The following is a 112,320-nucleotide window of genomic DNA, read 5'->3' on the forward strand; positions in this document are numbered from 1 at the left end:
TGGTGCCGCAGGTCCAGATAGGTCGTGGGCTCGTCCAGGAGCAGCACCCGGGTGTCCTGCGCCAGGGCCATCGCCAGCCGTACGCGCTGCCGTTCACCGCCCGACAGGTCGTCCACCGGCCTGTCCGCCCAGGCCTCCACCCCCACGTCCGCCATGGCCCGCGCGCAGACCTCGTCGTCGCCCTCGCGGAGCATGCCGAGCGGCCCCCGGGCCGCGTACCGGCCCTGCCGAACCAGCCGACGTACCGTCATTCCAGGCACAGAAGGCGCCGATTGGTGGAGGATCGCCACCCGGCGGGCCGCCGCGCGGCGTGACATCCGCGCCAGGTCGTCGCCGTCGAGCAGCACCCGACCGGCGCCCGGCTTCAGGAGCCCCGCGCAGAGCCGGAGCAGTGTGGACTTGCCGCATCCGTTCAGCCCGACGAGGGCGACCAACTCCCCCGCCTGTACGTCCAGTTCGACACCCGCGAGCACCTCGCGACCCGGATAGCCGAACCGCAGCCCTTCCGTACGGATCGAGCCGACGGCCGCCGCCACCTCCGCCGCATCGACCTCCTCCGCCGCCTCCGCCGCCGCCACTGGCGGCGTCCCTAGGGACCCCGTGATCCTTCTCATCTCTCCTCCGTTCCTCGACGGGCCACGATCAGCAGCAGCGCCGCGCCCACACCGGTGGTCAGCGCACCCGTCGGAATGCTCAGCCGGTCCATCCCCAGGGCGTCCGCGAGGACGGGCGACAGCCACTGGGCGGTGGCGTCCGCCCCGCCCACGACCACCGCACCCAGCAGTGCCGCGCCCGGCAACGCCCTGCGCAGATCGGCCCCGAAGAGCGCGAGGGCCAGGTGCGGCACCAGCAGGCCGACGAATCCGAGGGCGCCGACCACGGCGACCGCGCCCGCCGTCAGGGCCACGGCGCAGACGAGCGCGGCGAGCCGGGCCCGGCCGGTGCGCAGGCCGGCCGCCGCGGCCTGTTCGTCGCCGCAGCGCAGCAGGGTCAGCGGCGCGGCAAGCAGACAGGCGGCCAGGGCCCAGACCAGCGCCCACGGCCAGAGCAGCCGCCAGTGCTCCATGACCCGGCCCTCGGTGGAGCCGACGAGCCACTGCACGACGCTGCCGAGTTCGCCGGGCGCCACGAGCAGGACCATGGCGGTGAGCCCGGACAGGACCGCCGAGACCAGGACTCCGTGGACGGCGGTACGGTCCGGGTCGCCCCGGTCCCGGCCCGCGAGCAGCCAGAGCAGTCCGGCCCCGGCGAACCCGCCCGCGCACGCGGCCACGACCACCGCGAGCGGGGACTCCCAGCCCGCGAGACCGAGCCCGGTCGCGGCCACCGCGCCGAGGACGGCGCCGGGGGTGACCCCGGTGACCTCGGGCCCTGCCAAGGGGTTGCGCAGCGCCGACTGCAGGACGAGCCCGGCGAGCGCCAGGCAGGCTCCGGCGGTGACGGCCACCAGGGTTCTGGGGAGCCGGAGTTGGAGCACGACGTGGCGCGCGAGGGGCTCTCCGCCGCCCCGCAGGACCTCGGCCACGCCCTGCGCCCCGACGGCCCGCCCGGCCACGAGCCCGCCCGCGACGACGAGCCCGAGGGCAACGCCGAGGGCGCCGAACACCACCCACCCGGGCACCTGCCGAACCCGTACCGACGCGGTCACGGTCATCGCTTCTCCCCCGTCCGCAGCAGAGCGACCCCCGCGGGGACGCCGAGAAGGGCCGTCCAGGCGCCGACCGGGGTCTCGATCGGGGCCAGGGCGAGGCGGGCGGGCTGGTCGGCGCAGATCACGACGAGGGCGCCGAGCGCCGCCGACCAGGGCAGCCAGGTCACCGCTCCCGCGTCCGGCCGAAGCCGGCGGGCAAGGTGCGGGGCGAGGAAGCCGACCCAGGCGATCGGGCCGCAGACCGCGACGACGGGGGCGATCAGGAGCACGGCGAGCCCGAGCGCGGCGAGACGGGCGCGCCGCACCCGTACACCCAGCGCGCGGGCGTCGTCGTCGCCGAGCCGGAGCACCCCGAGGACCGGCGCGCAGAACACGAGCGCGGGGACGGCCACCGCGAGCCAGGGCCACAGGCCGGTGACGTCGTCCCAGGTCCGGGCGGAGAGGCTGCCGAGCAGATAGCGGTAGACGATCTGCAGGTCGAGCTGGTCGGCGAGGACCATCAGGACGAGCAGCGCGGCCTGGAGCGCGGCCGCGACGGCGGCCCCGGTGAGCAGGACCGCGCTGGGGCTGCGCCCGAACCCGGCGGCGAGCAGGGTGAGCAGCCCGCCGAAGGCCGCGCCGCCGAGGGCGAGCAGCGGCTGTGCGAGGAGCGGCACGGGCAGGGCCAGGACGAGCGGCGCGGCGACACCGAGCGCCGCGCCGCCGGAGACGCCGAGCATCTCCGGTACGGCGAGGGGGTTGCGGAGCGCCTCCTGGAGGACGAGCCCGGCGGCCCCCAGGCAGGCCCCGGCCACGAGGGCCAGGACCAGCCGGGGAAGGCGCAGTTCGGTGAGGATCACCCGGGCGGTCGCGCCGTCGGCGTCGACGTCCGGGAGGAACAGCGCGCAGGCGACGGCCCCGGCCAGAACCACCGCACCCGCCAAGACCGGTATTCCGTCTTCTGACTGACGGAGCGACAGCATGCTCACCGCAGCGCGGCCGTCGCCTCGTCGAGGACGAGGCCGAGCGACCGGGTGCCGCGCCCCTTGGCCCAGACCTCGGCGTCGACCTCGTGGACGCGGCCGTTCTTGACGGCCGGGATCTTCGACCAGAGCGGGTTCTTGGCGAGCTTGTCGGAGAGCCGCTGCCCGGGGGCCGCGGGGCCGCCGAAGGAGAGGGTCTCGACGAAGAGGACGTCGACGTCGCGGGCGAGGATCTCCTCCATGCTGTACGTGCCCTCGACGCCGCGGCTCTTCCACGGGTAGTCGGCGATCGACGGGAACAGCCCGGCGGCGACGTCGTTGCCGGGGGTGGCGACGCCGAAGTTCTCGTCGCTGCCGAAGATGATCAGCGCCGTCCTGTCGCTGCGCTTCTTCTCCGCCGCGGCGAGCTTGGCGCGGAAGGTCTTCTCGGCGGCCTCGCCCTGTTCCGTACGGCCGGTGAGGGCGGCGAGGTCACGCAGATAGCCCACGCTTTCCTGCCAGTTGCCGGGCTGCACGGGCCAGAAGACGGTGGCCCCCTTGAGCGCGGGGGCGAGCTTGCCGTGGGTGTCGGCCAGGCCGATCACGAGGTCGGGCTCGTACGAGAGGATCGCCTCGGTCTCGGGGCTGAGGAAGCCGCCGGGGACGACGGGGATCTTCGCCGCCTTCTCCTTGCCGAGGAACTTCTCGTGCGCGAGGAGGGCGGAGTTGGTGGCGGCGGGCTCCATGCCGAGCTCGGTCAGCATGTCGTCGCAGAGGGCGACGAGGCAGACGATCTTCTTCGGCGGGGCGGGGGTCGTGACGGTGACGCCCTCGGCGTCGGTGATGGTACGGGCGGCGGCGATCGGGCGGACGGTCGTATCGGTCACGGACCCGCCGCCGGACCCGTTCCCGGACCCCTTGCCGGAGCCGTCGCCCGCGCCCTTGCCGTCGCCCGCGGTGGCACCGCAGCCGACGAGCAGGGTTCCCAGGACGGCGGCGGCCGTCCACCGGCGCGCCTTTCGCAGCATGAGCATCCTGCGCGACATGTGTTCCTCGGTTCTGTGGTCGTCCCGGGGTGAGGGCAGGCGTGTGCGGCGGGCGCCCCGGGCCTGCTGGCACCGCACAGAGTGCCACATGATAATCATTATCAATAACATCGCAGCCCCGCACCCCACCCCCGGAGCCCCCATGCCACTGCCGCCCCGCCTCCTCGTCGCCGACCAAGTCGCCGGAGGCATACGCGTGTTGGACCTGCCCAGCGGTACGACCGTGGGCGTCGTCGAGGGCCGGCACCTCGCCGAGCACGCCGGCTTCCTCGCCCTGCCCGGCGGCCGGAGCGCCTTCGTCGACGACCTGGCGGGCGAACTCGTCGTCCTCGACCCGTACGGCCCCGACGCAGGCCGCCCCCTGGTCGAGACGACGGCCCCCGTGGCGACCCCGGCGGAACATTTGGCGACGGACGCCTCCGGCCGCCTCGTGGCGGTGACGACGGGCCTCGGACGCAACGAGGAGCCGTGGAGCGACCTCCTGACCCTGATCGACCTCCGCCCGGACCTGACCACCCTCACCACCCGGACCCAGTCAGGCACGGTCAACGCCCGGGACCACGTCGTACGAGCCCGCTCCGTGCGCGTACGGACCCGGATCGGCGAGCCCGGTGTCGCGCTGCTCGGGGACGAGGACCCGCTCGTCGTCCTGCGGCACCGCGAACCCGGCACCCTCTCCGCGTACGCCGCCGAGAGGCTCCTCGCCGCCGCGCCCGCCTGCCCCCCGGTCTCCCCCGACCACGAACTCCCCCTCCCGGACCACGACGGGCACGGTGACGCCCTCGACCCGTACAGCGGGCGGCTGTTCGCCGCGGCCGGCTCCGGCGTCCACCGCGCCCGCCGCGAGGACGGCCGCCTCGTCGCCGAGGAACCGCTCGACTGGGCGGGCCCCGGGCGCGGCTACTACCTCCGGCTCGACCCGGTCCGGCGCACCCTCTGGTCCTGCGTACGCGGCGGTCCCGCCGACCCGGGACGGTGGCCGGAGTGGACCAACGACGCCTGGTTCCACGACCTCGCGACCGGCCGTACGGGACGCGTGCCGCTCGGCCCCGGTCTGGTGTTCCGGCTCGCGGTCGCCGCCGCGCACATCGCGTACGCGCGGGTGCACCCCGACGGCGACGAACTGGTCCTGCTGGACCCCTCCACCACCCCCCTCCCCCGCATCACCGCCCGCCTGCCGCTCCCGCCCATGGACGGCGCTCCGCGTCCGGGCGGCACGCCCTGGGACGGCGTGCAGCGGCGGGCGATCGCGGCCTCGCCGGGCGCCGCGTACACCGCCGTCACCCGAGGCGGTCATGGCGAGGTTCATCTCTTCGAGGGAATACGGCCCCTGACGACGTTGAAGGTGCCGACACCCCTGGACGACGGCGGCCACATCGCCCTCGTGGCGCCGGGGGACGGGGCACAGGCCGATCGGATCGGGCGCTGAGGGTGTCGTTCCGGGGCTCGGACGCACGCGTCCGCATACCGGTCAAGGTTCTGCCTTTGTGAAATCTTTCACCTGACCCCTTGGCCAGCGCCTCGCGTTCGTGCTGAGATGCGGGCTGACCCAACAGCTCAATGGCGCGCTCGGGGAGGGCAATGTGGCGGACACCGCCATGTCTGGTTCCGGAACAACGGGTGGCGAAGATCCGGCCCTTGGCTACGGCGGGGCGACCCCGGTGGAGACGGCCATATGGCGTCTGCGCTCGCGAGGTTGCTGGACGGACGCGGCAGCCCTGCTCGCACCTCGCGCGGCAGAACCTGCTGCCGCGCTGGAGCGGGCGGCCCTCCTGATCGAGCGGTGTCTGTACACCGAACAGGGGTGGGCGGACGCGGAGGAGGCGCTGCGCGCGGCCGAGGCCGTGGCCCAGACGGACGAGGAGCGGGGGGCGGCCGCGTGCGAACGCGGCTATCTCGCCTACGCGTCGACGCTGCTCGGGGTACGCGACCGGGCGGACGAGGCGACCGCGGCGCTCGGCAGGGCGGCGGCGCTGATCGGTCCGGCGGCGGAGGGACGGCCGCTGCTCGACTACCGGCGGGGCCTTGTCGCGCAGAACATCGGCGACTCCCCGCAGGCGGCCCGCGCCGCCTACCGTCGCGCCCACGCGGGCGCGACGGCCCAGGGCGACGAACTGCTGCTCTCCTCCACCTGGCGTCACCTCGCCGGACTCGCCCTACGGGAGGGCGAGTTGGCGGAGGCACGGCACGGCTTCGCCGAGTCCCTCCGCATTCGCGAGGAACTCGGCTACCTGGTCGGCACGGCCCCCGCGCTCACGGCCCTCGCGGACACCGAGACGGAACCGGAGGCCGGTCGCCTCCGCGCGGAGGCGGCCCGCCTCTTCCGCCTCCTGGGCGGCGTCCCGACCTGGCTCGCGGCCCAACTGACGCCTCGGCCCGCGATCTGACGGACAGTCGGGCGATTCTCGCGCCCCTCCGCTCGCCTCGCTCGGAGGGCGCGACCACCATCGCCCCTAGGACCTGCCCGACCGCTCGCCCGAACGGCCCGACCGCGCCCCGCGCGGCGGGCCGTTCGGCTGCCGCCGACTCCCTCGGTGACCGGGGGCCGGTGACCGGGCATCGCCTCAGCCGGGCGTCACCTCAGCCGGACATCGCTCAGCCTGACGTCGGCCCTCGACGCCGTGGCCGTACCCACCCGGGCACCCGTTCCAGGCACAGCAGCGCCTCGTCCATGCCCACCGCCACCGCCCCGTCAGGCATCACCGCGACCGCGCGGACCGGAGGGCCGGGGCGGAAGGGGAGGCGGGAGCGGGTTTCGAGGTCGTGGAGTTCGACGAGGCCGTCGGCCCAGGCGATCGCGAGCAGCGGGCCCTCGGTGGTCTCCGTGGCGTGCAACGAGACGACCGGGACGCGGCGTTCGGCGATCGGGGTGGGGTCCGGGTCCTGGCCAGGGATCCAGCGGCGCACCGTACCGTCGTGGCCGCCGCTGCAGAGGAACGGCCCCGTCTCCGTCTCGACCGCCGTCACGGCCGTGACGCGGCCGCTGTGCAGCGCGGCCTGGTGAATGCCCCTCAGACCGAAGGCGTGGACCGAGCCGAGCCGGTCGCCCACCACCACCGAGCCGCTGATGGCCGCGAGCGCCGTGCCCGGGTGCCGGGTGAGGGTCGCCGCCACGGCCGACGTGAGCCGATCCAGGTACGGCGGCCGGGGTTCGGGCCCGGGGACGGGCAGCAGACGGCCCCGTTCGTCCAGGAGCAGGAGCGCGCCGTCGGGTGCCGGGGCCAGCGTCTTGATCCGGCCGCCCGAGGGGCTCCGCAGCGGCTCGCCCTCGGTCGTCGCGTCGTCGGCGCAGAGAAGCTGCACGGCATCCGTCGTACCCGCGACCAACAGGCGGTCGCCGGAGGCGCCCAGGGCCGTGACCGGTCCCGGCCACGGTGGGGTCAGGTCGCCCCGTACACGGGTCCATCGCACCCGCCAGGGCGCGTCCGCCGCGAGCGCGTGCAGCGCCGGACGGAGCCGGGGGTCCGCCATGTCCCCGAGGGCGCCGAGCAGGACGACGGCCCGGTCGGCCGGGTCCTGGTCACGGCAGAGGGACTGCCCGGTCCGCAGCCACGCCGACCGCAGGCCGCCACGGTCGTCGCCGGGACCGGTCACGTACGCGGTGGTGACGCGCAGCGGGTCCGCCGTGCAGACCGCGACCGGATCGGCCAGGTCGACCGCGTGCCGCGCCTCGTACGGCTCCGACCCCGCCTCCGGGCCCAAGCCCCAACCCCGGCCCCAGTCCCCGCCCGAGCCCCCGACCGAGTCCCCACTCGGCTCCGAGCCGGAGCCCGAGCCCGAGCCGGTGCTGGTGCCGGAATCCGAGCCCGCGCTCGAACCCACCCCCGTACGCGAGCTCTTGCCCTCACCCGCACCCGACCCCGACCCCGGCCCCGATCCGGCGCCCTTGCCCGAACCCGAACCCGGCCCCCGTCTCTGACCCGCACCCGCACCCGGTCCTGCGCCCGACTCCCCCCGCCCCGCGGCGCCTTCGAACTCGCCGTCCAGGTCCACCACCGTGACGCGGCCCCCGTCCGTCAGGAGGTCGTACGCGGGCGTGCCCTTGCAGGTCTCCACGACGAGGCGGACCCGGCCCGAAGCGGCGAGTTCGGCGATCAGGTCGGCGATGGCCTCCGGCTCCGCGGCGGCGTGCAGGTCCGGCAGGACCAGGGCCGCGCGCCGGGCCTCCGTCGTGGCGACGGCCTGGACGAGCTCGCCGGGTGTCCGGGCCACGACGCCGAGCCGGTTCGCGACCGTCCAGGCCGCGCCGAGCGCGCACTGGCCGGCGAGCGGGATCAGCTCGCGCGCGGCACGCCTGCGGCGGGCGCCGGCGCGCGTACCGTGCGCGGCGAGCCAGGCGAGCAGAGCGGACTTGCCCCGGCGAGGGCCGCCGACGACCAGGCAGAGGCGGGGCGCCTCCGGGTCGGTGAGCCAGCCGAGCAGGGCCGCCGCCTCCGCCTCCGTACCGGCGGCCGGGCGGTCTCCGCGGACGGATCCGGTCACGGGCACCTTCCCCACGCCGGGGAGGGAGTCGCGGACGGCATGGGACACCTCACGGACGGCGCTGTGCGGACGGGACGACGGCGACAGCCGACGCGAGGGGTTCGGCCGACGGCGACAGCGGTCACGGGCAACGGCCGGCGACCGACGGCCGACGCCTGACCCTCTGCCGACTGACGGCAACGACCTTAGTCGTCAGTCCGCCGATCCGGTGAAATGCTCCCTGACAAGTGACTGCACGACGGTGACATCCTGGGCGATCAGCGCGTCGAGGAGGGCGGTGTGTTCCGCCGCGTCCGCCACGAGGTCGCCGTGCCGGGTCACCGGGCCGCTCACCAGAGGCCATTGGGACCTGCGGTGCAGGTCGTCGGCGACGGCGAGGAGCTGTTCGTTGCCCGCGAGGGAGAGGACTGCGCGGTGGAAGGCGCGGTCGGCCTCGGCGTAGTGGGCGCGGTCGCCGCGGGCGGCGGCGGTGGCCGTGGCTTCGGCGAGCGGCTTGAGCTCGGTCCAGCGGGCGGCCGGGATCGTCCGGGCGAGCCGGAGCATGACCGGGACCTCGATGAGCGCGCGGACCTCGGCCAGCTCGGCGAGCTCGCGCGGGGTGCGCTCGGTGACCCGGAACCCCCGGTTCGGTACGACCTCCACGGCGCCCTCGACGGCCAGTTGCTGCATCGCCTCGCGCACGGGGGTCGCGGAGACGCCGAAGCGCTCGGCGAGGACGGGGGCGGAGTACACCTCGCCGGGGACCAGTTCGCCGCCGACGAGCGCGGTGCGCAGGGCCTGGAGGATCTGGCCGCGCACGGAGTGACGTCGGACGGTACGGGGGGCGCCCGGCTGCGCGGGCGTGAGCGTGGGGTCGGTGGGGTCCAGGGCAGGTGCGGGTGCAGGTGCGGGTGCGGGTGCGGGGACCAGCCGGGGCGCGGGCGGCTCGCTGTGGGTGTGCTCGCCCCGCACGGCCGTCGACCCGCCCCGTAGGGGCTCCGCACCGTCCCGTACGGCCGCGGACCCGTCCCGTACCGTCGCGGACCCGTCCCGTACGGCCGTCGCACCGTCCCGTACGGGCGCCGCTCCGCCCCGTGCCTGTTCCGGGACCCGTACCGCGCCGCCGTACGTCGAATCCGCCGAGTCCGCCGGGTGCGGCTGCTCGGTCGCCCGCTCGCGCGCTCTGCCCTGCTCCACCCGGGTCCTCCTGCGGGGTCGTGCCGGGCCTGGCTCGCGATACCGAGGCCCCCTGTGCACCATAGGCGGACGGGGCCGCAGTTCAAACCTCGGACGCATCGGGTAAGGTAAGGCTAACCTGCTAACGATCGCGATTCGGTGGTCTCGTATGGCCCTCCCCGCTCTGCTCCCCACCCCCCTCACCTCGCCCGTCGCGGCCTCGTACGCCCGCCTCGGCGAGGTGTTCCCCAGCCTGCGGATAGAGGAACTGGGCAGCCACGAGCAGCCGCCTCGCGGGGCGGGCTGGGTCGGTGCGGACGAGCTCGCGGCCGGCGGCGCCGCCCTCGACGCCTTCCTGGCCTGGGACAACGCACAGGTGCTGCGGGACTACGGACAGCAGGCCCGCCCGGACGTGATCGCCAGCTTCGGACTGCACCGGTACGCCTGGCCCGCCTGCCTCCTGGTCACGGTCCCCTGGTTCCTGCACCGCAGGGTCCCCCGTCTGCCCGCCCGTAACGTCTCCTTCCAGCGGGCCGTGGGCCGGATGGCCGTTCGGATCGAGGGGTTCGCCTGTCTGCCGGGCGACCCCGCCGCCGAGCTGCCCGGCGCCCGGGTGGTCCCGGACGAGGACGCGTTGCGGGCCGAGGCCAGGGACGCGCTCGCCGAGCACTTCAAGGACATCCTGGCCGGCTTCGGGCCCCGGATGCGGCGCGGGAACCGGGCGTTGTGGGGCATGGCGACGGACGAGATCGTCGAGGGACTCTGGTACATCGCCGCACTGCTCGGCCAGGAGGAGCGGGGGATGGCCGAGCTGGAGCTGCTGATGCCCGGTACGGCCAAGCCGTACGCCGGGGCGGCGGGCTTCCGCGAGCTGCCGGGCGCCGAGGAGCCGGACGGGACGCCCCGTGCCACCCGGGACCGGGCGACGTGCTGCTTCTTCTACACGCTGCGTCCCGAGGACTCCTGCCTGACGTGCCCGCGGACCTGTGACGCCGAGCGGGTCCGCCGGCTCACCGCGACCGCCTGACGATCCGGCCCGCCACCTCCACCGACGGGCCGTCGGATTACGCCACTCGTACGAGTGGCAAGAATCGAACGCAACTCCCTTACACCGCCCGGCCGTTCGACCGGATCGCACCTATTCGTATGCCGTCCGACCCCAATGGCGTGCTCTTGCCGCGAAACCACATGTGGGGCGTCCGGGGTCGGCCAGTATGGGCGCCCGAAACGCCCTACTGCGATGCAAGGGACACCGCATGAGACTGACCGACATATCGCTTGACTGGCTGCTTCCGGGCGGCGTCATGGTGGCCGGAGTCCTGACGGCGGTGGCGGTGCTCGCGCGCGGCAAGCGCGCCGGTGACCAGGCCGCGGCCGAAGACTCCTGGGAACGCAGTGAGGAACGCCGCCGACGCAAGGAAGCGATCTACGGAACCGCCTCCTACGTCCTGCTCTTCTGCTGCGCGGCCGTCGCCGCCGCGCTCTCCTTCCACGGCCTCGTCGGCTTCGGCCGGCAGAATCTGAATCTCACCGGGGGCTGGGAGTACCTCGTCCCCTTCGGCCTCGACGGCGCGGCGATGTTCTGCTCCGTCCTCGCCGTCCGCGAGGCGAGCCACGGTGACGCGGCCCTCGGCTCGCGACTGCTCGTCTGGCTGTTCGCGGGCGCGGCGGCCTGGTTCAACTGGGTGCACGCGCCCCGGGGCCTGGGGCACGACGGCGCCCCGCAGTTCTTCGCGGGCATGTCCCTCTCGGCCGCGGTCCTCTTCGACCGGGCGCTCAAGCAGACCCGCCGGGCGGCCCTGCGCGAACAGGGCCTGGTGCCACGGCCGTTGCCGCAGATCCGGATCGTACGGTGGCTGCGGGCGCCCAGGGAGACCTTCGCCGCGTGGTCGCTGATGCTCCTGGAAGGCGTACGGACGCTGGACGAGGCCGTCGACGAGGTGCGTGAGGACCGGCGCGAGAAGGAGCAGCACCGGCACCGCAGGCGCGAGCAGGAGAAGCTCGACCGGGCGAGGATCAAAGCGATCAACCGCCAGCACCGGGCCTTCGGCCTGGGGCGCGGGGGCGGGGGCGGCCGTCAGGTCGACGTACCGTCCCTGAACCCCGGCGGGGGCACGGCGACACCGTCCCTGAACTCCGGCGCGGGCTCCGCGACGTCCGTGGGGACGGCCGTCGCGGAGCCCGCCATATCCGATCCCGGACAGCTGCCGCTTCGACACCGGCCATCCCTCCAGGCCGTCAAGGGTTCTGAGCCCCGGACGGTGGACCTCACCGCCGAGGACGACACCCAGACGCTGCCCCGGCTCGACTCGCTGGAGCGCAAACTGAAGGATCTGGAACAGCAGTTCGGCTGAGCCCGGCTTCTCGGCCGGGCGGTCGGAACGATCGGCGGGGCCGCGTGGGAGCCCGACGGGTGCTCACGCGGCCCCGCCGTTCAGTTCGAACCACACCACCTTGCCCACGCCGTGGTCCTCGACTCCCCAGGAGTCGGCCAGTTCCTGGACCAGGACGAGGCCCCTGCCGTGCGTACCGTCGTCGGCGGGCGGTACGTGCGGCTCGGGGGGACCGGCGAGACCGGAGACGAAGTCACGCACTTCGACCCGGAGGTTTTCGGGGACCACGGTCGCGGTGACCACCGCGCCGTGGTCGGTATGGATCAGCGCGTTGGTGACGAGTTCACTGGTGAGCAGCTCCGCGACGTCGGACGCGCCCGGTCCGCCCCAGGTCCGCAGCATCCTGCGCAACGCGTGCCGCACTTCCGGCACCGCGGTGAGATCCGCGCACCCCACCTTTCTGAGCAGTTGAGTCGGCTGTCGTGCCTCCCCGGCCATAACCCCCACCCACATGTCGGTACACATCTCCTCGAACAGGCTCACGGGGATGCATGCCCCACCGAACGTCGTGCATTCATACCGGAGTGGCGCCGAACGGACGGGGTGTCCTACGGGCAGCTGTTGCGGAAGTCCCCCGCGTCGGTCGAGCAGGTGTCGAAGCCGATGCCGCCGTACGCCGCGTCGTTGCCGCCGACGCCGTCCCGCGTGTCGAGGTTGTCGTTGCCCGCGTCGCCGTTGAGGCGGTCGTCGCCGGTCTGGCCGATCAGCCGGTCGGTGCCCGCACCGCCGCTGACCCAGTCGTTGCCGGGGCCGGCGTGGACCGTGTCGTTGCCGTTCGCTCCGTAGATCACGTCGTTGCCGCTGAGGGCACAGATCACGTCGTTGCCGAAGGTGCCGTTGAGCGTCTCGGTGTTGCTGGTGCCGACGATCGTGCAGCCGCGGGCGTTGTTCACGGTGGTGGCGGCATTGGCGTTGTTGTTGCCGGGGACGGGGTCCTCCTCCACGGCCGCCGTCGCCACCCAGTCCGTGAGGGTCCCGGTGGCGCGCGGTTCGGCGACGACGGTGACCGTGGCGGAGGCGCCCGGGGCGATCGTGCCGAAGCGGCAGGTCATCGTGGTCGGATTCACGGTGCAGGGGCCGCCCTGGCTGGGCGTGGCCGACAGGAGGGTGCCGGAGCCGCCGGTGAGGGTGTCGGAGATGGAGACCGCGGTGGCGTCCGTCGTGGTGCTCCGGTTGGTCACCCGGATCGTGTACGTGGCCTGGTCACCGATGCTGACGGTGGCGGGGCCGGTCTTGGTGACCGACACGTCCACGGTGGGCGGCGGGGGCGTGCCGCTGATCGAGTAGCGGGCCACCCCGTGGTTGTCGCTGGCGTTGCCGGAGACGACGATCCTGCCGTCGGACTGCAGGGCCACCGCGCGGCCCTCGTCCCAGTTGCCCTCGAAGTCGGTGGTCACCCGGCCGTCGCCGCCGAAGTCGGTGTCCAGGGAGCCGTCCGTGGTGAAGCGGGCGAGCGCGAAGTCGCCGGTGGCGTCGCCCGCGACGACGATCTTTTCGTCGTCCTGCAGCGCCATGTCGTTGCCCGCCGCACCGTTCGTGCCGAAGCCGGTGGTCACCGTGCCGTCCCCGCCGAAGGTCGGGTCCAGGTCGCCGTTCCCGTCGTAGCGGGCCACCGCGAACTCGGAGTTGACGCCGGTCCCGTGGGACCCGGCGGCGACGATCTTGCCTCCGGACACGAGCTCCACGCCCCGGACCGAGACGCCGAACGGGGTGGCCACCTGGCCGTTGTCGCCGAAGGTCGCGTCCCGCCCGCCGAACTCCATGCCGAGGCGTACCAGGCCGAAGCCGACGGGGCTGGAGCCGGCCGCGATGATCGTTCCTCCGCCGTACACGCTCAGGGCGTGGATCGCCGAGTCGCCGCCCTCGAAGGGGAAGACGGCCTTGCCCGAGTTGTCCTCGCCGAAGATGTCCAGGCTGCCGGCGGGGGTGAGGCGGGTCACCATGGCGTCGCCGCCGTAGGAACCGCCGATGAGGATGTTGTCGTCCAGGCCCATCATCACCGCGTGGCCGACGGTGGGGACGGTCCCGCCGAAACCGGTGAGGACCTTGCCGTCGCCGTCGAAGGTGGTGTCCAGGGAGCCGTCCGCGGTGTAGCGGGCCACCGCGAGCTGGGACGGGCTGCCGTCGGCGGTGTCGCTACTGCCCACCACGACGATGCCGGGGCCCTCCAGGGTCAGGGCGTGGGCCTCGTCGTTGGTGAAGTCGCCGAAGTCGGTGACGACGATGCCGTCGCCGCCGCCGAAGGTGGTGTCCAGGCTGCCGTCGGCGTTGTAGCGCACCAGGACGAAGTCGTTCGGCCCGTCGAAGTTGAATCCGCTGCCGAGCGTGACGATCTTGCCGTCCGCCTGGACCGCCACGTCCCGGTTGTCCTCGACGGCGGACGTGTCGGTGATGACCTTGCCGTCGCCGCTGAAGGTGGGGTCGAGATCGCCGGGGGCGGCGGTCGCCGCTCCGGGCAGGGTGATGACGAGCGCGAGGGCGGCGGCGCCGGCTGCGGCGGCGATGCGCCCGGCCCGGCGCGAGGGGGGATACAGAGGCATGGGCGAGTACTCCGTGGGTCGGTACCTGAGGCCCACAGCCTTCTGCGGCGCCGGCCTCCCGCGGCCCCGGCATGGCCGTGCTGGGCCCACTTGACCTGCGGGTTCCACCCCCAGGAGTGAGCCCTCAGGGCCGAGGCACGTTCCGGAGGTTGGAGCGGGCCATCTGGAGCATGCGGCCGACCCCGCCGTCCAGGACGATCTTGCTGGCGGAGAGCGCGAAGCCGGAGACCATCTCGCGGCTGATCTTCGGGGGGATCGACAGGGCGTTGGGGTCGGTGACGATGTCGACGAGGGCCGGGCCCTTGTGCTTGAAGGCGTCCTTGAGCGCGCCCGCGAGTTGCTTGGGCTTCTCCACGCGGACGCCGTAGGCGCCTGCCGCGCGGGCGACGGCGGCGAAGTCGGGGTTGTGGTTGGTCGTGCCGTACGAGGGGAGGCCGGACACCAGCATCTCCAACTCGACCATCCCGAGGGAGGAGTTGTTGAACAGGACGATCTTCACCGGGAGGTCGTACTGGACCAGGGTGAGGAAGTCGCCCATCAGCATGGAGAATCCGCCGTCGCCCGACATCGAGATCACCTGGCGGCGGCGGTCCGTGAACTGCGCTCCGATCGCCTGCGGCAGGGCGTTCGCCATCGAGCCGTGCGAGAAGGAACCGATGATGCGGCGGCGCCCGTTGGGGGTGATGTAGCGCGCCGCCCAGACGTTGCACATGCCGGTGTCCACGGTGAACACCGCGTCGTCGTCGGCGAGTTCGTCCAGGACCGAGGCGACGTACTCCGGATGGATCGGTACGTGCTTCTCGACCTTGCGGGTGTACGCCTTGACGACCCCTTCGAGGGCGTCGGCATGCTTCTTCAGCATCTTGTCGAGGAAGCGGCGGTCCGTCTTCGCGCGCACGCGCGGCGTGAGGCAGCGCAGTGTCTCCCGTACGTCTCCCCAGACCGCCAGGTCGAGCTTGGAGCGCCGTCCAAGGCGCTCCGGCCTGACGTCCACCTGGACGATCTTGACGTCGTCCGGCAGGAAGGCGTTGTACGGGAAGTCCGTGCCGAGCAGGATCAGCAGATCGCACTCGTGGGTGGCCTCGTAGGCCGCTCCGTAGCCGAGCAGGCCGCTCATCCCGACGTCGAACGGGTTGTCGTACTGGATCCACTCCTTGCCGCGCAGCGCGTGGCCGACCGGGGCCTTCACCCGCTCGGCGAACTGCATGACCTCCGGGTGCGCGCCGGCCGTGCCGCTGCCGCAGAACAGCGTCACCCGATCGGCCTCGTCGACCATCCGGACCAACGCGTCGATCTCGGTGTCACCCGGACGGACGGTGGGCCGGGACGTCACGAGGGCGGTCTGCAAGGCGGTGTCGGGCGCGGGCTCCGACGCGATGTCGCCGGGGAGCGAGACGACGCTGACGCCGCTCTGCCCGACGGCGTGCTGAATGGCCGTCTGGAGGAGCCTCGGCATCTGCCGCGGGTTGGAGATCAGCTCGCTGTAGTGGCTGCACTCGGAGAAGAGCCGGTCCGGGTGCGTCTCCTGGAAGTAGCCGAGGCCGATCTCGCTGGAGGGGATGTGCGAGGCCAGCGCGAGGACCGGGGCCATCGAGCGGTGCGCGTCGTACAGGCCGTTGATCAGGTGCAGATTGCCCGGGCCGCAGGAGCCGGCGCACGCCGTGAGACGGCCGGTGATCTGCGCCTCCGCCCCGGCGGCGAAGGCGGCGACCTCCTCGTGCCTGACCTGGATCCAGTCGATGTCGGGCGTACGGCGGATGGCGTCGACGACGGGGTTCAGGCTGTCGCCCACCACGCCGTACAGGCGCCGGACGCCCGCCCGGACGAGGATGTCGACGAACTGCTCCGCAACGTTCTGTTTGGCCATGGATCCATCAACACATGGGGCGGACCGTTACGCCTCCCAGACGGCCACCCCCGTACGGTCGTCGGCGTACCCCTTCACCCGGAGCTGTGTGTCGGCGAGGTAGGCCGCGAGCCCGGGCGGCTCGGCGGAGGCCCAGCGCTCCGCGAGTTCCTTGGCGAGGGCCGGTTCGCTCCGGATCGGCTCGGCGAGACCGTTCGAGGCGAGGAGGAGGGTGTCGCCGGGGCGGGCGACGGAGGCACGGAAGCGGAACGGTTCGGCGGGCGGTGGGAGGGGGTCCTCGACGAAGGGGGCGCCAGGGGGACCGGTGACGCCGAGCCGCATGGTCTGTCGGTCGCCCTCGGCCGTCTCCGACGGCGGGGAGCCGAAGCCGACGACCGGGGCGCCGCTCAGCGAGGCGGGCTCCGGGAGCAGCGGCTCGATGTCCTGCCAGGCGCCGTCGCGGAGCCGGAAGAGGCCGCCGGGGCCGATGCCGAAGAAGACCCGGGTGCGGCAGTCGGGGTCGGCGGAGAGCAGCAGGCAGCGCAGGCTCGCGGTGTACTCCTCGGGCTCCACGCCCTGTTCGGCGGCGCGTGCGCGCAGCTTGCCGTACGTACGGTCCGTGAGCCGGTGGAGCCCCGACTTCAGGTCGCCCCTGCGGCCGGAGCGGATGTCCTCGGAGAGCCGGGCGTGGCTGCGGCCTACGGCCTCGGCGATCCAGCGGCAGGCGTCGGCGGCGGCGAGGTGCGCGCCCTCGGCGGCGCGGGCGCCGCTCGCCACGGCGACGAGGACGAGCGCGGCCTCCTCGTGGCCGAACCGGGCGGTGAGCAGGGCGTCCCTGCGGGGTTCGCCGCGGTAGCGGGCGGAGTCGCCGCGTTGTGAGGCGGCGCGCAGGGTGTACGAGCCGTAGCGCGCGCCGTCGAGGACGGTGTCGGCGACCAGTTCGCCGAGTTCGCCCGGCCGGGCCATGGGGAGCGCGGTCGGCTCGGCCTCGTAGGTGGGCGGCCTGTTCCCGATGTGCGCGGTACGGGGGCGGGGCAGGGGTGGGGGCGCGGTGGGCTCGTCCGGCGCGGGCAGGTCGACGACGAGCGTGGGGTCCGCGTCGGCGGTCGTGTCCGCGTTCGTATCCGTGTCCGCGTGCGCGTGCGCGTCGGGGCCCGGTGGGGGCGCCGCCGGGAAGGAGCGCGGTCCGTCAAGGTCGAGGTCGGCCTCGGAGCCGGGGCCGGGGCCGGGCCCGGGGCCGTCGAGGGGCTCCCACGGAGCCCGCGGCGGCCGGGGAGGCTGAGGAGGCCTGGGCGGCTGAGGCGGCCGTGCCTTCGCCGGGGGCGCCGTCCCGGCGGCCGGCGTGGTGCCCGTCGTCGCCCGGGACGCGGAGTCGAAACGGTCGTCGAGCGTGTCGCCCGTGGTCGTCGGGGCCGTGTCCGGCGCCGACTCGTCGTAGAGCTTGTCCCACCAGTTGTCCCCCTGCTGAGTCATGCCCTTATTGTCCACCGCACAGGGCGTCAGAAAACGGGACATGCCGAAAAAGAGGCCCGCCGGGCGACCCCACCCCCCACGGGAAGGACGCCCGGCGGACCGGCGTGATCAGCGCACGTCGTAAGCGCGGACCACGGTCTGGGTGACGGAGTTGCCCTTGGCGTCCGTCAGTTCGGTCTTCAGGGTGACCGGCTTGCCGGACGCGCCCGCGTGATTCACGGTCGCCGTCCAGGTGCCGCCCCGCTGCGAGACCTGCGCCTCCGCCCAGGTCGTGCCTCCGTCGTAGGAGTACGAGAGCTTGGCCGAGGTGAGCGCGGCGGGCGTGTAGCCCGCGTGACCCGTCGCGGTGAGGCCGATCTGCTGGCCGTCGGTCGCGGCGAGGGTCTTCAGTCCGTCCTCCGGCAGGTTGTACCGGGGGAAGATAATCGGGATGCCTTGAGAGTAGACGCTCTCGTCGAGCTCGGAGGTGAATTCCCATACCGAGTTGACAGATGTGGAGCGGTTCCACACCTTGCTGCCGATCTTCATGGTGTTCTGTTCGAGCGTGTACGTACCGCGCTCGGACGGGACTTCGAAGGCCCCGAACGGCCATCCGGTCTCTCCGAGTACCTCACCGTCCTTGCTGAGCCGGAGGTTGCCGATGTCCCCGAAGGACCCGGGCTGGGAGTAGTGGGTGTTGTCGGCCCACATGGAGTCGGCGAAACCGATGAGGTCGCCCTGGCGTTCGGCGACGAGGACCGGCTTACCCGTGGCGTCCCGCGGGGCCGTCGGGGCGATGACTCCGTCGTACCAGCGCTCGGTGCGCTTCTCCCCCGCCTTGTACGCGTGCCTGGCGCCCATCATGAACTCCCCGAAGGGGAAGCTGGAGGAGAGGACCGTCTCCCACTGGGTGTCCCCGGCCGTGTAGTACTCCGTCCGGGTGCCGGGCGCCGGGGCCGTCTCGATCGCGCCGAAGTAGACCGCGGTGCCGTTCGGCCGGTAGGCCGCCGGGCTGTCGACGAAGTCGGTGGCGACGCCCATGGAGCCGTAGGTGGACTCGGTGCGGCCCAGCTGTCCGTCGCGGACCCGGTAGGTCCTGTCGTCCCGGATCTGGCCCGACTCGGGGAACGCGAGGTTGTAGAGGTACGGGCTCTTCGCGGTGGCCTTCCAGGAGAGGGTGACCTCGCCGGCGGAGAGCTTGCCGAGGAGCGCCGCGCCCTCGGCCGCGTCGACGGCGAGGACCGGGAGCCCGGCTCCCGTGAAGCCGGCCGTCGGGTACCAGCGCGCGGTGGACGTGCGGTGGGCGAGGACGGCGACGGCTCCGGCGGCCTTGGCGTTCCGGGCGACGGCGGCCACGTTGGTGGAGGTGTCCGGGAGGCGGACCAGGGCGACGCGGCCCTTGACGTCGGCGGCCGTCAGTTCCTCGGGCGTTCCGGTGCCCGCGTCGACGAGCCGGGCGGAGCCGGTGCCGTCGAGGTTGTCGGAGCCGAGGGAGCCGGTGACCGGGTGCAGGACGGTGCCGTCGGCCGTCTTCAGCGAGGTGACCTGCGGGGCGGCGGTGCGCCAGTAGCTGCCGAACTCGAAGTCGCCGTCGTCGGCGCGGCCTTCGACGGAGGCGTAGTAGCCGCGGATCGAGCGGGTGCCGGCGGCCGTGCCGGCGTGCAGCCAGGTGTCGTCCCAGGAGCGGGCGAAGGCCAGGGTGGTGCCGCGCCGCTCACCGGCCTTGTCGGTCTGCACCGACAGCTTGTGGGCCCTGCGGGCGTCGAGGACGACGGTGGTGTCCTTCTTGACCTCGATCTGCGGGCGGGCCAGGTAGCTGAGCGAGTCGTTCAGCGTGGCGCCCTCGCCCGCGTCGGGGGTGGCGACGAAGGAGCTGAGGAAGTAGCTGCCGGGCCGCAGCTGGAAGACCTGGTCGGTGGCGCCCTCGTTGAAGCGGCGCTCGCCGGTCGCCGTGTCGGTGCCGATGAGGTCCAGCGACGACGGGCCGTCGGCGGGCTTGCCCTGACGGTCGATCAACTTGACGCGCAGGGTGACCGTTTCGGGCTGGACGTAGAGCGAGAACGGCGTCGAGACGTGGATGCCGTCGCGGCCGGTGGCCACGACCCGTCCGGTGACGTCGCCGTACTGGGCGCGCTCCAGGTGGGCGGCAGGGGCCAGGTGGAGCGGGACCTCGACGGTCGCGCGGGCCGGGACGGTGACCGTGCGCCCGGCGAGCCGGGCGACGGAGGACGTGACGCGGGAGCCGTCGTTGCCGGTGACCTTCTCGACGGCGAGCGTCAGCGTGACGGCCTTGTCGGAGGTGTTGGTGTACGGGACGGCCACCGAGGTGCGGTCGCCGGTGTCCTGGGGCCAGTTGAAGGTGCCGCCCTGGACGGCGTCGGCGCCGAGGACCGTCTGGTCGATCGCGGCCTTGACGTCGAGCCGGCCGCCGCCGACCTGGCGTACGTCGCCGGGGACGGCGCTCTCGGCGGAGGAGACGAGCGCGGCCTTGATCTGCTGGGCCGGCCAGTCGGGGTGGCGCTGCTTGACGATGGCGGCGGCGCCCGCGACGTGCGGGGTGGCCATCGACGTACCGGACATGGACCGGTAGGCGTAGACGCCCCGGCCGCCGACGGCGGCGGCGGAGATGTCGACGCCGGGGGCCGCGATCTCCGGCTTGAGGGTGTGGTGGACGATCGTCGGACCGCTGCTGGAGAAGTACGCGGTGGAGTCGTCGCGGTCGGTGGCGCCGACGGTCAGGACGTCGGGGGCGCAGCCGGGCGAGGAGACGGTGTTGAGCGTCGGGCCGGAGTTGCCGGCGGCGATGACGAACAACGTGCCCTTGTTCTGGGCGAGTTCCTGCGCGGCGACGCTCATCGGGTCGGTGCAGTCGGTGGGTACGGAGCTGCCGAGGCTCATGGAGACGACGTCGGCGCCCTGGCCGACGGCCCACTCCATGCCGGCGATGATCCAGGAGGCGGCGCCGGAACCGGAGTCGTTGAGGACCTTGCCGTTGAGGAGTTCGGCGCCGGGCGCGACGCCCTTCTTCTGTCCGCCGCTCGCCGCGCCGGAGCCGCCGACGGTGGAGATGGTGTGGGTGCCGTGGCCGCCGCGGTCCTCGGCGGTGTCGGAGTCGGTGAAGTTCTCGGAGGCGACGATCCGGCCCTTGAGGTCGGGGTGCTGGGTGTCGGCGCCGGTGTCGAGGACGGCGACCTTGGTGCCGGTGCCGTCGAAGCCGGCGGCCCAGGCATCGGGGGCGTGGACCTGCTTGGTCGAACGCTCCAGGGTGGCCTCGACCTTGCGGTCCAGCCAGAGCTTCTTCAGGCCGGAGGCGGAGCGGGCGGCGGGGGCGTTCACATCGGCCCAGAAGGTGGCGGCCTGCTTCTTGTCGGCCTTGAGGGCGACGCCGTCGACGGCCTTGAGGACCTGGCCGCGCTGCGCTCCGCGCGGGGCTGCCGGGACGGAGCGGGCGAGGTCGGAGCCGTAGACCGCGATGAGGGGGAGCGTCTTGGTGCCGGCGTCGTCGTATCCCTGCCGGATCAGGCCGGTGACGTTGAAGAGCTCCTCGTCGACACGGCCGGCGGCGAGGGCGGAGGTGGCGTCCTCGGGGTAGACGTACAGGTCCTTGCCCGAACGGCGGGTCTGGACGAAGGGGACGGTCCCGTCCTCGCGCGGCAGTGCGGCGGCGGCCGGGTTCCCGGCGGCGTCGTGGGTGACCAGGACACGGTCACCGGTGACCAGCGTGACGGTGGCGGCCCGCTCCGCGGCGCGGGCCGCGTGGGCCTCGCTGCCGACCAGCGGTCGATTGCCGGTCGAGTCGTCCTGCGGCACGGCGGCCGTGGACGGCGCGACCGCGGTGACGGCCAGGACGGCGGCGGTCGCCGCCCCCAGGGCCGTACGCGAAATCGGGCGCATCGCTCTCCCCATCTGATTCCGGGCAAGGGCGGGCAAAGGGCCCGTGACCGGAGGCTGTTGGTGCTGCGGTGGCGCCACATTGGCAGAGGTGAGGGTGGTGCAGGGATGATGTGCGCGGCGGGAATGCGCCGTGGCCGATTCCCGCCAGGGCACCAACGGAACGAATGCGTCCGGTGAACGTCCGGGGAATGTCCGGGACGCACCAGGACGTCCGGTGAGGGGTGGGGCAGCGATGCTGGGAGCGATAGGTCTCGACGAACGGCAGGAGTCCGCGTATCGGGCGCTGGTCGCGCTGGGCGCGGCCGAGGTGACGGATCTGGCGCACCGGCTCGCCCTGCCGGAGTCGGACACCGAGCGGGCGTTGCGCCGCCTCGAGTCGCAGGGGCTCGCCGCGCAGTCCTCCGCGCGGACCGGGCGGTGGGTGGCTGCGCCGCCGGGGGTGGCGCTCGGCGCACTGCTGACCCAGCAGCGGCACGAGCTGGAGCAGGCGGAGCTGGCGGCGGCGCTGCTCGCGGAGGAGTACCGCGCGGAGGCGGCGGAGCCCGCCGTGCACGACCTGGTGGAGGTGGTGACGGGCGCGAGCGCGGTCACGCACCGCTTCCTCCAGCTCCAGCTGGGCGCGACGGAGGAGGTCTGCGCGCTGGTCACGGGGAAGCCCATCGCGGTGACCGGCATGGAGAACGACGCGGAGGAGCTGGCCGCCGGGCGGGGCGTGCGCTACCGCGTGGTGGTCGAGCGGGAGGTCCTGACGCTGCCGTCGGGGATCGTCGAGCTGTCGGCGGCGCTCGGCCGGGACGAGGAGATCCGGGTGGTGGACCGGGTGCCCACCAAGCTGGTGGTCGCGGACCGGGCCCTGGCGATGGTCCCGCTGACGGGCCGGGGAGCGGAGCCCGCGGCCCTCGTGGTGCACGCGAGCGGGCTCCTGGAGTCCCTGATGGGCCTCTTCGAGGCGGTCTGGCGCGAGGCGCTGCCGCTACGTCTCGGCGCGGGCGCGCAGGTCACGGAGACGGATGCGCCGGGCCCCGACGCGACGGACCTGGAAGTCCTCTCGCTGCTTCTGGCCGGCATGACGGACGCGAGCGTGGCGAAGCAGCTGGACCTGGGCCTGCGCACGGTCCAGCGCCGGGTGAAGGGCCTGATGGAACTCTCGGGCGTCACGACCCGCCTCCAGCTGGGCTGGCACGCGTACGAGAAGGGGTGGGTGGCCCGCGGGTAGGGGGCCGGCGGCCGGGCGGTCGCGGCGGAGGGGAGGCCGGGCGGCGCCCCCCGTCCGTACGCTGCGACCTGCGAGGAGATCATGGGTCCTGCACGCTGGGCAGATGGGTGTGTGGCAGCTGTTGCTCGTCGCGATGGTGATGCTGCTCGGCCTGTTCGGGGTACTGGCTCCCGGCGTGCCGGGGCCGTGGCTGGTGTGGGCGGCCATGCTCTGGTGGGCGTTGCACGAGCAGAGCGGGCTCGCCTGGATCCTGCTCGTCGCCTCGACCGCGCTGCTCCTGCTCACCCAGGTGGTCGTATGGCTGCTGCCGCAGCGCCGGATCCGGGGGGTCGGCATCACCCGGCGGATGGTGACGTACGCGGGAGTGGGGGCCTTCCTCGGCTTCTTCCTGGTCCCCGTGCTCGGCGCGATCCCCGGATTCATCGGCGGGATCTACCTCTCCGAGCGGCTCCGCCTGGGCGGTCACGGCCAGGCCATGGCCTCCACGCGCACGGTGATGCGGGCGGCGGGCACGAGCATCCTGGTCGAGCTCTTCGCCTGCCTCCTGATCGTCGGCGCGTGGGTGGGCGCGCTGATCTGGGGCTGAGGGCCTGAGCGGGGGCTTCTACCTGAGCGGGGGCTGAGGTCCTAGGACCCCCGGCCGCCCGGATCTCCGTCGGAGCGCCGATGCGCTCGCCACGGGCGGCGCGCGATGCTGGCCGTATGAGGGACTTCGAGGGCTTCAGCGAGGCCGAGCTCGCCTATCTCCGGACGCAGCGGCTCGCCCGGATGGCCACGGTCGACCCGACGGGCCAGCCGCAGGCCAACCCGGTCGGCTTCTTCCCGCAGCCGGACGGCACGGTCCTGGTCGGCGGGTTGGCCATGGGCCGCTCGAAGAAGTGGCGCAACCTGGGGGCCAACCCCAAGGTTGCCCTGGTCGTCGACGATCTGGCGAGCGTGCGGCCCTGGCGGGTGCGCGGGGTGGAGATCCGGGGCGTGGCCGAGCTCCTGGTGGGGCCGCACGAGCTCGGCCCGCACTTCAGCGAGGAGGTCATCCGGATCCACCCCCGCCGGATCCACAGCTGGGGCCTTCCGGAGACCTCCGCGGCTACTTCGGAAGATCGATCTGGTACTTGATGAAGCCGGTGTCGCGGGCGACCTTGTCGTACAGGTGGCGTGCGGTGGTGTTGGACGCCTGGGTGTTCCAGTAGACGCGGTCGCAGCCCTGCTCCCGCGCCCACTCCGTGACGGCGGCGATCAGGGCGCGCGCCACGCCCTGACCGCGTGCCTCGGGGTCGGTGAAGAGGTCCTGGAGGTAGCAGACGTCCGGCCCCGAGGTGCTGGGGTGGACGAAGAAGTGGGTGAAGCCGACGACACGGCCGTCGAGCCGGGCCACGCGCGCGTGGAGCCGCGTGCCCTCCTGGAAGGCGTTCCAGGCCCGGTCGTAGAGGGCGTCGGCCTCGCTGCGGCCGTAGAAGTCGATGTACGCGCGGAAGAGACGCTCCCAGGCGTCGCGGTCGCCGGGGCCGAGCAGGTCAGTGTTGATCATGGAGTCATTGTGCCGGTACGGGCGGTACGGGCCGGCCGGCCCCCAGGGCCTGTCCGCCGGCCCCTAGGGGGACGAGCTCCAGATACCGGTGTGCGTACGAGCGCCAAGGCCGCCATCTCTCGGAGCGGGCGGCGCCCTCGGGATCCACGTCTGGGTCGCCGAGGGCCCGCATGCGGATGAGGGCGGCCTGGGCGGCGGTGACGCCGGGAACGGCGCGCAGGGCGCGCTCCGCCTCGTCGCGGTCGGCGCCCGGGTCGAGGCATACGGCCCCGCTGGTGAGCGCGGCGGCGAGCGGGCCTGCCTCGGGGTGGGCGGTGAGCGCGGCGGGCTCGGGGAAGATGTGGGTGAGCGTGCCGCAGGCGGTGTCCAGGCGTGTGCCGTGCGCCAGGACGAGGCGCGCCGCCTCGTCGGGGCCTGTCACGGTCCGGACCGCGAACTCCTCGGGATCCGCGGCGCCCGGCGACCGTACGCCTGGGCGGGCGGCGACCAGCTCGGCGAGGACGGGCGCGGTGCCGGGGTCGGCGCCGAGGTGTTCGGCGACGGCGTACGGGTCGGCGTCCAGGTCGAGGAGCCGGCGCAGCCGCTGGACGGCGGTGGTCAGGTCGCGCAGGTCGGTGAGGTGGATCCGGGCCTCCAGCCAGGGCCCGGCGGAGCGCTCGTCGACGGAGACGAGGCCGGTGCCGTACGGGAGGCGGAGCGTACGACGGTAGGTGCGGGCGCCGGGGTCGCCGAGCACCTCCTCGACACCGGGCAGGGCCTCGGCCGCGAGCAGGTCGAAGACCTCGCGGGCGGCGTAGGGCCCCCGGTGGGCGAGCCGCAGCGGCACCCCTGCGGCGAGCGCGGTGCGGGGCCCCGCGCCGGTGCCGGACTCGGTGCGCAGCTCGGTGGGGGTACGGGCGTAGATGCGGCGGATCGTGTCGTTGAACTGGCGCACGCTGGCGCAGCCGCACGCGAAGGCGATCTCGGTGACCGGCAACCCGGTGGTCTGCAGGAGCAGCCGGGCGGTGTGGGCCCGCTGGGCGCGGGCGAGAGCGACGGGTCCGGCGCCCAGCTCGGCGGTGAGCAGGCGCTGCACCTGGCGGGCGCTGTAGCCGAGCCGCCCGGCGAGGCCGGGGACGCCCTCGCGGTCGACGACGCCGTCCCCGATCATCCGCATGGCGCGGCCGACGACGTCGGCGCGGACGTTCCACTCGGCGGAGCCGGGCACGGCGTCGGGGCGGCAGCGCCGGCAGGCGCGGAAGCCGTGGCCCTGGGCGGCGGCGGCCGTCGGGAAGAACGTGACGTTCTTGCGCTTGGGCGTGACGGCGGGGCAGCTGGGCCGGCAGTAGATCCCGGTCGTCTCGACGGCGAAGAAGAACGCGCCGTCGAAGCGTGCGTCCCGGCTGCTGACGGCCTCGTACCGGCGGTCCTCACCGACGTCCTGGCCGGTGTCGTGACTGGTGCCGTGGCCGGTGACCTGACTGGTGTCCTGGCCGGTCTCCTGGCTGGTGTCCTGTTCCCTCACGCTGTCCAGTGTGCGGGAGCCCCGGGGGCGCGGCTGGCGGTTTTCGGACACCGCGCTGCCCCGGGGCTTCCCGTACCGGACCGGGTCTCGTACGAGACCGGCGGGACCGCTACCGGCCCGAGTGCCGCACGCGGCCGCCGGCGCCGCCGCGCTTGGCCTCCATCGCCGCGCGGCCCTCCGCGCCCTTGCGCTTCCAGTCCTTGAGGATCTCGGAGCGCACGCGGGCGTCGGTCTTGGCGACGATCCGCTGGTTCTCGCGGAGGAGCTTGCGGTAGCTCTCCAGTCGGCGCACCGAGAGGGAGCCGTCGTCGACCGCCGCCGTCACGGCGCAGCCGGGCTCCGCCTCGTGGGCGCAGTCGTGGAAGCGGCACTCCTCCGCCAGGCTCTCGATCTCCGAGAAGACCTGGCCGACGCCGGTCTCGGCGTCCCAGAGCCCGACGCCGCGCAGACCGGGCGTGTCGATGAGGACACCGCCCCCGGGCAGCAGGAGCAGGTTGCGCGTGGTCGTGGTGTGGCGGCCCTTGCCGTCCACGTCACGGGCCGCCTGGACGCCCATGACGTCCTCGCCGAGGAGCGTGTTGGCGAGCGTGGACTTCCCCGCGCCGGAGACGCCGAGCAGCACGCTCGTCCCGCCGGCGACGAGCGCGCCGAGCACGTCGAGCCCTTCGCCGGTCGTGGAGCTGACGGGCAGCACCTGGACGCCCGGCGCCACGGTCTCCACGTCCTCGACGAGGTAGGAGAGTCCGACCGGGTCGGGCACCAGGTCGGCCTTGCTGAGCACGACGAGCGGCTGGGCGCCGGACTCCCAGGCCAGGGCCAGGAAGCGCTCGATGCGGCCGAGGTCGAGCTCGACGGCGAGCGAGACCGTGATGATCGCGTGGTCGACGTTGGCGGCGAGGATCTGCCCCTCGGACCGCTTGGAGGACGTGGACCGCGCGAACGCCGTGCGGCGCGGGAGGAGGTTCCGTACGTAACGGGGATCGCCGTCCGGGTCGACGGCGGCCCAGTCGCCCGTGCAGACGACCTTCAGCGGGTCGCGGGGCACGACGAACTCGGTGTCGGCCCGGAGGGTGCCGATCGGGGTGACCAGGTCGCACTGACCCCGGTCGACCCGCAGGACGCGACCCGGCAGGAGCCCCTGCTCGGCGTAGGGAGCGAAGGCGGCCTCCCAGCCCTCGTCCCAGCCGTACGGGATGAGGGCGTGCGAGGTCGAAGCCTGAAGAGAAGAAGCCTCAAGAGAGGAGAAAGACAAGGGGTGACCCTTCACAAGGGTGGCCCCGGCACGCGCCGCGTGGACGCGCAGAGAAGAAGGAAGGTCAGCCGGAGACCACAGGGGTGGAGTTGATGAGCTTCTGGATGAGGGCAGCGCCCGTCGTCATGACAGCCATCGGTCACACCTCCTGGATCACACACACGGCGACACCCGCGGAGGGCAGAACTCGGACGATTCGGCCGTCCGACCCGCAGGAACGACCACACCCTAGCTCCACCCCGGCCGACCGCGCGATCGATTTTCACGCGCCGAAAAATCCGAACGGCCGCCGGACGGCCGGCGGGCGGCCACCGGCCGGTCAGACGACGACCACCTCGACCGTGGCGACCGTGTTGCAGCCGTAGCCCTGGGCGTTCCACGGTGCCCGCTCCGGCTGTGTGGCGCCGTGGGAGTCGGTCGCGCGGGCCAACAGCCGGTACCGCCCGGGGCGGCGCGGTGTCCACGGGTACGACCAGCCCGTCCAGGCGTACGGGCCGGTGGGCGGCTCCAGTTCGGCGTCGTGCCATCCCGCGTCCGGGGCGCTCTCCCCCGGTCCTGTGCCGTCCTCGTCCTCGGCCCGTACCTCGACGCGGCCGACGGTCCGGCCGCCGCCGGACCAGGCCCTGCCCCGTACGACGGTCTCGGTCCCGCGCCGCAGGTCCTCGTCCGCTTCGGGGGCGGTGATGAGCGACTTGACGCGGATCGCGCCGACGGGCCCGTCGGGGGTGCCGTCCGAGGCGATGTAGACGTACTCCTCGGTCTGGAAGACGCCGGTGAAGGGTGCGGTGACGGCCCGCGCCCCGACCAGCCACTTCACGTCCGCGACCGCGTACCGGCCGGGCACCACGAGCCGCACCGGGGCGCCGTGCCGGGGCGGGAGCGGTTCGCCGTTGAGGTGGGTGGCGAGCAGGGTGTCGGGGTGCAGGGCCTCGGCGAGCGGCAGGGCGCGCTCGAAGGCGGTCCTGCGCCCGTGGAAGGGTCCCTCGTCCGCTCCGGCGAAGACGAACTCGACGGCATCCGGGTCGACCCCGGCCCGTTCGGCGACCAGGCGGAAGGGCACGCCCGCGAACCGGGCGCAGCCGACCGCCCCGCGCTCCCAGGGCAGGCCCGGCGGCCGGGGGTTCATCAGGGCGCGTCCGTTCCCGGCGCACTCCAGGACGACGTCGAACTCGCGGCGACCGGAGGGGTCGGCGCGGCCTAGGGCGATGAGCTGCTCGTAGTCGACGGTGAGCGGTGTGGTGACGGCGCCGTCGACGCGCAGCCGCCACCGGCCGATCTCCGTGCGCGGGACGCCGAAGTGGTCGCGTACGAAGAGGGCGTCGGCGGGCGTCACCGGGTCGCCGAGCGCGGCCATGGGGGTCTGCGCGTTGTACGGCTCCGTGGTCACCGTCTCGGGTGCCCAGACGGTGGCCCCGGGCCCCTGGGGAATGGCCGATGCGGTCATGCCGGCACCTCCGTCGGGCGCGGTCCCGCTCTCAGCGTACGTCGGGCCCCTGGCCCCCACTTCCCGGTGCGTCCGCGTCCGATTCGTGCAAGACCCGGCGGCCGCGCCGTGCCTACCGTTCCCCCATGAACACACCACGACTCGACGTCATCGGCCTCGTCGTCTCCGACATGGCCGCCTCGCTCGCCTTCTACCGGCGGCTCGGTCTCGACGTTCCCGCCGAGGCCGACGGCCAGCCGCACGTGGAGGCCGCTCTGCCCGGGGGGATGCGGATCGCGTGGGACACCGAGGAGGTCGTCCGCTCCTTCGATCCCGGCTGGTCCCGGCCCGAGGGCGGTGACCGGATCGGGCTCGCGTTCCTCTGCGACTCGCCCCGGGAGGTGGACGCGACGTACGAGGCGCTCGTCGCGGCCGGGTACCAGGGGCATCTGAAGCCCTGGGACGCCGTGTGGGGCCAGCGCTACGCCGTCGTGCTCGACCCGGACGGCTGCGGGGTCTCCCTCTTCGCCCAGGCAGAGGCGTAGGCGGACAGCGTCGTACCGGCCAGCGCGCGGGTCTCGCGGGCCAGGTGGGCCTGGTCGGCGCAGCCCGCGCGCAGGGCCGCCTCGGCGTACGGGACGCCCGCCCTGACCAGGGCCAGGGCGCGCTGGAGCCGCAGGATCCTGGCCAGCGTCTTGGGCCCGTAGCCGAACGCGTCCAGGGACCGCCGGTGCAGCTGACGGGCGCCCAGGCCGACGGCGTCGGCGGTCTCGGCCACGGGCCGTCCGGCGGCCAGGCGCCGCGCGACGGCGCGGATCACCGGGTCGGGGTCCGGGGCGTCCGCCGCCCGGTGGACGGCGAGGTTCTCCAGTGCGGCGGCGGGGTCGGGCGCGGCGGACACCCGCTCGGCGAGCCGCCGGGCCCGCGCCTCGCCCCAGAGCGCGCCGAGCCCGACCCGCCGGTCCCGCAGGGCGCTCGCCGGGACGCCGATCAGGGCGGGCGCGTCTCCGGGTGCGAAGCGGATCCCGGCGTAGCGGCCGGGATCGCCGTCGGGGACGTACACGCCGGTGTCAGGTCCGGCGACGAACAGCCGGCCCTCGTGCCAGATCAGGTCCATGCAGCCGTCGGGCAGCACGGGCACCGGCTCCTCGCCCACGGGCGGTGGCGTGAGGGTCCAGACGACCGCGCCGTCGAGGCGCGCGGGGCGTTCCTCGTACACCCTTCTGAGCCTAGGCCCCGCGCCAGGGCCTGTCCGGCGGATCGGGGTAGGACAGCCCCTAGTCCTTCTCCCAGCCGGAGTGCAGTCGCGACTTGACGTCGTCCGGGGGCAGGAAGCGCGACCAGCGTTCGGGGAACTCCGAGGGCATGTCGGGGTCGTCGTCGTCCACCTCCTCCGCCTCCGCGCGCAGCCGGGCGACGAGGTCGGCGGCCTGGGCGGCGCGGGCCCGGTCGCTGGCCTCGCGGGCGGCGGCGGTGGCGACCGAGGGCCAGACCCGGTCGATGGCCGCGTTCACGGCCGCGCCGACGAGCACGGCGAAGGCGGAGATGCCGATCCAGAGGAGGACGGCGATGGGCGCGGCGAGGGAGCCGTAGATGGTCGGGCCCTCGACCTGGCTGGTGAGGTAGATCCGCAGCAGGAAGCTGCCGAGCACCCACATCCCGAGGGCCACGAGCGCGCCCGGGATGTCCTCGATCCACGGCGATCTGACGGGCACGGACACGTGGTACAGCGTGGTGAGGAAGGCGATGGAGAGGAGGATGACGACCGGCCAGTAGAGGACGGAGACGACCTCCGTGCCCCAGGGGATCAGCTCCACCACCCGGTCGGGACCGACCACGGCGAGCGGCAGCACGACCGCGCCGATGAGCAGCGCCACGATGTAGAGCAGGAAGGCGAGGAGCCGGGTCTTGACGATGCCCCTGTGGCCGTCGAGTCCGTACATCACGGTGATGGTGTCGATGAAGACGTTCACGGCGCGCGAGCCGGACCACAGGGCGATGGCGAAGCCGAGCGAGACCAGTTCGGGGCGGGTGCCCTGGGTGACGTCGTCCAGGAGCGGTTTGGCGATGTCGCGTACGCCCCGGTCGGAGAGGACCGTTCCGGCGGCGCGGAGGATGTTCTCCCGCATGCTCGCGACGGTGTCGGTGTTGGTCCAGTCGTCGGCGTAGCCGAGGAGGGCGATGAGTCCGAGGAGCAGCGGGGGCAGGGACAGCAGGGTGAAGAACGCGGCTTCGGCGGCGAGGCCGAGGATGCGGTACTCGATGCACGAGTTGACGGTGTCCTTCAGGAGCAGCCAGACCATCTTCCGCTTCGAGACGTTGCGGTAGAGGACTCGCGCCCGGTGGAGTCGTGTCCCGGGCCGCCGCTCGGGTGTTTCGTTTGCTGCCTGCACCTCCTTACCGTATCGGCATGGCAGCCAGCACCCACACCGTGACCAACCAGCCTCCGCCCCTGGTGGGATACGACGTCTTCACCGCGGACCGGGCCCTCAGCGAGGCCGTGGAACGCCATCTCGACCCGGAGGTCTTCGCGGAGGCGGACGGGGAGCTGGCGGACTTCGGCCGGGCCGCCGGTTCGGAACAGGCGCGGGAGTGGGGGGTGCTGGCGAACGAGTGTCCGCCCCGGCTGCGGACCCACGACCGGTACGGGAACCGGATCGACGAGGTCGAGTTCCACCCCGCCTGGCACCGGCTCCTGGGGAGGGCGGTGGGCGCCGGGCTCACGGACGCGTGGGGCCGTCCGGGTGGTCATGTGCGGCGGGCGGCGGGCTTCATGCTGACGACGCAGATCGAGGCGGGGCACGGCTGCCCGCTGTCGATGACGCACGCGGCCGTGCCCGCGCTGCGGACCGACCCGGAGCTGGCCGCCGTGTGGGAGCCGCTGCTGACCTCGTGGGTGTACGAGGAGGGGCTGCGGCCGCCGGCGGAGAAGGCCGGGGTGCTCTTCGGGATGGGGATGACGGAGAAGCAGGGCGGCAGCGACGTACGGGCGAACACGACGGAGGCGCGGCCGCTGGCGGAGGACGGCACGTACGTTCTCACCGGGCACAAGTGGTTCTGCTCGGCGCCGATGTCGGACGGCTTCCTGGTCCTCGCGCAGGCATCCCCCGCTGGGGGACAGGGGGGCCTGACCTGTTTCCTGGTGCCCCGGGTCCTGCCGGACGGGACGCGGAACGCGTTCGCGATCCAGCGGCTCAAGGACAAGCTCGGCAACCGGTCGAACGCCTCCGCCGAGGTCGAGTTCGACGGGACGACCTGGGCGCGCCGGGTCGGGGACGAGGGGCGCGGGGTCCGCACGATCATCGGGATGGTGGCGGCGACACGGCTCGACTGTGTGCTGGGCTCGGCGGCGCTGATGCGGCAGGCGGTGGCGCAGGCCGTGCACCACGCCGCGTACCGCCGGGCGTTCGGCGGGGTGCTGATCGAGAAGCCTCTGATGCGCAATGTCCTGGCGGATCTGGCGCTGGAGTCGGAGGCGGCGACGGTCCTCGGGATGCGTCTCGCGGCGGCGTACGACACGGATTCCGAGGCCGAGCGGGCGTTCGCCCGGATCGCGGTGCCGGTGGCGAAGTACTGGGTGACGAAGCGGTGTACGCCGACGGTGGCGGAGGCCTCGGAGTGTCTGGGCGGCAACGGTTACGTCGAGGAGTCGGGGATGCCCCGGCTGCTGCGCGAGTCGTCGCTCAACTCGATCTGGGAGGGCTCCGGGAACGTCCAGGCGCTGGACGTGCTGCGGGCCTTGCAGAGGGAGCCGATGGCGCTGAACGCGTTCCTGACGGAGGTCGGGAAGGCGCGGGGCGCGGATCACCGGCTCGACCGGGCGATCCGGGGGATGCTGACCGAACTGGCCGATCTGGACGGGATCGAGGGGCGCGCGCGGCGCCTGGTGGAGCGGATGGCCCTGGTGCTGCAGGGGTCGCTGCTGGTGCGGTGGGCGCCGGCGGAGGTGGCGGACGCGTTCTGCGCCTCGCGTCTCGGCGGCGACTGGGGCACGGCGTTCGGGACGCTGCCGTCGACGCTGGACCTGGCGACGGTGGTGGAACGGGCGCGGGCGGAGGTCTGAGCCTGGTCGGACGTCTGCGCTCGGTCGGACGTCTGCGCGAGGGCGGAGGTCTGAGCGCGGTCGGACGTCTGCGCGCGATGGGACGTCTGCGCGAGGGCGGAGGTCTGAGCGCGGTCGGACGCTTGCGCGAGGGTGGAGGTCTGAGCGCGGTCGGACGCTTGCGCGAGGGTGGAGGTCTGAGCGCGGGGCCGCCGCGGGGTCGTTCTTGCGTGGGCCGCGGGGAGAAGCGGTGGGTGGTGCTGCGCCGACACGGCACCACCCTCCGCTCGCACCACCCTCACGCACGAGAGCGGTTGCTACCAGAGTTGCAAAGGGTTGCAGGATTACCCGAACCCGCCCTCATCGGAGACCACAGGACGGCACGATGGGCACCACACTCCGGAATCCCGCAGAACCGATACAGCACCGAGGCAGCAGCAAGGGTGGCTGGGAGAGACCGATGAAGAACACGCAGCTGAACAACACTCGGCTCGACATGAACCGGCTCGCCACCATGGACGCCGCCCAGGCGACCCGACTGCTGCACCAGGTACGGGAGGAGACGCTCGCGGGCCGCACGCCGCCGATCGCCCCCCGGCCGGTCATCGACGCCTCCTGGCAGCGGATGTTCCGGCTCGGTCTTGACCCGGACCAGGGCACCAGCAGCGTGCTGCTCCAGCGCGACGAGCTGGAGCAGCGCCGCCGCACGACCGTCCTCGGCGAAGTGATGCGGACGCTGAGCACGATGCTCGCCGGGATCGCGGACGCCTCGATGCAGATCATGGTGGTGACCGACGAGCAGGGCCGGGTGCTGTGGCGCGAGGGCAACCTCTCGGTGCTGCGGCAGGCCAACGGCATCTGTCTGGAGGAGGGCGCGGCCTGGACCGAGCACACCACCGGGACGAACGCGGTGGGGACGGCGCTCGCGATGCGGCGGGCCGTCCAGGTCCACTCGGCCGAGCACTACGTCCAGACTCTGCACAGCTGGACGTGTGCGGCGGCCCCGGTCCACGATCCGCGCGACCAGCGGCTCTTGGGGATCGTGGACGTGAGCGGACCCGCGTCCAGTTTCCATCCGGCGACGCTCGCGCTCGTCGGCTCGGTGGCGCAGCTCGCCGAGGCGGAGATGCGCGACCGCCATCTGCGGTCGATCGAGCGCCTGCGCTCGGTGGCCGCGCCGATCCTCTGCCGGGTGGGCGGTCGCGCGGTCGCGGTGGACGCGCACGGCTGGACGGCGGCGGTCACCGGTCTCGCCCCGGTGGACCGGATCGCGTTGCCGAAGTCCTTCCGGGCGGGGCGGGTGTGGCTGCCGTCGCTCGGGATGTGCGCGGTGGAGCCGCTGCCCGGCGGCTGGCTGCTCCGGGTCGAGGACGAGAACCGGTCGGGGGTCTCCTCCCTGCCGGGCGCAGAGGCGGTCAGCCGGGTGGTGCTCGACCTGAGCCGGCCGCGCCGCTGGTCGGTGGCGGTGTCGGGGGCGGCGGGCAGCTGGTCCCAGGAGCTGAGCCCGCGCCACGCGGAGCTGCTGTACGTCCTGGCCCTGCACCGGGACGGGCGGACGGCGGCGGAGCTGGCGGAGGACGTGTTCGGCGACCGGACGAGGACGGTGACGGTCCGGGCGGAGATGTCGCGGATCCGCCGGAACCTGGCGAGCGTGCTCGCCCACCGCCCGTACCGGTTCAGCGAGGAGGTCGGGGTCGAGATCGTGGGTCCGGAGGACCCCGCCGACCTGCTGCCCCACTCGACGGCCCCGGCGGTACGGTCCGCCCGACTCGGCCGCGCGTAGGCGGCCACCCGGGTCGAGGGGGCCGAGCGGAACCCTGTCCACCATGCGGACAGCGGTCCACGGAGCCGTCGGCCCACCGACCGCAGTCCGCCGACCGCCGACCGCCTCACACAGGACCGGCCTGGGAATCCGCTGCTCCGCATGATGCGATGAGGCCATGCGCATCACTCTCACCACCTGGTCCCTCGAACAGACCTCGCCGTCCGATCTCCGCGCCGCGCCCCCGCCGGAGGGCGACGACGTCACGGTCCGGCGCGCCGAGGTGCCCTCACCCGAGTACAGCCGCTTCCTCTATACGGCGGTCGGTGGCGACATCCGCTGGAACGACCGGCTGTCGCTCACGTACAAGCAGTGGCAGGAGATCGTCGAGAAGCCCGGGGCCGAGATCTGGGTGGCGTACGACAAGGGGACGCCGGCGGGGTACGTGGAGCTGGACCCGCAGGACGACGGTGTCGTCGAGATCGTCTACTTCGGGCTCATCCCCGCCTTCCGGGGCCGCCGCATCGGCGGGCACCTGCTCTCGTACGGTGTCCAGCGCGCCTGGGACCTGGCCGAGCGGTGGCCGGAGCGGGAGGCGACGCGTCGGGTCTGGCTGCACACGTGCTCGCTCGACGGGCCGCACGCGATGGACAACTACCTGCGCCGGGGCTTCACGCTGTTCGACACCAAGGTGGAGGAGGTCGAGGAGTCCGAGACCCCCGGCCCCTGGCCCGGCGCGCACGCCTGAGCCCTGCCCCCGTCGCACGTCCCGGGCCCGCGGGAGGACCCGGGACGTGACCCACGACACATCATCTCGCACAGCGAGACACTCTTGTCCACATAGCGGACGAAGCTGGACTGGGTCCAAAGTCCCGTGACACGCTTCCGTCATGTCTGGAACTGGAATTGCCTTGGTGAGTCGGCGGCACGTCGACCTCGGCCGCATGTCCAGCGCCATGTGTTCGGCGCGCTGAGAGAACCAGCACCGCCGCGAGCACCTTTCAGACCGACCCTGCTGCGCACCGTCGCGCCATCCCCTGACCCACGTACGAGTGTGCAGGTCAGAGCCGCCCTCCCGCAGTCCCGAAGGACAAAACGCCATGGCCGCCACCCCGGAAAACCCCGCACCCGCCACGCCCCGCCGCAAGGTGAGCCGTCACCGTGGCGAGGGCCAGTGGGCCGTGGGGCACTTCACGCCGCTGAACGGCAATGAGCAGTTCAAGAAGGACGACGACGGTCTCAATGTGCGGACACGCATTGAGACGATCTACTCCAAGCGTGGATTCGACTCGATCGACCCCAACGACCTTCGGGGCCGGATGCGCTGGTGGGGTCTGTACACCCAGCGCAAGGAGGGCCTCGACGGCACCAAGACCGGTGTCCTGGAGCCGGAGGAGCTGGACGCGGAGTACTTCATGCTCCGGGTCCGCATCGACGGCGGGCGGCTGACGACCGAGCAGCTGCGGGTCATCGGCGAGATCTCGCAGGAGTTCGCGCGCGGCACCGCCGACATCACGGACCGGCAGAACGTCCAGTACCACTGGATCCGGATCGAGGACGTCCCGGAGATCTGGAACCGCCTGGAGGCGGTCGGCCTGTCGACGACCGAGGCGTGCGGTGACACCCCGCGTGTCATCCTCGGCTCGCCCGTCGCCGGGATCGCCGAGAACGAGATCATCGACGGCACCCCCGCGATCGACGAGATCTACCGCCGGATCGTGGGCAACAAGGACTTCTCCAACCTGCCCCGCAAGTTCAAGTCGGCCGTCTCCGGTTCGCCGCTGCTCGACGTGGCGCACGAGATCAACGACATCGCCTTCGTCGGCGTGAACCACCCTGAGCACGGCCCCGGCTTCGACGTCTGGGTCGGCGGCGGCCTCTCCACCAACCCCAAGCTGGGCGTCCGCCTGGGCACCTGGGTCTCCCTGGAGGAGGTCCCGGACATCTACGAGGGCGTCATCTCGATCTTCCGCGACTACGGCTACCGCCGGCTGCGCACCCGCGCCCGGCTGAAGTTCCTCGTCGCCGACTGGGGCCCGGAGAAGTTCCGGCAGGTCCTGGAGGACGAGTACCTGAAGCGCAAGCTGACCGACGGCCCCGCCCCCGAGCAGCCGGCCGGACAGTGGCGCGACCACGTGGGTGTCCACAGGCAGAAGGACGGCCGCTTCTACGTGGGCTTCGCCCCGCGCGTCGGCCGCGTCGACGGCACCACCCTCACCAAGATCGCGGAGATCGCCGAGGCGCACGGTTCGGGCCGGGTCCGTACCACCGCCGAGCAGAAGATGATCGTCCTGGACGTCGAGGAGGCGCAGGTCGAGTCGATCGTCTCCGCCCTGGAGTCCCTGGACCTGCGCGTCAACCCCTCGCCGTTCCGGCGCGGCACGATGGCCTGCACGGGCATCGAGTTCTGCAAGCTGGCGATCGTCGAGACCAAGGCGCGCGGCGCCTCCCTCATCGACGAACTCGAGCGCCGCATCCCCGAGTTCGACGAGCCGATCACCATCAACATCAACGGCTGCCCGAACGCCTGCGCTCGTATCCAGGTCGCGGACATCGGTCTCAAGGGCCAGCTGGTCCTGGACGACGAGGGCAACCGCGTCGAGGGCTACCAGGTCCACCTGGGCGGCGCCCTCGGCCTTGAGGCCGGCTTCGGCCGCAAGGTCCGTGGCCTGAAGGTCACGTCGACCGAGCTGCCGGACTACGTCGAGCGGGTCCTCACGCGCTTCCAGGAGCAGCGCGAGGACGGCGAGCGCTTCGCCACCTGGGCGGCGCGCGCCTCCGAGGAGGCACTGTCGTGAGCGAGCGAGCCGCACCGTTCTACTGCCCGTACTGCGGCGACGAGGACCTGTTCCCGCACGAGCAGGGTCACGGCGCGTGGGAATGCCGGGCATGCAGTCGAGCCTTCCAGCTGAAGTTCCTGGGGCTCCTCGCCCCGGGCACTTCGAGCAATCCAGCTGGAGGGGAAGAGATATGACGACGACTCAGGCCATCACCGAGGACACCACGGACACCGACCTGAAGGCGCTCGCCGAGCAGGCCGGACGCGAGCTCGAGGACGCCTCCGCGCTGGAGATCCTCCAGTGGGCGGCCGAGACCTTCGGCAAGCAGTTCTGCGTCACCTCCTCCATGGAGGACGCGGTGGTGGCCCACCTCGCCTCCCGGGCCATGCCCGGGGTCGACGTGGTATTCCTCGACACCGGCTACCACTTCCCCGAGACCATCGGCACCCGCGACGCGGTCGACGCCGTGATGGACGTCAACGTCATCACCCTGACCCCGCGTCGGTCGGTGGCCGAGCAGGACGCCGAGTACGGCCCGAAGCTGCACGACCGCGACCCCGACCTCTGCTGCGCGCTGCGCAAGGTCAAGCCGCTCGAAGAGGGCCTGACCGCGTACCGCGCGTGGGCGACAGGACTGCGCCGCGACGAGTCCCCGACCAGGGCGAACACCCCGGTCGTCGGCTGGGACGAGAAGCGGCGGAAGGTCAAGATCTCCCCCATCGCCCGCTGGACCCAGGACGACGTCGACGCCTACGTCGCCCAGCACGGCGTCCTCACCAACCCGCTCCTCATGGACGGTTACGCCTCCGTCGGCTGTGCACCCTGCACGCGCCGCGTCGAGGAGGGCGAGGACGCCCGGGCCGGCCGCTGGGCCGGGCGGGGCAAGACCGAATGCGGGCTGCACGGATGACGGCCCCTCAGGACACTCGGGCCCCTCGCGCCACTCAGAACTTTTCGGAACCCCAGGAGACTCACGTGACCGGTGCCACCATCTGGCTCACGGGCCTGCCCAGCGCCGGCAAGACCACCATCGCGTACGAGCTCGCCGGCACCCTGCGCGGCGAGGGCCACCAGGTCGAGGTGCTCGACGGCGACGAGATCCGCGAGTTCCTCTCCGCGGGCCTCGGCTTCAGCCGCGAGGACCGGCACACCAATGTGCAGCGGATCGGCTTCGTCGCCGAACTGCTCGCCTCGAACGGCGTGAAGGTGCTGGTCCCGGTCATCGCCCCGTACGAGGACAGCCGCGAGGCCGTCCGCAAGCGCCACCAGTCCGAGGGCACCGCGTACGTCGAGGTGCACGTCGCGACTCCGGTGGACGTGTGCTCCGTGCGTGATGTGAAGGGGCTCTACGCCAAGCAGGCCGCGGGCGAGCTCAGCGGCCTGACCGGGGTCGACGACCCGTACGACGAGCCGCGCAACCCCGATCTGCGGATCGAGTCCCAGAACCAGACCGTGCAGGAGTCCGCGGCGCAGCTCCACGCGCTGCTCACCGAGAGGGGCCTGGCGTGACCACCACCGTTGCCCATGTTCATGAGGAGACCGACAGCCCGTTCGCGCTGTCGCACCTGGACTCGCTCGAGTCCGAGGCCGTCCACATCTTCCGTGAGGTGGCGGGCGAGTTCGAGCGGCCGGTGATCCTCTTCTCCGGCGGCAAGGACTCCATCGTCATGCTGCACCTGGCGCTGAAGGCGTTCGCGCCGGCGCCGGTGCCGTTCACGCTGCTGCACGTCGACACCGGGCACAACTTCCCCGAGGTCATCGAGTACCGCGACCGCGTCGTCGCCCAGCACGGGCTGCGGCTGCACGTCGCCTCCGTGCAGGAGTACATCGACGCCGGGAAGCTGCGCGAGCGCCCCGACGGAACGCGCAACCCGCTGCAGACCGTGCCGCTGACCGAGGCGATCCAGCAGCTCCGCTTCGACGCCGTCTTCGGCGGCGGGCGGCGCGACGAGGAGAAGGCCCGCGCGAAGGAGCGGGTGTTCTCGCTGCGCGACGAGTTCTCGCAGTGGGACCCGCGCCGCCAGCGCCCGGAGCTGTGGCAGCTCTACAACGGCCGCCACGCGCCCGGCGAGCACGTCCGCGTCTTCCCGCTCTCCAACTGGACCGAGCTGGACGTCTGGCAGTACATCGCCCGTGAGGGCATCGAGCTGCCGGAGATCTACTTCGCCCACGAGCGCGAGGTCTTCGCCCGCAGCGGCATGTGGCTGACGGCCGGCGAGTGGGGCGGCCCCAAGGACACCGAGACGGTGGAGAAGCGGCTCATCCGCTACCGCACCGTCGGCGACATGTCCTGCACGGGCGCCGTCGACTCCGACGCCACCACGTTGGACGCCGTCATCGCCGAGATCGCCGCCTCCCGTCTCACCGAGCGGGGTGCGACCCGCGCCGACGACAAGATGTCCGAGGCCGCGATGGAAGACCGCAAGCGCGAAGGGTACTTCTAGCCATGACGAGCACCACCGAGCAGTTCGCCGACGTCTCGGCGACGACCCTGCTGCGTTTCGCGACCGCCGGATCCGTCGACGACGGCAAGTCCACGCTGGTGGGCCGGCTCCTGCACGACTCCAAGTCGGTCCTCACCGACCAGCTGGAGGCCGTGGAGGCCGCGTCCATCAAGCGCGGCCAGGAGGCGCCCGACCTGGCGCTGCTCACCGACGGCCTGCGGGCCGAGCGGGAGCAGGGCATCACGATCGACGTGGCGTACCGCTACTTCGCGACCGCGCGCCGCCGGTTCATCCTGGCCGACACCCCCGGGCACGTGCAGTACACCCGGAACATGGTCACCGGCGCCTCGACCGCCGAGCTGGCCGTGGTCCTGGTCGACGCCCGCAACGGCGTGGTCGAGCAGACCCGGCGCCACGCGGCCGTCGCGGCGCTCCTGCGGGTGCCGCACGTGGTCCTGGCGGTCAACAAGATGGACCTCGTCGACTACGCGGAGCCCGTCTTCGCCGCGATCGCCGAGGAGTTCACGACGTACGCCTCCGAGCTCGGCGTCCCGGAGATCACCGCGATCCCGATCTCGGCGCTGGCCGGCGACAACGTGGTGGAGCCCTCCGCCAACATGGACTGGTACGGCGGCCCGACCGTTCTCGAGCACCTGGAGACGGTCCCGGTCAGCCACGACCTCACGGCCTGCCACGCACGTTTCCCGGTGCAGTACGTGATCCGTCCGCAGACCGCCGAGCACCCGGACTACCGGGGTTACGCGGGCCAGATCGCGGCCGGTGCCTTCCGGGTCGGCGAGGAGATCACCGTCCTCCCCTCGGGGAAGACGTCCACGATCACCGCGATCGACGCGCTGGGCGAGTCGGTGGACATCGCCTGGGCGCCGCAGTCGGTGACGATCCGCCTTGCGGACGACATCGACATCTCGCGCGGCGACCTCCTCGCCCCGAGCGGCGACTCCCCGGCCACCAGCCAGGACGTCGAGGCGACGGTCTGCCATGTGGCGGACCAGCCGCTGACGGTGGGTCAGCGGGTGCTGCTCAAGCACACGACCCGCACGGTCAAGGCGATCGTCAAGGAGATCCCGTCCCGGCTGACCCTGGACGACCTCTCCCAGCACCCCGAGCCGGGGCAGCTGGTCGCCAACGACATCGGCCGGGTGAAGGTCCGTACCGCCGAGCCGCTCGCGCTCGACGCGTACGCCGACTCGCGCCGTACCGGATCGTTCCTGCTGATCGACCCGGCGGACGGCACCACGCTCGCGGCCGGCATGGCGGGCGAGGCCTTCGCCGACTCCAAGGCCGTGGCGGCCGGTGCGGACGCGGCGGACGACGAGGGCTGGGACTTCTGACATGGCCTACGACGACGTCTACGGCACCTTCGCCAAGGAGGGCGGCCGCGTGGGTTCCGGCGCCCTCGGCGCGGGCAGCGGGGGTGTCGCGCGATGTGCCTGTTGATTCCGACGCGCCGCGTACGCGGCGCGATGCCGCTCGACCCGTACCACGAACGACATAGCCGAAGAAGCCTTCGAAGACCCTGAGGGGACCACCTCCGTGCCTGCCTTCCGTACCATCCCGCGCCGCTCGATCGCCGCTCTCGCGGCCCTGCCGCTGCTGATCGGCGCGCTCGCCTCGTGCGGGTACGGATCCCAGGCGAAGAGTGACGAGAAGAAGGTGGCCGCGGAGGGCGCGAAGCTCTCGGCGGAGTCGGTGCGGGTCGGCTACTTCCCGAACCTGACGCACGCCACCGCCCTGGTGGGCGACCAGGAAGGCATCCTGCAGAAGGAGCTGGGCGGCACGCAGTTGAAGGTCTCCACCTTCAACGCCGGCCCTTCGGAGATCGAAGCCCTGAACGCCGACTCGATCGACATCGGGTTCATCGGCCCCTCGCCCTCGATCAACGGCTACACCAAGTCCATGGGCAAGAACCTCCGCATCATCGCCGGATCCGCCTCCGGCGGCGTGAAGCTCGTCGTCAACCCCGCCAAGATCAAGACCCTCGACGACATCAAGGGCAAGCGGATCGCCACCCCCCAGCTCGGCAACACCCAGGACGTCGCCTTCCTCAACTGGATCTCCGAAAAGGGCTGGAAGGTCGACGCCCAGAGCGGCAAGGGCGACGTCTCCGTCCTGCGCACGGACAACAAGGTCACCCCCGACGCCTACAAGTCCGGCTCCATCGACGGCGCCTGGGTCCCCGAACCCACCGCCTCCAAGCTCGTCAGCGAAGGCGCGAAGGTCCTCCTCGACGAGTCCACGCTGTGGCCCGACAAGAAGTTCGTCATCACGAACATCATCGTGTCCCAGAAGTTCCTCACCGAGCACCCCGACGTCGTCGAAGCCGTCCTGCGCGGCTCGTCGAAGACGAACGAGTGGATCAACACCAACCCCGACAAGGCCACGGCGTCCGCCAACACCAAGCTCAAGGAACTCACCGGCAAGCCGCTGAGCGCCGGGGTGATCGACGCCGCGTGGCCCTCCATCCAGTTCACCGACGACCCGCTGGCCGCGACGCTCCGCGCCCAGGCGGACCACGCGGTGGAGGCCGGTCTCCTCAAGCAGCCCGACCTGAACGGCATCTACGACCTGGGACCCCTCAACAAGGTCCTGAAGGCAGCGGGCCGGTCCGCCGCCTCCGACGCCGGTCTCGGCGCCAAGTAACCGCACATCAGCCCGAGTTCAGGATTCCCAGGAGGTGACGACCATGGCCACGACCGCGACGCTCGCCAAGGCCGAGGACCGTACGGCGGTGACGCACGCCGCCCGGCTCGACCACGTCTCGAAGTCCTTCGCAGGACCCGGCGGGGGGCAGCTCGTCCTCGACGACATCTCGCTCGATGTCGCCCCGGGTGAGTTCGTCACCCTGCTCGGCGCCTCGGGCTGCGGCAAGTCCACCCTGCTCAACCTGGTCGCGGGCCTCGACCGGCCCTCCGCCGGGTCCATCGAGACCCCCGGCGGCCGGCCGGCCCTGATGTTCCAGGAGCACGCCCTCTTCCCGTGGCTGACCGCGGGCAAGAACATCGAACTCGCCCTGCGGCTGCGCGGGGTGCCGAAGGCCGAGCGGCGCCCGGAGGCGGAGCGCCTGCTCGAACTGGTGCGGCTGAGCGGCTCGTACCGCAAGCGGGTGCACGAGCTGTCCGGCGGTATGCGCCAGCGCGTGGCCCTGGCCCGGGCGCTCGCCCAGGACAGCGACCTGCTGCTGATGGACGAGCCGTTCGCGGCGCTCGACGCCATCACCCGGGACGTGCTGCACGACGAGCTGACCCGGATCTGGCGCGAGACGAACCTCTCGGTGCTGTTCGTGACCCACAACGTGCGCGAGGCCGTGCGGCTCGCCGAGCGCGTGGTGCTGCTGTCGTCCCGGCCCGGGCGGATCGCCCGGGAGTGGACCATCGACATCCCGCAGCCGCGCCGTATCGAGGACGCCGACGTGGCGGAACTGTCCATCGAGATCACCGAAGAACTGCGTGGGGAGATCCGCCGTCATGGCCAGCACTGAGACGACCACCAAGGCCACCAAGGCCACCAAGGCCGCCAAGGCCGACGACCTGGCCGGTCTGGAAGCGGGCCTCGACGCCCTCGACGCGGTGCAGGTGCGCCGTACGCCGGTGGGCGAGGTCCTGGTCAAGAAGGTCCTGCCGCCGGTCCTGGCCGTGCTCCTCGTCCTCGTGGTCTGGCAGCTGCTCGTCATGGCCGAGGTCACGGACGAGTCCAAGCTGCCCGCGCCGAAGGCGGTCTGGGACAGCCTGACCACCATGTGGCTGGAGGGCACGCTCCTCGAAGTCCTCTGGACGAGCGTGTCGCGCGCCCTGCTCGGCTTCCTGATGGCGCTCGCGATCGGTACGCCGCTGGGCCTGCTCGTCGCCCGGGTGCGGTTCGTGCGCGCGGCGATCGGGCCTGTGCTCGCGGGTCTGCAGTCGCTGCCGTCGGTGGCCTGGGTCGCCCCGGCCGTGCTGTGGATCGGCCTCAACGACTCGATGATGTACGCGGTGATCCTGCTGGGCGCCGTGCCGTCGATCGCCAACGGCCTTGTGGCCGGCGTCGACCAGGTCCCGCCGCTCTTTCTGCGGGCCGGGCGCACGCTCGGCGCGACCGGCCTGAAGGGCGCCTGGCACATCGTGATGCCGGCCGCGCTGCCGGGCTACCTCGCGGGCCTGAAGCAGGGCTGGGCGTTCTCGTGGCGGTCCCTGATGGCGGCGGAGATCATCGCGTCCTCGCCCGACCTGGGACTCGGCCTCGGCCAGTTGCTGGAGAACGGCCGGAACAACTTCGACATGCCGGGGATCTTCCTGGCCATCATCCTGATCCTGCTCGTCGGTGTCGCCATCGACCTGCTGATCTTCAGTCCGCTGGAGCGCGCGGTGCTGCGCGGGCGCGGTCTGCTGGTGAAGGGCTGAGCAGCGCCATGTCCGAGGTCCTTCTCGTCGTCGCCCACGGCAGCCGCGATCCGCGGCACGCCGCGACCGTGCACGCCCTGGTGCGGCGGGTCAGGTCGCTGCGGCCGGGGCTGCGGGTGGAGACGGCGTTCCTGGACTTCAACCTGCCGTCCGTGCCGGGGACCCTCGACCGCCTCGCGGCCGAGGGCGTACGGGACGTGGTGGCCCTGCCGCTGCTCCTGACCCGCGCCTTCCACGCGAAGGCCGACATCCCGGCCGTCCTCCGCCAGGCCCCGCCGTCCCTGCGGATCCGCCAGGCGGAGGTACTCGGCTCCTCTCCGCTGCTGGTCGCGGCGGTGGAGCGACGGCTGTACGAGGCCGGGCTCGCGCCCGGCGACAAGAGCACGACCGGGGTCATCCTCGCCTCGGCGGGCTCCACAGACCCGGAGGCGATCGCAGCGATCGCAGAAACGGCGCGGGAGCTGCGGCGCACCGGTTGGTGCTCCGTGCGGCCTGCGTTCGCCTCCGCATCTCTCCCGAGGACCGAGGACGCGGTCCGGGCGATGCGCGCCGACGGCGTGCGCCGGGTGGCGGTGGCCCCCTACGTCATCGCCCCCGGCCGCCTCCCGGACCGCATCGCGGCGGGCTCGGCCGAGGCCGACGTCCTGGCGGACGTCCTGGGTCCGTCGGAGGAGCTGGCCCGCCTCCTGATCCAGCGCCACGACGAGTGCCGCACGGCGGAACGCGTCGCCGTCGCCTAGGCGGTCGCGGGCGTTCCCTGGCTGTCCGGGGCAGGGCTCTCCGCATGGCCGCGCAACGTCAGCCGTAGCGTGATCGTGGCCACGGTGCCCGCCACCAAGCCGCAGGTCAGGGCCGCCGGGACGCCGTTGCCGAGGGAGGCCGCGAGTTGGATCAGGCCCCAGCGCAGGCCCGTCGGGTTCGTCGCCATCCCAAGCAGCTGGCTCGCGAGCAGGCCGATGACGGTCGCGCAGACGGCGCCGACGGCCATGGCCGGGAGCGTGACGCGGGTGAGCAGTCCGGGCAGGACGCGCAGCGCCCACCACACCACGGCGAGCAGCAGCACGTCGCCGACCCGGTACAGGAGCCAGCCGCCGATGGAGCCGCCGGCCGGGGCCGTCCAACCGCCGAGCAGCAGCCACTGCCGCAGGAGGTCCCCCGGTGTGACGAACAGTCCACCGTCCGGGGACACCGCCTGGATGGCCGCGGCGACCCGCTCGTACGAGAGGACCACCAGGGACAGGGCGATCACGGCAGTCCCCGCGGTGGCCGCCAGGCGGACCGGGCCGGCCGGGACCGTGCGCCTCGGGAGCGGACCGGCGCCCTTGGCGGTGATCCGCGCGACGACCACCGTCACGGCCGCCGCCACCAGCGCGGTCAGCACGAGGACCTGCCGCCCCGAGGCGATCACGCTCGCCAGGTTCGGCAGGAAGCGGTAACTGCCGCGCCCGTTCGCCGCGATGAGCCACGGCGCGGAGACCGCCACCGCCAGGGTTCCGGCCACCACGCCCCAGGCCCACACCCCGAGCAGCGTGGCCGGTATCCGGCCCCGTACCGGCGGCAGCCTGCGGATCAGCAGCAGCGCCCCGGGGACGAAGAAGGCGAAGACCGCCCCGAACCGGATCTGCATCGCGGTGGTGTGGAGCGAGAGATAGCGGCTGTTGTCGACCGACGCGGTGTCGCCGATCCCGCCGGACACCTCGGCGCCGAGCCGGTACGAGTCCGGCGGGTCGTACGCCCAGGGGACGAGCCAGTGTTCCAACTCGGCGGCGGCCCGGCCGCCGAGCACGCTCGTGGAGCCCTGCAGCTGCAGCGCCTGCACGCTCGCCCCCGCCCACCACAGCAGGGCGGTGAGCAGAAGAGCTCCCGCCAGTGCCGGTATCGCCGCTCGCCGGTATGTCATGTCCCCGCCCCCGCCGTGGTTTCCGTACCCGGTGAATCCTTGATCACAAGGAGGCTACGGCGTGCCGATCACGTACATGTCACGCCCGCCGCCCGCCTAGGCTGCAGAAACATGGACATGACGGAGCATCGGGAAGAAGAAGCGGGCCCGGCGGATGCCCGGCCTCGGCGCCGGCCGGTGCGTCTGGGGATCCTCGCGCTCGTGATCGCGGTGCCCGTCGGCGGCCTCGTCTGGCTGTTCCAGGACGAGCTGTTCGAGCCGTTCGGCGACGTCCGGGCCTGCGAGGGGAGCGAGACGCCCCTGCCCGCGGTGATCGCCCCCGGGGGCGCGGCCCTCCCCGACGACGCCTCCGACGTCCACTACGTCACCCGGAAGGGCCGCGCCCAGGTCTCCTTCCTGAGCAGCCGGATTCCGGACTATCTCCATCGCGCGGGCCTCCTCGCAGACGACGGGCCCCTCGTCGGCGGCCGGAACGGGACCAAGTACGGGCTCGGTGACGGCGAACCCGAACTCCCCCAGGGGCTGTGCGGCTCCCCCTTGCGCGGACCCGTCTGGTCCTACGCCAACGACTCCGTCGACGTCCTCGTCGAACGCTCGACGGTCGCCCCCGACCGCTTCCCGAGCCCGGCACGCGCCCTCGTCACGTACACCCTCCCCCTCCCCTGACGCTCAGGCGCGCGGGTCGCGGCCGCTGACGGCGAGGGCACGCTCGAAGTCGGAGGCGTTCTCGGCTACCTCGACGGGGGCGGCGTAGCCCTCGTACCGGCGGTAGAGCTCGGCGTGCTCCTCGACGACCGCGCGGAGGAACGTCGCCGTCCCGTCGGGGAGGGTGAGATGCCCGCCGGTGGAACGGGCCAGGTCCCAGCCGTGCAGGGCGAGTTCCATGACGATCAGCGAGGCGATCTCCCGCGCGGGCATGACCGAGTGGCCGGTGTCCACGTCGCCCTCCCAGACGTCCGGCCTCGTCCAGGCGGCCAGCGCCCGTTCCAACTGGGCCGCGTACCGCTCCGCCCAGTCGGCGTCGGTGGTGAAGTCCCGCTCGACCGTGGCCTCGGGGAGCTGCTCGCGCAGCGCGCGGCGCTCCAGGCCGTGGGAGGAGTAGAGGACGAGGTGGTTGACGAGTTCGCGTACGGTCCAGTCCGCGCAGACGGACGGCTGGGCGAGCCGGTCGGCGCTGACGCCACGAGCGACGCGGGCGGCCTCGGCGGCGCAGACGGTGAGGTGGGTGTGGATGGCGTTCATACGGCCGACGCTACGGAGCGCCCGGCCGCCCGGTCTTGAAGAATCGCGACAGAGCGGCTCAGGTGGCGTCCGTCCATGATCCCGGGCACGTACGACGGCTCGGCTGCGGCCTCCCCGTACGACGGCTCGGCTGCGGCTCCGCCCAGCTGACGGGTTCCGGCAGGTGGGGGGCGCCTCCGCACCCCCCGCTGCCGCCCGTCCCTAGCTCGTGAGCACCACGAGCCGCTGGGTCGCCCGGGTCATCGCGACATAGCGGTCGACCGCGCCCTCGACGCCGTCGCCGAAGGTCTCCGGGTCGACGACCACGACCAGGTCGAACTCGAGCCCCTTCGAGAGGCTGGGCGTCAGCGACCGCACGCGTGCGGACTCCTCGAAGGTGGGGTCGCCGATGACGCAGGCGACTCCGTCGGCGTGGGTGGCGAGCCAGTCGTCGAGGATCGTGTCCCGGTCCGCGACCGAGCCGTGGACGACGGGGATGCCGTTGCTGCGGATGGAGGTCGGCACGTTGGCGTCCGGGATCGCGGCCAGGATGGCCGGCGCGGCCTCCGCCATGACCTCTTCCGGCGTGCGGTAGTTGATGGAGAGCGAGGCCACCTCGATCCGGTCGAGCCCGATCCGCTTGAGCCGGTCCTCCCAGGACTCGGTGAACCCGTCCCGGGCCTGGGCGCGGTCGCCGACGATGGTGAAGCTCCGGGACGGGCAGCGGACCAGCAGCATCTGCCACTCGGCGTCGGTCAGCTCCTGCGCCTCGTCGACGACGACGTGCGCGAACGGCCCGTCGAGCAGCTCGCGCTCCGTGCCGGGCAGCGCGTCCTCGTCGATCAGGCTGTCCTGGAGGTCCCGTCCGCGCAGCATCGTCACGGCGCCCTCGCCGTCGGCGTCGGCCGCGATGACGTTCTCGATGACACCGGCCATGCGCTCGCGTTCGGCGGCCACGGAGGCCTCGTGCCGGCGCTTGCGCCGGGACGCCTTCGGATCGCCGAGCCGCTGCCGGGCCGCGTCCAGGAGGGGCAGGTCGGAGACCGTCCAGGCCTGGGGGGCGTGCTTGCGCTGCAGCGCGCGCACGTCGTCCGGGCCTAGCCAGGGCGCACACATCCGCAGGTATGCGGGGACCGACCAGAGGTCGCCGACGAGGTCGGCGGCGTCGATCATCGGCCACGCGCCGTCGAGGGTCTCGACCAGCTCCTCGTCGTGGAGCAGCGACTGGCGGAACTGCTGCTCGGACGGGACGTCGCCGCTGTGCTTGTCCAGGAGGATCGTGACGAGCTCCTCCCAGATCTCTTCGCGGGCCTCGTTGTGCGGCGTGCTCGGCCCGGGGGCACGGAACGCCTCGGCCCAGTCGTCGGCGGTCAGCCGGACCTCGGACCACGGGGTCGTGACGGTCATGCCCCGGGTGGGCGGCTCCTCGTAGAAGCGGACGGCCTTCTCGATCGCCCGCACCATGTCGGCGGACGACTTCAGGCCGGCCACGGCCGGGTCGGTCTCGGCCGGCGCGTCGGCCCCCTCCGGGAGCAGGTCGCGCAAGGTGCAGGTCCGTACGCCCTCCTCGCCGAGGCTCGGCAGGACGTCCTCGACGTAGTTCAGGTAGGGCTGGTGCGGGCCGACGAACAGCACGCCGCCCCTCCGGTGGCCGAGGCGCGGGTCGGAGTAGAGGAGGTACGCGGAGCGGTGCAGGGCCACGACGGTCTTGCCGGTGCCGGGGCCGCCGTCGACGACGAGGGCGCCCTTGGAGCCGGCCCGGATGATGGCGTCCTGGTCGGACTGGATGGTGGCGAGCACGTCACGCATCCGGGACGACCGCTCACCGCCCAGGCTGGCGACGAAGGCGGAGTGGTCGTCGAGCGCCGCGTGCCCCTCGCGGCCGTCGGCGGTGAACACCTCGTCCCAGTAGTCGCTGATCCGGCCACGGGTCCAGCGGTAGCGGCGGCGGCTCGCCAGGCCCATCGGCTGGGCGTGGGTCGCCGCGAAGAACGGTTCGGCGGCGGGGGAACGCCAGTCGATCAGAAGTCGGTTGCCCGTGCTGTCCGTGAGGCCGAGGCGGCCGATGTAGACGGGCTCGGGGCTGTCCGCGAGGACGACGTGCCCGAGGCACAGGTCCAGGCCGAACCGGCGCAGGGTGCGCAGGCGGGCGGTCAGCCGGTGGATCTCCGCGTCCCGGTCCATCGCTTCCCGGCCGACGCCACCGGGCGCCTTGCGCGCGGCGGCGAGTTGGTCGGACAGCTCGGCGATCGTCCGGTCGAGGCAGTCCGCGATGGCCGCGAAGTGCTGCTCGTCGCCGGCGATCAAGGCCGGGTCGGCCTTGGAGGACAGTCGGTCGGAAAGGTCGAACGCGCTGGTGGTCAGGGGGTTCATCTCCTCGGTACTTCCACAGATTCGGGCCAAGGCCTGAGATTCTGCGCCACCACCGGGGCCTTGCCGCAAGCCCCCCCATGCGCTATAAGTTAAGAGTGGAAAGGAGTGGGAACACCTCCTTCCCTTGATCAACTCCCTCTTCCGCCTCTCGCGGACCGACCTGAAGCGGCTCAGCCCCAGGTCATCTCCACCAAGGCTCAGCCCCGGGTCATCTCCACCAGCTTGACGACGGTGTTCCAGTTGCGTGTCGTCCCCACGATGCCCTTGGTGAGCGCGGGTCGGCCGAGCGCCTCCGCCAGTTTCGACCGGCCGAGGCCGTCGGGCGCGTAGAGGTAGAGCACGCGGTCGCCCAGCCGGAACTCCTCCGGCAGGAAGGCGTCCTGGTCGATCGAGGCGAACCTCTCGGGGCCGACCGGCTCGGAGAAGTACGTGACGTGGAGCTGCTTGCCCTCCAGCTCGGCGGCCGGGAACGGGCAGGCGTCGGCGACAGCCGCGAGGTACGCGGCGTCCCGGACGAGGCAGTCGACGCGGAAGCCGAAGCGCTTCTCGATGGCGTCCTGGAGCCCGGTGGTCAGTTCATCGGCGCTCGGCCCGCCGGCCGTCGGCCCGTCGGCATCGGTGGTGAAGACGGCGTTGCCGCTCTGCAGATACGTACGGACATCACGGTGCCCCAGCTCCTCCAGGACCGAACGGAGTTCCGCCATCGGGACTTTGCGGTGGCCGCCCACGTTGATCCCGCGCAGCAGCGCGGCGTACGTCGTCGTCATGGGCACACCATAAGGCGGCCGCCGTGCCCCGTGGGGGAGGGCACGGCGGCCGCCGGTTCAACGGGCCTCGGCTACTCGACGATCTTGAGCAGCTTGTTGGCGGTGCCACCGGTCGGGTTGCTGATCTTGTCCGGGGTGGCGCCCGAGACCAGGGCCTCGGCGACCTGGTCCGGCGTGGCGTCCTGGTGCGCCGCGAGGTAGACGGCGGCGGCGCCGACCACGTGCGGGGTGGCCATGGACGTACCGGAGATGGTCTTGGTGCCCTCGTCGCTGTCGTTCCACGTCGAGGTGATCTCCGAGCCCGGGGCGTAGAGGTCCACCACGGAGCCGAAGTTGGAGAAGCTGGACTGCTGGTCGTCCTCGGTCGAGGAGGCGACGGTGATCGCCTCCTGGACGCGGGAGGGGGAGCCCTCGCCGGCGTCGGAGGACTCGTTGCCGGCGGCGACACCGAAGGTGACACCGGAGGCGATGGCCTTCTTGACGGCCTCGTCGAGGGCCGGGTCGGCACCCCCGCCGAGGCTCATGTTGGCGACGGACGGGCCCTTGTGGTTCGTGGTGACCCAGTCGATGCCCGCGACGACCTGCTCGGTGGTGCCGGAGCCGTTGTCGTCGAGCACGCGGACGGCGACGATCTTCGCCTTCTTCGCGACACCGTGCGAGGCGCCGGCGATGGTGCCCGCGACGTGGGTGCCGTGGCCGTTGCCGTCCGAGGCGTCGTCGTCGTTGTCGACGGCGTCGAAGCCGGAGGTGGCCCGGCCCTCGAAGTCCTTGTGCGTGGTGCGGACTCCGGTGTCGATGACGTAGGCCGTGACGCCCTCGCCGCCGCCGTCCGGGTAGGTGTACTTCTTGTCGCCGGCGGTCTCGGCCTGGTCGACCCGGTCCAGACCCCAGGACGGCGGGTTCTCCTGGGTCGCGTTGATGGTGAACTTCTTGTTCTGGACGACCTTGGCCACGGCCGGGTCGGCGGCGAGGCGCTTGGCCTCGGTCTCCGTAAGGCCGTTGACCGAGAAGCCGTTGACCGCGGAGTCGTAGCTGCGGCGCATGGTGCCGCCGTACTCCTTCGCCAGCTCGCCCTTGTCGGCCTTCTCGTCCAGCAGAACGATGTAGCTTCCCGCGACAGCGCCTTCGACGCCGAGTCCGTGGACCGTTCCGAGGGCGGGCGTGGGGGCCGCGCCGGCGAACGGGCTCGTGAGGACGGTGACTCCGGCCGCGGCCGCGATCGCAGTCGAGACGGCGACGATGAGCTTCGTCTTGCGGGCACGCTTGTGTATTGCCATGAAGAGGGGTCTCCTCGCCAGGATTTGTGGGGGGTTGAGCCTCCGAAAGGAAACCCTCCGGCGGCTGCCTCGAAACCCTTGCTCATTGACGAGTGCAAATCAAGACCTTCATGCAGCTGTGACTTAAGCAACAAGCCTTCGTAATAATAAAGCCACGCATCCCACCCAACTCCGGCACAGAACAAGGCCCCCGGGTTCATCCGGGGGCCATCTGCACACGGGATCAAGGCAGTTCGGATTCGCTCTGTTCGCTGTGTTCGCTGTGTTCGCCGCCGGCGAGTTCGGCTTCGGCGAGTTCGGCTTCGATGAGATCGGCCGCCCGGCGCGTGCCGCCCTCGCGCGCCATCCGCTCCTGGACCTCCTTGGCGCGGATCGCCACCTCGGGGTCGTCGACGAGGGCGAGCACGGCCTCGCGCAGGCGCTCGGCGGTGACCTCCTCCATGTCCGTCCGGCGGGCCACCCCGAGGGACTGGAGCATGTCCGCGTTGCCGAACTGGTCGGTCGCCAGCGGGACCGCGACCATCGGGGTGGCGGTGGCGAGCCCTTCCTGACTGCCGCCGGCTCCGGCGTGGGTGACGAAGGCGTCGGCCTGCTTCAGGATGGCCAACTGGGGTACCCAGGACCGCACTTCGATATTGGCCGGAATCTCACCCAGCTCCGAGGGGTCGACGAAGGCGCCGATCTGGAGCACCACGTGCCAGCCGGGCAGGTCACCGAAGGCCGCCACACACGTCCGGTAGAAGTCCGGCAGCTTGGTGAAGGCCGAGCCCATGGAGACGAGCAGCACCTTCTCGGCGTCCGCGGGACGGTGCCACTCCCCCTGGTCCGCGCGCTCGCCCTGACATGCGCCGACGAAGGTGAAGACGGAGGTGTCGACCCGGTCGGCGTGCGGCTGGAGGGCGCTCGGGATGAGCACGAGGGCGCGGCGGGGGCGGGCGACGAGGCGGTCGGGATGGGTGTCCACGCCATGCTCGGCGAGCCAGTTCTCGAAGCGGGCGTAGTACGCCTTGCCCCGCTCGGAGGCCTTCAGCTCCGCGAACATCGGCTCGGCGACCTCTTCCTCGTACCCCTCCCAGGGGACGAGATTCGGCCAGAGTCCCACGGCGGGGACGCCCCATCGCCGGGCGAGGACAGGTGCCGGGTAGGAGGTGATGTCGTGCAGGACGAGGTCCGGCCGGTCGCCTTCGAAGGCCTCGGCCAGCTGGGGCAGGGCCTGGATCGCGTCGGCGAGGAACGGTTCGACGTGGTCGATCAGTTCGGTCCCCCAGGCGTCCGGGTCGTCGTCGGTGGGGAGCGTGGAGGTGTAGACGACGGGGGTGGCGCCGGTCGCGGCGACCTTCTCCGCGAAGGCGGCGGGGATGGCGTAACTGACGCGGTGACCCCGGTCGACGAGCTCGCGGATCACTTCGAGACTCGGGTTCACGTGGCCGTGGGCGGCGATGGAGAACATGGCGATATGGGCGGGGCGCGGCGTGGTGGTCATGCGCCCACAGTAAGCGAGACGAGACGTCTCGTCCAGTCAATTGAAGACGAGGGGTCTGCTCAGGGGGCGGGTACGGGTCAGCCTCGCTGGTAGCGGGCGAGGACGAGGTTGCCGTCCTCTTCCAGGCGTTTGCGCAGCTCCGCCGCGTCGATCGCCCCGCTGTAGTACTCCTGGTAGGCCGGGGTGGCCACCTTGTCCTTCCACTCCGGATAGCCCCGGACGGACTGCGCGGGCGCGGAGCGCAGATGCTCGGCGACGGCGGCGCCGGTCGCCCAGCCGTCCTTCGCCGTGTGCAGGGACGGGTCCGCGAGCGCCGCCGTCCCGGTGGGCAGCATCCAGTCGCCGCGCGCGAGGCGGACCATGTTGGCGGGCTGGAGGAAGAAGTCCAGGAACTGCGCCGCTTCCTTCTTGTGCCGGCTGTCCTCGGCGATGGAGAGCGTCTGCGGGCTGACGCCCTGCGCGAGCCCGTCCTTCCCGGCGGGCGCGGGCAGAACGATCCACTCGAAGCCCTTCGGCGCCTGCTGGGTGATCTGCTGGCGGTACGAGAAGCCGAGCGGGACCATCGCGTACTTGCCGCCGAAGAAGCCGGGCAGGGCGTCCGAGCCGCCGCTGCCGAGCGTGGAACGCGAGGCGCTGCGGTCGGCGTTGACCTGGTCGTGGACGGTGCCGGGCACGACGCCGTCCTCCTCGGTGAAGCGGATCGTCACCTTCCCGTCGGCTTCCCGGTGGAAGAGCTGTCCGCCGGCCGAGAGTCCCAGGTTGAGGCTGACCGAGACCGGTTCCTTGAGCGGCCAGGCGATCGCGTACTTCCCCTCGCCCATCTTCCCCGTCAGCTCCTTGGTGATCCGACGGAACTCCGGCCAGCTCCAGGGCTTCTCGGGGGTCGGGAGGCGGACGCCCGAGGACTCCAGGATCTGCTTGTTGGCCATGATCACGCGCGGTTCCTGGAGGAACGGCACACCGTAGATCCCGCCGCCGAAGGTCGTGGTCTCCCAGCTGCGCGCCGGGATGTCGGCCTTGAGCCGCTCGGGCAGGAGGCCGGTCAGATCGGCGAGGTAGCCGCCGTAGGCGAAGTCGGCCAGGTCGTCGGAGGCGTCGTGGATGATGTCGGGCGCCTCGCCGCCCTCGAAGGAGGTGAGGAGCTGGTCGTGGACCGAGTCCCAGCTGCCCTGGACGTAGTCGACCTGGATGTCGGGGTGGGTGGCGTTCCACTCCGCGACCAGTTCCTCGTTGGCGTCGACGGACTCCTTCTGCCAGGCCAGGGACTGGAAGCGGAGCCGTACCGGGCCGCCGTCGGGTTCGTCCCCCGCCGAGCAGCCGGTGAGGAGCAGCGCGAGCGTGGCGGCCGCCGCCGCGAACGTCCGTACCCGCATCAGGACTTCACCGCCCCGGCCAGCATCCCGCCCGTGATGCGCTTCTGGATGATCGCGAAGAGGACGAGCGAGGGGATCGTGGCCAGGAACGCGGCCGCGGCCAGCGGTCCGAGGTCGGCGACGCCCTCCGCGCCGAGGAAGTGGGTGAGGACGACCGGCAAGGTCTGCTTCTCCGGGGTCTTGAGCAGGACGAGCGCGAAGAAGAACTCGTTCCATGCGGTGATGAAGGCGAAGAGCGCCGTGGCGACGATGCCGGGGGCGAGCAGCGGGGCGGTGACCGAGACGAGCGTACGGAGCTTCCCCGCGCCGTCGACGGCCGCCGCCTCCTCCAACTCGGCCGGGACGGCCCGTACGTACCCGACCAGCATCCAGAGCGCGAACGGCAGCGACCAGACGACGTACACCAGGACCAGGCCGAAGAGGCTGTTGATCAGGTGCAGGTTCTTGAGGACGAGGAAGAGCGGGATGATCACGAGCACGAAGGGGAACGCCTGGCTGATCACGACCCAGCCGGTGGCGGCGGTGGAGAGCCGGCTGCGGTGGCGGGCCATCACATAGGCCATGGGCGTGGCGATGACGACGGCGATCAGGGCCGCCGAGAGGGCGGCGATCAGGCTGTTCCCGGCGGCCTGGAGCAGCGGCTGCTCGTCGAACGCCTGCCGGAAGTTGTCGAAGGTCGGGTCCTTCGGGATCCAGGTCGGGTGGAGCGAGCCGAGTTCGGTCGCCGGCTTGAAGGCGGTGGAGATCAGCCAGAGGAACGGGAAGGCGAGGAAGACCAGATAGGCGAGGAGTGCGAGGTACTGGCCGATTCGCGCGGGTCTGCTGGTGCGGAGCGTGCTCACCGGTCCTGGTCCCCCTTCAGCCGTCCGACGAGATAGAGGGCGAGGAGTACGGAGATGACGGCGACCATGACACAGCCCATGGCGGCGGCGTAGCCGAACTGCCCGTAGCGGAAGGCTTCTTCGTAGGCGAAGAGCATGGGCAGCCGGGTGCGACCGCCGGGTCCGCCGTTGGTCAGGACGTAGACCAGGGCGAAGGAGTTGAAGTTCCAGATGAAGTTGAGGGCGGTGATGGCGAGGGCCACCGGTCTGAGGGCGGGCCAGGTGACGGTACGGAAGCGGCGCCAGGCGCCCGCGCCGTCGAGGGCGGCGGCCTCGTGGAGTTCGTGCGGGGTGTTCTGGAGGCCTGCGAGCAGGGCGACCGTGGTCTGGGGCATGCCCGCCCAGATGCCGACGAGGATCACGGCGGGCAGGGCGGTGGCGAGCCCGGTGAGCCAGTCGCGTCCTTCGCCGAGGCCCAGGTCGCGGATGGTCTCGTTGAGGATGCCCGCGTCCGGGTTGTAGACGAGCCGCCACATGATGCCGACGACGACCTCGGGCATGGCCCACGGGATGATCGCGAGCGCCCGGGCCAGCCAGCGGAAGCGGAGCTTCTCGTTGAGCAGCAGCGCGAGGCCAAGGGCGAGGAGGAACTGCGGCACGGTGACGCCGACGGCCCAGAGCAGGCCGATCCGGAAGGAGTCCCAGAAGAGGGTGTCGTGCAGCAGGTCCTGGAAGTTGAGGGTGCCGACCCACTGGGTGGGCTGGGTGCGGCCGGACTGGGAGTCGGTGAAGGCGAGCGCGATGCCGTAGAGGAGGGGGCCGACGCTCAGGACCAGGATGGGGATGAGCGCGGGCAGCACCAGAAACCAGGCTCCGTGGTCCCGCGGGGGACCGGGTCTCCTGCCGGCGGCCGTCGTACCGCCGGACCGCTTCGTTGCGGTCGCCACTCCCACAGATCGACCCCTTATGCGCCTTTTGCGAATTCGCCTCGGCCTCCGTCATGGTCCTGACGGGCCGTCGGTTCGTCAAGGCAACCTGCATGGATGCGAGACTTTGGCTGATTCGCACATGCATCGGGGCAGCTGGGAGAGACGGATGGACGAGGCGCGGGCACGGGAGATCCTGGCCGCCGCGGGGCTGTCGGCGCGGGGGCCGGAGGCTCGGAACCCGGAGGCTCGGAATCCGGAAGCCGCCGCCCCGGGAGCCCTCGCGCCGGCAGCTCTCGCGCCGGGAGCCCGCGAGCCGGAGGCTCGGCTGCTCGCGCTCGGCGAGAACGCGGTCTTCGCCGTGGACGGGCTCGTGGTGAAGATCGGCCGGGACGCGGAGCTGCTCCCCCGCGCCGAGCGAGAGCTCGCGCTCGCCGCCTGGCTGGCGGAGACCGGCATCCCGGCGGTGCGGGCGGCGGAGTCCGAGCCCCGTCTGGTGGACGGCCACCCGGTCACCCTCTGGCACAAGCTGCCCGAGGCCGTACGGCCCGCCGAGCCCCGCGATCTGGCGCCCCTGCTGCGGCGGATCCACGCCCTGCCGGAGCCGGAGGGCTTCACGCTGCCGCGCCGCGAGCTCCTCGGCGGGGTCGAGCGGTGGCTGCGGCTCGCGGGCGACGCCATCGACCCGGCGGACGCGGCCTTCCTGCGCGAGCGGCGCGACGCCTTCGCCCCGGCCGCGGCCGCGCTCACTCCGCGTCTCGCCCCCGGCCCCATCCACGGCGACGCCCTCCCCCGCAACGTCCATGTCGGCCCCGAGGGGCCGGTTCTGGTCGACCTGGAGACCTTCTCCTCCGATCTGCGCGAGCACGATCTGGTGGTTCTCGCCCTCTCCCGCGACCGGTACGGCCTCGATCCGGCCGCCTACGACGCCTTCACCGAGGCGTACGGCTGGGACGTCCGGGAGTGGGAGGGCTGCGCCGTGCTGCGCGGGGCGCGGGAGACCGCGAGCTGTGCCTGGGTGGCCCAGCACGCGCCGACGAACCCCCAGGCACTGGCCGAATTCGAGCGCCGGGTGGCCTCGCTGCGGGAGGGTGATGCCACGGTGCGGTGGTACCCCTTCTGACATCATGTCGGGGTCGGTCCGTGCGAATTCCCAGTCACGAACGGGGTGTTGTGATGCGTGTGGAACTGTCCGAGGTGACCCTCGACGTCGAGGTGAGCGGCGAAGGACCGGCCGTCCTGCTGGTGCACGGCTTCCCCGACAGCCACCACCTCTGGCGCCACCAGGTACCGGCCCTGACCGCGGCCGGGTACCGTACTGTCGCTCCGACCCTGCGGGGCTTCGGCGCCTCCGGCCGGCCGGAGGGCGTCGAGGGGTACCACCCGGCCAAGCACGTCGGCGACCTGATCGAGCTGCTGGCCCGGCTCGAGATCGACCGCGTCCATCTCGTGGGGCACGACTGGGGCTCCGGCATCGTCCAGGGCCTGGCGCAGGTCGCACCTGAGCGCGTGGCGTCCCTGAGCATCCTGTCGGTGGGTCATCTGGCGGCGATCCGTGACGCGGGCTTCGAGCAGAAGCAGCGGTCCTGGTACATGATCCTGTTCCAGTTCCCGGGGCTCGCCGAGGACTGGCTCGCGCGGGACGACTTCGCCAACCTCCGGGAGATGCTGGGCGAGCACCCCGACGCGGAGGCGATCATCGAGCACGTGCGGACGCCGGGCGCGCTGACGGCGGCGCTGAACATCTACCGGGCGGGCCTCCCCGCCGAGGTGCAGTTCGGTCCCGCCCTGCCCCTTCCGCCGCTGCCGGGTCCCGTCCTGGGTATCTGGTCGGCCGGCGACCGCTTCATGACCGAGCAGTCCATGACCGGCACCGGCAAGCACGTGGACGGCACCTGGCGCTACGAGCGCGTGGAGGAAGCGGGCCACTGGCTCCAGCTGGACCAGCCGGAGCGGATCAACAGGCTGATCCTGGACTTCCTGGCGGAGAACCCGATCGGCTGACACGGCTTCGGGGGGCGTTCCTTCCCGGGTCCGGCGCGGGTCCCCGCAAGGGGCCCGCGCGGGGGCCGCACGGGGGCCGCACGGGGGCCGCACGGGGGCCGATGTGCCGGAACCTTTCGCTGACTCAGCGTGAAATCGGGCGCTGTTTTCGTCCGCTCGACACGCGGAAGTGTGGGGGAGGAATCCGTCCGCACCTCAGGAAGAGAACCGTCGTGAAGCTCATCAACCGGAAGGCGGGCGTCGCTCTGCGCGCCGGCCTCACCGCCTCCGCCGCCCTCGCCCTCGCACTGCCCTTCAGCATGTCCACGGCCAGCGCCGCTCCGTCCGCCGCCCCGCCGGGGTTCGCGTGCGAGACCGGGAAGCACAACATCGACGACTACACCGGCTGGGCGTTGTGCACCAACAACGGCACCGAGACCCGGACCTTCTGGGTCCACCTGATCTGTGGCTGGTCCCCGGACGCGGACGGTGAGCACGTGACCCTCGCCCCGGGTGACTCCGGACAGTCGACCGCGCACTGCTCGAGCCTCGGCTCGGGTATCGGCGAGATCCAGGTCCACCCCCAGTAGAGGTCGGACGGACGTCCCCGTCGTGGCGTCAGCGCGCCACGCCGGCGAGCTCCCGCAGGGGCCACGACGGGTCGACGACCGCCTCCGGGCTGCCCTTGCGGCGCAGGAAGTCCTGGAAGTCCTCGGCCCACGTGCGGTACCAGTCGATCTGACGCCCGTGCAGCTCGGCCGGGGTCAGCTCGGCGACCGTCGCGTGGCGCTCGGCTATCGCCACGGCGACCCGCACGGCGGCCACCGCGTCGGCGGCCGCCTGATGGGCCGCTTCGAGGACGACGCCGTACTCGGCGCAGACGGCCTCCAAGGTCCGCTTCCCCCTGCGGTACCGGTCGACGGCCCTGTCGATGGTGTACGGGTCGACGACCGGGCCTATCGGGGCGCCGCCGAGCCGCTCGCTCAACGAGGGCAGTCCGTGGCGGCGCAGCTCGGCGGAGAGGAGCGTGAGGTCGAACGAGGCGTTGTACGCCACGACCGGGACGCCCTGCTTCCAGTACCCCGTCAGGGTCTCGGCGATCTCGTCGGCCACCTCGACGACCGGCCTGCCCTCGGCGGCCGCCCGTTCGCTGCTGATGCCGTGGATCGCGGACGCCTGCGCCGGAATGCGGATGCCGGGGTCGGCGAGCCAGTCCCGCTGCCGCACCACCTCTCCGCGGTGGACGCCGACGACCGAGGCGGTGACGATCCGCGCCTCCAGCGGTTCCGTACCGGTCGTCTCCAGGTCGAATCCGACCAGCGGTTCCCCGTGCCAAGCCATCGGGCCTCCTTACGTGATCTCCCCCGTGGTGCTGAACACCCTCGCACGAGCCACTGACAACCGGTCCCGGCGGGCGGTCCCGGCCTCAGGAGACCGGGCGCGAGTCGAGCCAGACCGACTCGAACTCCTCGCGATACGTAGAGAAAAGTCCGTATTCTCCGTCACGTCCCTGTTGTCCGGAACGCACCAGGTTCCGGCCGCCCCCGCGCAGCACCAGGACCGGCGCCTCCATCCCCCGCGCCTTCCGCAGGTACGACTGGATCACGGCGACCCCGTCCGGACCGTCCCCGTCCACCAGGTACGCCGTGAAGCGCGGGGTCTCGTCGAAGACATGGATCTGGAAGGCGCCCGGGTCGCGCAGCCGGGACCGCACCCGCCGCATGTGGAGGATGTTCATCTCCACCGAGCGGCTCAGCTCGCCCTTCTTCAGCCCCAGTTCACGCTCGCGCCGCTTCACCGCGCTGCTCGCCGGGTTCAGGAACAGCAGGCGTATCCGGCAGCCGGACTCGGCGAGCCGCACGAGCCGCCGCCCGGAGAAGTTCTGCACGAGCAGGTTCAGGCCTATGCCCGTGGCGTCGAGGCGGCGCGCGCCCCCGAAGAGGTCCTCGGCCGGCAGCTGGCGCTGCAGCCGCACCCGGTCGGGGTGGACGGAGACCACGTCCGCGTACCGGTCGCCGACCAGGTCCTCGACCGCGTCGACCGGCAGCCGGTCCGCGGACGGCACGCCCGCCCCGCTGCCGAGGATCTCCAGGAGCCGGGCGGACGCCCGTTCGGACTGGGCGAGGACGGTGAGGGAGAGGGCGCGGTTGCGGGAGACGACGTTCCGCGTCACCTCCAGCTCGTCCAGGGCGAGTTCGACCTCACGCCGGTCGTCGAAGTACGGCTCGAAGCAGGGCCAGTGCTGCACCATCAGCTCCCGCAGCTGCGGGAGCGTGAGGAAGCTGAGGACGTTGTCGTCCGCCGGGTCCAGGAGGTAGCCCTTGCGCCGCGAGACCTCGCGGACGGCGACGGCCCGCTGCACCCACTCCTGACCCGCGGGCCCCGCGGCGGCCACCACCCACTCCTCGCCGTGCACCGGCTCGTACACCGGGCGCAGCACGGCGGCGACCACGGCGCGCAGCCGCTGTTCGACGAGATTCAGCCAGATGTAGGCCCGACCGGCCCGCTGGGCGCGGGTCCGCACCTCGCTCCAGGCCTCGGCGCCCCAGTCGAGCTCCGCTCCGATCTCCATCGGCCTGGCGACGGAGACCGCTCCGGGCGGTACCTCCACGGGGTCGGGCGAGCCCCCCTCGTGACCCGCGTCACCTGGCGGCAGCTCCAGACCTCCCGAGCTCACCCGCGCACCGCCTTCTGCTCCTGGACGCCCGATCCGACCGTCTGTCAACGATCAAGGAAGGGTACTCCGCGAGCGGGAGGCGGTGCAGCCGGATCGACAGGCTGCTTGCTCAACTCCCCTGATTGGGAGCGCCGTTCCGTCCGGCGAGATCGGGCGGAGTGAGCGGATTCATAGCGGAAACGTCCCTGGGTGCGTGCGGGAAGCCCCGCCGGTCGACGACCGGTGGCCGCCGGCCCGACTCCCGGAGGGAAGGGAACAGGATGTCGACCGGTACGACAGGGTCGGCGGGCGTCCCGCCGTTGACGCGGCGGCGGGAGGGCCGCCGCCGTGGCCGATCCTCGCCGCGCCCGGCGTGTCGGGTCGCCCGCCCCCGGCTCTCTTTCGGGCAATCTGGCCGGAGTGCACCCCAACACCCGGATCAGAATGGAAGAGTCGTATCTATGCAGGTCTGGCCGGGACAGGCGTATCCCCTTGGCGCCACGTACGACGGCGCCGGAACCAATTTCGCGGTCTTCTCGGAGGCCGCCCACAGGATCGAGCTGTGTCTGCTCCATGACGACGGCTCGGAGACGGCGGTGGAGCTGCGCGAGACGGACGCCTTCGTCCGGCACGCCTATCTGCCAGGAGTGATGCCGGGTCAGCGGTACGGATTCCGGGTCCACGGTCCGTACGCACCGGAGCGCGGGCAGCGCTGCAACGCGGCGAAGCTGCTCCTCGACCCCTACGCCCGGGCCGTCTCCGGCTCGATCGACTGGGGCGAGGCGGTGTACGGCTACCACTTCGGGCGGCCGGACTCGCGCAACGACCTCGACTCGGCGCCGCACACGATGACCTCGGTCGTGGTCAACCCGTACTTCGACTGGGGCGACGACCGGCGGCCGCGCACCGACTACCACCGGACGGTGATCTACGAGGCCCATGTGAAGGGCCTGACGATGCTCCACCCGGAGCTGCCGGAGGAGCTGCGCGGGACGTACGCGGGGCTCGCGCACCCCGCGGTGATCGGGCACCTGAAGGAACTGGGCGTCACGGCGCTCGAATTGATGCCGGTGCACCAGTTCGTCAACGACCACCGTCTGGTCGACGCCGGTCTCTCCAACTACTGGGGCTACAACACGATCGGCTTCTTCGCCCCGCACAACGCCTACGCCTCCTGGGGCGACCGGGGCCAGCAGGTCCTGGAGTTCAAGTCGGCGGTACGGGCCCTGCACCAGGCGGGGATCGAGGTCATCCTCGACGTGGTCTACAACCACACGGCGGAGGGCAACCACCTGGGCCCCACGCTCTCCTTCCGAGGCCTGGACAACCCCTCGTACTACCGTCTCTCGAACGACCGCCGGTACTACACGGACACCACCGGCACCGGGAACTCCCTGCTCATGCGGTCGCCGCACGTGCTGCAGCTGATCATGGACAGTCTGCGGTACTGGGTGACGGAGATGCACGTCGACGGATTCCGCTTCGATCTCGCGGCGACGCTGGCGCGGCAGTTCCACGAGGTGGACCGGCTGTCGTCCTTCTTCGACCTGGTGCAGCAGGACCCGGTGGTCAGCCAGGTGAAGCTGATCGCCGAGCCGTGGGACGTCGGCGAGGGCGGCTACCAGGTGGGGAACTTCCCGCCGCTGTGGACCGAGTGGAACGGCAAGTACCGGGACTGCGTACGGGACTTGTGGCGCGGCGAGCCGCGCACCCTGGCCGAGTTCGCGTCCCGGCTCACCGGCTCCTCCGATCTGTACCAGGACGACGGCCGCCGACCGCTGGCCTCGGTCAACTTCGTGACCTGCCACGACGGTTTCACGCTGCGCGATCTCGTGTCGTACGACGGCAAGCACAACGAGGCCAACGGGGAGGGCAACCGGGACGGCGAGAGCTACAACCGGTCGTGGAACTGCGGGGTCGAGGGCGACACGGACGACATCGGGATCCGGGAGCTGCGGGCCCGTCAGATGCGGAACTTCCTCGCGACGCTGATGCTGTCGCAGGGCGTGCCGATGCTCAGCCACGGCGACGAGTTCGGCCGGACGCAGGGCGGCAACAACAACGCGTACTGCCAGGACAACGAGGTGTCATGGGTGCGCTGGCCGGAGCCCGGCGCGTCGGAGGAGGGCACGCTCCTGGAGTTCACCCGGGCGATGGTGCGACTGCGCCGGGACCATCCGGTCTTCCGGCGCCGCCGCTTCTTCCACGGGCGTCCGGTGGAGGGGACGCACGACGAGCTGACGGACATCGCCTGGTTCACGCCGGAGGGCGAGGAGATGACGGCGCGGGACTGGCAGGCGGCGCACGCGCAGGCGCTGTCGGTCTTCCTGAACGGCAACGCGATCTCGGAGCCGGGGACGCAGGGCGAGCGGATCGGTGACGACTCGTTCCTGCTGATGTTCAACGCGTCGTCGCAGGAGCTGGAGTTCGAGGTCCCGATCAACCACGGGGAGAGCTGGCGGGTGGTCGTGGACACGTCCCACCCGGAGGGCATCCCGCCGCAGGAGGGCCCGAAGGTGGCGGCGGGTGAACGGGTGTCACTCGCTCCGCTGAGCCTGACGGTGCTGAAGCGCCCCGCGTAGCGGGCGGGGGTCGTGGGTGCGGACCCAGAAGGAGAGGAGGGCGCAGAGGGCCGCCGCCACGACCGCCACCGCGAAGGCCGCCGGCGCGCCGTGCGTGTCCGCGAGCCGGCCCGAGAGGGCCAGGGCGAGGGCCTGGCCACCGACGATCCCGCTCGTGAGGAAGGCCATGGACTCGGCGAGCCGGGACGCCGGGACGGTCCTTTCCGTCAGGCCGAAGACGGTGATCAGGTGCGGAGCGTAGGCCGCGCCGAGGACCGTCACGACCGCGTAGAGCCCCACCAGCGAGTCCACGAACAGCAGCGGGACCGACAGGACGACCAGCGCGGCCGTGGCCGCCCGCCAACGCGTCGGCAGCCCGATCCGCGCGGGCACGGCGGCCATCGAGAGCCCGACGGCGGCGCTCATCACGCCCATCGCCGCGTAGACGAGCCCCGCCTGCGCGGGCGCCCCGAGCTTCTCGGTGAGCGCGGTGATCCCGGCCTGCGAGGCCCCGAACATGGCGCCCTGGAGCACCATCGCGACCCGAAGGGCGTACGCGGATCCCGGCAGCCGACCTCGTTCGGCGGCGCCCGTACGGGTGGTGGCATCGCCCTCGCCGCCCTCGGCCACTGCGGCCGAGGGGTGCAGCGCGAACGCCGTGCCGCAGATCGCGAGGAGGGCCGCCGCCGTCAGGAGGGCCGCCGCCGGATGGGCGAGGGCGGCGGCGAGGCCCACGAGGGCGGGACCCAGGACGAAGGAGACCTCGTCGAGGGTGCCCTCGAACGAGAGCACCGTGCCCACCAGCCGGTCGTCCGCGCCCGAGCGCCGGGCCAGGGCGACGGAGCGGGTCCGGGCGAGCGGCCCGACCTGCGGGACGGTCGCGCCGGCGAGCACGCCGAGGACGACAAGCCAACCGGTCGCCATGTGCGCCAGCGCGGCCAGGACGAGCGCGGCGACGGCGACCGCGTTGGCGAGGGACGCGGCCAGGACCACCCCGCGCTGGCCGCGCCGGTCCGCGAGCCGGCCGATGACGGGCCCCGCGACCGTCTGCCCCGCCGCGAGCGCCCCGCCCGCGAGGCCCGCCGTCGTGAGCGACCCGCTCGTCTCGGCGACCAGGAGCAGGCTGCCGAGCTGGCACATGGCGGTGGGGAGCCGTCCCAGGAAGGAGAGGACCGGGAGGACCGGTCCGAGCAGGGACAACGTGTCGCGATACATGCGGAGCATCGCCAGAACGTAACGCGATACCCCCGAACGGGCGCATGAGGCGATGACACAGAAGCCGTCTCGCCGGGTACGTACGTTCGCATGACGTCCTCGCTCCCGTCCTCGCCGACCGTCCGGACCACGCCGACCGCCACCTACCGGCTCCAACTCCAGCCGGATTTCGCCTTCTCGGACGCCGAGCGGGCCGTCCCGTACCTCGCCGGGCTCGGGGTGTCCCATCTCCACCTCTCCCCCGTCCTGGAGGCCGTGCCCGGCTCGACGCACGGCTACGACGTGACCGACCACCGCGCGATCCGGGCCGAGCTGGGCGGCGAGGAGGGGCTGCGGGCGCTCGCGGCGACGGCCCGGGCGCACGGTCTGGGCCTGGTCGTGGACCTGGTGCCCAACCACATGGCGGCCTCGCCCACGCACAACCACGCGCTGCGCGCGGTGCTCCGGGACGGCCCGGACTCGCCGTACGCCCGCTGGTTCGACGTCGACTGGGCGGCGGGGGACGGGAAGATCCTGCTGCCGGTGCTTCCTGCCCGGCTGCCGGAGGTACGGGAGCGGATGCGGGTCGCCGACGGCCAGTTGCACGTGGACGGCCTGTCGTTCCCGCTCCGCGCGGGCACGGAGGGGCTGCCGCTGCCCGAGCTGCTCGACGCCCAGTGGTACCGGCTCGGCTGGTGGCGGCTTGCCCGGACGGAGCTCAACTACCGGCGGTTCTTCACCATTTCGGAGCTGATCGGGGTCCGCGTCGAGGACCCCGAGGTCTTCGACGCGACCCACGGCACGATCGTGCGGCTGGTACGGGACGGGGTGATCCAGGGGCTTCGGATCGACCACCCGGACGGACTCGCCGACCCCGAGGGGTACTTGGAGCGGCTGCGGGAGGCGACCGGCGGCCGGTGCTGGACGGTCGTGGAGAAGATCCTCACCGGCTCGGAGCCCCTGCCCCCATCCTGGCCGGTCGCGGGGACCACCGGCTACGACGCCCTGCGGTATGTGGACGGAGTCTTCGTGGACGGGATCGGTGCCGATGAACTGGCCGATCTGTACCGGGAGTTCGTCGGGCGGGCCGGTGACAGGGGCGGCTCCTGGGAGGCGACCGCCCGCCGCGCCGCGTACGAGGTCGTGACGCACGACCTCGACGCCGAGACGGCCGCGCTGACCCGACTCGCGGACCGGATCTGCGCCGCAGAGCCTGGACTGCGCGACCACGCCCCCTGGGCGTTGCGGACGGCGATCCGCGAACTCCTCGTCCGCGTACCGGTCTACCGCTTCTACCGCACCGACGCGGCTTCGGTCCTGACCCCCGAGGCGGCACGCGGCGCGAAGGCGGCCTTCGCGGTGCCGGAGGAGGCCGCGGCGGTCGACACCGTACGGGAGTTGGCGCTCGGGACGCTCGGCGACGGCGCGCTGCTCCCGCACGAACACCGGGCGTTCCGTGCACGGTTCGCGCAGACCTCTTCGGCGTTGCGCGCCAAGTCCGTGGAGGACACCGCCTTCTACCGCTACACCCCGCTCCTCTCGGCGAACGAGGTGGGCGGCGACCCCGGGCGTCCGGCCGTCGGCCCCGAGGAGTTCCACGCGTACTGCCTGCGGCTTTCCCGGGACTGGCCCGCGACCGGGACGGTGCTGTCCACGCACGACACCAAGCGCAGCGCGGACGTCCGCGCGGGGATCGCCGTCCTCTCGCAATGCCCGTCCGTGTGGCGGGAGTTGCTGGACGAGGTGGCGGGGGTTCCGGCGCCGGATCCGCACCTCGCGTGGACGGCGTGGCAGACGGCGTTCGGCTTCGGCACCCCGGATCCGGAGCGGATCGGCCCCGCGGTGCTGAAGTCCGTACGGGAGGCGGGACTGCACACGAGCTGGACCGAGCCCGACCCCGCGTACGAGCGGGCGGTGACCGACTTCGTGGCCGCCGGTCCCGGCCGGATCCCGCTGCGGGCGGCCTCGGAGGCGGCGTTCGCCCTGGAGCCGCACATCCGGGCGCACATGCTGGGCGCGACGCTGGTCCAGCTGACGATGCCGGGGGTGCCGGAGCTGTACCAGGGGACGGAGCGGGAGTACCGGGCGCTGGTCGACCCGGACAACCGGCGGCCGTTCACGGTCGGCGAGGACGACGACCTGACGGCGCTGGTGCGGGCCGCGCTCGCCCTGCGGGGGCTGCGGCCCGAGGTCTTCGCCGCCCGGGACTCGTACGTCCCGCTGACGGTGACCGGGGCCGCCGCGCCGCACTGTCTGGCCTTCGCGCGCGGGTACGCGGGCTCCGCGCCCGAGGTCGTCACGGCGGTCACGCGGCTGCCGCTGCGGCTTGCGGAGGCGGGCGGCTGGCAGGACACGGAGCTGGTGCTTCCGCCGGGCCGCTGGGCCGATGTCCTCGACGGGGAAAGGGAGTTCGCGGGGGGTGCGGTGAAGCCGGTCGACCTGTTCGACGCGCGTCCGGTGGCGCTGCTCAGCCGCCGGGCCTGACGAGGAGGCTCCGTGGGGCGCGGGTGATCAGGCCGGTCCGCTCGGGCCGGAAGCCCTCGGCGAGCCGGAGGCGGGGCATGGCGTCGAGGAGCGCCCGCAGGGCGTACTCGGCTTCGAGTCCGGCGAGGAGGACGGCCGGGCAGGCGCCGCTGCCGTAGGTGAGCTGGCCGGGGTCGTCGCGGAGCGGGTCGTAGCGGTCGGGTGCGCGGAAGCGTTCCGGGTCCCGGCAGGCGGCGCCGATCAGCAGGGCTACGGGCTCCCCAGCCGGGATCGTGCCGCCGCTGACCCGGACCTCGGCGGCGGTGCGGCGGACGGCGATCTGGACGGGCGGATCGCGGCGCAGCGACTCGGTCCAGGCGCGGGCGAGCTCTCCGGAGGGCGCGTCGTGGAGCTCCCGCGCGTGGTCCGGGTCGGCGAGCACGTTGGCGAGGAAGGAGGCGAGGGCCTTCTCCCGTACGGCGATCTGGCCGGTGCACTGGCCGGCGAGCGCGGAGGCGGCGCGGCCCCTGACCAGGCGCATCATGTCCCGGTAGGGCACGCCGATGGCGGCGGCGACGGTGCCTGCGGGCAGCCAGTGGCAGAAGTCGGCGACCAGGTCGGCCTGGGTCCTGTCGGCGATCCGACGGGCGAGGACGTGGGCGGTGCGCGCGGCGACGCTGCGGAGCTCGGCCTCGTCGACGTCGACGTGGGTGCGGGAGCAGGGCGGGTCGCCGGGGCGGTGGCCGTGGGTGAACCGGGCGTCGGTGAGGGCGGGGGCGACGTCGGCGAACCGGCTGAGGACCCAGGCGCGCAGCAGGGGGTCGTAGGTGAGGGGGAACTCCTCGCGCAGGACACGGTGGACGCGGTGCGGGTCCCGCGTGACGCCTGGGTCGAGGGGGCTGGGGGCGACGGTCCGGCTGGACGACCGCTCGGCGGGGGCCGACCGCTCGGCGGCGGGAGGCTTGTCGGCGCGGACCCGGCCGTCGGCCCGATCGCGTCCGTCAGCCCTGACGCGTCCGGCGGCCGCCGGCGCTGCCGGGGCGGCGAGGGTGGCGCGGGCAGGGGTGCCCGGCGGGGGCGGCCCGGGCTCCATGGGCGGCAGGTCCGCCCAGCGGTCGGGCCCTATCCCAGGCTGGGACTCGTCGCTCATCGCGCCCCCTGTCGGTCCGGCGTGGGTACGTCTCCCCACCTGACCACCGGCAGGGGCGGGGCGCAGCCCGCATACCGCCGAACGGGTGAATGGGCGAGTGAGTGGGTCGTGATCCGAGGACGCTTGACCTCAACCAAACTTCAGCTTCTACGGTACGGAGACCGAACGAACCTTCACAGGGGGCCTCCGATGACCACGACCGAGCACCTCTCCGACGCCGAACTCGCCGCCCAGCCGGCCGCGTACTGGACGGGGATCGCCCACAAGGCCCTCCTCGCCTTCACCAGGGCCCGGCAGGGGGAACACGGCTTCACCCAGCCCCAGCTCTGGCTGCTGCGCCATCTGTCGAAGCACGACATCTCGCCCGACGGCGAGGGCATGACCGTCCCGGAGCTCGAACGGGCGATGAGCTCCTACCTCCAGCCCGAGGACGACCTGACGGCGGAGTCCGAGGTCCTCCTCGCCCGCGGCTGGCTCACCCGCGACGCCGAGGACCGCCTGTGGATCACGGGCGAGGGGGACGAGGCCCGCGTGACCATGAGGGGCCACGCCCCGGCGATCCTCGCCCGCATCCACGAGGGCATCGACGAGGCCGACTACGTCACCACCCTGAAGGTGCTCCGCCGGATGATCCGGAACACGGGCGGCACGCTGGGTTAGTCGGATGGTCCGGCGAGCGCGAAGGCGGGGCGGCTCGCGCCGTCCCGCCTTCGCGAGGGAGCTCGTACGTGGGCCTCAGGCGAGGACCTTCTCCCCGGCCACCGCGCCGGACCGCGTCACCGCCGGCGCCTCGGACGGGCGGCGCGGCCACCACGCGCGGTCGCCGAGGAGGGCCATCGCCGAGGGGAGGATCACGGCGCGCAGGACGATCGCGTCGAAGAGGACCGCGACCGTCAGACCCACGGCGATCTGCTTCATCTCGATGCGGTCGATGAAGAGGAAGCTCACGAAGACCGACACCATGATCACCGCCGCGCTCGTCACCACGCTCGCCGAGCCCGCGATCCCGTCGACCACCGCCTCCCGCGTCGGCACCCCACGCCGCACCGCCTCGCGGATCCGGCTGACCACGAAGATCTGGTAGTCCGTGGAGAGCCCCACCAGGATCGCGAACACCATCAGCGGCGTACGGGAGCCGACGAAGCCCAGGGACTCGAAGCCCAACAGGCCCTCCGCCCACGTCCCCTGGAAGACCAGGGTGAGCACGCCCCACGCCACAAGGACCGCCGCCAGGTTGAGGGCCGTGCCGAGCGCCGCCATCACCACCGAGCGGAACGCCGCGTACATGACCGCCAGCGTGGCCAGCGAGACGAAGAGGATCACCCAGGGCAGCCGCTGCTCCTGGTGCGCCGCGTAGTCGGCGCCCGCCGCGATCTCGCCCGACACCGCCCGTTCGAGACCCGGCGCGCCCTCGACGGCGGCGGGCAGCAGCACCTCGCGGACCCGCTCCAAGGAGCGCTCGGCCTCGGGCGAGTTCGCCGCGTACGGGACGGGCAGCGCGAGCAGCGCCGTACGCCCGTCCTCGGCCGTCCGTACCACCGGCGCCGCGTTCTGCGCGAAGAGCGCGTCGCCACGCGTCGCCGCCGCCAGCTTCCGCAGCGGCCCGGCCGGGTCATCGCCCCGTACGAGGACGAGATGCGCGGGCCCCTCGGACGGGAAGGCCGCCACCAGCCGGTCGTACGCCGCCACGGCAGGAATGCTGTCGGGGAACGTCTCCTTGCCCTCGGTACCGAGCCGCATCCCGAGCGCGGGAGCGGCGAGCGCGACGGTCGCGGCGACGCCGGCGAGCAGCGCGACCAGTGGGCGGCGCACGACCGGTCGCAGCAGCGCGGCCCATACGCGCCCCTCGCCGCCGCCCTCGCCGATGCCTGACGTGCGGCGCGCGCGGCGTCGGCGGGCGCGCCGGCCGCCGTCCGTCCGGTGGCCCAACTTCGCGAGCAGGGCGGGCAGGACGGTCAGGGAGCCGCCGACCGCCACCAGCGTGACGAGGATCGCCCCTGTGGCGATCGACGAGAAGATCACGTCCCCGACGAGGTAGAGACCGGCGAGGGAGAGGGCGACGGCGAGGCCCGAGTCGACGACCGCCCGGCCCGAGGTCGCGGCGGCCAGTTCGACGGCGCGGGCGTGCGAGATCGTGCCGCCGGAGCGCTCCCGTTCCTCACGGGCCCGCTTGAGGTAGAAGAGCGAGTAGTCGACGCCGACCGCCATGCCCATCATGAAGATGACGCTGAGCGCCGCGCCGCCCGCGTCCGGGAAGACCCAGGAGGCGAGCCCGTACAGGCCGACCGCCCCGACGAAGGCGAAGAGGGCGAGGACGACGGGGATCCCGGCGGCGAGGACCGCGCCGAAGACGACCAGGAGGATGAGGAAGGTGACCGGGAGGCTGATCATCTCGGTCCGCTGGAGATCCTGGCCCTGCTTGTCGTTGACCGCGACGGAGATGGAGGCGCTGCCGGTCTGCTCGATCGTCAGGTCGGGGTGGGCCCGCTGGACGGCGGCCGTCTGCGCGAGGAGCGTCTCGACGTCCTTCTTCGCCGTCTCCCGGTCCCCTCGCAGCGTGACCGCGACCCGTACCGCGTCCCCGCCTCGGCCTCCGGCCGCGGCCTCGACCCCAGCCCCAGCTCCGGCTCCGGCTCCGGCTCCGGCTCCGGACGAGACGACGGGTGCGCCGACCGACTCCACCGCCGGCAGCGCCGCCATCCGCCGGCTGATCTCGCGCGCGGCGGCAGCGGGTTCGTCCCCGCCCGCCTTCGCCTTCCGCTCGATCAGCACCTGCTCCACCGGCGGCGGCGTCAGTCCGCTGCCCGAGGCCATGGCCTCCGCCCGCCCCGCCTCGCCGATCCAGAAGTCGGCGAACGTGCCCTTGTTCGTCCCGGCGGCCGCCCCCGCGCCGACGCAGAGCGCGAGGAGGAGCACCCAGCCCGCGATCGCCTTCCAGGGATGGGTCGCGCACCACTGCGCCGTACGGACCGTGACCGGAGCACCTGTTCTTCTCATGGTGCCCAGCCTCCCGTCGGAGGCGGTACGCGGTCACTGGTGGACTCCCGTGTACCGAAGGGGGGTTACCCCTACCCGTAGGGGAAGTCCCCGGGGCGGAAAAGGGATGCCGGGGAATGGGATGCCGGGGAAAGGAAGGTTCAGCGCACGGAGAGCCGGAAGGACATCTGTCCGAAGCCGACCGCGTCCCCTGCCCTGACCGCCACCGCACCCGTGACCCGGCGTCCGTTGACGGTCGTGCCGTTGGTCGAGCCGAGGTCGCGGAGGACCCAGAGGCCGCCCTGGAGGGAGAGTTCGGCGTGCATGCGGGAGACGGTCTCGTGGCTGAGCCGCAGCCCGTTCACCGGGTCGCGGCCGATCCGCAGCGGGTACGGCCCCGGTTCGGGAAGCAGCAGCTTCGGCAGGCGCTCGGTGTGCCAGGCACGGCCGAGCTTCGCCGTGAACGCGGACATCTTCTCCACCGCCCCGACCACGCGCCGGGTCCAGCCGGACTCGGTCCGCAGATCGGCGGTGAGGAGGGCGAGTTCGTCGGGCGCACGCGCGGCGAGCGCCCGCTCCATCCGGAAGAGGAAGGTGTCGTGCGAGAGCCTGCCCTGCGCGGCACCCTCACGGAGCAGCTCCAGCGCGCGGTCCCGCTCGGCGTCGGAGAGCCGAGCGGGGTGCGTGGAGAACTCGAAAGGGGTCGTCACATCGTGATTGTCGGTCCGAGAGGCCCGAGGTGTCCAGAACGGGGCCTGGGGCACCGTCCCGCCCCACGGCGCAAGGGTCGTCGGGAAATCCCGTACCCGCCCGATCAAGATCGTTGGTACCTTCTCCGCACTCGACTCCCAGGGGGATATGACGTGACCACGTCCTCGACCGACGCGCCCGACGGCGTGATACTCCGCCCGCTCTCCGGACCGGAGGAGCTGGAGCTGTTCTGCCGGCTCAACTACGTCCTCGACCACGAACTCGAGGACGACCTCGCCACCGGCCGCCGCGTGCCCGCGTGGATGTGGGTCGCCCTGCGCGGCGACCGAGTCCTGGCCAGGCTCTCCTGGTGGACCAAGAAGGAGGGCGGCGAGCCGCTCTTCCTCGACTTCTTCGACCTCGACCCCGAACTGCCCGAGCAGGAGCGCGCCGCGATCGGGCTGCGTCTGCTGGAGACGGCGACCGCCGCCGTCGTACCGGAGGGCGCGACCCGCCCCGAGTACAACCGGTTCATGCCGCCGGACTGGCGCGAGGTGCCCGAGACCCGGGCCCACCTGGAGACGCTCTTCGGCGTCCTGAAGGCCTCCGGGGCCCGCCCGCTGGTCGAGCGGCTGCGCCTGGAGTGGCTCCCCGGCACCCCGCTGCCGGAGCCCAAGGGCCGTCTGGAGTTCCGTCCGGTACGCGACCGCGAGGACCTCGTGGACCTGATGACCCCGGTCATGGAGGGCACGCTCGACGCGCACGGGCAGGCCGACCTCGCCTCCGGCCTGTCGCCCCGCGAGGCGGCGGAGCTGCACTACGACGAGGAGTTCGCGCACTACACGTCGCCGCGGGAGTGGTGGCAGGTCGCGCAGTTGCCGGAGAGCGGCGAGCCGGTCGGCTTCGTCGTCCCCGCGCGGAACAACTACAACCACACGATCGCCTACATCGGTGTACTGCCCACCCACCGCGGCAAGGGCTACATCGACGACATCCTCGCCGAGGGCACCCGCGTCCTGGCCGGTCAGGACGTTCCGCGCATCCGTGCGGCGACCGACCTGGGCAACGTCCCGATGGCGAAGTCCTTCGCCCGCGCGGGCTATGTGAACTTCGAGCGGTCGATCGACTTCGTGTGGGACACGCCGGGCGCGGCCGGGTCCTGACTGCCAGGATGGAAGCCGTAGTCGCTGTCGCCGCTGCCGTGGCACAGCGGCGCGAGGACCATCGACGAGGGGATCGGCCGGTGCTGTTCGAGGTGTGGGCCCCGCAGGCCCGTGACCGGGTGACGCTGGAGCTCGAAGGCACCGGACACCCGTTGGAGCGGGACCCCGAGCGGGTCGGCTGGTGGACCGGCGTCGTGCCGGCGGAGGACGGCGACCGGTACGGCTACTCCCTGGACGGCGGCCCTGTCCTGCCCGACCCCCGCTCCCGCCGCCAGCCGGACGGCCCGGACGGCCTGAGCGCGGTCGTCGACCAGTCCGCGTACGTCTGGTTCAACGAGGCACCGAGGCTGCGGCTGCGCGCCGCCGTCCTGTACGAGCTGCACGTCGGGACCTTCACCCCGGACGGGACGCTGGACGCGGCGGCGGAGCGGCTCGGGGAGCTGGCGGGGCTCGGCATCACCCATGTGGAGCTGATGCCGCTCTGTCCCTTCCCGGGTACGCACGGCTGGGGGTACGACGGCGTGGCGCCCTGGGCGGTCCACGAGCCGTACGGCGGCCCGACGGCGCTCAAGCGGTTCGTCGACACGGCGCACGGGCTCGGGATGGGCGTCGTCCTGGACGTCGTCCACAACCACCTCGGCCCGTCGGGGAACCATCTGCCGTCCTTCGGCCCGTACTTCACCGACACCCACCACACGCCGTGGGGCGCGGCCGTGAACCTGGACGCGCCGGGCTCGGACGAGGTCCGCCGCTATCTGCGCGACAGCGCGCTCGCCTGGCTCCAGGACTACCGGATCGACGGGCTCCGGCTCGACGCCGTGCACGCCCTGGTGGACGGCCGGGCGCTGACGTTCCTGGAGGAGCTGAGCGAGGCGGTGGACGAGCTGGCGCGGGAGCAGGGCCGCCAGCACTTCCTGATCGCCGAGTCGGACCTCGCCGACCCGCGCACGACCACCCCGCGCGTCTCGGGCGGCCTGGGCCTCCACGCCCAGTGGAACGACGACTTCCACCACGCCTTGCACACGGCGCTGACCGGGGAGTCCCAGGGCTACTACGCCGACTTCGCGCGCGCCCCGCTGGCCGCGCTCGCCAAGACGCTGACCCACGTCTTCTTCCACGACGGTACGTACTCGAGCTTCAGGAACCGCCACCACGGGCGTCCGGTGGACCGGGTCCGTACGCCCGCGCACCGCTTCCTCGCCTACGCCCAGACGCACGACCAGATCGGCAACCGGGCCCTGGGCGACCGGCTCTCGGCGACCCTCTCCCCCGGGCTGCTGGCGTGCGCTGCGACGGTGGTGCTCACGGGGCCCTCGGTGCCGATGCTCTTCATGGGCGAGGAGTGGGGGGCGACCACCCCCTGGATGTACTTCACCGACCACACCGACGAGGAGCTCGCCGAGGCGGTACGACGGGGCAGGCGGCGGGAGTTCGCGGAGCACGGCTGGGCGGAGGAGGACATCCCCGACCCGCAGGACCCGACGACCCGGGACCGTTCCGTCCTTGACCGTACGGAACGCGAGCGCGTCCCGCACAACCGGCTCGCGGCCTGGCACCGGGAGCTGATCGCGCTGCGCCGCACCCTGCCGGACCTCACCGACCCGGACCTGGCTGCGGTCCGGGTCGCCTTCGACGAAGGGGCCCGCTGGCTGGCGTTCCGGCGCGGGGTGCTGCGGATCGCGGTCAACCTGGGCAAGGAGCCGGCGGAGATCCCGCTGGGCACGAACGGCCGCGACCGGGTCCTCGCGGCCTGGGAACCGGTCGAGGCCCCGGGCGCCGACGGACTGCTGCGGCTGCCGGCGGAGTGCGCGGTGGTCCTGACCGACGGGTGAGGGGGCCGGGCTGCCTTTACCGCGACCGCTACTCGACGATCGCCATCTCGTGCGGCGTGTTGTTGAACCGGTGGCCGCCGCCGTTGCCGTCCGGGCCGCCGTCCTCCGTCGCCGTCACGATGTCCTCGATCCGGACCCCGAAGCGGCCCGGCAGATAGACGCCCGGCTCGATGGAGAAACACATCCCCGGCACGATCGGGCGCTCCTCGCCCTCGACCATGTACGGCGGTTCGTGGGTCGTGACGCCGATGCCGTGGCCGGTGCGGTGGATGAAGTACTCGCCGTACCCGGCGTCCGTGATCACCTTGCGGGCCGCCCGGTCGACGTCCTGGCAGGCCGCGCCGGGCCGTACGGCCTCGAAGCCCGCCTGCTGCGCCTCGCGCACCAGGTCGTGGACGCGCCGCTCCTCGTCGGTCGGTTCGCCGACGTGGACGGTACGGGTGGTGTCGGAGCCGTAGCCGTGCTTGAGGCCGCCGAAGTCGAGGACGACCATGTCCCCGCGCTCGATGACCCGCTCGCCCGCCTCGTGGTGCGGGTTGGCACCGTTGGGGCCCGAGCCGACGACCGTGAAGTCGACCTGGGAGTGGCCGAACCGCATGAGCAGCGCGGCGAGGTCGGCGGCCACCTCGGTCTCCCTGCGGCCGGCGAAGGCGACCTTGAGGATCTCGCCGTACGCCTGGTCGGCGGCGGCGCCGGCCGCCGCGATCCGCTCCAGCTCGTGGGCGTCCTTGACGGCCCTCAGCATCGGCAGCGCCTCGGTCAGCGAGACGTACGAGGTGGCGGGCAGCGCCTTCTGGAGGCCGAGCAGGTGCATGGCCCAGGCGTTGTCGCTGACGCCGAACCTGCCGGCGACGTCGAGGAGCGGGGCGGTGACGGCGTACGGGTCCTTGCCGTCGGTCCAGTCGCGCAGCGTCAGCGCGGCGGCGCCCGGGGCCTTCTGGGCGTCCGGGGCCTCCAGCGTCGGCACGACGAGGACGGGGTCCTGGCCGGCGGCGAGGACGAGGACGGTGAGCCGTTCGGTGATCGCGGTCGGCTGGTAGCCGGTCAGATGGACCAGGTCGGGGCCGGGCGCGACGAGGACGCCGGCGAGTCCGGCGTCGGCCGCGGACTCGGCGGCACGGGTCATCCGGGCGCGGTAGTCGTCAGCGGTGAAGGGCGCGGGCGCGGAGGACCGGGGCGTACCGGACTCGGGCGTACGGGACTGGGATGTACGGGACTCGGGCGTACTCGACATGGGGTCATCCTGCCCGTCGTGCGCGGGGGACGCGACCGCTCAGCGCAGGTCCTGGCCGTGCCCCGGCCCCTGGGAGATGAGGCGTTCGAGCAGCTCGTGGAAGTCCTCGCCGACGACGATCCGCAGCTCCCCGCCGTCCTCGTCGCGGTCGCTGAGCTGGGTGAGCGTGCCGCCGCGCCACCAGAAGACGTACGGGCTGATGGCGCCGGGGGCGTCCTCGTAGCCGGAGGCCGCGAACGAGGCCATCGCGCCGAGCGCGGGGACGATCGTCGTGTCGCGGATCGGGTGGAACGCCAACTGGTGCCGGAACGGCATGGCGACGAGGGCGCCGTGCTCGCCGAGTGCCTGACCGGTGACGCGCCGGGCGACGGCGTCCAGGTCGAGGACGCGGCTCGCGGTGTAGAAGGAGTCGCCGAGGATCACCTCGAAGCTCATGCCGTCGGCGTCCCGTACCGTCTCGTGCCCTTCGACGGGCAACCCGCGCAGGTTGGCGAGCGCCCGGTCGCGCAGGTCGTCGAAGTCGCCGAGGGGTTCGAGCGCCTCGTCGGTGAGCATCATGACGCTCTCGGGGAGGTCGAGGGCGAGGATCTCGTACAGTCCGGGCGCGACGCTCCGGGCGTAGCCGAAGGTGCCGGGGTCGATGCCCTCGCCGCTGACGACGCGCGGGTAGAGCTGGGCGCGGATCTGCTCGGGCCGGAGGGTGTCGAGCGCCGAGGGGCCGTCCATGGTCCGCAGCACCAGGCCGACATGGCGGCGGATCAGCGCGGGCCAGACGCGCGGTCCGCGCCGGTCGTTGTGGCAGACGGCGGCGAGGTTGCCGAGGCCGAACGCGCGGCCGTCGGCATCCCGCACCAGGTCGGCGTAGACGGTGACTTCGAGGCCGAGTTCGGCGAACGCCTCGCGGACGCGGCTGCGGAAGAGGGCGGCCTCGCGGACCGAGAAGTACGAGAACTCGGGGTCCCTGGGCACGTCCTCGCCGTCACGCCGCGGCCCTCGCCTGAACAACCCCACGTCCGCCCACCTTTCCTCTCGCCGTGGCACCAGCCTAGGCCCTGCCCCCGCTCACGTGGTGAGGCGTCGGACCAACTCCGCGGCCGGGCCGCCGGGTTCGGTGCCGGTGTGGAGGAGTTCGACGCGGTGGACGAGACGCGGGGAGAGCAGCGGTACGGCGACGGCTCCCACGATCGCGGCGGCGAGGGAGACGGGCAGCAGCGTCAGGCCGTGCCCCGCGGCGGCCAGGGCGCCGAGGACGCGGCTGTCGGTGCCCTCGTGGCGCAGGGCGGTACGGAAGCCCTGGCCGGCCGGGCCGCCGTGCGCGGAGCGCAGCCGGTCGAGCGGGAGGCCGGCGTCGGGGGCGTCCAGCCAGCGGGCGTCGACGAGGTCGGCGAGGCGCAGGCCGGGGCGGCCGGCGAGCGGATGGCCGGCGGGCAGGACGACGGCGAGCGGCTCCTCGGTGACGCGGGTGGCGGTGAGCGGGGCGACGTCGGGGAGCCGCAACGGGTCGCTGGGGGCGGCCACTCCGTCGACCAGACCGAGGTCGGCCGCTCCGGTCGCGACGGCCGCGGGCACCTCGTCGCGGGGCAGGGTCCGCAGGGTGACGCCGACGGCGGGCAGGGCCGCGAGGGTACGGGGATGCGGGGCGAGCGGGGAGGCGGCGAGGGTCAGCGTCTCGGGCGGCGCGGCGGCGAACCGGGCGAGGTCGGCGCGGGCGGCGTCGAGCCTGAGGAGCAGCGAACCGGCGTGTTCGAGGAGGCGTTCACCCGCCGGTGTGGGGACGACGGGCCGGCGGCCGAGGAGCGGCAGTCCGAGGTCGTTCTCCAGGGCGGCGATGTGCTGGGAGACGGCGGACTGGGTGTAGCCGAGTGCGCGGGCGGCCTCGGAGAAGGAGGCGAGCCGGGCGACGGTGACGAACGTACGGAGGTGGTGCGGGTCCATGGGGTCAGAAGTCCGCGAGGTCCGACATGGGCGGAATCCCCTGCCCGACGATCGCCCTGGGACCCCCGTGACGGTCGCCCTGGTGGGCGAGTTCGAACTGGATCGGATTCACGACGGCGGCTCCCCCACGACACATGTGCGGTGGCGAGGCTACCTCGCTCCCGCCCCTGCTCGGACCACGGCCCCGGCATCAGCATTCGCGATCGGGAGTGCAGGAATCATCGTTGGACGTGAACACGGCCGTCCGTTCAGCATGGTCGTCATGACCCAGACATCGACGCACACCCCCCGTATCGCCCTGGTCGGCGACCGTTCCCCGCACGTGAAGTCCCATGTCCGCATCCCCACCCTGTTCGACGCGCTGGCCGAGCGGGACGGCCTCGTCCTCGACGCGTACTGGATCCCCACCGGCGACGCGGAGGCGCCGGGCGCGGTGAAGGGCTTCGACGCCGTGTGGGTGCTGCCGGGGAGCCCGTACGAGAGTGAGGAGGGCGCGCTCGCGGCGATCCGCACGGCCCGCGAGGACGGCATCCCGTTCCTCGGCACCTGCGGCGGCTTCCAGCACGCGCTGCTCGAGTTCGCCCGTGACGTCTGCGGCCTGACCGCCGCCGCGCACGCCGAGAACGACCCGTCGGCGGCCGGTGACGACCTGCTGATCGCTCCGCTGGCCTGCTCCCTGGTCGGCCACGAGGGTGCGGTGCGGGTGGCGTCGGGCTCGCTCGCGGAGTCGGTGCTCGGCGCCGAGCGGACGACGGAGCGGTACCACTGCAACTACGGCCCGGACAGCCGCCACCTGGACACGCTGCGGGCGCACGGGCTGCGGTTCACGGGCGAGGACGAGGACGGCCAGGTCCGGATCGCGGAACTGCCGGGCCACCCCTTCTTCCTGGCCACGCTCTTCCAGCCGGAGCTCGCGGGCGACGGCTCGCGCCCGCACCCGATCATCCGGGCGCTTGCAAGGGCGGCGACGGAGCACGCGCGCTGACCCCCGGGCCGCGTCGGCCCGCTATGCCATCCGAACGACGAGGCGGGCGCGGTCACGGCCACGGGCGACGAGGCGGGCGTTGGACTCGTCGGAGTCGCGCACCCAGCGCTCGGCGTGGGCGCGGTCCTTGCCGAAGCGGACGTGGCGTTCGACGAGCCGGGGCACCCGGCGGCGGTCGTCGAGCTCCAGGAACCACGCCTCGTCGAGGAGCGGCAGGACGCCGGCCCACGACCCCTCGTCGTGGAGCAGGTAGTTGCCCTCGGTGACGACGAGCGGGACCTCGGGCGGAATGGGTACCGCCCCGGCGACGGGCTCCTCCAGGGTGCGGTCGAAGGCGGGGGCGTAGACCGTGATCCCCGGCTCAGGGGCGCGGAGGCGGGCGAGCAGGGCGGTGTACCCGGCGGCGTCGAAGGTGTCGGGCGCCCCCTTGCGCCCCGCACGGCCGAGCCGCTCCAGCTCGCCTTGCGCCAGGTGGAAGCCGTCCATCGGCACGAGGACCGCGAGGCCGTCGAGCCGGGCGACGAGGCGGGCCGCGAGGGTGGACTTCCCGGCCCCGGGCGCCCCGGCGAGCCCCAGGATCCGCCGCCGGCCGGGGACGGCGAGGAGCCGGGCGCGGTCGGTGAGCTCGGCGAGCGACGGGGCGTCCATGCGGTGCATTGTCGCACCGCGTGGCGCCCGCCGGTCATACGTATAACCTCGTGGTATGTCCTTCATCGCTCTCGTCACCCTCGTCGTCCGTGACTACGACGAGGCCGTCGCCTTCTACACCGACGCCCTCGGCTTCGACCTCGTCGAGGACACCGACCGGGGCGACGGCTCCCGCTGGGTCGTCGTCCGCCCGCCGGGCGGCCCCTCCGGCACGGCCCTGCTCCTGGCCCGTGCGAAGAACCCGGCGGAGGAGTCCGCCGTCGGCGCCCAGACGGGCGGCCGGGTCGGCTTCTTCCTCCACACGGACGACTTCACCCGCGACCACACCCGCATGACCACGGCGGGCGTCCGCTTCCTCGAGGAGCCACGCCACGAGCCGTACGGCACGGTGGCGGTCTTCGAAGACCTCTACGGCAACCGCTGGGACCTCCTGCAACCGACGAGCTGACCGGACGGCGGTCCGCAACGGCCCCTTGGGACGCCCAGGCTTCCGGTGGCGGACCCTCGGCGGAGGTCAGAAAATGGAGGGTCGGATTGTCCGCCGCACAGGCCCCGTCGGCGCGCTCCCGATCATCTCGGCGGACCGCCCCGGCGCAGCGCGCGCAGCCGCTCCGCGGAGAGGTTTCTGACCCGCTTGGTCCTCCCGGATCGGCTCAGCTGATCCAGGACCCCCGACGATGTCGACACTTCCGAAACACGGCGTTGCAGCCAGTCGGACCATTGCGACACCTCAACCGTGGTTGGAGCGTGGTCCTCGCTCTCGGGGCCGGCCATCGCGTCGTACCGCGCGACCGACGTGCCGTCCAGCGCGAACGCCTGCGCGGACAGCCCCCGTACGTCCCGCATCGCGCCGCTCTCCGTCGACCCGACGACGAGCACCCGGGCGATGTCCGCCTCGATCGCCGTGAGTCCGGCCTCGAGCCACACCGTGCCGTGCTCCTCCCCCAACAGGCGCACCCCGCCCGAGGGATGGACCGGCGCGCCGTGGAACACGATGTCGGCGTCCCCCCGGACCCGACCCGTCTCCGTCAGCGGCAGAGCCGCGACATCAACCCCGCCCCGCACCGCGATCCGCAGCGGCACCGTCGGTACGAAGGCGTTGTCCCCCTTGATCATTTCCCCTCCCCGAAATGGATCACTCCTGGATCTTGCGGCCGTCCGGGCCCCCGCGACAAGGCCTGTGGAAAACCCCTCGGGCGCCGGCGACGCGGTGTGCCAGGATGCCCAGGCCATGGCACTCATACGACACCTCCGATCCGCAGCGCCGACCACCGCCGTCTCCGCCGGATTCCTCGCCGTCCTCATCGGCGTCACCAGCTCCGTGGCCGTCGTCTTCACGGCGGCCAAAGCAGCGGGGGCGACCTCCGCCGAACTCACCTCGTGGGTCTTCGCGCTCGGCATCGGGATGGGGGTCACCTGCATCGGACTGTCGTTGCGCTACCGCGCCCCGATCGTCACGGCCTGGTCGACGCCGGGCGCCGCGCTGCTCGCCACCGGTCTGCAGGGCGTGACGATGGCTCAGGCGGTCGGGGCGTTCCTGCTGTCGGCCGTACTCATCGTGATCAGCGGGGTCACCGGCTGGTTCGAACGGATCATGAACCGGATCCCGGTCCCGCTCGCCTCGGCGCTGCTCGCCGGTGTCCTGCTCCAGTTCGGCACGGAACTCTTCACCCAGATGGAACGGAACGGCGTCATCGCCGTCCCCATGTTCCTGGCGTATCTCGTCGGCCGCCGCTGGTTCCCCCGGTACGCGGTCGTCGCGGCGCTCGCCGTCGGGGTCGCGGCGACGGCGTGGCAGGGCTCCTGGAAGCTGGACGGCTTCGAGCTCACGCTCGCCGAACCGTCCTTCGTACGCCCCGAGTTCGACTGGCAGGTCCTGATCGGCGTCGGCCTGCCGCTCTTCGCGGTGACCATGGCCTCGCAGAACCTTCCCGGGGTGGCCGTGCTCCGCAACGCCGGTTACTCCACGCCGATCTCACCCCTGCTGACCTGGACCGGGACGGTCAACACCGTCCTCGCGCCCTTCGGTTGCTTCGGCCTGAACCTGGCCGCCATCACGGCGGCGATCTGCAGCGGCGAGGCCGCTCACCCCGATCCCGGGAAGCGGTACGTGGCCGGCGTCTGGACGGGCGTCTTCTACCTGCTGGTCGGCCTCTTCGGCGGAACGGTCGGCTGGCTGCTGACCGCGATGCCACCGGCTCTCGTCCTCGGCATCGCGGGCATCGGGCTGCTCGGCACGATCGGCGGCTCCCTCACCTCGGCCCTCCGCGACGACCGCCTGCGCGAACCGGCCGTGGTCACCCTGCTCGCGACCGCGTCCGGCTTCACGCTCTTCGGCATCGGCTCGACCTTCTGGGGCCTCCTCGCGGGCGTCCTGACCCTCGCCGTGGGCGACTTCGCCCGGCGCAGGAGCCGCTCCGACGAGCAGCCTCAGAGCGCCGCCCCCGAGGCCGAGGCGGCGAAGAGCCGCTGACCGGTGAGCATCAGATCGAACGCGCAAGGGCCGCCGTGCGGGCCAGGTGCTCGGCCTTGAGGACCGGCCAGCCGCCCGCAGTCGCGCCCGCGGAGCCGCCGAGGACGACGAACTCGCTCGTCCTCGCCCGCTCGCCGATCCGGTCGGTGAGCATGACGGTCCTCATGGCGCGGTAGCAGCCGGAGGCTTCGAGCTCGGCGATGTCGTACCCGGCCGTGCACAGCACCAGGGCCTTCTCGGCCGGCGTGGGGCGGCCGGTGGTCCCCCGGGCGAACCCCACGGTCCAGACGCGGTCGAACCAGCCCTTGAGCCGGGCGGGGCAGTCCGCCCACCACACCGGGTAGACGAAGACCCACGTGCCGGCGGCGGCGAGCCTGGCGTGCTCGGCGGCGACGTCGTCGGGGACGGGCGCGTCGGCGTCGTACCCGGACTCGCGTTCGTACTCGGCGCGCGTGAGTTCCGAGCGGAAGTCCATCGCGTAGAGGTCCGAGACCGTGTACGGACGACCGGCCTCGGTCAGGCCGCCGAGGAACGCGTCGAGCACCTCGCGCGTGAAGCTCCGCTCACTGGGGTGCGCGTAGACGACGTGTACGGGGGTGGTCACGCGTCCACCTCGGGGTGAAAGGAGAGTCGGGGCGGCGGCAAGGGCTCCCGTACGGAGCTTCCTCGCCACCGCCCCATCTCATCGGCCCGTCTCGCGCGGGTCAACCGATTTCCGGCGGACCCGACGCGACCGGCGCCCCACGGCCTACGCCCTACTCCCCACGCGCCCCACGCCCTACTCCGACTCGGGCGTGAGCCGCAGCGAGATGCTGTTGATGCAGTACCGCTGGTCCGTCGGGGTCGGGTACCCCTCGCCCTCGAAGACATGGCCCAGGTGGGAGCCGCAACGCGCGCACCGGACCTCGGTGCGCACCATCCCGTGCGAGCGGTCCTCGATCAGCTCGACCGCCTCGCTCTCCTTCGGGTCGTAGAAGGACGGCCAGCCGCAGTGCGACTCGAACTTCTCCGTCGACGTGAAGAGCTCGGAGCCGCACGCCCGGCAGGAGTACACGCCCTTCGTCTTCGTGTCCGTGTACTCACCCCGGAACGCGGGCTCGGTGCCCGCCTGGCGCAGGACCTGGTACTCCTGCGGGGTCAGCTCCGCGCGCCACTGCTCGTCCGGCTTCTCGACCTCGTACGACGCCATCACATGCTCCTCAGCTCGACAGGCGGGCGAGGATCTCAGGACCGAGGTCCGTGACGTCGCCCGCGCCCATCGTCAGAACGAGATCACCGGGCTTGGCCATTCCCGCCACGACGTCCGGGACCGTGCTCTTGTCGTGCACGGCCGTCACGTCCGCGCCCGCCGCGCGCGCCGCCGTGATGATCAGCTCGCTGGTGATGCCGGGGATCGGGTCCTCGCGTGCCGGGTAGATGTCCAGGACCACGGAGGCGTCGGCGAGGGCCAGGGCGTCGCCCATCTCCTTGCCGAGCTCCTGGGTGCGGGAGAAGAGGTGGGGCTGGAAGACGACCAGGAGCCGGGCGTCCCCCGCCGCGCCGCGCATGGCCTCCAGGTCGGCGGTCATCTCGGTGGGATGGTGGGCGTACGAGTCGATGACCTGCACGCCGGCCGCCTCGCCCTTGAGCTGGAGGCGACGCCCGACCCCGGTGTACGCCGTGAGGGCCTGGGCGAGCTCCGCCGGGTCGATGCCCACGCGGGAACCGGCGGCGAGGGCCGCGGCGGCGTTGTGGGCGTAGTGCCGGCCGGGGACGGAGACGGTGAAGGTGTGCTCGACGCCGTCGAGGACGACGACGACCTCGCTGGTCATGCCGTTCGGGACGATCGAGCGGATCCACACGTCGGAGGTCTCGGACTCGCCGACGGTGACCACGTGCAGGTCGCGGTTGCCGGAGACCCGCCCGGCCAGTTCGCGGGCGCCGGAGTGCTCGCCGACGACGAGGGTGCCGCCGGGGCGGATCTTGGCGGTGAAGGCCTCGAAGGACTCGTAGATCTCGTCCATGGAGGCGTAGTTCGCGTGGTGGTCCAGCTCGACGTTGAGGACGATCGCGACCTCGGGGTCGTACTTCTGGAAGCTGCGGTCGCTCTCGTCGGCCTCGGCGACGAAGACTTCGCCGTCGCCGTGGAGGGCGTTCGTGCCCGGTCCCGCGAGGTCGCCGCCGATGGCGTACGAGGGGTCGAGACCGAGCTCGGTGAGCGCGACGGCCAGCATGGACGTGGTCGTGGTCTTGCCGTGCGTACCGGCGACGGCGATCGCGCGCAGGCCGTCCATGAGGGAGGCGAGCGCGTCGGAGCGGTGGACGACCGGGATGCCCAGCTCGGCGGCGCGGGCCAGCTCGGGGTTGTCGGAGCGGATGGCGCTGGAGACGACGACGGCCGTGGCGTCGTCGGCGAGGTGCGCGGCGGCGTGGCCGATGTGCACCGTGACCCCGAGCGCGCGCAGCGCCTCGGCGGTCGCGGACTCCTTCGCGTCGCTGCCGGCGACCTTCGCTCCCCGCTGGGCGAGGATCTTCGCGATGCCCGACATTCCGGCACCGCCGATGCCGATGAAGTGCGGCCGATCCATGGCGGCAGGGATGGCGGGTGCCATGAGTGTTCTCCCCGGGGGACGACGTACAGGAGGTCCCCAGCCTAGTGGCTCCCTGTGACAGCCCCTGGCTGACGGGGCCCCGGGGACCTGGGCTTCCCTCTCGGCCGGGTTCCGCTTCCCGTGCCCGCTTCCCGTGCCCGCGCGGTCCGCCGCCGCGCCGCGCCGCGCCGCCCGGGACGGGGCGGGCGGCGCGGGACACGGCGGTCGCCGCTACGCCTAGGGCCTGTCCGGCGGATCAGGGTCGGATAGGGCGCGGCGTCTGGTGCGGTCCGTCGCAAGGCGCCGGAGCGTCTCGATAGCGGAGCTATCGGGGCGTTTCGGCAACGCGGCGAGGGGCCGTGCCAGACGCCGCGGCCCCGGCCATGATCCGCCGGACAGGCCCTAGGCGCCCTCCGCCTGGGCACTGTGCGCGAACAGCTTCAGGACCGGTACGCCGACCTTGTGACGGGCCCGTGACGCCCAGTCCCGGTGGAAGAACTCCTCCACGTAGTGCGGGGCCGTCAGGACGATGACCTCGTCGGCCTCGGACTCGTCGACCACGGCCTTCATCTTGTCCAGGGGATGGTCCTCGACCACCTGTCCGACCGCCTCGCAGCCCGCGTTCCGCAGCCCTTGGAGGGAGTACTCCAAGGCCTGCTCGGCGGGGACGCGGGCCGCCTTGCCCTCCGGTTCCTCGCCCTCGCGGGCCGCTTCCTTCAGGTCGCCCATGGCGACGTCGTCGATGGCACGCAGCAGTACATCGGCCTGGTCACCACGGGGTTGCATCAGCACGATGAAGGAGACGTCCTCGTCTCCGTGCAGGGTGGTGACGAATTCCACGTCGACGGACGTGAGGGGCTTCTCGATCATCAGAACGCTTGTGAACACCTCAGGAGCCCTTCTGCGGAAACCATCCTTCCCCGTGCCCGCACGGGGTCTACGGGGGTAAGTGTGCCCAGCGGAAGCTAACCGGAACGAGAAATTCCGCCTCTTGTCAGATCCGACGGTAGCGGGTGAAAAGGAACCCGGCCTCTTCCAGCACCGATGCCACGGCGAACCGCTGCGGGACGGCCACGGACGGCCCTCCGGCGATGCGCTGCGCGCTGCCCGCCGTCATCGTCGGCGAGACCGTCAGACACATCTCGTCGAGCACCCCGGCGGCCACGAACTGACCCAGCAGCCGGGGGCCGCCCTCGGTCAGCTGCCGCCGGAGGCCCCGCTCGGCGAGCGCCGCTGTCGCGCGGGCCGGCTCGACGCCGGGCCCGTCGCCCGCGATCACCACCTCCGCCCCGGCCGCCCGGGCCTCGGCCACCCGGCCGGCGGGCGCCGCGGCGCCGGTCAGGACCAGGGTCGGGACCAGGGGATCGGTGTAGAGGGGCAGCGTGAAGTCGAGGTCGAGGGAGGCACTGACCACGGCGATCACCGGCGCGGGCCCCTGCCCGGCCGCCGCCCGGCGGGCCGCGAAGGCCTCACGCGCGCGTGCCGGGCGGTACCCCTCCTGGCGTACGGTCTGCGCGCCGACGACGATCACGTCGGCGAGGCCGCGCAGGGTGCCGAAGATCCGCATGTCGCTGTCGGAGGAGAGCGGCTGCGAGCGGCCGTCGTGCTGCCCGGCGCCGTCGAGCGAGGAGACCATGTTGGCGCGCAGCCAGCTCTCGCCGGGGGCGAGGTCCGGGTACGCGTAGGCATCGGCGAGCTCGTCGAGGGACCACTCCCTGTCACGGAGCGCGTCACGGTCGGTGGCGTCCCGACCGGTGCCGTCACGACCGTTGGCGTCGCGCGCTGTGGTGTCACGGCCGGTGCCGTCACTACCGGTGACGACACCGGTGGAGGGGGCACCGCCGGTGGCGTCGCGCCCGGTCTCCTCACCGCCCCGGGCGTCGATGGCTGTCATGTCCGTCACAGGGAACAGGCGTCGCATCCTCGCAGTCTGACACGGCGCATAGAGTGGGGAACTGTGTCGACCCGTGCCTCCCATGCCCCCCGCGTCATGACCGAAGCGGCTTCCACCGAAGCGGCCCCGGTCTCCCTCTGCGCCCGGGAACCCCATGTCCCCGCCGACCGCCTCGTCGCGGAGATGGTCCCGCCGCCGCGCTTCGACTCGGTGCGCTTCGACACCTACATCCCGGACCCGAACCAGCCCAGCCAGACCGACGCGGTCAAGGTCCTGAGCTCCTTCGCCGAGGGGCTCGGCGGCGCCCACGCCTCCGGCTCCGGCAAGCGCCGCTGGTTCGCGAAGAAGCCTGCCGCCCCCAGTGGGCCGCGCGGGGTCTACCTCGACGGCGGTTACGGCGTCGGCAAGACCCATCTGCTCGCCTCCCTCTGGCACGCGACGCCCGCCGAGCCGGGACTCAAGGCCTTCGGCACCTTCGTGGAGCTGACGAACCTGGTCGGCGCGCTCGGCTTCCAGCAGACCGTGCGGACCCTGAGCGGACACCGGCTGCTCTGCATCGACGAATTCGAACTGGACGACCCGGGCGACACCGTCCTCGTCTCCTCCCTCCTCAGCAGGCTGGTCGAGTCGGGCGTGGCGCTCGCCGCCACCTCCAACACGCTGCCGGGGAAGCTGGGCGAGGGCCGGTTCGCCGCCGCCGACTTCCTCCGCGAGATCCAGGGCCTCTCCGCGCACTTCCGTCCGCTGCGGATAGACGGCGAGGACTACCGCCACCGCGGGCTGCCCGAGGCGCCCGCCCCGTACTCCGACGAACAGGTGACGAAGGCGGCGTACGCGACCCCCGGCGCCTCGCTCGACGACTTCCCGCACCTGCTCGACCACCTGGCCAAGGTCCACCCCAGCCGGTACGGCGCGCTCACCGACGACCTGTCGGCGGTCTGCCTCACGGACGTGCAGGCGATCCCGGACCAGTCGACGGCGCTGCGGCTCGTCGTCCTCGCGGACCGGCTGTACGACCGGGAGGTCCCGGTGCTCGCCTCCGGACTCCCCTTCGACAGGCTCTTCAGCGAGGAGATGCTGAAGGGCGGGTACCGCAAGAAGTACTTCCGGGCGATCTCCCGGCTCACGGCCCTGGCACGGGACGCGAAGGGCTTGGTCGAGCAGTAGGTTGGGGGCCATACCCGATCGAAAGGGATTCATCATGGCCGCAACCCGTACCGCCCACACCGTCTGGCAGGGTGACCTCCTCAAGGGCAACGGCGTCGTCACCCTCGACTCCTCCGGTCTCGGCTCGTACGACGTCTCCTGGCCGGCCCGCACCGAGGAGCCGAACGGCAAGACCAGCCCCGAGGAGCTGATCGCCGCCGCGCACTCCTCCTGCTACTCGATGGCGTTCTCCAACATCCTGGCCAAGAACGACACCCCGCCGACTCGCCTGGAGACCAAGGCCGACGTCACGTTCGTGCCCGGCAAGGGCATCACGGGCAGCCACATCACCGTGCGCGGCGAGGTGCCCGGCCTCGACAAGGACACGTTCCTCGAGCTCGCCGAGGACGCCAAGAAGAACTGCCCGGTCAGCCAGGCGCTCACGGGTACCACCATCACCCTGACCGCCGAACTGGTCTGATCCGTACGACTCCTGACGCCGAGTCAGGCCGAGTCAGGCCCGAGTGGGGCCGAGCGACGCCGAGTGAGGCCGAGAGGGACCGTGTCGGCCCGCATGGGTTCACGTGTCACCAGAGTGCGTGATACACACATGCGGGTCACACGTCACACCTCTCTGTCCGCCAACAGAAGTGGGTTGCCTCGGCATGTCCGCAACACGACGTCAGATCCTCTCCCGCACCGGCGCCTCCGTCGCCGGCATCGCCTTCTCCGGCGCCCTCGGCGAGCTCTTCGCCGGTACGGCCGCCGCCCGGGGTCACGCCGGCCACGGCCCCCTCGTCCCCGACCCCGCCGGTCTCCTCGACCTCCCCAAGGGCTTCCGCTACACGGTCCTCTCCCGCGAGGGCGACCCCCTCCGCTCCGGCGAGGGCCGCGTCCCCAGCAACTTCGACGGCATGGGCGCCTTCGCCGGCCGCCGGGGCCGCGTCCACCTGGTGCGCAACCACGAGAACCGAGCCACCGGCAGGATCGGCGTCCCGACGGTCGAGGGGCTGACCTACGACCCGGCCGCCAAGGGCGGCTGTACGGCGCTCACGCTGGACGGCCGGGGCGAGGTCCTCGACGAGCGGGTCGCGATCGCCGGCACCGCCGTCAACTGCGCGGGCGGGCCGACCCCTTGGGGCACCTGGCTCACCTGCGAGGAGACCGAGGACCGGGCCGGGACCAACGGCTACACGAAGGACCACGGCTTCATCTTCGAGGTCGACGGCGCCGACCCGTGCCGCACCGGAGCCGTACCCCTCACGGCCATGGGCCGCTTCCAGCACGAGGCGATCGCCGTCGACCCGCGCAGCGGGATCGTGTACGAGACGGAGGACGCGTTCGAGAAGCCGTTCGGCCTCTTCTACCGCTTCCTGCCCGAGAAGCCTCTGGGCGGCCACGGTTCGCTGCGCGCGGGCGGAGCCCTGGAGGCGATGCGGGTGCCGGGCCTGCCCGACCTCTCGGTGATCCAGGAGACCGGGGCGAGTTTCGACGGCGTCGAGTGGGTTCCCGTACCGGACCCGCAGGCGGCCGAGACGCCCATCAGGCTCCAGGACTTCGGGCCGCGCGGCATCACGCACGCGCAGAAGCTGGAGGGCTGCTACTGGGGCGGCCGGTCCGTCTACTTCGTCTCGTCCTTCGCCCGGACCGCCGACGGTTCGGGCGCCACGCACTTCGGCCAGGTGTGGAGATACGAGCCGGACCGGCGCCGACTGACCCTCGTCGTCGTCTTCGGCCCGAGCACGGACATCCAGCTGCCGGGCGAGTCGCCGGACAACATCTGCCTCGCCCCGAGCGGCGGCCTGATGGTCTGCGAGGACGGCGACGGCGCGCAGCACGTGTACGGCCTGACCCGGAAGGGCGAGGTCTACGCGATGGCCCGCGGGGCCCAGAACATCGGCACGCCGCAGGCCCCGGAGTGGGGCGAGTTCGCGGGCGTGACGTTCTCCCCCGACGGCACGACCATGTACGTCAACTGCTATACACCCGGCACGACGTTCGCCGTGCGGGGCCCTTGGTGCTGACGTAGCCGCCCGACGCCCGGTCGCGCCGCCGCGCTTTCCGTCGCAGGATCGGGGGAAGGCGCGGGGCGGACGGGAAGGGTCGCGAGGTGGCTGAGAAGGACAGGCGGAAGCAGGACAAGCAGGAGAAGAACAAGCAGAAGAAGAACAAGCCGCAGAAGAATCAGCCGAAGGGGCAGGAGCAGGAGAGGGACCAGCGGCAGGACGGCAAGCAGAAGCGTGGGCTCCGGAAGCCGATGGCCGTCGAGCCGGCCGTCCGGGACGTACTGCGCCTGCCCGTCGGCAAGCCGGTCGACCTCTCCACCTACTCCGCATCGGACATCCCGGCCGGGCCCCCGGACAAGACGGCCGGGATCGCGGCGACCGCCCTGCTGGGTCCTGCCCTCGCCGACCTCCAGGAGCGCCTGTACGCGGCGAGCACGGCCGGCGACCGCCGCCGGCTGCTGCTCGTCCTCCAGGGCATGGACACCAGTGGCAAGGGCGGCACGGTCAAGCACGTCATCGGCCAGTTCAACCCCTCCGGCTGCCGGATCCGCGCCTTCAAGGCCCCGACGGTGGAGGAGCGCGGCCACCCCTTCCTCTGGCGGATCTCGCGGGCGCTGCCGGTGCCCGGCGAGATCGGCATCTTCGACCGCTCGCACTACGAGGACGTCCTCATCGCCCGCGTCCGTGAACTGGTCCCGCGCCGCGACCTCGGACGCCGCTACGGCCAGATCAACCGCTGGGAGGAGTCGCTGGTCGACGACGGCGTGACGGTCGTCAAGGTCTTCCTCCACGTCTCGTACGAGGAGCAGCGCGCCCGCCTCCTGGAGCGCCTGGACAACCCGGACAAGCACTGGAAGTTCAACGCCGGCGACATCGAGGAGCGGGCGCTGTGGCCCGCGTACCAGGAGGCGTACGGACTCGCCCTCGAACGCTGCTCGACGGAGGAGTCCCCCTGGTACCTGGTCCCTGCCGACCGCAAGTGGTACCGCAACTGGGCGATCAGCAAGCTGCTCCTGGAACATCTCTCCGCCCTGGACCCGCAGTACCCGCCGGGCGACTTCGACGTCGCGGAGTGCCGGAAGCGGTTGCTCGCCACCTGATCGGCTAGTTTCCGTGCGTGACCATTTCTGTACGAAAGCTGTCGGTGCTTGCTCTCCTGGGCGCCGTACTCGTCGGCTGCGGTGGGGGCGCGGCCGACACGGTGGGGGCGCCTGACGGCCCGTCCGCCGCGCCGTCGAGCCCCGCGTCCGGCCCGCCGACGAACCCCACGCCTGACGCGAGCGCGAGTGCCGGTGCCGCGCCCGGGCCCGCCGTCGCGCGCAAGGCGCCGCCGACCATGGCCCCGGGGCCCGGCGGCCTCACCCCTGTCTTCGAGCGCGCCCGCAAGGGCGGCGGCAAGGCCGGCGACAAGGTCGTGGCGCTCACCTTCGACGCCGACATGACGGCCGACCAGGGACGTCGGGCCGCCGGCGGCGAGCGCTTCGACAATCCGGCGCTGATCGAGACCCTGCGGCGGCTGAAGGTCGACTCGACGATCTTCATGACGGGCCGGTGGGCCGAGGAGTACCCGGACCAGGCCCGGTCGATCGGCACCGACCCCCGCTTCGAGATCGCCAACCACTCGTACAGCCACTACGCCTTCGCCTCGCCCTGCTACGGCCTGCCGACGGTCGCCGAGCAGGACATGGCCGGTGACGTACGGCGGGCGTTCGACGCGTTCCGGAAGGCGGGGGCGCGCAATGTCGTGCCGTACTTCCGGTTCCCGGGCGGCTGCTACGACGACCGGGCGCTGCGCGCGCTCGCGCCCGCGAAGGTCACGGCGGTGCAGTGGGACGTGGTCAGCGGCGACGCCTTCGCCAAGGACGGCGACGCGGTCGCCGAGCAGGTCCTCGCCGGCGTGAAGCCCGGCTCCCTCGTGGTCATGCACTGCACGCGCAGCGCCGCGCCCGTCACCGAGCAGGCGATCCGGAAGATCGTGCCCGAACTACGGGCCAGGGGCTACCGCTTCGTGAAGGTGTCGGAGCTGATGGCGGGGTCGGGGACGGGAGCCGGGTCGGAGACGGGATCCGGGACGGGAGCCGGGTCGGGGACGGACAGGCCCTAGGGTCTTTCGTTTGGATCAGGCCGGATCAGGGAGCCCCTAGCCCGAGCAGGCCGAACGCTGGGCCTCCTGCCACTCGCAGACCGGGCAGAGGGTGATCCCCTTGGTCGACTCGGGGTACTCGGTCGGCTTCCGGCACAGCACGCACTCGGCGTACGGCGGTCCCTCGGCCGTCGTACGTCCGGTCGCCGCGGCCTCCGAGGCCGACTCGGCCTCCGCCCCTGCGGGTTCGCAGTACGAGTCCATGGTGTCGAGCGTACTCACTCCCGCCAGGCCGTGGCCCTGACGCTGACCGCCACCGCGACGGCGGCGAGAACGAGGGCGCCCAGGGCGGCGGCCCACGGCATCGTGACCGTCGCGGTACGCGCCCCGGTGATCAGGCCCGTCACGGCGTACTTCGCCGGCGAACCGCTCGTCACGAGCGCAAGGAGCGAGCCCAGGACCAGGGCCGCGAGGGACCAGCCCTGGGAGCGCAGGAGCGGCCGGGTGGTGAGGGTGCCCACGGCGGCGCCGGTCAGGACGCAGGCCGTGGTGGCGAGGAGCCCCGAGGCGAGGGCCTCGGCGGAGCCGATCCCTCGCAGGTCGCTGACGGCCGTCACGCCGAGCACGGCGACCGCCCCGAGCGGCGCCGCGCAGGCGACGGCGGCAAGGACCGCCGCCACGTGAGCCCGCTGCCGCCCGGCCGCGGCGGCCACCACGTTCCGCGCGGCTGCGGGTTCCTGACCGAGGCAGATCCGTACGACCCAGGCCGTGACCGGGAGCAGCGCGGCGGCCGCGAAGCCGAGGGCCCCGAGCACGGGCTCGCCGGCGCGCACGCCGACGACGAGGAAGACCGCGTAGAGGAGGAGCGGTGCGAGCCAACGCTGGGAACGCAGCAGCAGGTCGGTCTGGTAGCGCAGCAGTGCGGTCGTCATGTCCGGGCGCCTTCAGTGGTCAACTCGTGGATGTGCCAGGAGGCGTCGAGCAGCGCCCGGAGCAGCGCGTCGGAGTGGGCCGCGTCGACCGCGTACACCGTCGTCGAGCCGTCGGGTCCTGGACCGGACTCGTACGAGGAGGTCCCGGGCAGCCCGTCGGGGAGCGGGCGGCCGCCGGAGGCCACGATCCGCGCGCGGGGCGGCGGCGCGTCCGCACCAGGGCTCGACCCGCCCGATACCGGCACCCGCACCGGACTCCGCGCCGAGGCCCCGGCCCCCGAAGCCGAACCGGCCCCGGACCGCGACCCGGACACCGGCACCGGCACCCGACCCACCCGTACCCGGCCCGCCTCCACCTCGTACACCACGTCGGCCTCACCCGACAGCCGGCGCGGGTCGTGGTCGACGAAGACCGCCGTGCCGCCCGCCGCGACGCGCTCGCGGACCGCGCGGTCGAGTTCGTGCCGGGCGGCCGTGTCCAGGCCGGTCCATGCCTCGTCCAGGACGATCAGTGCCGGGTCCGCGAGCAGGGCCTGGGCGACGGCGACCTTCTGGCTGCTGCCCTTGGAGAGTTCGGCGAGCGGGGTCCCCGCGAAGGCGGACGCGCCGAAGCGCTCCAGCCACTCCCCCGCCCGCGCGGCGGCCTCGGCCCTGCCGAGCCCCTGGATGCGTCCGAGGTGCGTCAGACAGCCGGTCGCGGTGAAGGGCAGGGCGACCGGGAAGCGCTCCGGGACGTACGAGGTGCGCGGGGGCCGTCCTGCGATCCGGCCCTCCGTCGGCGCGTCGATGCCCGCGACGACCCGCAGCAGCGTCGACTTGCCGCTGCCGTTGGTGCCGGTGAAGCGGACGAGGGCGCCGGCGGGCAGGACGAGGTCCACCTCGCGCACCACCCACGGCCCGCGCGGGCCGTAGCGGCGCCCTACGCCTTCGAGTTTCACGACGTGCCGTCCGTCGGCGTCAGTTGGAGGGCTTCTGCGGGGTGGCCTCGCTCGGCCGGACGATGACGAAGCCCTGGCCGTCGAGGCGGAGCTGGACGGCCTCGCCCGAGCCGCCGCGGATCATCGAGCCGACGGACTGCGAGCGGTGGAGCGAGGTCTGCAGTTGCTCGCTCCAGCCGACGACGGCGTCGGTGTCGACGAAGACCGGGGCCTGCGGGGTGACCGGGATGACGATCGGGGTGCCCTCGCAGGCCAGGGCGATCTTGCCCTGACCGGTGAAGACGCTGTTGAAGAGGCCGCCACCGGTCATGCCGGCGCCCTTCACGGTCCTGATCTCGTACGAGAGGGTGGCGTCGAAACAGAGCACGTTCCGGCCGTTGACGGTGAGCGCGTCGTTGGGCTCCATCTCGACGATGAAACAGTTCTGCGCCTCCTGCGCGAACCAGGCCTCGCCCTGGCCGCGCACGGCCATCAGCGCGAGACCCTCGCCCGTCACGGCGCGCTTGAGCATGCCGCCGATGCCCTGGCCCTTGCGCTCGAACTGGAGGTCGCCGCGGAAGGCGATCATCGATCCCTGACGGGCATGCATCTCCCCGTTGACGACGTACTTCACGCACTTGGCGTTCTGCAGGCTCATGCCCGGGAACGCGGCGGCCTCGGCGAGGTGTTCGCCGGCAAAAAGATCACTCTTCATGAAAGGCATCCTGTCCCGGAACCGACCAATCCGACAAGAAACGCCTGTGCGAACAGTGGCAAACTTGCCAGGTGAGCAGCAACGAGACCGAGATCAGCACCGAGATCACCGAAGCCCGCGCCGAAGTCCGCGGCGATGTCCCCGCCGAAGCCCGCGCCGATGTCCGTGACGAGAAGCCTCAGTTCGTCCTCCCCCTCGTCGTACGGATCGAACGGGCCGAGCCCCCCGCGCGCACCGACGCGCTGGAGACCGCCGCCCGCGCCGTCCTGGAGATCCTCGCCGACGAGCGCTCGACGGGGGACGGGGAGTGGGCGCGGGCGATGACGGACTGGCAGGACGCCCGGATCCGCAAGGTCGTGCGCCGGGCACGCGGCGCGGAGTGGCGGCGCGCGGAGGAGCTCCCGGGGATCACGGTGAAGGGCGAGTCCGCGGAGGTACGGGTGTTCCCGCCGATCCCGCTGGACGGCTGGCCCAAGGAGCTGGCGAAGCTCCAGGTGTCCGGCACGGATCTGGAGGACCCCACGGCCCCCGGTGCGCCCGGCGACCCCGGTGCGCCCGACGACCCCGGGGCGCCGTTGCTCTGGCTCAACCCGCACCTGGAGATGTCCGCGGGCAAGACGATGGCCCAGGCGGGACACGCGGCGCAGCTGCTGTGGTGGGAGCTGTCGGACACCGACCGCACGGCATGGCGCGAGGCCGGCTTCCCGCTCTCCGTCCGTGCGGCCACCCCGGAGCGCTGGGCACGACTGACGGCGAGCGGCCTCCCGGTGGTCCGTGACGCCGGCTTCACCGAGATCGCCCCCGGCCCGACCTTCGTCTCCGAGGGGAGCGACCGGATCGGCTCCCACGTACGCCTCGCACGGGCGTGACCCGTCCGGTCCGCGCGCGTTCGTGCCCGTTCGCGCCCGTTCGTGTCCGAGTTCTCCGGGCTCGGTTCGTTCGGCGACTGAACACGGTCGCCCTGACACACGTATCTCCCGATACCGCCAAGTGGGTTGTACGTCCGCCTGGTTGGCGGTTCAGTCTGCGGTGACCCACACCGGTGACCTCCACCGGCACCGAAGAGAACGTACGGGAGACACCTTGTCGCTACGCGTCAACGGCACGGCCCTCATCATCGCGGCGCTCGTCGTCACGGTCGGCGCGCTCGCCTTCCCCGTCTGGTCCTACGCCGACCGCTCGGGAACCGGCCAGGCGAATCTGAACGTATCGAGCGTGCCCACGCAGTGGGGGCCGCTGTCCGCCACGGACCGGGACTTCCTGGTGAAGGTACGGCTGGCCGGGCTGTGGGAGCTCCCGGCCGGCCAGCAGGCCGTCGAGCGCGCGCCGAGCCGGGCGATCGTCGAGTGCGGCGACCATCTCGTGGTCGGCCACACCGACCTGGACCGGCGGGCCCGGTCCGTGGCGGCGAAGCTGGGCGTGGAGCTGCCGAACCAGCCGACCGAGCAGCAGCAGGGGTGGCTGCGGGAGCTGACGGCGGCGAGCGGGGAGGAGTACGAGCGGAAGTTCGCGAACCTGCTGCGCAACGCGCACGGCAAGGTGTTCGCGCTGGTCGCCGAGGTCCGGCACACGACGCGCAACACGCTGATCCGGCAGCTGGCGAGTGACGCGAACCAGACGGTGCTCGACCACATCACCATGCTGGAGGCAACCGGAATGGTCGACTTCGACGCGCTCGCGAACGAGGCGGCGGGCCGGAAGACGGCGCCGCCGACCGGGCCGCCGGTGGTTCCCTCGCCCTTGGTGCCCTCTCCGGTGCGGCCGACGGGGACGGACCAGTCGTTCACGTCGCGTCCTGTCCCGGAGGCCGGGATCGTGACACCGCACTCCATGCCGATGCCGTAGGACCGCCGGAACCTCAAATCAACCTCTGAACGTCCCCCTGACTGGATTCGAACGGGTTGTTCCGGGCCATCAGGTGAGGGACCGAAGGAGGGGGACATGACGGAACTCGGGACGGACCACAGGACGGACGACAGGACGGACCACAGGACGGAACTCGGGGTCGGCATCGGATGGCGGCCTGAGATCGCCGGAGCCGTGGAGGCCCTGGCGGGCGTCGACTGGGTGGAGGTCGTCGCGGAGAACGTGTGCGCGGGCCACCTGCCGGACTCGCTGGCGCGGCTGCGTGCGCGCGGGGTCACGGTCGTCCCGCACGGGGTCTCCCTGGGGCTCGGCGGCGCCGACCGGCCGGACGCGGGCCGGCTCGCGGATCTGGCGGCGACGGCGACCGCGCTGGGGGCGCCGCTGGTGTCGGAGCACATCGCCTTCGTCCGGGCCGGGGGCGCCCTCACGGCGACCCCGGCCCTCGAAGCGGGCCACCTGCTGCCGGTGCCGCGCACGTGGGACGCCCTGGACGTGCTCTGCGAGAACGTACGGATCGCCCAGGACTCGCTGCCCGTGCCGCTGGCACTGGAAAACATCGCGGCGCTGATCGCCTGGCCCGGCGAGGAGCTGACGGAAGGCCAGTTCCTGGCGGAGCTGGTGGAGCGTACGGGGGTACGGCTCCTGATCGACGTCGCCAACCTCCACACGAACCACGTCAACCGGGGCGAGTCCCCGTCGAAGGCGCTCTCCGAACTGCCGGTCGAGGCGATCGCGTACGTCCACGTGGCAGGCGGCCTCGCCCGCGACGGCGTCTGGCACGACACCCACGCCCACCCGGTCCCGGAGCCCGTCCTGGACATCCTGTCGGACCTGGCCTCCCGCGTCTCCCCGCCGGGCGTCCTGCTGGAACGGGACGACAACTTCCCGCCGGCGGAGGAACTCGCCTCGGAGCTGGCGACGATCAGGGGCCGCCTGGAGTCGGTGGCGGCTCGGACCGCCGCCGGGAGCGGCGAGCAGGACATGAACGGCAGGCACGGCGCCGGCGGCGCCCGCGCGCGCGTCGCCGACCCCGCGCTGCTGATCGGCGCGGGCGCCCGGGTCTCGGGCGGCCCGATGCCGCAGTGCGGGCGTACGACGGACGCGCCGGGAGCTCCGGAGCTTCCGGAGGAGGCCCAGGACCCCGGCACCCACACCACGCGCCCCGCTCCCGGCGCCCGCCCCCTCCCCGGCGGGGCCGCCCGGGAGCGGGTGGCCGTCGCGCAGGCCGCGTTGCTCTCCGCGCTCGTCGCGGGGACACCCGTACCCGAGGGGTTCGACTCGCGGCGGCTCGGGGTGCAGAGCCGGGCCCTCGTCGGGAAGCGGAGCGACGTGATCGCCAAGATCGCGCCCGAGCTGCCCGAGATCCTCGGCGACGGCTACCGCCCCGCGTTCCGCGCGTACGCCAGGACCCGCCCCATGTCCGGCGGGTACCGTCGCGACGCCCTCGACTTCGTCGCGCAGCTGCTCGTCGCCGGTCAGCCCGAGGACCCGGACGCCCGGCGCCGGCTGACCCGCTGGTGGCAGGAGCGCGCCGGCGCCCGACCGCCCGGCCCGGCAGGCCGACTCGTCCGCGCGGCACGCGCCGCGCGCACCGCACTCGTACGGAGGTGACGCCACCATGAACCTGTTCGCCCTGCTCGTCTGGGCCGCCGTGATCACCGGCTCCGCCCTGCTCATCGTCCACCTCCGCGCCGCCCGCGTGGATCGCGGGGGATACGTCCACGACCTCTACGAGGCCGCGTTCCTCCTCGGGGGCCCGCCCAGGGTCGTCGACGCCGCGCTCGCCGCCCTGCACTCCGACGGCCGGATCGCCGTCGGAGGCCCCGGCATCGTCGTCCCGCGCCCGGGCGCGGCCCCGCGCAGCCACGTCGAGCGGGCCGTCCTGCAGGAGCTCGCCGCCTCCCCCTACGGGGCCCTGCACGAACTGCGTCTCGCCGTGATGCGCAGCCCCGGCGTCCAGGAGATCGGCGACGGGCTCGCGGCGCGCGGCCTGATGGTGGACCCCGAGATCCGCCGCACCGGCCGACGCCAGTGCCTCACCCTCGTCCTGGGGTCGTTCGGGCTGCTCCTCCTCTCGATCGTCCTGAGCGTGGCCGTCGAATTCGACTCGTTCCAGGTGCCGTTGGTCTTCAAGGTGGGTCCGATCCTCTTCGCGGGCTTCATCACCGGCCTCCTCTGCGGGGCCTACAACGCCCAGCGCACCAGCCGCGCCGGGCGCCGGGCGGCCACCGCGTTCCACCGGGACCACGTCTACGAGCCCGACGCCGGGCACCAGGTCGCGCTGCGCGGACTGCGCGCGGTACCCGACGCGGAGCTGCGTACCCAGCTGATCGCGGCGGCCCGGATGCGCACGACCACCCGTACGTCCCACACCCGCCACCACACCCACGCCTCCTCCGCCGCCTCGGACGCCGCCGTGCTCGCGAGCCTGCACTGGTGCGCGGGGACGCCGGGCAACGCGGGCCCGTGCGGCGGTGCTTCAGGAGGCACCGGTGGTGGCGGGAGCTGCGGAGGCGGCGGTTCGGACAGCGGATTCGGGGGTGACGGGTGTTCCGCCGGCGCCTGCTCCGGAGGATCCAGCAGCAGCGGTTCCTGCTCCAGTGGGTCGAGCGGGTCCAGCGGGGGCAGCTCCTGTTCGAGCAGCAGTAGCAGCAGTTCCAGCTGCGGAGGAGGCTCCAGCGGCTGATCGGGTCATTCCCGCCGACACGCCCCGACGGTTCTTTACACGGCGTCCGTCCGCTCCAACGATCCTGTCGTGAAAGCCCTCGCGCTGACCGGAACCGTCGGGTCGCTGCTGCTGTCCTCGCTGCTCTCCCCGCTCCCCGCCGCACCCGCCCCCGCACCCGCACTGGACGCGCCGCCCGCCGAGACCGGTGGCACCCGGCTTGCCGCCCGTCGCGCGGCCGCCGAAGGCATCCGCTTCGGCGACTGCCCGGCGTACGAGAAGCTGCCGCCGTCCGTGCGGTGCGGCACCTTGCTGGTCCCCCTCGACTACGCGGACCCCGACGGCACCCGGATCCCGCTCACCGTCAGCCGCGTCGAGGCCTCGGGCCCGGCCGCCGACCGTCAGGGCGCGCTCGTGTACAACCCGGGCGGCCCCGGCGCGTCGTCGACGTACTTCCCCCTGGTCGCCGAACTCCCCGCCTGGAAGCGGATCGCCGCCGCGTACGACCTCGTCGGCTACGCCCCGCGCGGCGTGGGCCGCTCCGCCCCCGTCTCCTGCCAGGACCCCGTCGACCGCGCCACCGGCCCCACCCCCGCGCCCAGCCGGCCCTCCGAGGTCTTCAAGCAGGAGCGGATCGCCCGCGCCAAGACGTACGCCAAGGGCTGCACGACCCGCACAGGCAAGGCGCTGCGGCACTACCACTCGCTCAACAACGCCCGCGACCTGGAGGTGCTGCGCGCCGCGCTCGGCGAGCCGAGGCTGACGTACATGGGTGCCTCCTACGGCACGTACTTCGGCGCGCTGTACGCCACGCTCTTCCCGCACCGGGTGCGCCGGCTGGTCTTCGACGCGCCCGTCCACCCCGCACCGCGGCAGATCTGGTACCTCAACAACCTCGACCAGTCACGGGCGTTCGAGCGCCGCTGGGCCGACTTCCGCAGCTGGGTCGCCAAGCACGCCTCGGTGTACGGCCTCGGCTCGACGGCCCAGGAGGTCCAGGAGAGTTACGAGAAGGTCCGCGCCGGACTCGCGGCGAAGCCGGCCGGCGGGCGCGTCGGCCCGGGACAGCTGCACGGGGCGATGCTCCAGACCGGGTACCACGACGGTTTCTGGCCACTGCGGGCCACGGCGCTCGCCCGCTATCTGAAGGGCGACGAGAAGCCGCTGATCGCGCAGGCGGCGCCGAGCGAGGAGATCACGGAGGACACGGGCAACGCGGCGGCCGTCTACTCGGCGGTGGAGTGCAACGACGCGCCGTGGCCGGAGGACTTCGCCGTCTGGGACCGGGACAACACCCGGCTCGCGACGACCGCCCCCTTCGAGACCTGGGACAACGTCTGGACCAATCTGCCCTGCGCGTACTGGAAGGTGCCCCGCCAGAAGCCGTTGGAGGTGCGGACCGGTCCCGGGGTGCTGCCGCCGGTGCTGATCCTGGCCGCCGAGCGGGACGCGGCCACGCCGTACGAAGGGGCCCTTGAGCTCCAGCGCAGGCTGGCGGGTTCGGCCCTGGTGACCGAGCGGGACGCCGGGACGCACGGCATCGGGGGCGGTGCGAACGCCTGCGTCAACGGGTACTTGGAGCGCTATCTGCTGACGGGGGCAGTACCGGTCACTTCGGTGTCGGGCTCCCCCAGAAAGACGCCGGTGCGGCGCGCATCGTGCGCGCCGCACCCGGAGCCGGACCCGGTGTCGCTGGAGCGGCGGTCGGAACTCCGTCCGCCGTCTGATCTTCCGGGTCAAGGGGTGACGGCCCGGCTGGTCGCCGGGCCGTCACCGAGTCGGTAGGGCGGCCGTCAGGCCAGGCCCGCCACCAGGTCCGCCACGGAGCGGCGGCGGCCGGTGTAGAAGGGGACCTCCTCGCGGACGTGCATCCGCGCCTCGGAGGCGCGCAGGTGGCGCATGAGGTCGACGATGCGGTGCAGCTCGTCGGCCTCGAAGGCGAGGAGCCACTCGTAGTCGCCGAGCGAGAACGAGGCGACCGTGTTGGCGCGGACGTCCGGGAAGCCGCGGGCCATCTTGCCGTGGTCCGCGAGCATCCGGCGACGGTCCTCGTCCGGCAGCAGGTACCAGTCGTAGGAGCGCACGAAGGGGTAGACGCTCACGTAGTCGCGGGGCGTCTCGTCGGCCAGGAAGGCCGGGATGTGCGACTTGTTGAACTCGGCGGGGCGATGCAGCGCCATGTTCGACCAGACCGGCACGAGGGCGCGGCCCAGCTTGGTGCGGCGGAAGAGGTTGTACGCCTCCTGGAGCTCGTCGCTCGTCTCGGCGTGCCACCAGATCATGACGTCCGCGTCGGCGCGCAGACCGGAGAGGTCGTACGTGCCACGGACGGTGATGTCCTTGGCAGCGAGCTGGTCGAACAGCTCCTGGACCTCGTCGGCGTAGCCGGCACGGTCCTCGGGCAGGTTGTCGCGCAGCTTGAACACAGACCACAGGGTGTAGCGGATGACCTCGTTGAGGTCCTTCGCCTTCTTACCGGCGTTCGGGATCTTTTCGGGCGCACTCATACGCCTATTCTCGCCCGTCACGGACAGTGCCCTGCACCAGGGTGGGTGGTTTCAGACGTGGCGATGATCTCGTCCGCGATTTCGTCGGCCGCGCGCCGGCCGGAGGCGATGCAGGCGGGGATGCCGACGCCCTCGTACACGGCTCCGGCGAGGCCGAGTCCGGGGACCTCGGCGACGGCGTCGCGGATGCGGGCGACCCGCGAGAGGTGGCCGACGGGGTACTGCGGGAGGCCGTCCGTCCAGCGGGTGACGGTGGTGGCGACGGGCCGGGCGGTGAGCCCGGTGGCCGCGGCGAGGTCCTTGAGGGAGGTCTCGACGAGGTCGGCGTCGTCGCGGTGGACCTGCTCCTCCTCGCCGTAGCGGCCGACGGAGGTCCGCAGGACGAAGAGGTCGGGGGCCGCGTCGCAGACCCACTGCCACTTCTGGCTGGAGAACGTGGACGCCTTGATGGTGTGCCCGTCGACGGGCGGCACGAGGAACCCGGAACCGGGGAGCCCGTGCACGTCCTGGCGCCGGAAGGCGAGGGTCACGAGCGCCATCGAGGCGTACTCGACCCCGGCCAGCTCCGCCGCCGCCACGGGCGCCTCCCGTCCGAGCAGCTCTGCGGCGGCCCAGGCGGGCGCGGCGACGACGACGGCGTCGGCGAGGAACTCCCGGCCCGCGGCCACGACCCGCCAGTGCACCTCGGCGGCCGCGGTCCCGTCGGCCGCAGTCCCGTCGACCGGGGTCCCGGCCGGGTGCGCCTCCGTCACCCGGCGGATCTCCGTCACCGGCATGAACGTCAGGATCTCGCCGCCGGCCGCGCGGATCGCCGTGGCGACGGCCTCGGGGAGGGTGCCGATGCCGCCCTCGATGCCCGCGAAGGCGGAGCCGCCGAGACCGGTGGCCGCGCCCGCCGCGTCGGACGGGGTCGCGGCTCCCGCCCGCTGGACGGCGTGGACGGCGTCGGTGAGCGTCGGGTGGCTGCGGGCCGCGGCGAAGAGCGCGGGGACGGCGGCCCGCATGGAGATGCGGTAGGCGTCACCGGCGTACACCCCGCCGAGCAGCGGTTCGACGAGCCGGTCGACGACCTCGTGGCCCATCCGCTCGGCGACGTACGCGCCGATGGCGATGTCCTCGCCGATCTCGGCGGGGGGCAGTTCACGGTCGCGCTCGACCCGGCGCAGGCCCTCCTCGGAGAGCAGCTCGGCGAGGGCCGCCGGGTCTCCGGGGACGCCCATGACGTGCCCCTTGGGCATCGGGCGCAGCGTGCCCCGGCTCCAGACGGACGCGGTCGTCGTGGCGGGCGACTGGAGCCGGTCCCCGAGTCCGACGGCGCGGGCGAGCGCGACCGCCTCGGGGCGGCGGGCGAGCAGGGACTCGGCGCCGAGGTCGACGGGGGCTCCGGCGATCTCGCCGGCGAGCAGCTTGCCGCCGATGCGGTCGCCGCCTTCGAGCAGCGTCACCCGGAGCCCGGCCGAGACCAGTCGGTGGGCCGCCGCGAGACCGGCGATTCCGCCTCCGACGACGACCACGTGCGCCCGTGCCCTGCTGTCCCTGGTGTCCGCGTTCATGGCTCCACTCTCTCAAACCCGTTCCGAGGTCTCCCCCACCCGTTCCGAGGCCAGAACGTGACCGCTTCGCTACCGCCCGAGGGCAACCCGGGAGACCCCCCGGAACGTCGAACCGGCATCAGTCACCACCACCTCAGGGGGGATCCCGTGCGAGGAGCGCGAAGAGCGGCCGTGGCGTTGCTGACGGTCTCGCTGGCACTGACCGGCTGCGCCGGCGGCGCGTCCGACAGCGGCGCCGACCAGAAGGGGTTGAGCGCGGCGAAGCCGGCCGAGGGGGCCGAGGGCGCCGCCGACCGGGGGTACGAGGCGGACAAGGGGGCGGGCAGCGGGACCTCGGACGCGAAGCAGCCCTCCGCCGCGCCGGCGCAGCAGCACATCATCCGTACCGCCGAGCTGTCCGTGGAGGTCGAGGACGCGACGAAGGCGCTGGCCACCGCCCGCCGGGTCACCGAGGACGCGGGCGGTCATGTCGCCAACGAGTCGACGGAGCGGGTCGACGACACGTACGTGACCTCGCGGATCGCGCTGCGCGTGCCGCAGGACTCGTACGACTCGGTGCTCAAGGACCTCGCGGGCACCGGGAAGCTGCTCTCCCGGAAGGCGGACGCCAAGGACGTCACCGAGCAGGTGGTGGACGTGGAGAGCCGGATCGCGACGCAGCGGGCGAGCGTCGACCGGGTCCGCAAGCTGATGGAACAGGCGACGCGGCTGAGCGACGTGGTCACCCTGGAGGGCGAGCTGAGTCGCCGTCAGGCCGATCTGGAGTCGCTGCTGGCCCAGCGGGCCTCGCTGAAGGACCGTACGTCGATGGCGACGATCACCCTCGAACTCACCGAGAAGGAGGCGCCGAAGCCGGCGGAGACCGAGGACCGGCCGGGCTTCCTGGAGGCGCTCTCGGGTGGCTGGAACGCGCTCGTGGCGGCGCTCGCCTGGATCGGGATCGTCCTGGCGGCGCTGGCTCCGTGGCTCGCGGTGGCCTTCGTCGGCTACCTGCTGTGGCGGCTGTGGCTCCGTCCGCGCCGCACGGCGCGCCGCGCCTCGGCTCCCGCCGAACGACCCGCCGAGGTACCCCCGACGGAACCCACCACGCGATCCGCCGAGGAACCCGGCGCATCGAAGGACTGACGGTCCGGTCCGAACGACCGCGCCAACGTAGCGTGTTCGTATGAGCGAACGACTGGTGGTCATCGGCGGTGACGCGGCGGGCATGTCCGCCGCGTCGCAGGCACGCAGGCTCAAGGGCCCCGAGGAGCTGGAGATCGTCGCCTTCGAGCGCGGTCACTTCAGCTCGTACTCGGCCTGCGGCATCCCGTACTGGGTCGGCGGCGACGTCGCCGAGCGCGACGAGCTGATCGCGCGGACCCCGGAGGAGCACCGGGCGCGGGACATCGACCTGCGGATGCGCACGGAGGTCGTCGGGATCGACGTGCCGGGGCAGCGGGTGCGGACGCGGGACCTGGAGTCGGGCGGCGAGGCGTGGACGGGCTTCGACAAGCTGGTGATCGCGACCGGCGCGCGGCCGATGCGTCCGCCGCTGCCGGGGATCGACGCGCCGGGGGTGCACGGCGTGCAGACCCTGGACGACGGGCAGGCGCTGCTCGACTCGCTGGCGCGTACGGAGGGTCGGCGGGCGGTCGTCGTGGGCGCCGGGTACATCGGCGTGGAGATGGCCGAGGCGCTCCTGAACCGGGGCTACGAGGTGACCGTCCTCAACCGGGGCGAGCAGCCGATGGCGACGCTCGACCCGGACATGGGGCGCCTGGTCCACCGGGTGATGGACGGCCTCGGGATCACGACGGTCGGCTCCTCGCCCGTCACCGAGATCCTCACGGGTGATGGGGGTACCCCCCTGCTCGAGCGCAGCCGAGAGCTTGGGGGAGGGCGGGTCAGGGCGGTGGCGACGGAGGACGCCGAGTACCCGGCGGACGTGGTGGTCCTCGGTATGGGCGTCGTACCGGAGACGCGGCTCGCGGCGGAGGCCGGGCTGCCGTTGGGGACGTACGGCGGGCTGCTCACCGACCTCGCGATGCGGGTGCGGGGCCACGAGAACATCTGGGCGGGCGGCGACTGCGTGGAGGTCCTCGACCTGGTCTCGGGCCGCGAGCGGCACATCGCGCTCGGCACGCACGCGAACAAGCACGGTCAGGTCATCGGCTCGAACGTGGGCGGCGGTTACGCCACGTTCCCCGGCGTCGTGGGCACGGCGGTGTCGAAGGTGTGCGACCTGGAGATCGCGCGGACGGGCCTGCGCGAGAAGGAGGCCCGGGAGGTGGGTCTGCGGTACGTGACGGTGACGATCGAGTCGACCAGCCGGGCGGGCTACTACCCGGGCGCGGCGCCGATGACGGTGAAGATGCTGGCGGAGCGCCGTACGGGCCGGCTGCTCGGGGTGCAGATCGTGGGCCGCGAGGGGGCCGCCAAGCGGGTGGACATCGCGGCGGTGGCGCTGACGGCCGGGATGACGGTGGAGCAGATGACGGCGCTCGACCTGGGGTACGCGCCGCCGTTCTCGCCCGTGTGGGACCCGGTCCTGATCGCGGCGCGGAAGGCGGTGGCGGCGGTCCGGGCGGCGGGCTGACCCGAGCGGAGCAGTCACCTCCGGTGACGACTTGCGACCCTACCGTCACCATGGGTCACTGGTCTCATGATCCGACACACTCTGCGAGCGCTCTGCGCCGCCGCACTCGTCATAGCCCCGCTCGCCCTGACCGCGACGCCCGCCCACGCGGCGACCACGTGCACGGTCAACGGCGTCACCGTCACCTCCGCGAACGTCGCGGGCACGGCGGGCGCCGACTTCATCAGCTGTGGCACGGTCTCCGCCGGCGACACGGTGAACGGTCAGGGCGGCGCCGACTACATCATCGTCACCGGCAACGTCGCCGGCACCGTAAGGGGCGGCGCCGGCCGCGACTACGTCCAGGTCAACGGGTCGGTCGCAGCGACCGGCGCTGTCCGCGGGGACGAGGACAGCGACTTCGTCCGCGTCGGTGCGAACGGGGGCACCGTCAACGGCGGCCTCGGGTTCGACTTCTGCCGCGCGGCTTCCGGCAACCCGCCCGTCAACTGCGAGGGCTGAGCACCACCCGCACGCGGGCGGCCGTCAGACGGCCGTCCGCGTGTGCACGTACTCCACCAGACGCGTCAAGGCTTCCGGGTTCGTCGTCGGCAGGACGCCGTGACCCAGGTTGAAGACGTGCCCCTCCAGACCCTCGGCGGCGGCCAGGACCTCGTCCGTCTTGGCCTCCACGGCCTCCGGGGTGGAGAAGAGCACGGCGGGGTCCAGGTTGCCCTGGAGCGCCTTGCCGGGACCGACGCGCCGGGCGGCCTCGTCGAGCGAGACCCGGTAGTCGACGCCCATGACGTCCGCGCCGGCCTCGCCCATGAGGCCGAGGAGCTCGCCGGTGCCCACGCCGAAGTGGATGCGCGGGACCCCGTACGAGGCGACGGACTCCAGGACCTTCGCCGAGGCGGGCATCACCGAGCGGCGGTAGTCGGCCGGGGCGAGCGCGCCGACCCAGGAGTCGAAGAGCTGGACGGCGGAGGCGCCGGCCTCGATCTGGACCTTGAGGAAGGCCGAGGTGATCTCGGCGAGGCGGTCGAGCAGATCGGCCCACAGCTGCGGGTCGCCGTACATCAGCGCCTTGGTGTGCTCGTGGTTGCGGGACGGGCCGCCCTCGACGAGGTAGCTCGCGAGGGTGAAAGGCGCGCCGGCGAAACCGATGAGCGGGGTGGAGCCCAGCTCGCCGGTGAGCATCCCGATGGCCTCGGTGACGTAGTGGACGTCTTCCGGGGTCAGGTCGCGGAGCCGGTCGAGGTCGGCGCGGGTGCGGATCGGGTCGGCGACGACCGGGCCGACGCCGGGCTTGATGTCGAGGTCGATGCCGATGGCCTTGAGCGGGACCACGATGTCGCTGAAGTAGATCGCCGCGTCCACCTTGTGGCGGCGCACGGGCTGCAGCGTGATCTCGGTGACCAGCTCGGGCCGCATGCAGGACTCGAGCATCGGAATGCCCTCGCGGACCTTCAGGTACTCGGGCAGCGAGCGCCCCGCCTGCCGCATGAACCAGACCGGCGTGTGCGGAACGGGCTCACGCCGGCAGGCCTTCAGGAAGGCGGAGTCGTACGTCTGCGGCTGGTGCTTCGTCTGCTGGCCCTCGGGGCGGTCAATGGCGCTCACGCCCAGAATCTTCGCATGCACGCGGAAGCCGCCCGCCCGGGGCGGGGTGTGCCTCCCTGCGCGAGGCCCCCGTTCCGCCTACTCTTCCCCGCATGGCTGCGGCTCAGGGACATTTTTCCGATCATTCCGACGGTGACGGAGGTACGGACGACACGGAGGCGAATGCGGTGCCACCCGCCTTCAGAAGGGCGGTCGAAGCCCTGCGGGCGGCTCGGCTGCGGCCGGAGCTGGAGATCGACCCGACCAGGCCGCCGCAGCGCCTGGCCCCGTACGCGTACGCGCTGGAGGCGGCGGTCGTCGAAGGCGAGGACGATCTGGCCGACGGCCGTCTCGTACTGCTGCACGACCCGGCGGGGCACGACGCCTGGAAGGGTACGTTCCGCCTTGTGACGCTCGTACGGGCGGAGCTGGAGCCCGAGATGGCGGCGGACCCGCTGCTGCCGGAGGTGTGCTGGTCGTGGCTGACCGGAGCGCTGGAGGCGCGGGGCCTGTCCTACGGGGAGGCGAGCGGGACGGTCACCCAGGCGGGTTCGCACTACTTCGGGGGGCTTGCCGAGCGGCGCCCGGCGACCCAGATCGAGATCCGGGCGTCGTGGACGCCGCAGGAGGCTCTGGGCGGGGTGCCGGACACCGGGGCGCACCTGGCGGCCTGGTGCGATCTGCTCTGCCAGATCGCGGGCCTGCCGCCGTCGCCTCCCGACCCGGGGGCGGGGGCGATCTCGGGCGCGGGGGTCGTCTCGCTGCCCCAACGCAGGGGTCCGCAGCAGCCGTAGGGGGCGTGGCGGGGTGCGTTGCGGGGCCCCCGCAAGGGGCACCGCACGATGGGCCTCCCGGGCGGGGGCTCGGGACCCCCTTCCGGCAGGCTCCGGGCGGGCTTCCGGCAGGCTCCGGGGCCGTCTCGGGAAGGCCGTCGGGGTCGCCCGGACGGAGGCTCACTCGTAGGATGATCGATCACGCGTCCGAATTGCCCGAATTGTTACTCACCAAATCGTGATCTTTCCCTAAAGGCGGGCGGCCGAGCTGCCGAAGAGGTCAATGACCCCTTCACCGCACGGGTTCGCCCCCGGCTTCTTCCCCGAGCCGGCTCCGTCCCGCATCTCCCCAGGAGGCCGTGTGTCCGTTCTCCTCGAGCAGCCCGCAAGCCTGGTCGCCTACCGCCCGAACAAGCCGACGGCCATGGTCGTCGTGGCCGACCCGCGCGTCCGCTCCACCGTCACCCGCCACCTGTGGGCCCTCGGCGTACGCGACGTCATCGAGGCGTCGTCCATCGCGGAGGCCCGTCCCCGCGTCGGAAACCCCCGCGACATCTGCGTGGCCGACGTCCACCTCCCCGACGGCAGCGGCCTCACGCTGCTGTCCGAGACCCGCGCGGCGGGCTGGCCCAACGGCCTGGCCCTGTCGGCGGCCGACGACATCGGCGCGGTGCGCAACGCGCTGGCCGGTGGCGTCAAGGGTTACGTCGTCACCGGTACGCGGACCAACATCGGGCACCCCACCCGCCCCGGCGCCGCCCCCATCGGCGCCGCGGCAGCCCGTCTCGGCCACCGCCGCCCCCCGGGTGCTCCGAGCCACCCGGGCGGCTACCGCGAGCTCTCCGGCCGTGAGGTCGAGGTGCTCCGGCTTGTCGCCGAAGGCCAGTCGAACAAGGCGATCGGCGTGTCCATGGGCCTGTCCGCCCTGACCGTGAAGAGCCACCTCGCCCGGATCGCCCGCAAGCTGGGCACCGGCGACCGGGCCGGCATGGTCGCGGTGGCGCTGCGCACCGGGATCATCCACTGAGGCCACCGAGTCCATCCGGCCCACCCGGTCCATCGAGTCCACCGAGCCCCTGGAGTCCCCGACCGGGCTCCCCGCGCGGTTGACGAAACATCGGCGCCTGTCGACGGAACGTTCCGTCGACAGGCGCTTGCCGTTCACAGATACCCTTGACACGTGACCGACGCCCAAGAGACCGCAGCAGACACAGCACTGCGAACCACCGGGGGCGCTCCCCCGGACGACGACGTCCCTGCGAATGGGCTGCCGATCCCCTTGCTGGAGCCTCGTGAGGGCATGCCGCCCGTCGTGGCGACCGACGAGGCGCTCGCCGAGGTGATCGCCGCTTTCGCCGCGGGCCGCGGGCCCGTCGCGGTGGACGCCGAGCGCGCCTCGGGGTACCGCTACGGCCAGCGCGCCTATCTCGTCCAGCTCCGCCGCGAGGGCGCGGGCACCGCGCTCGTCGACCCGGTGGGCTGCCCCGACCTGTCCGGCCTCGGCGAGGCGCTCGCGGGAACCGAGTGGATCCTGCACGCCGCGACCCAGGACCTGCCGTGCCTGCGGGACATAGGCATGGTGCCGACGCGGCTCTTCGACACCGAGCTGGCCGGCCGGCTCGCGGGCTTCCCACGGGTCGGGCTCGGGGCGATGGTCGAGTCCGTGCTCGGGTACGCCCTGGAGAAGGGGCACTCCGCGGTGGACTGGTCCACCCGCCCGCTGCCCGAGCCCTGGCTCCGGTACGCCGCGCTGGACGTCGAGCTCCTCGTCGACCTGCGTGACGCACTGGAGAAGGAGCTCGACCGGCAGGGCAAGCTGGAGTGGGCCCTGCAGGAGTTCGACGCCATCGCCTCCGCCCCGCCCGCGCCGCCGCGCAAGGACCCGTGGCGGCGGACCTCCGGCATGCACAAGGTGCGGCGTCGGCGCCAGATGGCTGTCGTACGGGAGCTGTGGGAGGCCCGGGACCGGATCGCCCAGCGGCGGGACGTCTCGCCCGGCAAGGTGCTGAGCGACGCGGCGATCGTGGAGGCCTCGCTCGCGGTGCCGGCGAACGTCGCGGCGCTGACGGCGCTGCCCGGGTTCGGCCACCGCATGGGCCGCCGTCAGCTGGAGCAGTGGCAGTCGGCCGTGGACCGGGCGAAGGCCCTCCCGGACATCGAGCTGCCCCAGCCGGGCACGCAGGTCGCGGGCCCGCCGCCGCCGCGCGCCTGGGCGGACAAGGACCCGGTCGCCGCGGCCCGCCTCTCGGCGGCGCGCACGGCGGTCTCCGCGCTCGCCGAGGAGCTGAACCTGCCGCAGGAGAACCTGATCACTCCGGACACGGTCCGCCGCGTCTGCTGGGAGCCGCCGGCTCCCGGCACCCCCGAGGCGGTCTCGGCCGCGCTCACGGGGTACGGCGCGCGGCCGTGGCAGGTGGAACTGGTGACACCTCTCCTGGTGACGGCCCTGACGGCGACGGCGTAGCTCTCCCCACCCCGCCCCTTCCCGAACCGGGGGCAAGCCCCCAGACCCCGGTGCGGCCTGCGGCCGTGTCCTCAAGCGCCGGACGGGCTGGTTTCCCGCCCGCAGGGCGGAAGACCAAGGCTGTACGGAGTCCCGGTTCGGGAAGGGGCGGGGTGGGGAAAGAGGCCGCTTCCGGCGCACTCACCCACACCCGCAAGCCCCTGGCACCACGCCGCCGGGGGCTTTCGCGTACCGCCGCCGGAGTGTGACCTTCGCCGCTCCCGCCCAGGGGGGTGGGCAGCTTGGTTACCCACAAGTAGCATGGGGGTAGCAAGCGCGCGCTTAGCGGCGTGCCGCAGCAGTGCCATCCCGCACCCTGGAGGAGAGCCATCGTGCCTCGTACCGTCAGGGACGTCGTCTTCGTCGACGGCGTCCGCACCCCGTTCGGCAAGGCGGGCCCGAAGGGCATCTACCACGAGACCCGCGCCGACGATCTCGTCGTGAAGGCCATCCGGGAGCTGCTGCGCCGCAACCCCGGCCTCGACCCCGCGAAGATCGACGAGGTCGCCATCGCCGCCACCACGCAGATCGGTGACCAGGGTCTGACCCTCGGCCGCACCGCGGGCATCCTCGCCGGGCTGCCGCAGTCCGTCCCGGGCTACTCCATCGACCGCATGTGCGCCGGTGCGCTGACCGCCGTCACGAGCGTCGCCGGCTCCATCGCCTTCGGTGCGTACGACGCCGTGATCGCCGGTGGTGTCGAGCACATGGGCCGCCACCCCATGGGCGAGGGCGTCGACCCGAACCCGCGGTTCGTGAGCGAGAAGCTGGTCGACGAGTCCGCCCTGTTCATGGGCATGACCGCCGAGAACCTGCACGACCGCTACCCGAGCATCACCAAGCAGCGCGCCGACGAGTACGCCGTGCGCTCGCAGGAGAAGGCCGCCAAGGCGTACGCCGACGGCAAGATCCAGCAGGACCTGGTGCCGATCTCCGTCCGCCGCACCAACGCCGAGGCCGGCGAGACCGGCTGGGGCCTGGTCACCGCCGACGAGCCGATGCGCCCGGGCACCACCCTGGAGTCGCTGGCCAACCTGAAGACGCCGTTCCGCGTCCACGGCAACGTCACCGCGGGTAACGCGGCCGGTCTCAACGACGGCGCCACCGCCTCGATCATCGCCTCCGAGGACTTCGCCCGTGAGCACAACCTCCCGGTGAAGATGCGCCTCGTCTCGTACGCCTTCGCCGGCGTCGAGCCCGAGGTCATGGGCTACGGCCCGATCCCCGCGACCGAGAAGGCGCTCGCCCAGGCCGGTCTCTCGATCGAGGACATCGACCTCTTCGAGATCAACGAGGCCTTCGCGGTCCAGGTCCTCGCCTTCCTGGAGCACTACGGCATCGCCGACGACGACGCCCGCGTCAACCAGTACGGCGGCGCGATCGCCTACGGTCACCCGCTCGCCTCCTCCGGCGTCCGTCTGATGACGCAGCTGGCCCGCCAGTTCGAGGAGAACCCGCAGGTCCGCTACGGCCTCAACACCATGTGCGTCGGCTTCGGCATGGGCGCCACTGTCATCTGGGAAAACCCCCACTGGGAGGGCAAGTGAGCACCACCGCCGAGCTTCTGAAGGGTGCGGCCGAGCTGTTCCCGGACGAGGTCGTCACCAGCGCCCACGTACGGCACTTCGAACTGCCCGCGAATGCGGGCCGGTTCGCGCTGATCACGCTGGACAACGGCTTCGACCACACCAAGCCGACCACCTTCGGTCCGCAGTCCCTGGCGAACCTCAACACCGCGATCGACCAGGTCGAGGCCGAGGCCGCCAACGGTGAGATCGTCGGCGTCGGTGTCACCGGCAAGCCGTTCATCTTCGCCGTCGGCGCCGACCTCAAGGGCGTCGAGCTGCTCAAGCAGCACTCCGACGCGCTCGCCATCGGCAAGGGCGGCCACGACGTCTTCAAGCGTCTGTCCGCGCTGGCCGTGCCGACCTTCGCGTACTACAACGGCGCGGCGATGGGCGGCGGTGTCGAGGTCGGTCTGCACTGCACCTACCGCACCGTCTCCAAGGCGCTGCCGGCCTTCTCGCTGCCCGAGGTCTTCCTCGGTCTCGTCCCCGGCTGGGGCGGCTGCACGATCCTGCCGAACCTGATCGGCGCCGAGAAGGCCGTCACGGTCATCATCGAGAACTCGCTGAACCAGAACCGTCAGCTCAAGGGCAAGCAGGTCTTCGAGCTCGGCATCGCCGACGCGATCTTCGA

General features: G+C 72.6%; 100 protein-coding genes and 1 pseudogene (2 of these 101 only partly in view). 52 read left to right on the forward strand and 49 right to left on the reverse strand.

All coding sequences use genetic code 11. From position 1 onward, the window contains the following. The 4 genes and pseudogenes from ACGFYP_RS14095 to ACGFYP_RS14110 form a co-directional block, all read right to left on the reverse strand. Positions 1 to 536: pseudogene (locus ACGFYP_RS14095) on the reverse strand (ABC transporter ATP-binding protein) (it extends 299 nt beyond the left edge of the window). Between the two features lie 74 nt (positions 537 to 610). Further along, positions 611 to 1,654, reverse strand: coding sequence for a FecCD family ABC transporter permease (locus tag ACGFYP_RS14100; protein ID WP_393491690.1), 1,044 nt, complete (start codon positions 1,652 to 1,654; stop codon positions 611 to 613). After that, a complete protein-coding gene (locus tag ACGFYP_RS14105; RefSeq protein WP_393491695.1) occupies positions 1,651 to 2,613 on the reverse strand; it encodes a FecCD family ABC transporter permease in 963 nt (320 codons plus the stop codon). The genes ACGFYP_RS14100 and ACGFYP_RS14105 overlap by 4 nt, the downstream gene beginning before the upstream one ends. A gap of 2 nt (positions 2,614 to 2,615) precedes the next feature. Continuing rightward, the gene (locus tag ACGFYP_RS14110) at positions 2,616 to 3,638 is read right to left on the reverse strand and encodes an ABC transporter substrate-binding protein (protein WP_393491700.1); all 1,023 of its coding nucleotides are present in this window, start codon (positions 3,636 to 3,638) and stop codon (positions 2,616 to 2,618) included. Positions 3,639 to 3,780: 142 nt separating this feature from the next. On the opposite strand from ACGFYP_RS14110, the gene ACGFYP_RS14115 reads away from it, so the two are divergent. Continuing rightward, positions 3,781 to 5,067 carry a hypothetical protein gene (locus ACGFYP_RS14115; RefSeq protein WP_393491706.1) on the forward strand — a complete coding sequence of 429 codons (1,287 nt, stop codon included), beginning with the start codon at positions 3,781 to 3,783 and terminating at the stop codon, positions 5,065 to 5,067. A 169-nt stretch (positions 5,068 to 5,236) separates the two neighbouring features. After that, on the forward strand, positions 5,237 to 6,025 hold the full coding sequence (locus ACGFYP_RS14120) for a hypothetical protein (RefSeq protein WP_361969395.1): 789 nt from the start codon (positions 5,237 to 5,239) through the stop codon (positions 6,023 to 6,025). Positions 6,026 to 6,233: 208 nt separating this feature from the next. Here the strand turns inward: ACGFYP_RS14120 and ACGFYP_RS14125 are convergent, their stop codons facing one another. Both ACGFYP_RS14125 and ACGFYP_RS14130 read right to left on the reverse strand, forming a co-directional pair. Beyond that, the gene (locus ACGFYP_RS14125; RefSeq protein WP_393491713.1) at positions 6,234 to 8,120 is read right to left on the reverse strand and encodes a hypothetical protein; all 1,887 of its coding nucleotides are present in this window, start codon (positions 8,118 to 8,120) and stop codon (positions 6,234 to 6,236) included. Positions 8,121 to 8,312: 192 nt separating this feature from the next. Next, positions 8,313 to 9,296: a GntR family transcriptional regulator gene (locus tag ACGFYP_RS14130; RefSeq protein WP_393491719.1), complete on the reverse strand. Its 984-nt coding sequence runs from the start codon at positions 9,294 to 9,296 to the stop codon at positions 8,313 to 8,315. A gap of 148 nt (positions 9,297 to 9,444) precedes the next feature. On the opposite strand from ACGFYP_RS14130, the gene ACGFYP_RS14135 reads away from it, so the two are divergent. Further along, positions 9,445 to 10,302, forward strand: coding sequence for a (2Fe-2S)-binding protein (locus ACGFYP_RS14135; protein WP_393491723.1), 858 nt, complete (start codon positions 9,445 to 9,447; stop codon positions 10,300 to 10,302). 229 nt (positions 10,303 to 10,531) lie between these two features. Further along, positions 10,532 to 11,629: a DUF2637 domain-containing protein gene (locus ACGFYP_RS14140; RefSeq protein WP_361969378.1), complete on the forward strand. Its 1,098-nt coding sequence runs from the start codon at positions 10,532 to 10,534 to the stop codon at positions 11,627 to 11,629. Between the two features lie 63 nt (positions 11,630 to 11,692). Here ACGFYP_RS14140 and ACGFYP_RS14145 read toward each other — a convergent pair whose 3' ends face one another. From ACGFYP_RS14145 to ACGFYP_RS14165, 5 genes are all read right to left on the reverse strand, one after another. Further along, entirely contained in the window at positions 11,693 to 12,121 is a 429-nt protein-coding gene (locus ACGFYP_RS14145) for an ATP-binding protein (RefSeq protein WP_361969399.1), read from the reverse strand. Between the two features lie 95 nt (positions 12,122 to 12,216). Continuing rightward, entirely contained in the window at positions 12,217 to 14,208 is a 1,992-nt protein-coding gene (locus ACGFYP_RS14150) for a calcium-binding protein (RefSeq protein WP_393491738.1), read from the reverse strand. 124 nt (positions 14,209 to 14,332) lie between these two features. Continuing rightward, a complete protein-coding gene (locus tag ACGFYP_RS14155) occupies positions 14,333 to 16,075 on the reverse strand; it encodes a pyruvate dehydrogenase (RefSeq protein ID WP_393491743.1) in 1,743 nt (580 codons plus the stop codon). Positions 16,076 to 16,102: 27 nt separating this feature from the next. Further along, entirely contained in the window at positions 16,103 to 17,527 is a 1,425-nt protein-coding gene (locus ACGFYP_RS14160) for a protein phosphatase 2C domain-containing protein (RefSeq protein ID WP_393491750.1), read from the reverse strand. Between the two features lie 108 nt (positions 17,528 to 17,635). Continuing rightward, entirely contained in the window at positions 17,636 to 21,400 is a 3,765-nt protein-coding gene (locus ACGFYP_RS14165; RefSeq protein WP_393491755.1) for a S8 family serine peptidase, read from the reverse strand. A 232-nt stretch (positions 21,401 to 21,632) separates the two neighbouring features. Between ACGFYP_RS14165 and ACGFYP_RS14170 the strand changes: the two genes are divergently transcribed. The 3 genes from ACGFYP_RS14170 to ACGFYP_RS14180 all read left to right on the forward strand — a co-directional run bounded on the left by ACGFYP_RS14170 (position 21,633) and on the right by ACGFYP_RS14180 (position 23,732). Beyond that, the gene (locus tag ACGFYP_RS14170; RefSeq protein WP_393491759.1) at positions 21,633 to 22,616 is read left to right on the forward strand and encodes a helix-turn-helix domain-containing protein; all 984 of its coding nucleotides are present in this window, start codon (positions 21,633 to 21,635) and stop codon (positions 22,614 to 22,616) included. A 103-nt stretch (positions 22,617 to 22,719) separates the two neighbouring features. Then, a complete protein-coding gene (locus ACGFYP_RS14175; protein WP_393491763.1) occupies positions 22,720 to 23,202 on the forward strand; it encodes a DUF456 domain-containing protein in 483 nt (160 codons plus the stop codon). A gap of 116 nt (positions 23,203 to 23,318) precedes the next feature. Beyond that, positions 23,319 to 23,732: a PPOX class F420-dependent oxidoreductase gene (locus ACGFYP_RS14180; RefSeq protein ID WP_361967014.1), complete on the forward strand. Its 414-nt coding sequence runs from the start codon at positions 23,319 to 23,321 to the stop codon at positions 23,730 to 23,732. Here the strand turns inward: ACGFYP_RS14180 and ACGFYP_RS14185 are convergent. The 4 genes from ACGFYP_RS14185 to ACGFYP_RS14200 all read right to left on the reverse strand — a co-directional run bounded on the left by ACGFYP_RS14185 (position 23,704) and on the right by ACGFYP_RS14200 (position 28,344). Continuing rightward, on the reverse strand, positions 23,704 to 24,144 hold the full coding sequence (locus ACGFYP_RS14185; protein WP_393491770.1) for a GNAT family N-acetyltransferase: 441 nt from the start codon (positions 24,142 to 24,144) through the stop codon (positions 23,704 to 23,706). The genes ACGFYP_RS14180 and ACGFYP_RS14185 overlap by 29 nt on opposite strands. Positions 24,145 to 24,148: 4 nt before the next feature. Next, a complete protein-coding gene (locus tag ACGFYP_RS14190; protein ID WP_393491775.1) occupies positions 24,149 to 25,699 on the reverse strand; it encodes a bifunctional transcriptional activator/DNA repair enzyme AdaA in 1,551 nt (516 codons plus the stop codon). A 58-nt stretch (positions 25,700 to 25,757) separates the two neighbouring features. Then, positions 25,758 to 26,900 (reverse strand): ribosome small subunit-dependent GTPase A, encoded by a 1,143-nt coding sequence (gene rsgA / locus ACGFYP_RS14195; protein WP_393491780.1) that lies wholly within the window; start codon positions 26,898 to 26,900, stop codon positions 25,758 to 25,760. Between the two features lie 319 nt (positions 26,901 to 27,219). Continuing rightward, positions 27,220 to 28,344 carry a sulfite oxidase gene (locus ACGFYP_RS14200; protein ID WP_393491785.1) on the reverse strand — a complete coding sequence of 375 codons (1,125 nt, stop codon included), beginning with the start codon at positions 28,342 to 28,344 and terminating at the stop codon, positions 27,220 to 27,222. Between the two features lie 125 nt (positions 28,345 to 28,469). Between ACGFYP_RS14200 and ACGFYP_RS14205 the strand changes: the two genes are divergently transcribed. Then, positions 28,470 to 28,868, forward strand: a complete 399-nt coding sequence (locus ACGFYP_RS14205) for a VOC family protein (protein WP_393491790.1) — start codon at positions 28,470 to 28,472, stop codon at positions 28,866 to 28,868. Here the strand turns inward: ACGFYP_RS14205 and ACGFYP_RS14210 are convergent. Then, entirely contained in the window at positions 28,805 to 29,542 is a 738-nt protein-coding gene (locus ACGFYP_RS14210) for a helix-turn-helix domain-containing protein (RefSeq protein ID WP_393491796.1), read from the reverse strand. The two genes, ACGFYP_RS14205 and ACGFYP_RS14210, sit on opposite strands and share 64 nt — an antisense overlap. Positions 29,543 to 29,600: 58 nt before the next feature. After that, the gene (locus ACGFYP_RS14215; RefSeq protein WP_393491800.1) at positions 29,601 to 30,716 is read right to left on the reverse strand and encodes a YihY/virulence factor BrkB family protein; all 1,116 of its coding nucleotides are present in this window, start codon (positions 30,714 to 30,716) and stop codon (positions 29,601 to 29,603) included. Between the two features lie 17 nt (positions 30,717 to 30,733). On the opposite strand from ACGFYP_RS14215, the gene ACGFYP_RS14220 reads away from it, so the two are divergent. From ACGFYP_RS14220 to ACGFYP_RS14285, 14 genes are all read left to right on the forward strand, one after another. Then, positions 30,734 to 32,386: an acyl-CoA dehydrogenase family protein gene (locus ACGFYP_RS14220; protein ID WP_393491806.1), complete on the forward strand. Its 1,653-nt coding sequence runs from the start codon at positions 30,734 to 30,736 to the stop codon at positions 32,384 to 32,386. Between the two features lie 439 nt (positions 32,387 to 32,825). Continuing rightward, on the forward strand, positions 32,826 to 34,148 hold the full coding sequence (locus ACGFYP_RS14225; RefSeq protein ID WP_393491811.1) for a GAF domain-containing protein: 1,323 nt from the start codon (positions 32,826 to 32,828) through the stop codon (positions 34,146 to 34,148). A 157-nt stretch (positions 34,149 to 34,305) separates the two neighbouring features. After that, positions 34,306 to 34,875, forward strand: coding sequence for a GNAT family N-acetyltransferase (locus ACGFYP_RS14230; protein ID WP_393491816.1), 570 nt, complete (start codon positions 34,306 to 34,308; stop codon positions 34,873 to 34,875). Between the two features lie 142 nt (positions 34,876 to 35,017). Continuing rightward, positions 35,018 to 35,101, forward strand: a complete 84-nt coding sequence (locus tag ACGFYP_RS14235; protein WP_352077884.1) for a putative leader peptide — start codon at positions 35,018 to 35,020, stop codon at positions 35,099 to 35,101. 126 nt (positions 35,102 to 35,227) lie between these two features. Then, complete coding sequence (locus ACGFYP_RS14240) at positions 35,228 to 36,925, forward strand: nitrite/sulfite reductase (protein WP_393491820.1); 1,698 nt, start codon at positions 35,228 to 35,230, stop codon at positions 36,923 to 36,925. After that, the gene (locus tag ACGFYP_RS14245) at positions 36,922 to 37,101 is read left to right on the forward strand and encodes a hypothetical protein (RefSeq protein WP_393491825.1); all 180 of its coding nucleotides are present in this window, start codon (positions 36,922 to 36,924) and stop codon (positions 37,099 to 37,101) included. Before ACGFYP_RS14240 ends, ACGFYP_RS14245 begins: the two co-directional genes overlap by 4 nt. Next, positions 37,098 to 37,817, forward strand: a complete 720-nt coding sequence (locus ACGFYP_RS14250; protein ID WP_361966984.1) for a phosphoadenylyl-sulfate reductase — start codon at positions 37,098 to 37,100, stop codon at positions 37,815 to 37,817. The genes ACGFYP_RS14245 and ACGFYP_RS14250 overlap by 4 nt, the downstream gene beginning before the upstream one ends. Then, complete coding sequence (gene cysC, locus ACGFYP_RS14255) at positions 37,814 to 38,416, forward strand: adenylyl-sulfate kinase (RefSeq protein ID WP_393491831.1); 603 nt, start codon at positions 37,814 to 37,816, stop codon at positions 38,414 to 38,416. Before ACGFYP_RS14250 ends, cysC begins: the two co-directional genes overlap by 4 nt. Continuing rightward, entirely contained in the window at positions 38,413 to 39,351 is a 939-nt protein-coding gene (gene cysD / locus ACGFYP_RS14260; RefSeq protein ID WP_393491834.1) for a sulfate adenylyltransferase subunit CysD, read from the forward strand. Before cysC ends, cysD begins: the two co-directional genes overlap by 4 nt. A gap of 2 nt (positions 39,352 to 39,353) precedes the next feature. Then, on the forward strand, positions 39,354 to 40,703 hold the full coding sequence (locus ACGFYP_RS14265) for a GTP-binding protein (protein ID WP_361966976.1): 1,350 nt from the start codon (positions 39,354 to 39,356) through the stop codon (positions 40,701 to 40,703). Between the two features lie 202 nt (positions 40,704 to 40,905). Then, positions 40,906 to 42,012, forward strand: coding sequence for an aliphatic sulfonate ABC transporter substrate-binding protein (locus ACGFYP_RS14270; RefSeq protein WP_393491838.1), 1,107 nt, complete (start codon positions 40,906 to 40,908; stop codon positions 42,010 to 42,012). Positions 42,013 to 42,055: 43 nt separating this feature from the next. Further along, positions 42,056 to 42,850 carry an ABC transporter ATP-binding protein gene (locus tag ACGFYP_RS14275; protein WP_393491841.1) on the forward strand — a complete coding sequence of 265 codons (795 nt, stop codon included), beginning with the start codon at positions 42,056 to 42,058 and terminating at the stop codon, positions 42,848 to 42,850. Continuing rightward, positions 42,837 to 43,748 carry an ABC transporter permease gene (locus ACGFYP_RS14280; protein WP_393491844.1) on the forward strand — a complete coding sequence of 304 codons (912 nt, stop codon included), beginning with the start codon at positions 42,837 to 42,839 and terminating at the stop codon, positions 43,746 to 43,748. Before ACGFYP_RS14275 ends, ACGFYP_RS14280 begins: the two co-directional genes overlap by 14 nt. 8 nt (positions 43,749 to 43,756) lie before the next feature. After that, entirely contained in the window at positions 43,757 to 44,488 is a 732-nt protein-coding gene (locus ACGFYP_RS14285; protein WP_393491847.1) for a sirohydrochlorin chelatase, read from the forward strand. On the opposite strand, the gene ACGFYP_RS14290 is transcribed toward ACGFYP_RS14285, so the two are convergent. Further along, the gene (locus ACGFYP_RS14290) at positions 44,485 to 45,648 is read right to left on the reverse strand and encodes a hypothetical protein (protein ID WP_393491851.1); all 1,164 of its coding nucleotides are present in this window, start codon (positions 45,646 to 45,648) and stop codon (positions 44,485 to 44,487) included. The genes ACGFYP_RS14285 and ACGFYP_RS14290 overlap by 4 nt on opposite strands. A 201-nt stretch (positions 45,649 to 45,849) precedes the next feature. Between ACGFYP_RS14290 and ACGFYP_RS14295 the strand changes: the two genes are divergently transcribed. Continuing rightward, a complete protein-coding gene (locus ACGFYP_RS14295) occupies positions 45,850 to 46,314 on the forward strand; it encodes a hypothetical protein (protein WP_393491854.1) in 465 nt (154 codons plus the stop codon). A 3-nt stretch (positions 46,315 to 46,317) separates the two neighbouring features. Here ACGFYP_RS14295 and ACGFYP_RS14300 read toward each other — a convergent pair whose 3' ends face one another. The 8 genes from ACGFYP_RS14300 to ACGFYP_RS14335 all read right to left on the reverse strand — a co-directional run bounded on the left by ACGFYP_RS14300 (position 46,318) and on the right by ACGFYP_RS14335 (position 55,910). Further along, positions 46,318 to 46,890 carry a TIGR03086 family metal-binding protein gene (locus ACGFYP_RS14300; protein WP_393491857.1) on the reverse strand — a complete coding sequence of 191 codons (573 nt, stop codon included), beginning with the start codon at positions 46,888 to 46,890 and terminating at the stop codon, positions 46,318 to 46,320. Positions 46,891 to 47,091: 201 nt separating this feature from the next. Beyond that, positions 47,092 to 49,242 carry an RNA polymerase recycling motor ATPase HelR gene (helR, locus tag ACGFYP_RS14305; protein ID WP_393491860.1) on the reverse strand — a complete coding sequence of 717 codons (2,151 nt, stop codon included), beginning with the start codon at positions 49,240 to 49,242 and terminating at the stop codon, positions 47,092 to 47,094. Between the two features lie 197 nt (positions 49,243 to 49,439). Then, positions 49,440 to 50,009 (reverse strand): DUF1697 domain-containing protein, encoded by a 570-nt coding sequence (locus ACGFYP_RS14310; protein WP_393491864.1) that lies wholly within the window; start codon positions 50,007 to 50,009, stop codon positions 49,440 to 49,442. Positions 50,010 to 50,080: 71 nt separating this feature from the next. Then, entirely contained in the window at positions 50,081 to 51,286 is a 1,206-nt protein-coding gene (locus ACGFYP_RS14315) for a S8 family serine peptidase (protein WP_393491868.1), read from the reverse strand. Between the two features lie 223 nt (positions 51,287 to 51,509). After that, positions 51,510 to 52,769 (reverse strand): macrolide-inactivating glycosyltransferase, encoded by a 1,260-nt coding sequence (mgt, locus tag ACGFYP_RS14320; protein ID WP_393491871.1) that lies wholly within the window; start codon positions 52,767 to 52,769, stop codon positions 51,510 to 51,512. A gap of 77 nt (positions 52,770 to 52,846) precedes the next feature. After that, positions 52,847 to 54,142: an ABC transporter substrate-binding protein gene (locus ACGFYP_RS14325; protein ID WP_393491875.1), complete on the reverse strand. Its 1,296-nt coding sequence runs from the start codon at positions 54,140 to 54,142 to the stop codon at positions 52,847 to 52,849. Next, a complete protein-coding gene (locus tag ACGFYP_RS14330; RefSeq protein ID WP_393491880.1) occupies positions 54,142 to 54,984 on the reverse strand; it encodes a carbohydrate ABC transporter permease in 843 nt (280 codons plus the stop codon). Before ACGFYP_RS14330 ends, ACGFYP_RS14325 begins: the two co-directional genes overlap by 1 nt. Next, entirely contained in the window at positions 54,981 to 55,910 is a 930-nt protein-coding gene (locus ACGFYP_RS14335) for a carbohydrate ABC transporter permease (RefSeq protein ID WP_393491883.1), read from the reverse strand. The genes ACGFYP_RS14330 and ACGFYP_RS14335 overlap by 4 nt, the downstream gene beginning before the upstream one ends. A gap of 148 nt (positions 55,911 to 56,058) precedes the next feature. Here ACGFYP_RS14335 and ACGFYP_RS14340 point away from each other — a divergent pair, with 148 nt between their 5' ends. The 3 genes from ACGFYP_RS14340 (at position 56,059) to ACGFYP_RS14350 (ending at position 58,462) form a co-directional block, all read left to right on the forward strand. Further along, positions 56,059 to 57,012, forward strand: a complete 954-nt coding sequence (locus tag ACGFYP_RS14340; RefSeq protein ID WP_393491887.1) for a phosphotransferase enzyme family protein — start codon at positions 56,059 to 56,061, stop codon at positions 57,010 to 57,012. A gap of 53 nt (positions 57,013 to 57,065) precedes the next feature. Then, positions 57,066 to 57,893 carry an alpha/beta fold hydrolase gene (locus tag ACGFYP_RS14345; RefSeq protein ID WP_393491890.1) on the forward strand — a complete coding sequence of 276 codons (828 nt, stop codon included), beginning with the start codon at positions 57,066 to 57,068 and terminating at the stop codon, positions 57,891 to 57,893. 212 nt (positions 57,894 to 58,105) lie between these two features. Then, positions 58,106 to 58,462, forward strand: coding sequence for a hypothetical protein (locus tag ACGFYP_RS14350; protein ID WP_393491893.1), 357 nt, complete (start codon positions 58,106 to 58,108; stop codon positions 58,460 to 58,462). Positions 58,463 to 58,490: 28 nt separating this feature from the next. Here ACGFYP_RS14350 and ACGFYP_RS14355 read toward each other — a convergent pair whose 3' ends face one another. Continuing rightward, the gene (locus tag ACGFYP_RS14355) at positions 58,491 to 59,213 is read right to left on the reverse strand and encodes a 3'-5' exonuclease (protein WP_361966931.1); all 723 of its coding nucleotides are present in this window, start codon (positions 59,211 to 59,213) and stop codon (positions 58,491 to 58,493) included. 85 nt (positions 59,214 to 59,298) lie between these two features. Next, the gene (locus ACGFYP_RS14360) at positions 59,299 to 60,549 is read right to left on the reverse strand and encodes an SAV2148 family HEPN domain-containing protein (RefSeq protein WP_361966929.1); all 1,251 of its coding nucleotides are present in this window, start codon (positions 60,547 to 60,549) and stop codon (positions 59,299 to 59,301) included. 440 nt (positions 60,550 to 60,989) lie between these two features. Here ACGFYP_RS14360 and glgX point away from each other — a divergent pair, with 440 nt between their 5' ends. Next, positions 60,990 to 63,110: a glycogen debranching protein GlgX gene (gene glgX, locus ACGFYP_RS14365; protein ID WP_361966927.1), complete on the forward strand. Its 2,121-nt coding sequence runs from the start codon at positions 60,990 to 60,992 to the stop codon at positions 63,108 to 63,110. Here the strand turns inward: glgX and ACGFYP_RS14370 are convergent. Next, on the reverse strand, positions 63,066 to 64,304 hold the full coding sequence (locus ACGFYP_RS14370) for an MFS transporter (RefSeq protein ID WP_393492323.1): 1,239 nt from the start codon (positions 64,302 to 64,304) through the stop codon (positions 63,066 to 63,068). The two genes, glgX and ACGFYP_RS14370, sit on opposite strands and share 45 nt — an antisense overlap. A 90-nt stretch (positions 64,305 to 64,394) precedes the next feature. Here ACGFYP_RS14370 and treY point away from each other — a divergent pair, with 90 nt between their 5' ends. Next, entirely contained in the window at positions 64,395 to 66,767 is a 2,373-nt protein-coding gene (gene treY / locus ACGFYP_RS14375; protein ID WP_393491900.1) for a malto-oligosyltrehalose synthase, read from the forward strand. Here the strand turns inward: treY and ACGFYP_RS14380 are convergent. Next, positions 66,751 to 67,896, reverse strand: coding sequence for a cytochrome P450 (locus tag ACGFYP_RS14380; RefSeq protein WP_393491903.1), 1,146 nt, complete (start codon positions 67,894 to 67,896; stop codon positions 66,751 to 66,753). The genes treY and ACGFYP_RS14380 overlap by 17 nt on opposite strands. A gap of 189 nt (positions 67,897 to 68,085) precedes the next feature. Between ACGFYP_RS14380 and ACGFYP_RS14385 the strand changes: the two genes are divergently transcribed. After that, positions 68,086 to 68,556: a MarR family transcriptional regulator gene (locus tag ACGFYP_RS14385; RefSeq protein WP_393491906.1), complete on the forward strand. Its 471-nt coding sequence runs from the start codon at positions 68,086 to 68,088 to the stop codon at positions 68,554 to 68,556. Positions 68,557 to 68,631: 75 nt separating this feature from the next. Here ACGFYP_RS14385 and ACGFYP_RS14390 read toward each other — a convergent pair whose 3' ends face one another. Both ACGFYP_RS14390 and ACGFYP_RS14395 read right to left on the reverse strand, forming a co-directional pair. After that, a complete protein-coding gene (locus ACGFYP_RS14390; RefSeq protein ID WP_393491909.1) occupies positions 68,632 to 70,893 on the reverse strand; it encodes an MMPL family transporter in 2,262 nt (753 codons plus the stop codon). 140 nt (positions 70,894 to 71,033) lie between these two features. Further along, complete coding sequence (locus ACGFYP_RS14395) at positions 71,034 to 71,582, reverse strand: DUF1707 and FHA domain-containing protein (protein WP_361966916.1); 549 nt, start codon at positions 71,580 to 71,582, stop codon at positions 71,034 to 71,036. Positions 71,583 to 71,735: 153 nt separating this feature from the next. On the opposite strand from ACGFYP_RS14395, the gene ACGFYP_RS14400 reads away from it, so the two are divergent. Further along, the gene (locus ACGFYP_RS14400) at positions 71,736 to 72,725 is read left to right on the forward strand and encodes a GNAT family N-acetyltransferase (protein WP_393491913.1); all 990 of its coding nucleotides are present in this window, start codon (positions 71,736 to 71,738) and stop codon (positions 72,723 to 72,725) included. 80 nt (positions 72,726 to 72,805) lie between these two features. Further along, a complete protein-coding gene (treZ, locus tag ACGFYP_RS14405; RefSeq protein ID WP_393491917.1) occupies positions 72,806 to 74,557 on the forward strand; it encodes a malto-oligosyltrehalose trehalohydrolase in 1,752 nt (583 codons plus the stop codon). 28 nt (positions 74,558 to 74,585) lie between these two features. Here the strand turns inward: treZ and ACGFYP_RS14410 are convergent, their stop codons facing one another. The 3 genes from ACGFYP_RS14410 to ACGFYP_RS14420 form a co-directional block, all read right to left on the reverse strand. Beyond that, on the reverse strand, positions 74,586 to 75,683 hold the full coding sequence (locus ACGFYP_RS14410) for an aminopeptidase P family protein (protein WP_393492326.1): 1,098 nt from the start codon (positions 75,681 to 75,683) through the stop codon (positions 74,586 to 74,588). A gap of 147 nt (positions 75,684 to 75,830) precedes the next feature. Continuing rightward, a complete protein-coding gene (locus ACGFYP_RS14415; RefSeq protein ID WP_393491921.1) occupies positions 75,831 to 76,802 on the reverse strand; it encodes a hypothetical protein in 972 nt (323 codons plus the stop codon). Between the two features lie 51 nt (positions 76,803 to 76,853). Next, positions 76,854 to 77,726, reverse strand: a complete 873-nt coding sequence (locus tag ACGFYP_RS14420) for a LysR family transcriptional regulator (RefSeq protein ID WP_393491924.1) — start codon at positions 77,724 to 77,726, stop codon at positions 76,854 to 76,856. 262 nt (positions 77,727 to 77,988) lie between these two features. Between ACGFYP_RS14420 and ACGFYP_RS14425 the strand changes: the two genes are divergently transcribed. Then, positions 77,989 to 78,711 (forward strand): hypothetical protein, encoded by a 723-nt coding sequence (locus ACGFYP_RS14425; RefSeq protein WP_393491927.1) that lies wholly within the window; start codon positions 77,989 to 77,991, stop codon positions 78,709 to 78,711. Between the two features lie 21 nt (positions 78,712 to 78,732). Here ACGFYP_RS14425 and ACGFYP_RS14430 read toward each other — a convergent pair whose 3' ends face one another. Next, positions 78,733 to 79,368 carry a nucleoside/nucleotide kinase family protein gene (locus ACGFYP_RS14430; RefSeq protein WP_393491930.1) on the reverse strand — a complete coding sequence of 212 codons (636 nt, stop codon included), beginning with the start codon at positions 79,366 to 79,368 and terminating at the stop codon, positions 78,733 to 78,735. 46 nt (positions 79,369 to 79,414) lie between these two features. Here ACGFYP_RS14430 and ACGFYP_RS14435 point away from each other — a divergent pair, with 46 nt between their 5' ends. Then, positions 79,415 to 79,807, forward strand: a complete 393-nt coding sequence (locus tag ACGFYP_RS14435) for a VOC family protein (RefSeq protein WP_393491933.1) — start codon at positions 79,415 to 79,417, stop codon at positions 79,805 to 79,807. Positions 79,808 to 79,929: 122 nt separating this feature from the next. Here ACGFYP_RS14435 and ACGFYP_RS14440 read toward each other — a convergent pair whose 3' ends face one another. After that, positions 79,930 to 80,475 (reverse strand): TerD family protein, encoded by a 546-nt coding sequence (locus ACGFYP_RS14440; protein ID WP_393491936.1) that lies wholly within the window; start codon positions 80,473 to 80,475, stop codon positions 79,930 to 79,932. A gap of 115 nt (positions 80,476 to 80,590) precedes the next feature. Here ACGFYP_RS14440 and ACGFYP_RS14445 point away from each other — a divergent pair, with 115 nt between their 5' ends. Next, positions 80,591 to 81,832, forward strand: coding sequence for a benzoate/H(+) symporter BenE family transporter (locus ACGFYP_RS14445; RefSeq protein ID WP_393491940.1), 1,242 nt, complete (start codon positions 80,591 to 80,593; stop codon positions 81,830 to 81,832). 10 nt (positions 81,833 to 81,842) lie between these two features. Here ACGFYP_RS14445 and ACGFYP_RS14450 read toward each other — a convergent pair whose 3' ends face one another. The 5 genes from ACGFYP_RS14450 to ACGFYP_RS14470 form a co-directional block, all read right to left on the reverse strand. Then, complete coding sequence (locus ACGFYP_RS14450; protein ID WP_393491944.1) at positions 81,843 to 82,436, reverse strand: NAD(P)H-dependent oxidoreductase; 594 nt, start codon at positions 82,434 to 82,436, stop codon at positions 81,843 to 81,845. 174 nt (positions 82,437 to 82,610) lie between these two features. Then, positions 82,611 to 83,021, reverse strand: a complete 411-nt coding sequence (gene msrB / locus ACGFYP_RS14455) for a peptide-methionine (R)-S-oxide reductase MsrB (RefSeq protein WP_361966880.1) — start codon at positions 83,019 to 83,021, stop codon at positions 82,611 to 82,613. A 10-nt stretch (positions 83,022 to 83,031) separates the two neighbouring features. Further along, positions 83,032 to 84,423, reverse strand: a complete 1,392-nt coding sequence (murC, locus tag ACGFYP_RS14460; RefSeq protein ID WP_361966878.1) for a UDP-N-acetylmuramate--L-alanine ligase — start codon at positions 84,421 to 84,423, stop codon at positions 83,032 to 83,034. A gap of 381 nt (positions 84,424 to 84,804) precedes the next feature. Continuing rightward, positions 84,805 to 85,290 carry an indole-3-glycerol phosphate synthase gene (locus ACGFYP_RS14465; RefSeq protein ID WP_393491952.1) on the reverse strand — a complete coding sequence of 162 codons (486 nt, stop codon included), beginning with the start codon at positions 85,288 to 85,290 and terminating at the stop codon, positions 84,805 to 84,807. 106 nt (positions 85,291 to 85,396) lie between these two features. Beyond that, positions 85,397 to 86,323 (reverse strand): pyrimidine reductase family protein, encoded by a 927-nt coding sequence (locus ACGFYP_RS14470; RefSeq protein ID WP_393491956.1) that lies wholly within the window; start codon positions 86,321 to 86,323, stop codon positions 85,397 to 85,399. 69 nt (positions 86,324 to 86,392) lie between these two features. Here ACGFYP_RS14470 and zapE point away from each other — a divergent pair, with 69 nt between their 5' ends. The 5 genes from zapE to ACGFYP_RS14495 all read left to right on the forward strand — a co-directional run bounded on the left by zapE (position 86,393) and on the right by ACGFYP_RS14495 (position 91,552). After that, the gene (zapE, locus tag ACGFYP_RS14475; protein ID WP_393491961.1) at positions 86,393 to 87,463 is read left to right on the forward strand and encodes a cell division protein ZapE; all 1,071 of its coding nucleotides are present in this window, start codon (positions 86,393 to 86,395) and stop codon (positions 87,461 to 87,463) included. Between the two features lie 34 nt (positions 87,464 to 87,497). Continuing rightward, the gene (locus ACGFYP_RS14480) at positions 87,498 to 87,923 is read left to right on the forward strand and encodes an OsmC family protein (RefSeq protein WP_361964282.1); all 426 of its coding nucleotides are present in this window, start codon (positions 87,498 to 87,500) and stop codon (positions 87,921 to 87,923) included. Positions 87,924 to 88,107: 184 nt separating this feature from the next. Then, entirely contained in the window at positions 88,108 to 89,466 is a 1,359-nt protein-coding gene (locus ACGFYP_RS14485; protein ID WP_393491967.1) for an alkaline phosphatase PhoX, read from the forward strand. Positions 89,467 to 89,699: 233 nt separating this feature from the next. Next, the gene (locus tag ACGFYP_RS14490) at positions 89,700 to 90,548 is read left to right on the forward strand and encodes a PPK2 family polyphosphate kinase (RefSeq protein ID WP_393492331.1); all 849 of its coding nucleotides are present in this window, start codon (positions 89,700 to 89,702) and stop codon (positions 90,546 to 90,548) included. A 17-nt stretch (positions 90,549 to 90,565) separates the two neighbouring features. Beyond that, the gene (locus ACGFYP_RS14495) at positions 90,566 to 91,552 is read left to right on the forward strand and encodes a polysaccharide deacetylase family protein (RefSeq protein WP_393491972.1); all 987 of its coding nucleotides are present in this window, start codon (positions 90,566 to 90,568) and stop codon (positions 91,550 to 91,552) included. 36 nt (positions 91,553 to 91,588) lie between these two features. Here the strand turns inward: ACGFYP_RS14495 and ACGFYP_RS14500 are convergent, their stop codons facing one another. The 4 genes from ACGFYP_RS14500 to ACGFYP_RS14515 are packed head-to-tail and all read right to left on the reverse strand — an operon-like array spanning position 91,589 to position 94,095. Continuing rightward, the gene (locus ACGFYP_RS14500) at positions 91,589 to 91,795 is read right to left on the reverse strand and encodes a hypothetical protein (protein ID WP_393491976.1); all 207 of its coding nucleotides are present in this window, start codon (positions 91,793 to 91,795) and stop codon (positions 91,589 to 91,591) included. A 14-nt stretch (positions 91,796 to 91,809) separates the two neighbouring features. After that, on the reverse strand, positions 91,810 to 92,463 hold the full coding sequence (locus ACGFYP_RS14505) for an ABC transporter (RefSeq protein WP_393491981.1): 654 nt from the start codon (positions 92,461 to 92,463) through the stop codon (positions 91,810 to 91,812). Next, positions 92,460 to 93,401 (reverse strand): ATP-binding cassette domain-containing protein, encoded by a 942-nt coding sequence (locus ACGFYP_RS14510; RefSeq protein WP_393491987.1) that lies wholly within the window; start codon positions 93,399 to 93,401, stop codon positions 92,460 to 92,462. Before ACGFYP_RS14510 ends, ACGFYP_RS14505 begins: the two co-directional genes overlap by 4 nt. A 19-nt stretch (positions 93,402 to 93,420) precedes the next feature. Then, positions 93,421 to 94,095: an AIM24 family protein gene (locus tag ACGFYP_RS14515; protein WP_393491990.1), complete on the reverse strand. Its 675-nt coding sequence runs from the start codon at positions 94,093 to 94,095 to the stop codon at positions 93,421 to 93,423. 104 nt (positions 94,096 to 94,199) lie between these two features. Here ACGFYP_RS14515 and ACGFYP_RS14520 point away from each other — a divergent pair, with 104 nt between their 5' ends. From ACGFYP_RS14520 to ACGFYP_RS14540, 5 genes are all read left to right on the forward strand, one after another. Beyond that, positions 94,200 to 94,964 carry a peptidyl-tRNA hydrolase gene (locus ACGFYP_RS14520; RefSeq protein WP_393492334.1) on the forward strand — a complete coding sequence of 255 codons (765 nt, stop codon included), beginning with the start codon at positions 94,200 to 94,202 and terminating at the stop codon, positions 94,962 to 94,964. Between the two features lie 214 nt (positions 94,965 to 95,178). Continuing rightward, on the forward strand, positions 95,179 to 95,940 hold the full coding sequence (locus tag ACGFYP_RS14525; RefSeq protein WP_393491993.1) for a DUF4142 domain-containing protein: 762 nt from the start codon (positions 95,179 to 95,181) through the stop codon (positions 95,938 to 95,940). Positions 95,941 to 96,036: 96 nt separating this feature from the next. Continuing rightward, a complete protein-coding gene (locus ACGFYP_RS14530) occupies positions 96,037 to 97,572 on the forward strand; it encodes a DUF692 domain-containing protein (protein WP_393491995.1) in 1,536 nt (511 codons plus the stop codon). Between the two features lie 7 nt (positions 97,573 to 97,579). After that, positions 97,580 to 98,647 carry a TIGR04222 domain-containing membrane protein gene (locus tag ACGFYP_RS14535; RefSeq protein ID WP_393491998.1) on the forward strand — a complete coding sequence of 356 codons (1,068 nt, stop codon included), beginning with the start codon at positions 97,580 to 97,582 and terminating at the stop codon, positions 98,645 to 98,647. A gap of 69 nt (positions 98,648 to 98,716) precedes the next feature. After that, positions 98,717 to 100,411, forward strand: coding sequence for an alpha/beta hydrolase (locus ACGFYP_RS14540; protein WP_393492002.1), 1,695 nt, complete (start codon positions 98,717 to 98,719; stop codon positions 100,409 to 100,411). 8 nt (positions 100,412 to 100,419) lie between these two features. Here ACGFYP_RS14540 and hemQ read toward each other — a convergent pair whose 3' ends face one another. Next, on the reverse strand, positions 100,420 to 101,133 hold the full coding sequence (gene hemQ, locus ACGFYP_RS14545) for a hydrogen peroxide-dependent heme synthase (protein WP_393492006.1): 714 nt from the start codon (positions 101,131 to 101,133) through the stop codon (positions 100,420 to 100,422). Between the two features lie 17 nt (positions 101,134 to 101,150). Beyond that, positions 101,151 to 102,686, reverse strand: a complete 1,536-nt coding sequence (hemG, locus tag ACGFYP_RS14550; protein WP_393492009.1) for a protoporphyrinogen oxidase — start codon at positions 102,684 to 102,686, stop codon at positions 101,151 to 101,153. Between the two features lie 171 nt (positions 102,687 to 102,857). Between hemG and ACGFYP_RS14555 the strand changes: the two genes are divergently transcribed. The 3 genes from ACGFYP_RS14555 (at position 102,858) to ACGFYP_RS14565 (ending at position 105,765) form a co-directional block, all read left to right on the forward strand. Continuing rightward, positions 102,858 to 103,811 (forward strand): DUF4349 domain-containing protein, encoded by a 954-nt coding sequence (locus ACGFYP_RS14555; RefSeq protein WP_393492012.1) that lies wholly within the window; start codon positions 102,858 to 102,860, stop codon positions 103,809 to 103,811. Between the two features lie 40 nt (positions 103,812 to 103,851). After that, positions 103,852 to 105,264, forward strand: coding sequence for an FAD-dependent oxidoreductase (locus ACGFYP_RS14560; RefSeq protein ID WP_393492015.1), 1,413 nt, complete (start codon positions 103,852 to 103,854; stop codon positions 105,262 to 105,264). Between the two features lie 66 nt (positions 105,265 to 105,330). Then, positions 105,331 to 105,765 (forward strand): hypothetical protein, encoded by a 435-nt coding sequence (locus tag ACGFYP_RS14565; protein WP_393492017.1) that lies wholly within the window; start codon positions 105,331 to 105,333, stop codon positions 105,763 to 105,765. Between the two features lie 24 nt (positions 105,766 to 105,789). On the opposite strand, the gene hemE is transcribed toward ACGFYP_RS14565, so the two are convergent. Continuing rightward, entirely contained in the window at positions 105,790 to 106,866 is a 1,077-nt protein-coding gene (gene hemE, locus ACGFYP_RS14570) for a uroporphyrinogen decarboxylase (protein WP_361964313.1), read from the reverse strand. 92 nt (positions 106,867 to 106,958) lie between these two features. On the opposite strand from hemE, the gene ACGFYP_RS14575 reads away from it, so the two are divergent. The 5 genes from ACGFYP_RS14575 to ACGFYP_RS14595 all read left to right on the forward strand — a co-directional run. Continuing rightward, a complete protein-coding gene (locus ACGFYP_RS14575) occupies positions 106,959 to 107,639 on the forward strand; it encodes a DUF3000 domain-containing protein (RefSeq protein ID WP_393492020.1) in 681 nt (226 codons plus the stop codon). Between the two features lie 340 nt (positions 107,640 to 107,979). Next, the gene (locus ACGFYP_RS14580; RefSeq protein ID WP_015037008.1) at positions 107,980 to 108,645 is read left to right on the forward strand and encodes a response regulator transcription factor; all 666 of its coding nucleotides are present in this window, start codon (positions 107,980 to 107,982) and stop codon (positions 108,643 to 108,645) included. Between the two features lie 153 nt (positions 108,646 to 108,798). After that, the gene (locus ACGFYP_RS14585; RefSeq protein WP_393492024.1) at positions 108,799 to 110,082 is read left to right on the forward strand and encodes a ribonuclease D; all 1,284 of its coding nucleotides are present in this window, start codon (positions 108,799 to 108,801) and stop codon (positions 110,080 to 110,082) included. Between the two features lie 371 nt (positions 110,083 to 110,453). After that, positions 110,454 to 111,668: an acetyl-CoA C-acyltransferase gene (locus ACGFYP_RS14590; RefSeq protein ID WP_361964320.1), complete on the forward strand. Its 1,215-nt coding sequence runs from the start codon at positions 110,454 to 110,456 to the stop codon at positions 111,666 to 111,668. Further along, on the forward strand, positions 111,665 to 112,320 hold the start of the coding sequence (locus ACGFYP_RS14595) for a 3-hydroxyacyl-CoA dehydrogenase NAD-binding domain-containing protein (RefSeq protein ID WP_393492027.1). Its footprint extends 1,474 nt past the window's final position; only the first 656 of its 2,130 coding nucleotides appear in the window; it begins with the start codon at positions 111,665 to 111,667; its stop codon lies beyond the right edge, outside the window. Before ACGFYP_RS14590 ends, ACGFYP_RS14595 begins: the two co-directional genes overlap by 4 nt.

It is taken from the genome of Streptomyces sp. NPDC048370 (assembly GCF_043200825.1).
GTDB lineage: Bacteria > Actinomycetota > Actinomycetes > Streptomycetales > Streptomycetaceae > Streptomyces.

What these genes read in the sequence shown, in the direction of transcription:
- ACGFYP_RS14205 (WP_393491790.1), top strand. Translation starts at nt 28,470, where the DNA reads ATGAACACACCACGACTCGACGTCATCGGCCTCGTCGTCTCCGACATG.
- ACGFYP_RS14175 (WP_393491763.1), top strand. Translation starts at nt 22,720, where the DNA reads ATGGGTGTGTGGCAGCTGTTGCTCGTCGCGATGGTGATGCTGCTCGGC.
- ACGFYP_RS14370 (WP_393492323.1), bottom strand. Translation starts at nt 64,304, where the DNA reads ATGTATCGCGACACGTTGTCCCTGCTCGGACCGGTCCTCCCGGTCCTC.
- ACGFYP_RS14485 (WP_393491967.1), top strand. Translation starts at nt 88,108, where the DNA reads ATGTCCGCAACACGACGTCAGATCCTCTCCCGCACCGGCGCCTCCGTC.
- ACGFYP_RS14280 (WP_393491844.1), top strand. Translation starts at nt 42,837, where the DNA reads ATGGCCAGCACTGAGACGACCACCAAGGCCACCAAGGCCACCAAGGCC.
- ACGFYP_RS14340 (WP_393491887.1), top strand. Translation starts at nt 56,059, where the DNA reads ATGGACGAGGCGCGGGCACGGGAGATCCTGGCCGCCGCGGGGCTGTCG.
- ACGFYP_RS14325 (WP_393491875.1), bottom strand. Translation starts at nt 54,142, where the DNA reads ATGCGGGTACGGACGTTCGCGGCGGCGGCCGCCACGCTCGCGCTGCTC.
- ACGFYP_RS14385 (WP_393491906.1), top strand. Translation starts at nt 68,086, where the DNA reads ATGACCACGACCGAGCACCTCTCCGACGCCGAACTCGCCGCCCAGCCG.
- ACGFYP_RS14535 (WP_393491998.1), top strand. Translation starts at nt 97,580, where the DNA reads ATGAACCTGTTCGCCCTGCTCGTCTGGGCCGCCGTGATCACCGGCTCC.
- ACGFYP_RS14240 (WP_393491820.1), top strand. Translation starts at nt 35,228, where the DNA reads ATGGCCGCCACCCCGGAAAACCCCGCACCCGCCACGCCCCGCCGCAAG.
- ACGFYP_RS14565 (WP_393492017.1), top strand. Translation starts at nt 105,331, where the DNA reads ATGATCCGACACACTCTGCGAGCGCTCTGCGCCGCCGCACTCGTCATA.
- hemG (WP_393492009.1), bottom strand. Translation starts at nt 102,686, where the DNA reads ATGAACGCGGACACCAGGGACAGCAGGGCACGGGCGCACGTGGTCGTC.
- ACGFYP_RS14135 (WP_393491723.1), top strand. Translation starts at nt 9,445, where the DNA reads ATGGCCCTCCCCGCTCTGCTCCCCACCCCCCTCACCTCGCCCGTCGCG.
- ACGFYP_RS14505 (WP_393491981.1), bottom strand. Translation starts at nt 92,463, where the DNA reads ATGACGACCGCACTGCTGCGCTACCAGACCGACCTGCTGCTGCGTTCC.
- helR (WP_393491860.1), bottom strand. Translation starts at nt 49,242, where the DNA reads ATGAACCCCCTGACCACCAGCGCGTTCGACCTTTCCGACCGACTGTCC.
- ACGFYP_RS14170 (WP_393491759.1), top strand. Translation starts at nt 21,633, where the DNA reads ATGCTGGGAGCGATAGGTCTCGACGAACGGCAGGAGTCCGCGTATCGG.
- ACGFYP_RS14265 (WP_361966976.1), top strand. Translation starts at nt 39,354, where the DNA reads ATGACGAGCACCACCGAGCAGTTCGCCGACGTCTCGGCGACGACCCTG.
- ACGFYP_RS14145 (WP_361969399.1), bottom strand. Translation starts at nt 12,121, where the DNA reads ATGTGGGTGGGGGTTATGGCCGGGGAGGCACGACAGCCGACTCAACTG.
- ACGFYP_RS14285 (WP_393491847.1), top strand. Translation starts at nt 43,757, where the DNA reads ATGTCCGAGGTCCTTCTCGTCGTCGCCCACGGCAGCCGCGATCCGCGG.
- ACGFYP_RS14480 (WP_361964282.1), top strand. Translation starts at nt 87,498, where the DNA reads ATGGCCGCAACCCGTACCGCCCACACCGTCTGGCAGGGTGACCTCCTC.
- ACGFYP_RS14470 (WP_393491956.1), bottom strand. Translation starts at nt 86,323, where the DNA reads ATGCGACGCCTGTTCCCTGTGACGGACATGACAGCCATCGACGCCCGG.
- ACGFYP_RS14440 (WP_393491936.1), bottom strand. Translation starts at nt 80,475, where the DNA reads ATGATCAAGGGGGACAACGCCTTCGTACCGACGGTGCCGCTGCGGATC.
- ACGFYP_RS14115 (WP_393491706.1), top strand. Translation starts at nt 3,781, where the DNA reads ATGCCACTGCCGCCCCGCCTCCTCGTCGCCGACCAAGTCGCCGGAGGC.
- ACGFYP_RS14575 (WP_393492020.1), top strand. Translation starts at nt 106,959, where the DNA reads ATGGCTGCGGCTCAGGGACATTTTTCCGATCATTCCGACGGTGACGGA.
- ACGFYP_RS14530 (WP_393491995.1), top strand. Translation starts at nt 96,037, where the DNA reads ATGACGGAACTCGGGACGGACCACAGGACGGACGACAGGACGGACCAC.
- zapE (WP_393491961.1), top strand. Translation starts at nt 86,393, where the DNA reads ATGACCGAAGCGGCTTCCACCGAAGCGGCCCCGGTCTCCCTCTGCGCC.
- ACGFYP_RS14180 (WP_361967014.1), top strand. Translation starts at nt 23,319, where the DNA reads ATGAGGGACTTCGAGGGCTTCAGCGAGGCCGAGCTCGCCTATCTCCGG.
- ACGFYP_RS14310 (WP_393491864.1), bottom strand. Translation starts at nt 50,009, where the DNA reads ATGACGACGACGTACGCCGCGCTGCTGCGCGGGATCAACGTGGGCGGC.
- glgX (WP_361966927.1), top strand. Translation starts at nt 60,990, where the DNA reads ATGCAGGTCTGGCCGGGACAGGCGTATCCCCTTGGCGCCACGTACGAC.
- ACGFYP_RS14490 (WP_393492331.1), top strand. Translation starts at nt 89,700, where the DNA reads ATGGCCGTCGAGCCGGCCGTCCGGGACGTACTGCGCCTGCCCGTCGGC.
- ACGFYP_RS14235 (WP_352077884.1), top strand. Translation starts at nt 35,018, where the DNA reads ATGTCTGGAACTGGAATTGCCTTGGTGAGTCGGCGGCACGTCGACCTC.
- hemQ (WP_393492006.1), bottom strand. Translation starts at nt 101,133, where the DNA reads ATGAGTGCGCCCGAAAAGATCCCGAACGCCGGTAAGAAGGCGAAGGAC.
- ACGFYP_RS14315 (WP_393491868.1), bottom strand. Translation starts at nt 51,286, where the DNA reads ATGGCAATACACAAGCGTGCCCGCAAGACGAAGCTCATCGTCGCCGTC.
- ACGFYP_RS14500 (WP_393491976.1), bottom strand. Translation starts at nt 91,795, where the DNA reads ATGGACTCGTACTGCGAACCCGCAGGGGCGGAGGCCGAGTCGGCCTCG.
- ACGFYP_RS14425 (WP_393491927.1), top strand. Translation starts at nt 77,989, where the DNA reads ATGACCCAGACATCGACGCACACCCCCCGTATCGCCCTGGTCGGCGAC.
- treY (WP_393491900.1), top strand. Translation starts at nt 64,395, where the DNA reads ATGACGTCCTCGCTCCCGTCCTCGCCGACCGTCCGGACCACGCCGACC.
- ACGFYP_RS14420 (WP_393491924.1), bottom strand. Translation starts at nt 77,726, where the DNA reads ATGGACCCGCACCACCTCCGTACGTTCGTCACCGTCGCCCGGCTCGCC.
- ACGFYP_RS14560 (WP_393492015.1), top strand. Translation starts at nt 103,852, where the DNA reads ATGAGCGAACGACTGGTGGTCATCGGCGGTGACGCGGCGGGCATGTCC.
- ACGFYP_RS14185 (WP_393491770.1), bottom strand. Translation starts at nt 24,144, where the DNA reads ATGATCAACACTGACCTGCTCGGCCCCGGCGACCGCGACGCCTGGGAG.
- ACGFYP_RS14150 (WP_393491738.1), bottom strand. Translation starts at nt 14,208, where the DNA reads ATGCCTCTGTATCCCCCCTCGCGCCGGGCCGGGCGCATCGCCGCCGCA.
- ACGFYP_RS14160 (WP_393491750.1), bottom strand. Translation starts at nt 17,527, where the DNA reads ATGACTCAGCAGGGGGACAACTGGTGGGACAAGCTCTACGACGAGTCG.
- ACGFYP_RS14230 (WP_393491816.1), top strand. Translation starts at nt 34,306, where the DNA reads ATGCGCATCACTCTCACCACCTGGTCCCTCGAACAGACCTCGCCGTCC.
- ACGFYP_RS14165 (WP_393491755.1), bottom strand. Translation starts at nt 21,400, where the DNA reads ATGCGCCCGATTTCGCGTACGGCCCTGGGGGCGGCGACCGCCGCCGTC.
- cysC (WP_393491831.1), top strand. Translation starts at nt 37,814, where the DNA reads ATGACGGCCCCTCAGGACACTCGGGCCCCTCGCGCCACTCAGAACTTT.
- ACGFYP_RS14355 (WP_361966931.1), bottom strand. Translation starts at nt 59,213, where the DNA reads ATGGCTTGGCACGGGGAACCGCTGGTCGGATTCGACCTGGAGACGACC.
- ACGFYP_RS14220 (WP_393491806.1), top strand. Translation starts at nt 30,734, where the DNA reads ATGGCAGCCAGCACCCACACCGTGACCAACCAGCCTCCGCCCCTGGTG.
- ACGFYP_RS14380 (WP_393491903.1), bottom strand. Translation starts at nt 67,896, where the DNA reads ATGAGCGACGAGTCCCAGCCTGGGATAGGGCCCGACCGCTGGGCGGAC.
- ACGFYP_RS14200 (WP_393491785.1), bottom strand. Translation starts at nt 28,344, where the DNA reads ATGACCGCATCGGCCATTCCCCAGGGGCCCGGGGCCACCGTCTGGGCA.
- mgt (WP_393491871.1), bottom strand. Translation starts at nt 52,769, where the DNA reads ATGACCACCACGCCGCGCCCCGCCCATATCGCCATGTTCTCCATCGCC.
- ACGFYP_RS14100 (WP_393491690.1), bottom strand. Translation starts at nt 1,654, where the DNA reads ATGACCGTGACCGCGTCGGTACGGGTTCGGCAGGTGCCCGGGTGGGTG.
- ACGFYP_RS14105 (WP_393491695.1), bottom strand. Translation starts at nt 2,613, where the DNA reads ATGCTGTCGCTCCGTCAGTCAGAAGACGGAATACCGGTCTTGGCGGGT.
- ACGFYP_RS14390 (WP_393491909.1), bottom strand. Translation starts at nt 70,893, where the DNA reads ATGAGAAGAACAGGTGCTCCGGTCACGGTCCGTACGGCGCAGTGGTGC.
- ACGFYP_RS14435 (WP_393491933.1), top strand. Translation starts at nt 79,415, where the DNA reads ATGTCCTTCATCGCTCTCGTCACCCTCGTCGTCCGTGACTACGACGAG.
- ACGFYP_RS14290 (WP_393491851.1), bottom strand. Translation starts at nt 45,648, where the DNA reads ATGACATACCGGCGAGCGGCGATACCGGCACTGGCGGGAGCTCTTCTG.
- ACGFYP_RS14345 (WP_393491890.1), top strand. Translation starts at nt 57,066, where the DNA reads ATGCGTGTGGAACTGTCCGAGGTGACCCTCGACGTCGAGGTGAGCGGC.
- ACGFYP_RS14140 (WP_361969378.1), top strand. Translation starts at nt 10,532, where the DNA reads ATGAGACTGACCGACATATCGCTTGACTGGCTGCTTCCGGGCGGCGTC.
- ACGFYP_RS14120 (WP_361969395.1), top strand. Translation starts at nt 5,237, where the DNA reads ATGTCTGGTTCCGGAACAACGGGTGGCGAAGATCCGGCCCTTGGCTAC.
- ACGFYP_RS14225 (WP_393491811.1), top strand. Translation starts at nt 32,826, where the DNA reads ATGAAGAACACGCAGCTGAACAACACTCGGCTCGACATGAACCGGCTC.
- ACGFYP_RS14275 (WP_393491841.1), top strand. Translation starts at nt 42,056, where the DNA reads ATGGCCACGACCGCGACGCTCGCCAAGGCCGAGGACCGTACGGCGGTG.
- ACGFYP_RS14250 (WP_361966984.1), top strand. Translation starts at nt 37,098, where the DNA reads ATGACGACGACTCAGGCCATCACCGAGGACACCACGGACACCGACCTG.
- ACGFYP_RS14155 (WP_393491743.1), bottom strand. Translation starts at nt 16,075, where the DNA reads ATGGCCAAACAGAACGTTGCGGAGCAGTTCGTCGACATCCTCGTCCGG.
- ACGFYP_RS14445 (WP_393491940.1), top strand. Translation starts at nt 80,591, where the DNA reads ATGGCACTCATACGACACCTCCGATCCGCAGCGCCGACCACCGCCGTC.
- ACGFYP_RS14300 (WP_393491857.1), bottom strand. Translation starts at nt 46,890, where the DNA reads ATGAACGCCATCCACACCCACCTCACCGTCTGCGCCGCCGAGGCCGCC.
- murC (WP_361966878.1), bottom strand. Translation starts at nt 84,423, where the DNA reads ATGGCACCCGCCATCCCTGCCGCCATGGATCGGCCGCACTTCATCGGC.
- ACGFYP_RS14430 (WP_393491930.1), bottom strand. Translation starts at nt 79,368, where the DNA reads ATGCACCGCATGGACGCCCCGTCGCTCGCCGAGCTCACCGACCGCGCC.
- ACGFYP_RS14515 (WP_393491990.1), bottom strand. Translation starts at nt 94,095, where the DNA reads ATGAAGAGTGATCTTTTTGCCGGCGAACACCTCGCCGAGGCCGCCGCG.
- ACGFYP_RS14110 (WP_393491700.1), bottom strand. Translation starts at nt 3,638, where the DNA reads ATGTCGCGCAGGATGCTCATGCTGCGAAAGGCGCGCCGGTGGACGGCC.
- msrB (WP_361966880.1), bottom strand. Translation starts at nt 83,021, where the DNA reads ATGGCGTCGTACGAGGTCGAGAAGCCGGACGAGCAGTGGCGCGCGGAG.
- ACGFYP_RS14410 (WP_393492326.1), bottom strand. Translation starts at nt 75,683, where the DNA reads ATGACCCGTGCCGCCGAGTCCGCGGCCGACGCCGGACTCGCCGGCGTC.